General features: G+C 35.1%; 110 protein-coding genes, 2 pseudogenes and 2 riboswitches. Of the genes and pseudogenes, 89 read left to right on the top strand and 23 right to left on the bottom strand.

The genetic code is table 11. From position 1 onward, the window contains the following. Positions 1–499: 499 nt before the first annotated feature. From J2S19_RS15315 to J2S19_RS15260, 12 genes are all read left to right on the top strand, one after another. Positions 500–1069 (top strand): 5-formyltetrahydrofolate cyclo-ligase, encoded by a 570-nt coding sequence (locus J2S19_RS15315; RefSeq protein WP_307343844.1) that lies wholly within the window; start codon positions 500–502, stop codon positions 1067–1069. After that, positions 1054–1839, top strand: coding sequence for a DUF92 domain-containing protein (locus J2S19_RS15310; protein WP_307343841.1), 786 nt, complete (start codon positions 1054–1056; stop codon positions 1837–1839). The genes J2S19_RS15315 and J2S19_RS15310 overlap by 16 nt, the downstream gene beginning before the upstream one ends. A 112-nt stretch (positions 1840–1951) precedes the next feature. Then, complete coding sequence (locus J2S19_RS15305) at positions 1952–2890, top strand: L-lactate dehydrogenase (RefSeq protein WP_307343860.1); 939 nt, start codon at positions 1952–1954, stop codon at positions 2888–2890. Between the two features lie 43 nt (positions 2891–2933). After that, positions 2934–3101, top strand: coding sequence for a protein YqgO (yqgO, locus tag J2S19_RS15300; protein WP_307343838.1), 168 nt, complete (start codon positions 2934–2936; stop codon positions 3099–3101). Positions 3102–3341: 240 nt separating this feature from the next. Then, positions 3342–4874 (top strand): rhomboid family protein, encoded by a 1533-nt coding sequence (locus J2S19_RS15295; RefSeq protein WP_307343835.1) that lies wholly within the window; start codon positions 3342–3344, stop codon positions 4872–4874. Positions 4875–5070: 196 nt separating this feature from the next. Beyond that, a complete protein-coding gene (locus J2S19_RS15290) occupies positions 5071–6534 on the top strand; it encodes a spore germination protein (protein WP_307343833.1) in 1464 nt (487 codons plus the stop codon). 245 nt (positions 6535–6779) lie between these two features. Further along, on the top strand, positions 6780–6986 hold the full coding sequence (locus J2S19_RS15285; RefSeq protein ID WP_307343830.1) for a YqgQ family protein: 207 nt from the start codon (positions 6780–6782) through the stop codon (positions 6984–6986). Between the two features lie 323 nt (positions 6987–7309). Then, positions 7310–8272 carry an ROK family glucokinase gene (locus J2S19_RS15280; RefSeq protein ID WP_307343828.1) on the top strand — a complete coding sequence of 321 codons (963 nt, stop codon included), beginning with the start codon at positions 7310–7312 and terminating at the stop codon, positions 8270–8272. 398 nt (positions 8273–8670) lie between these two features. Then, the gene (locus J2S19_RS15275) at positions 8671–10578 is read left to right on the top strand and encodes an LTA synthase family protein (RefSeq protein WP_307343825.1); all 1908 of its coding nucleotides are present in this window, start codon (positions 8671–8673) and stop codon (positions 10576–10578) included. A 280-nt stretch (positions 10579–10858) separates the two neighbouring features. Further along, positions 10859–11968 (top strand): M14 family metallopeptidase, encoded by a 1110-nt coding sequence (locus tag J2S19_RS15270; RefSeq protein ID WP_307343823.1) that lies wholly within the window; start codon positions 10859–10861, stop codon positions 11966–11968. A gap of 428 nt (positions 11969–12396) precedes the next feature. Continuing rightward, complete coding sequence (locus J2S19_RS15265; protein WP_370875155.1) at positions 12397–13509, top strand: YqgU-like beta propeller domain-containing protein; 1113 nt, start codon at positions 12397–12399, stop codon at positions 13507–13509. Between the two features lie 15 nt (positions 13510–13524). After that, positions 13525–13839, top strand: coding sequence for an MTH1187 family thiamine-binding protein (locus J2S19_RS15260; protein WP_307343817.1), 315 nt, complete (start codon positions 13525–13527; stop codon positions 13837–13839). A 157-nt stretch (positions 13840–13996) separates the two neighbouring features. Here the strand turns inward: J2S19_RS15260 and J2S19_RS15255 are convergent, their stop codons facing one another. Beyond that, a complete protein-coding gene (locus tag J2S19_RS15255; protein ID WP_307343814.1) occupies positions 13997–14170 on the bottom strand; it encodes a DUF2759 domain-containing protein in 174 nt (57 codons plus the stop codon). 258 nt (positions 14171–14428) lie between these two features. Here J2S19_RS15255 and J2S19_RS15250 point away from each other — a divergent pair, with 258 nt between their 5' ends. Continuing rightward, positions 14429–15061, top strand: a complete 633-nt coding sequence (locus tag J2S19_RS15250; RefSeq protein ID WP_307343811.1) for an MBL fold metallo-hydrolase — start codon at positions 14429–14431, stop codon at positions 15059–15061. Positions 15062–15135: 74 nt separating this feature from the next. Here J2S19_RS15250 and J2S19_RS15245 read toward each other — a convergent pair whose 3' ends face one another. Then, the gene (locus J2S19_RS15245) at positions 15136–15384 is read right to left on the bottom strand and encodes a DUF2626 domain-containing protein (RefSeq protein WP_307343807.1); all 249 of its coding nucleotides are present in this window, start codon (positions 15382–15384) and stop codon (positions 15136–15138) included. 445 nt (positions 15385–15829) lie between these two features. On the opposite strand from J2S19_RS15245, the gene comGA reads away from it, so the two are divergent. The 9 genes from comGA to J2S19_RS15200 are packed head-to-tail and all read left to right on the top strand — an operon-like array spanning position 15830 to position 20579. Further along, entirely contained in the window at positions 15830–16897 is a 1068-nt protein-coding gene (comGA, locus tag J2S19_RS15240) for a competence type IV pilus ATPase ComGA (protein ID WP_307343805.1), read from the top strand. Next, positions 16887–17921: a competence type IV pilus assembly protein ComGB gene (gene comGB, locus J2S19_RS15235; protein ID WP_307343802.1), complete on the top strand. Its 1035-nt coding sequence runs from the start codon at positions 16887–16889 to the stop codon at positions 17919–17921. Before comGA ends, comGB begins: the two co-directional genes overlap by 11 nt. A gap of 10 nt (positions 17922–17931) precedes the next feature. Then, entirely contained in the window at positions 17932–18252 is a 321-nt protein-coding gene (comGC, locus tag J2S19_RS15230) for a competence type IV pilus major pilin ComGC (protein WP_307343799.1), read from the top strand. Next, positions 18221–18679: a competence type IV pilus minor pilin ComGD gene (comGD, locus tag J2S19_RS15225; RefSeq protein WP_370875153.1), complete on the top strand. Its 459-nt coding sequence runs from the start codon at positions 18221–18223 to the stop codon at positions 18677–18679. Before comGC ends, comGD begins: the two co-directional genes overlap by 32 nt. After that, positions 18666–18998: a competence type IV pilus minor pilin ComGE gene (comGE, locus tag J2S19_RS15220; RefSeq protein ID WP_307343793.1), complete on the top strand. Its 333-nt coding sequence runs from the start codon at positions 18666–18668 to the stop codon at positions 18996–18998. Before comGD ends, comGE begins: the two co-directional genes overlap by 14 nt. Beyond that, the gene (comGF, locus tag J2S19_RS15215) at positions 18967–19419 is read left to right on the top strand and encodes a competence type IV pilus minor pilin ComGF (protein ID WP_307343790.1); all 453 of its coding nucleotides are present in this window, start codon (positions 18967–18969) and stop codon (positions 19417–19419) included. Before comGE ends, comGF begins: the two co-directional genes overlap by 32 nt. Continuing rightward, positions 19416–19793: a competence type IV pilus minor pilin ComGG gene (gene comGG / locus J2S19_RS15210; protein ID WP_307343788.1), complete on the top strand. Its 378-nt coding sequence runs from the start codon at positions 19416–19418 to the stop codon at positions 19791–19793. Before comGF ends, comGG begins: the two co-directional genes overlap by 4 nt. Before the next feature lie 43 nt (positions 19794–19836). Continuing rightward, complete coding sequence (locus J2S19_RS15205) at positions 19837–20334, top strand: shikimate kinase (protein WP_307343785.1); 498 nt, start codon at positions 19837–19839, stop codon at positions 20332–20334. A 53-nt stretch (positions 20335–20387) separates the two neighbouring features. Continuing rightward, a complete protein-coding gene (locus J2S19_RS15200; RefSeq protein WP_307343781.1) occupies positions 20388–20579 on the top strand; it encodes a YqzE family protein in 192 nt (63 codons plus the stop codon). A gap of 181 nt (positions 20580–20760) precedes the next feature. Here the strand turns inward: J2S19_RS15200 and J2S19_RS15195 are convergent, their stop codons facing one another. Both J2S19_RS15195 and J2S19_RS15190 read right to left on the bottom strand, forming a co-directional pair. Beyond that, on the bottom strand, positions 20761–21078 hold the full coding sequence (locus J2S19_RS15195; RefSeq protein ID WP_307343778.1) for a DUF3889 domain-containing protein: 318 nt from the start codon (positions 21076–21078) through the stop codon (positions 20761–20763). Positions 21079–21515: 437 nt separating this feature from the next. Further along, positions 21516–21851 carry a helix-turn-helix domain-containing protein gene (locus J2S19_RS15190; RefSeq protein WP_307343775.1) on the bottom strand — a complete coding sequence of 112 codons (336 nt, stop codon included), beginning with the start codon at positions 21849–21851 and terminating at the stop codon, positions 21516–21518. 274 nt (positions 21852–22125) lie between these two features. Here J2S19_RS15190 and J2S19_RS15185 point away from each other — a divergent pair, with 274 nt between their 5' ends. Beyond that, a complete protein-coding gene (locus J2S19_RS15185) occupies positions 22126–22329 on the top strand; it encodes a hypothetical protein (RefSeq protein ID WP_307343772.1) in 204 nt (67 codons plus the stop codon). A gap of 177 nt (positions 22330–22506) precedes the next feature. Next, the gene (locus J2S19_RS15180; protein ID WP_307343769.1) at positions 22507–23211 is read left to right on the top strand and encodes an HAD family hydrolase; all 705 of its coding nucleotides are present in this window, start codon (positions 22507–22509) and stop codon (positions 23209–23211) included. Between the two features lie 252 nt (positions 23212–23463). Here J2S19_RS15180 and J2S19_RS15175 read toward each other — a convergent pair whose 3' ends face one another. From J2S19_RS15175 to J2S19_RS15160, 4 genes are all read right to left on the bottom strand, one after another. After that, entirely contained in the window at positions 23464–23799 is a 336-nt protein-coding gene (locus J2S19_RS15175) for a helix-turn-helix domain-containing protein (RefSeq protein ID WP_307343767.1), read from the bottom strand. A 91-nt stretch (positions 23800–23890) separates the two neighbouring features. Further along, on the bottom strand, positions 23891–24034 hold the full coding sequence (locus tag J2S19_RS15170; RefSeq protein WP_307343764.1) for an anti-repressor SinI family protein: 144 nt from the start codon (positions 24032–24034) through the stop codon (positions 23891–23893). A 31-nt stretch (positions 24035–24065) separates the two neighbouring features. Next, positions 24066–24148, bottom strand: a riboswitch (cyclic di-GMP riboswitch). Positions 24149–24476: 328 nt separating this feature from the next. Further along, entirely contained in the window at positions 24477–25274 is a 798-nt protein-coding gene (locus tag J2S19_RS15165; protein ID WP_307343761.1) for a YqhG family protein, read from the bottom strand. Between the two features lie 23 nt (positions 25275–25297). Continuing rightward, positions 25298–26977: a DEAD/DEAH box helicase gene (locus J2S19_RS15160; protein ID WP_307343758.1), complete on the bottom strand. Its 1680-nt coding sequence runs from the start codon at positions 26975–26977 to the stop codon at positions 25298–25300. 418 nt (positions 26978–27395) lie between these two features. Between J2S19_RS15160 and J2S19_RS15155 the strand changes: the two genes are divergently transcribed. Beyond that, a complete protein-coding gene (locus J2S19_RS15155) occupies positions 27396–28097 on the top strand; it encodes a MerR family transcriptional regulator (protein ID WP_307343755.1) in 702 nt (233 codons plus the stop codon). A gap of 23 nt (positions 28098–28120) precedes the next feature. Here the strand turns inward: J2S19_RS15155 and J2S19_RS15150 are convergent, their stop codons facing one another. Both J2S19_RS15150 and J2S19_RS15145 read right to left on the bottom strand, forming a co-directional pair. Next, on the bottom strand, positions 28121–29362 hold the full coding sequence (locus J2S19_RS15150) for a CNNM domain-containing protein (protein ID WP_307343752.1): 1242 nt from the start codon (positions 29360–29362) through the stop codon (positions 28121–28123). Positions 29363–29544: 182 nt separating this feature from the next. Next, positions 29545–29931: a rhodanese-like domain-containing protein gene (locus tag J2S19_RS15145; RefSeq protein WP_307343749.1), complete on the bottom strand. Its 387-nt coding sequence runs from the start codon at positions 29929–29931 to the stop codon at positions 29545–29547. 228 nt (positions 29932–30159) lie between these two features. On the opposite strand from J2S19_RS15145, the gene lipM reads away from it, so the two are divergent. The 5 genes and pseudogenes from lipM to J2S19_RS15120 all read left to right on the top strand — a co-directional run bounded on the left by lipM (position 30160) and on the right by J2S19_RS15120 (position 36571). Next, the gene (lipM, locus tag J2S19_RS15140; RefSeq protein ID WP_307343746.1) at positions 30160–30996 is read left to right on the top strand and encodes an octanoyltransferase LipM; all 837 of its coding nucleotides are present in this window, start codon (positions 30160–30162) and stop codon (positions 30994–30996) included. Positions 30997–31465: 469 nt separating this feature from the next. After that, positions 31466–32254 (top strand): annotated as a pseudogene (locus tag J2S19_RS15135) (ribonucleotide reductase N-terminal alpha domain-containing protein); the annotation flags it as partial. A 373-nt stretch (positions 32255–32627) separates the two neighbouring features. After that, positions 32628–34397 (top strand): annotated as a pseudogene (locus tag J2S19_RS15130) (vitamin B12-dependent ribonucleotide reductase); the annotation flags it as partial. Between the two features lie 494 nt (positions 34398–34891). Further along, the gene (gene mntR / locus J2S19_RS15125; RefSeq protein WP_307343743.1) at positions 34892–35308 is read left to right on the top strand and encodes a transcriptional regulator MntR; all 417 of its coding nucleotides are present in this window, start codon (positions 34892–34894) and stop codon (positions 35306–35308) included. Positions 35309–35680: 372 nt separating this feature from the next. Further along, positions 35681–36571 carry a patatin-like phospholipase family protein gene (locus J2S19_RS15120; protein ID WP_307343740.1) on the top strand — a complete coding sequence of 297 codons (891 nt, stop codon included), beginning with the start codon at positions 35681–35683 and terminating at the stop codon, positions 36569–36571. On the opposite strand, the gene J2S19_RS15115 is transcribed toward J2S19_RS15120, so the two are convergent. Further along, positions 36568–36933 carry an SA1362 family protein gene (locus J2S19_RS15115; protein ID WP_307343737.1) on the bottom strand — a complete coding sequence of 122 codons (366 nt, stop codon included), beginning with the start codon at positions 36931–36933 and terminating at the stop codon, positions 36568–36570. The two genes, J2S19_RS15120 and J2S19_RS15115, sit on opposite strands and share 4 nt — an antisense overlap. A 774-nt stretch (positions 36934–37707) precedes the next feature. On the opposite strand from J2S19_RS15115, the gene J2S19_RS15110 reads away from it, so the two are divergent. The 27 genes from J2S19_RS15110 (at position 37708) to spo0A (ending at position 63092) form a co-directional block, all read left to right on the top strand. Beyond that, positions 37708–38226, top strand: coding sequence for a YqhR family membrane protein (locus tag J2S19_RS15110; protein ID WP_307343733.1), 519 nt, complete (start codon positions 37708–37710; stop codon positions 38224–38226). Positions 38227–38527: 301 nt separating this feature from the next. After that, complete coding sequence (gene aroQ, locus J2S19_RS15105) at positions 38528–38989, top strand: type II 3-dehydroquinate dehydratase (protein WP_370875152.1); 462 nt, start codon at positions 38528–38530, stop codon at positions 38987–38989. Further along, positions 38964–40028 carry a M24 family metallopeptidase gene (locus J2S19_RS15100; RefSeq protein ID WP_307343854.1) on the top strand — a complete coding sequence of 355 codons (1065 nt, stop codon included), beginning with the start codon at positions 38964–38966 and terminating at the stop codon, positions 40026–40028. The genes aroQ and J2S19_RS15100 overlap by 26 nt, the downstream gene beginning before the upstream one ends. A gap of 67 nt (positions 40029–40095) precedes the next feature. Further along, positions 40096–40653: an elongation factor P gene (gene efp, locus J2S19_RS15095; protein WP_307343731.1), complete on the top strand. Its 558-nt coding sequence runs from the start codon at positions 40096–40098 to the stop codon at positions 40651–40653. Positions 40654–41606: 953 nt separating this feature from the next. Then, a complete protein-coding gene (locus J2S19_RS15090) occupies positions 41607–41888 on the top strand; it encodes a YqhV family protein (protein WP_307343727.1) in 282 nt (93 codons plus the stop codon). A 101-nt stretch (positions 41889–41989) separates the two neighbouring features. Next, positions 41990–42967, top strand: a complete 978-nt coding sequence (gene spoIIIAA, locus J2S19_RS15085) for a stage III sporulation protein AA (RefSeq protein ID WP_307343724.1) — start codon at positions 41990–41992, stop codon at positions 42965–42967. Further along, entirely contained in the window at positions 42909–43424 is a 516-nt protein-coding gene (spoIIIAB, locus tag J2S19_RS15080; RefSeq protein WP_307343721.1) for a stage III sporulation protein SpoIIIAB, read from the top strand. The genes spoIIIAA and spoIIIAB overlap by 59 nt, the downstream gene beginning before the upstream one ends. Positions 43425–43445: 21 nt before the next feature. Continuing rightward, positions 43446–43652, top strand: a complete 207-nt coding sequence (spoIIIAC, locus tag J2S19_RS15075; RefSeq protein WP_095299874.1) for a stage III sporulation protein AC — start codon at positions 43446–43448, stop codon at positions 43650–43652. A gap of 14 nt (positions 43653–43666) precedes the next feature. Then, complete coding sequence (spoIIIAD, locus tag J2S19_RS15070; protein ID WP_370875154.1) at positions 43667–44059, top strand: stage III sporulation protein AD; 393 nt, start codon at positions 43667–43669, stop codon at positions 44057–44059. Between the two features lie 51 nt (positions 44060–44110). Continuing rightward, the gene (gene spoIIIAE, locus J2S19_RS15065) at positions 44111–45307 is read left to right on the top strand and encodes a stage III sporulation protein AE (RefSeq protein ID WP_307343718.1); all 1197 of its coding nucleotides are present in this window, start codon (positions 44111–44113) and stop codon (positions 45305–45307) included. A gap of 20 nt (positions 45308–45327) precedes the next feature. Further along, complete coding sequence (gene spoIIIAF / locus J2S19_RS15060; RefSeq protein ID WP_307343715.1) at positions 45328–45981, top strand: stage III sporulation protein AF; 654 nt, start codon at positions 45328–45330, stop codon at positions 45979–45981. Then, complete coding sequence (gene spoIIIAG / locus J2S19_RS15055; RefSeq protein WP_307343712.1) at positions 45974–46636, top strand: stage III sporulation protein AG; 663 nt, start codon at positions 45974–45976, stop codon at positions 46634–46636. The genes spoIIIAF and spoIIIAG overlap by 8 nt, the downstream gene beginning before the upstream one ends. Beyond that, positions 46637–47320: a SpoIIIAH-like family protein gene (locus J2S19_RS15050; protein ID WP_307343709.1), complete on the top strand. Its 684-nt coding sequence runs from the start codon at positions 46637–46639 to the stop codon at positions 47318–47320. It abuts the gene before it with no gap. Between the two features lie 427 nt (positions 47321–47747). Continuing rightward, positions 47748–48242, top strand: a complete 495-nt coding sequence (gene accB / locus J2S19_RS15045; protein WP_307343706.1) for an acetyl-CoA carboxylase biotin carboxyl carrier protein — start codon at positions 47748–47750, stop codon at positions 48240–48242. Between the two features lie 12 nt (positions 48243–48254). Further along, complete coding sequence (accC, locus tag J2S19_RS15040) at positions 48255–49607, top strand: acetyl-CoA carboxylase biotin carboxylase subunit (RefSeq protein WP_307343703.1); 1353 nt, start codon at positions 48255–48257, stop codon at positions 49605–49607. Positions 49608–49627: 20 nt separating this feature from the next. Further along, complete coding sequence (locus J2S19_RS15035; RefSeq protein ID WP_307343700.1) at positions 49628–50038, top strand: Asp23/Gls24 family envelope stress response protein; 411 nt, start codon at positions 49628–49630, stop codon at positions 50036–50038. Between the two features lie 312 nt (positions 50039–50350). Further along, positions 50351–50743 (top strand): transcription antitermination factor NusB, encoded by a 393-nt coding sequence (gene nusB, locus J2S19_RS15030; RefSeq protein WP_307343697.1) that lies wholly within the window; start codon positions 50351–50353, stop codon positions 50741–50743. A gap of 25 nt (positions 50744–50768) precedes the next feature. Continuing rightward, complete coding sequence (gene folD / locus J2S19_RS15025) at positions 50769–51626, top strand: bifunctional methylenetetrahydrofolate dehydrogenase/methenyltetrahydrofolate cyclohydrolase FolD (protein WP_307343695.1); 858 nt, start codon at positions 50769–50771, stop codon at positions 51624–51626. Between the two features lie 177 nt (positions 51627–51803). Continuing rightward, the gene (gene xseA, locus J2S19_RS15020; RefSeq protein ID WP_307343691.1) at positions 51804–53153 is read left to right on the top strand and encodes an exodeoxyribonuclease VII large subunit; all 1350 of its coding nucleotides are present in this window, start codon (positions 51804–51806) and stop codon (positions 53151–53153) included. Next, the gene (locus tag J2S19_RS15015; protein ID WP_307343689.1) at positions 53146–53394 is read left to right on the top strand and encodes an exodeoxyribonuclease VII small subunit; all 249 of its coding nucleotides are present in this window, start codon (positions 53146–53148) and stop codon (positions 53392–53394) included. Before xseA ends, J2S19_RS15015 begins: the two co-directional genes overlap by 8 nt. After that, positions 53391–54275 (top strand): polyprenyl synthetase family protein, encoded by an 885-nt coding sequence (locus J2S19_RS15010; RefSeq protein ID WP_307343687.1) that lies wholly within the window; start codon positions 53391–53393, stop codon positions 54273–54275. Before J2S19_RS15015 ends, J2S19_RS15010 begins: the two co-directional genes overlap by 4 nt. A gap of 330 nt (positions 54276–54605) precedes the next feature. Beyond that, a complete protein-coding gene (dxs, locus tag J2S19_RS15005; protein ID WP_307343685.1) occupies positions 54606–56504 on the top strand; it encodes a 1-deoxy-D-xylulose-5-phosphate synthase in 1899 nt (632 codons plus the stop codon). Beyond that, a complete protein-coding gene (locus J2S19_RS15000; RefSeq protein ID WP_307343683.1) occupies positions 56501–57322 on the top strand; it encodes a TlyA family RNA methyltransferase in 822 nt (273 codons plus the stop codon). Before dxs ends, J2S19_RS15000 begins: the two co-directional genes overlap by 4 nt. A 370-nt stretch (positions 57323–57692) precedes the next feature. After that, positions 57693–58142, top strand: a complete 450-nt coding sequence (gene ahrC / locus J2S19_RS14995; protein WP_307343681.1) for a transcriptional regulator AhrC/ArgR — start codon at positions 57693–57695, stop codon at positions 58140–58142. A 429-nt stretch (positions 58143–58571) separates the two neighbouring features. After that, the gene (gene recN, locus J2S19_RS14990) at positions 58572–60272 is read left to right on the top strand and encodes a DNA repair protein RecN (protein ID WP_307343679.1); all 1701 of its coding nucleotides are present in this window, start codon (positions 58572–58574) and stop codon (positions 60270–60272) included. Between the two features lie 438 nt (positions 60273–60710). Next, on the top strand, positions 60711–62003 hold the full coding sequence (gene spoIVB, locus J2S19_RS14985) for a SpoIVB peptidase (RefSeq protein WP_307343676.1): 1293 nt from the start codon (positions 60711–60713) through the stop codon (positions 62001–62003). A gap of 297 nt (positions 62004–62300) precedes the next feature. Continuing rightward, positions 62301–63092: a sporulation transcription factor Spo0A gene (gene spo0A / locus J2S19_RS14980; protein ID WP_307343673.1), complete on the top strand. Its 792-nt coding sequence runs from the start codon at positions 62301–62303 to the stop codon at positions 63090–63092. Positions 63093–63231: 139 nt separating this feature from the next. Here the strand turns inward: spo0A and J2S19_RS14975 are convergent, their stop codons facing one another. Both J2S19_RS14975 and J2S19_RS14970 read right to left on the bottom strand, forming a co-directional pair. Beyond that, entirely contained in the window at positions 63232–65463 is a 2232-nt protein-coding gene (locus tag J2S19_RS14975) for an alpha-galactosidase (RefSeq protein ID WP_307343670.1), read from the bottom strand. A gap of 296 nt (positions 65464–65759) precedes the next feature. Continuing rightward, complete coding sequence (locus tag J2S19_RS14970) at positions 65760–66734, bottom strand: ketoacyl-ACP synthase III (RefSeq protein WP_307343667.1); 975 nt, start codon at positions 66732–66734, stop codon at positions 65760–65762. A 234-nt stretch (positions 66735–66968) separates the two neighbouring features. Here J2S19_RS14970 and J2S19_RS14965 point away from each other — a divergent pair, with 234 nt between their 5' ends. Beyond that, a complete protein-coding gene (locus J2S19_RS14965; protein ID WP_307343664.1) occupies positions 66969–67706 on the top strand; it encodes a glycerophosphodiester phosphodiesterase in 738 nt (245 codons plus the stop codon). Positions 67707–67882: 176 nt separating this feature from the next. Here the strand turns inward: J2S19_RS14965 and J2S19_RS14960 are convergent, their stop codons facing one another. Beyond that, the gene (locus J2S19_RS14960) at positions 67883–68122 is read right to left on the bottom strand and encodes a DUF2627 domain-containing protein (protein ID WP_307343661.1); all 240 of its coding nucleotides are present in this window, start codon (positions 68120–68122) and stop codon (positions 67883–67885) included. Between the two features lie 599 nt (positions 68123–68721). Between J2S19_RS14960 and J2S19_RS14955 the strand changes: the two genes are divergently transcribed. From J2S19_RS14955 to J2S19_RS14895, 13 genes are all read left to right on the top strand, one after another. Beyond that, positions 68722–70740 carry a sigma 54-interacting transcriptional regulator gene (locus tag J2S19_RS14955; protein WP_307343659.1) on the top strand — a complete coding sequence of 673 codons (2019 nt, stop codon included), beginning with the start codon at positions 68722–68724 and terminating at the stop codon, positions 70738–70740. Positions 70741–70856: 116 nt separating this feature from the next. Next, complete coding sequence (yqiS, locus tag J2S19_RS14950) at positions 70857–71750, top strand: phosphate butyryltransferase (protein ID WP_307343656.1); 894 nt, start codon at positions 70857–70859, stop codon at positions 71748–71750. Between the two features lie 25 nt (positions 71751–71775). Continuing rightward, positions 71776–72873: a branched-chain amino acid dehydrogenase gene (bcd, locus tag J2S19_RS14945; RefSeq protein WP_307343653.1), complete on the top strand. Its 1098-nt coding sequence runs from the start codon at positions 71776–71778 to the stop codon at positions 72871–72873. 389 nt (positions 72874–73262) lie between these two features. Next, positions 73263–74339, top strand: coding sequence for a butyrate kinase (gene buk, locus J2S19_RS14940; protein WP_307343650.1), 1077 nt, complete (start codon positions 73263–73265; stop codon positions 74337–74339). A 134-nt stretch (positions 74340–74473) separates the two neighbouring features. After that, positions 74474–75895, top strand: coding sequence for a dihydrolipoyl dehydrogenase (gene lpdA, locus J2S19_RS14935; protein ID WP_307343646.1), 1422 nt, complete (start codon positions 74474–74476; stop codon positions 75893–75895). Positions 75896–75960: 65 nt separating this feature from the next. Beyond that, the gene (locus J2S19_RS14930; RefSeq protein WP_307343644.1) at positions 75961–76953 is read left to right on the top strand and encodes a thiamine pyrophosphate-dependent dehydrogenase E1 component subunit alpha; all 993 of its coding nucleotides are present in this window, start codon (positions 75961–75963) and stop codon (positions 76951–76953) included. A gap of 11 nt (positions 76954–76964) precedes the next feature. Next, positions 76965–77948 (top strand): alpha-ketoacid dehydrogenase subunit beta, encoded by a 984-nt coding sequence (locus J2S19_RS14925; RefSeq protein WP_307343641.1) that lies wholly within the window; start codon positions 76965–76967, stop codon positions 77946–77948. A gap of 498 nt (positions 77949–78446) precedes the next feature. Further along, a complete protein-coding gene (locus J2S19_RS14920; RefSeq protein WP_307343638.1) occupies positions 78447–79706 on the top strand; it encodes a dihydrolipoamide acetyltransferase family protein in 1260 nt (419 codons plus the stop codon). 193 nt (positions 79707–79899) lie between these two features. Further along, complete coding sequence (locus J2S19_RS14915) at positions 79900–80337, top strand: BrxA/BrxB family bacilliredoxin (RefSeq protein ID WP_307343635.1); 438 nt, start codon at positions 79900–79902, stop codon at positions 80335–80337. A gap of 464 nt (positions 80338–80801) precedes the next feature. Continuing rightward, positions 80802–81575 (top strand): transporter substrate-binding domain-containing protein, encoded by a 774-nt coding sequence (locus J2S19_RS14910; protein ID WP_307343632.1) that lies wholly within the window; start codon positions 80802–80804, stop codon positions 81573–81575. A 161-nt stretch (positions 81576–81736) separates the two neighbouring features. After that, positions 81737–82396, top strand: a complete 660-nt coding sequence (locus tag J2S19_RS14905) for an amino acid ABC transporter permease (protein WP_307343627.1) — start codon at positions 81737–81739, stop codon at positions 82394–82396. After that, positions 82389–83111 carry an amino acid ABC transporter ATP-binding protein gene (locus J2S19_RS14900; protein WP_307343624.1) on the top strand — a complete coding sequence of 241 codons (723 nt, stop codon included), beginning with the start codon at positions 82389–82391 and terminating at the stop codon, positions 83109–83111. Before J2S19_RS14905 ends, J2S19_RS14900 begins: the two co-directional genes overlap by 8 nt. Before the next feature lie 286 nt (positions 83112–83397). After that, positions 83398–84351 carry an aromatic acid exporter family protein gene (locus tag J2S19_RS14895; RefSeq protein WP_307343847.1) on the top strand — a complete coding sequence of 318 codons (954 nt, stop codon included), beginning with the start codon at positions 83398–83400 and terminating at the stop codon, positions 84349–84351. Positions 84352–84598: 247 nt separating this feature from the next. Here the strand turns inward: J2S19_RS14895 and prli42 are convergent, their stop codons facing one another. Then, positions 84599–84691: a stressosome-associated protein Prli42 gene (prli42, locus tag J2S19_RS14890; protein ID WP_307343621.1), complete on the bottom strand. Its 93-nt coding sequence runs from the start codon at positions 84689–84691 to the stop codon at positions 84599–84601. A 449-nt stretch (positions 84692–85140) separates the two neighbouring features. On the opposite strand from prli42, the gene J2S19_RS14885 reads away from it, so the two are divergent. The 3 genes from J2S19_RS14885 (at position 85141) to J2S19_RS14875 (ending at position 88890) form a co-directional block, all read left to right on the top strand. Then, a complete protein-coding gene (locus J2S19_RS14885) occupies positions 85141–86259 on the top strand; it encodes a tripeptidase T (RefSeq protein WP_307343618.1) in 1119 nt (372 codons plus the stop codon). Positions 86260–86445: 186 nt separating this feature from the next. Next, on the top strand, positions 86446–87402 hold the full coding sequence (locus tag J2S19_RS14880; protein WP_307343615.1) for a CAP domain-containing protein: 957 nt from the start codon (positions 86446–86448) through the stop codon (positions 87400–87402). Between the two features lie 324 nt (positions 87403–87726). Then, positions 87727–88890 carry an FtsW/RodA/SpoVE family cell cycle protein gene (locus J2S19_RS14875; protein ID WP_307343612.1) on the top strand — a complete coding sequence of 388 codons (1164 nt, stop codon included), beginning with the start codon at positions 87727–87729 and terminating at the stop codon, positions 88888–88890. A 119-nt stretch (positions 88891–89009) separates the two neighbouring features. Here the strand turns inward: J2S19_RS14875 and J2S19_RS14870 are convergent, their stop codons facing one another. Both J2S19_RS14870 and J2S19_RS14865 read right to left on the bottom strand, forming a co-directional pair. Further along, positions 89010–90692 carry a DMT family transporter gene (locus J2S19_RS14870; RefSeq protein WP_307343609.1) on the bottom strand — a complete coding sequence of 561 codons (1683 nt, stop codon included), beginning with the start codon at positions 90690–90692 and terminating at the stop codon, positions 89010–89012. Positions 90693–90832: 140 nt separating this feature from the next. After that, positions 90833–92125: an NCS2 family permease gene (locus tag J2S19_RS14865; protein WP_307343606.1), complete on the bottom strand. Its 1293-nt coding sequence runs from the start codon at positions 92123–92125 to the stop codon at positions 90833–90835. 211 nt (positions 92126–92336) lie between these two features. Then, a riboswitch (purine riboswitch) is annotated at positions 92337–92437 on the bottom strand. Between the two features lie 295 nt (positions 92438–92732). Here J2S19_RS14865 and J2S19_RS14860 point away from each other — a divergent pair. The 3 genes from J2S19_RS14860 (at position 92733) to gnd (ending at position 96081) form a co-directional block, all read left to right on the top strand. Continuing rightward, entirely contained in the window at positions 92733–93200 is a 468-nt protein-coding gene (locus J2S19_RS14860) for a chemotaxis protein CheW (protein WP_307343603.1), read from the top strand. Positions 93201–93264: 64 nt separating this feature from the next. After that, positions 93265–94500: a DNA polymerase IV gene (locus tag J2S19_RS14855; RefSeq protein WP_307343600.1), complete on the top strand. Its 1236-nt coding sequence runs from the start codon at positions 93265–93267 to the stop codon at positions 94498–94500. A 168-nt stretch (positions 94501–94668) separates the two neighbouring features. Beyond that, entirely contained in the window at positions 94669–96081 is a 1413-nt protein-coding gene (gnd, locus tag J2S19_RS14850; protein ID WP_307343598.1) for an NADP-dependent phosphogluconate dehydrogenase, read from the top strand. Between the two features lie 668 nt (positions 96082–96749). On the opposite strand, the gene zwf is transcribed toward gnd, so the two are convergent. Continuing rightward, positions 96750–98228, bottom strand: a complete 1479-nt coding sequence (gene zwf, locus J2S19_RS14845) for a glucose-6-phosphate dehydrogenase (RefSeq protein ID WP_307343594.1) — start codon at positions 98226–98228, stop codon at positions 96750–96752. Between the two features lie 359 nt (positions 98229–98587). On the opposite strand from zwf, the gene rnz reads away from it, so the two are divergent. Next, a complete protein-coding gene (gene rnz, locus J2S19_RS14840) occupies positions 98588–99523 on the top strand; it encodes a ribonuclease Z (RefSeq protein ID WP_307343591.1) in 936 nt (311 codons plus the stop codon). 40 nt (positions 99524–99563) lie between these two features. On the opposite strand, the gene namA is transcribed toward rnz, so the two are convergent. Further along, positions 99564–100586: an NADPH dehydrogenase NamA gene (gene namA, locus J2S19_RS14835; protein WP_307343588.1), complete on the bottom strand. Its 1023-nt coding sequence runs from the start codon at positions 100584–100586 to the stop codon at positions 99564–99566. 195 nt (positions 100587–100781) lie between these two features. Then, positions 100782–101621 (bottom strand): pyrroline-5-carboxylate reductase, encoded by an 840-nt coding sequence (proC, locus tag J2S19_RS14830; RefSeq protein ID WP_307343585.1) that lies wholly within the window; start codon positions 101619–101621, stop codon positions 100782–100784. Positions 101622–101832: 211 nt separating this feature from the next. Between proC and J2S19_RS14825 the strand changes: the two genes are divergently transcribed. The 6 genes from J2S19_RS14825 to J2S19_RS14800 all read left to right on the top strand — a co-directional run bounded on the left by J2S19_RS14825 (position 101833) and on the right by J2S19_RS14800 (position 106105). Beyond that, a complete protein-coding gene (locus J2S19_RS14825) occupies positions 101833–102627 on the top strand; it encodes an SDR family NAD(P)-dependent oxidoreductase (protein ID WP_307343582.1) in 795 nt (264 codons plus the stop codon). 442 nt (positions 102628–103069) lie between these two features. Then, positions 103070–104332, top strand: a complete 1263-nt coding sequence (locus J2S19_RS14820; protein ID WP_307343578.1) for a Y-family DNA polymerase — start codon at positions 103070–103072, stop codon at positions 104330–104332. An 80-nt stretch (positions 104333–104412) separates the two neighbouring features. After that, on the top strand, positions 104413–105066 hold the full coding sequence (locus J2S19_RS14815; protein ID WP_307343575.1) for a GDSL-type esterase/lipase family protein: 654 nt from the start codon (positions 104413–104415) through the stop codon (positions 105064–105066). Between the two features lie 22 nt (positions 105067–105088). Next, positions 105089–105421: a YolD-like family protein gene (locus J2S19_RS14810; protein WP_307343573.1), complete on the top strand. Its 333-nt coding sequence runs from the start codon at positions 105089–105091 to the stop codon at positions 105419–105421. 107 nt (positions 105422–105528) lie between these two features. Further along, a complete protein-coding gene (locus J2S19_RS14805; protein WP_307343570.1) occupies positions 105529–105852 on the top strand; it encodes an iron-sulfur cluster biosynthesis family protein in 324 nt (107 codons plus the stop codon). A 10-nt stretch (positions 105853–105862) separates the two neighbouring features. Next, a complete protein-coding gene (locus J2S19_RS14800; RefSeq protein WP_307343567.1) occupies positions 105863–106105 on the top strand; it encodes a DUF2552 family protein in 243 nt (80 codons plus the stop codon). Between the two features lie 44 nt (positions 106106–106149). On the opposite strand, the gene J2S19_RS14795 is transcribed toward J2S19_RS14800, so the two are convergent. Next, a complete protein-coding gene (locus J2S19_RS14795) occupies positions 106150–107052 on the bottom strand; it encodes an alpha/beta hydrolase (RefSeq protein ID WP_307343564.1) in 903 nt (300 codons plus the stop codon). Between the two features lie 453 nt (positions 107053–107505). Here J2S19_RS14795 and J2S19_RS14790 point away from each other — a divergent pair, with 453 nt between their 5' ends. Continuing rightward, complete coding sequence (locus J2S19_RS14790) at positions 107506–107742, top strand: YqkE family protein (protein WP_307343561.1); 237 nt, start codon at positions 107506–107508, stop codon at positions 107740–107742. 261 nt (positions 107743–108003) lie between these two features. Here the strand turns inward: J2S19_RS14790 and J2S19_RS14785 are convergent, their stop codons facing one another. Together J2S19_RS14785 and mciZ are read right to left on the bottom strand one after the other, a co-directional pair. Continuing rightward, positions 108004–108912 (bottom strand): aldo/keto reductase, encoded by a 909-nt coding sequence (locus J2S19_RS14785; RefSeq protein ID WP_307343558.1) that lies wholly within the window; start codon positions 108910–108912, stop codon positions 108004–108006. Between the two features lie 72 nt (positions 108913–108984). Then, positions 108985–109143 (bottom strand): Z-ring formation inhibitor MciZ, encoded by a 159-nt coding sequence (gene mciZ, locus J2S19_RS14780; protein ID WP_307343555.1) that lies wholly within the window; start codon positions 109141–109143, stop codon positions 108985–108987. 122 nt (positions 109144–109265) lie between these two features. Between mciZ and J2S19_RS14775 the strand changes: the two genes are divergently transcribed. The 4 genes from J2S19_RS14775 (at position 109266) to fur (ending at position 112342) form a co-directional block, all read left to right on the top strand. Next, positions 109266–109811: an NUDIX hydrolase gene (locus tag J2S19_RS14775; RefSeq protein WP_307343553.1), complete on the top strand. Its 546-nt coding sequence runs from the start codon at positions 109266–109268 to the stop codon at positions 109809–109811. 37 nt (positions 109812–109848) lie between these two features. Further along, positions 109849–111015, top strand: coding sequence for an endonuclease Q family protein (locus J2S19_RS14770; RefSeq protein ID WP_307343550.1), 1167 nt, complete (start codon positions 109849–109851; stop codon positions 111013–111015). A 110-nt stretch (positions 111016–111125) separates the two neighbouring features. Next, positions 111126–111779 (top strand): stage II sporulation protein M, encoded by a 654-nt coding sequence (spoIIM, locus tag J2S19_RS14765; protein WP_307343549.1) that lies wholly within the window; start codon positions 111126–111128, stop codon positions 111777–111779. Between the two features lie 116 nt (positions 111780–111895). Further along, positions 111896–112342 (top strand): ferric iron uptake transcriptional regulator, encoded by a 447-nt coding sequence (gene fur, locus J2S19_RS14760; RefSeq protein WP_307343546.1) that lies wholly within the window; start codon positions 111896–111898, stop codon positions 112340–112342. Positions 112343–112698: the final 356 nt, after the last annotated feature.

Below are 112698 nucleotides of genomic sequence, written 5' to 3'. Positions count from 1 at the left end.
TTGAGTAAACTTGGTTAAGTACTTCAATCGTAGCATAGTCATGGGACATTTTTGTGTCCAAAATTATTATTTCATACACCAGGAAACTATAAAATGCTTCTACTGTGGATAAGTACTTCGATATCCAGCTCCAACGCCTAGCCCCTCGAGGTCATAAGCCACTAAAGAATTGAAGACAAAGAACGTCTTTTATTCTTTAGCGTCTTATGCTTGTCGGGGCTGATCAAGGCGCTTGCGCTTTTGTTCTTTCCTCATTCCTTACATCCACACCACAAGAAATCCTACTTTGTTGAAATTATCACAAATATTTATGAGAACATTAAATGGCTAAAGAAGATACTCATTCTGTATTGTAAAAATCCACGTTTAAACACTGTTATTACCTAACAATACTTTAACTATCCTAGTTAATTCCATCCCTGATTGATTATTAATAAATTGTAAATAAACGACAAAAGTTTCAAAATATAGCCTATAATAATATGAGGAGGTGACTAAATTGATAAAGTCAGAAGTCCGTAGAAAGATGAAAGATAACTTAAATTCTCTAACAGAAGAAACGTATAGGTGCTATTCTGAGAGAATTCATAGTCAGCTTTTTTTAACGAACTGTTGGAAGCATGCAAAGACCATTGCCACTACTATCTCTTTTGGGAAAGAAGTTGATACGACTGATATTATTAAAAAAGCTTGGAAAGAGAATAAACAAGTGGCTGTTCCAAAATGTATTCCCGGGTCACATACAATGGAGTTTAGATTAATTAACTCCTTCGGGCAGATTGAACCGGGTTATCATAATATATCTGAACCGGTACAGGATGAAACTAGAGCAATTAGTCGTTCTGAAATTGATTTAATGGTAGTTCCAGGTGTTTGTTTTGATAGAAGGGGTTATCGTGTTGGATATGGCGGTGGTTATTATGACCGATACTTACGAAACTTCAATCATCATGTGGTTGCTTTAGCATTTAGTATTCAAGTTGTTGAAACAGTACCATTTGAGGAGCATGACGTGCCAGTTCCTTATATTATCACAGAAGAAAAAATAATCAAATGTTCAATTACATAACATTTATCATTTTAATTATATGTGTTTCATACATAGCCTATAAGCTAAAGTCATTAACATTATCTGGTGCAATTACCTCTGTAATCGTCGGTTTCTCAATCTATTTAGGCTTTTCATATAATGGTCTGCTCCTTTTAGGCTGTTTTTTTGTAAGCTCAAGTTTATTTAGTAAGTGTAAACAAGAAAGAAAAAGCAGTGCTTTGGATATAGTAAATAAAGGTGGGCAACGTGATAGCTTGCAAGTACTGGCAAATGGTGGGATACCTACACTAATAGCATTAATATCTATTATAGAACTATTTTCAGGTCACACATTGCTAGCAGGCTTCTGTATTTCATTAGCTGCAGCAACCTCAGATACGTGGGCTTCAGAAATTGGCACATTAAGTAAACAAAAGCCAAGGATGCTATTTACTTTTAAAAAGGTACCTAGAGGAACATCTGGAGCAATTTCCTTATTAGGTACTAGTGCGGCTATAGCTGGCTCGTTTCTTATAAGTATGCTTAGTAGTATGTTATTTTCACTACCATGGAACATGTTTATAGGGATATTTATATTAGGTTTCTTAGGAAATGTGTTAGATACAATATTAGGCCAAACAATACAAGTGAAATATAAGTGCGAGGCATGTGGTAAAATCACTGAAAGAAAACAACATTGCAGAATGGAAGCAAAAGTATGTAGTCGTTTTCCTTTACTAAATAATGATGCGGTAAATTTAATATCGATCAGCATTGCAACAATTGCAGGTATGGTGATTTATTCATAAAATTGTTCCAATTATTTATACAAATATAAAAAAAATAGTGTAAAATAGAATTAAGACATTGTGATATGTTTCACAATGCCTGAAGAGGTTACATATGAAAGGGATGGTTGTCATGGCTAATAATGTTAATCGAGTTGCACTGATTGGGACAGGATTGGTTGGTTCAAGTTATGCTTTCGCATTGTTAAATCAAGGAGTAACCGAAGAGTTAGTCTTAATTGACTTAAATAAAGAGAAATCAGAAGGAGATGCAATGGACCTTAATCACGGTTTGGCCTTTGCACCAAACCCAACAAAGATTTGGTTCGGAAGTTATGATGACTGTGCATCTGCTGATATCGTTGTTTTATGTGCAGGTGCGAACCAAAAACCTGGGGAAACACGTCTAGACTTAGTAGCAAAAAATTTAAAAATCTTTAAAACAATTGTAACAGATGTGATGAATAGTGGTTTTAATGGAATTTTTATCGTTGCTACTAATCCGGTTGATATACTCTCTTATGCTGTTTGGAAATACTCAGGGTTACCTCAAAATCGAGTAATTGGTTCAGGAACTATTTTAGATACTGCAAGATTCCGTTATTTATTAGGAGAGCATTTCGACGTAGATACTCGTAATGTCCATGCGTACATTATTGGCGAGCATGGGGACACAGAATTGCCGGTATGGAGTCATGCGGATATCGGCGGGATCCCAATTTTAGAGTCATTTAATGGTGAAATTGATAAATTAGATGAGATTTTCGTTAATGTAAGGGATGCTGCTTATGATATCATAAACCGAAAAGGTGCTACTTATTATGGTATTGCTATGGGGCTTGTACGACTTACAAAGGCGATTTTAAATAATGAAAACTCTATCTTAACTGTTTCAAGTTATTTAGATGGTGAATACGGTGCTAATAACGTTTATATAGGAGTACCAGCGATAGTTAACCGTGAAGGCATTAAGCGTGTAATTGAGCTCAACTTAAATGAAGAGGAAAAAAATAAATTTCAACATTCTGTAACGGTATTAAAAGAAACGATGTCTCCATTTTTCCAAGGATAAAATAACACATTCCTACTCAATATAATAGTAGGAGGGATGTTTAATGAAAAGGGTAATAATGCTTGCCGTAGGTTCAATGGCTTTGTATCGATATCGTTACAAAATAGTTAATGTAATATTAGGACAGCCTAATTTACGAAGAATGTTCGTTCGTTTATCAATGAGAATTCCATTTTTAAAAGAGCGTTTTATGCAAAAGGCTTTCCAATAAGCCTACAGAAGGATGACTCAAAAGTGTCTGACCCAACATATTATTTTTTTTATTGAATGTTCGGTCCGACTCTTTGTTTCGAGTCATTCTTTTTTTGTTCCCCAATACAATATTTTCGGGTTTACATCCTGGTTAAACACTGTGAGAAACCGTCTATGTACATATAAACAATCCGGAAACCTATCTTTTCATTTATAGTTATTGTTATAATAAAGTAAAAATGGAGTCGGAGCGGATAATATGGTTTTTGAGCAAGACTTTAACTACTGGAGAATTATTGAAAAGCTTGTCATTGAACACGACTATTCAATTATTGCTTTATTAAAGGAAGGCAATGAAATATTACTGCAGCCGAAAAGACATAAACATATTACAGTTGTAAGAATTGTTCGTGTAGATGTAGACTGGGGAAATACTTTAGCAATTGATATCGAACAAGCTGGCCGGAACTTCCAACACTTGTTAAGAAATGGTGTACGGGGACCAATACATGTCATGAATGTTTATATTTCCTCGTTACCGCCTGTTGATGATTATCCGGTTTCATTTACTGAAGGATATTCTATAGAAAAGGGTAAAATTAATATTGTTTCAGCATTAATACATCGTGAGCAATTTGACAGCGGCTTAAAGAAATTAGAGGAAGCCTTATCAATACCGATAGATGTAGAACAGCAGTCAGATGTCGAGTTGAACGACATTCAATATGTGAAAGATAGGGTCATTAACCATCATAATAAATTAAAAGAAGAAGAAAAGGCAATCTTTCAATACGGTAAACCATTCTTAACATACATATTTTTAGGGCTACAAATTATTATGTTTATACTGATGGAGATGTCTGGTGGTAGTACGAATAATGAAACATTAATTCAATTTGGTGCAAAATTTAACCCACTAATTTATGCAGGAGAGTGGTGGCGGTTCATCGCTCCAATCGTATTACATATAGGGTTTCTTCATTTAGTAATGAATAGTATTGCTCTATACTATATAGGTCCTGCTGTAGAGAGAGCATTTGGGTCGTTGAGATTTTTTTCTATTTATATTGTTGCTGGTTTAGCAGGGACATTTGCAAGTTTTGCTTTTAGTCCGTCAATATCTGCAGGAGCTTCTGGAGCTATATTTGGCTGTTTTGGTGCCTTATTATTTATAGGGTTAATTAATAAACAAGTTTTTTTACGTACTCTTGGTCCAAATATACTAGTTGTTATTGCAATAAATTTAGCAATGGGATTTGTCATTCCTAATATCGATAACGCTGGACATATTGGAGGTTTAATTGGTGGATTTTTAGCGGCATTATGTTTACAGCTACCACACAAAAACCATTCTCGATATAGAGTTACTGGGGTAATCGGGTTGTTTGTTTTATTTACCTCATTGTATCAATTTGGACTAAATGAAGCAAAACCACAGTATAGTCATTATATTGCTTATCAGGGTCAAGAAATGTTGCAAAATAATCAACCGCAAGCTGCTTATGAATTATTGCATGAGGCGATTTCAAATGGTAATCACACAAATGAAGTTTTGTTACTCTTATCAGTTACTGAACTTGAACTAGGTAAACAGGAGGAAGCATTAACGCATCTCAAGCAAATCCTTTCAAATGACAAAGACTACCATCAAGCTCATTTCTATTTATCAATTTTATATGCTTCAAATAATGATTATGCATTAGCATTAGAGCACATAAATAAAGCATTGAAGATTGAACCTAATAATCAAGATTATAAATCAATAAAAGATGAACTTGAAAAAGGAAAATAAGTAAATTCCATAGTTGAATATTGAAAGATAAGCCAAAGGACTACCTTAAGGGATAGTCCTTTGGCCTTTTTGAGCTCCATTCTTTTTGGTGTAGACGATGATTCTTATATTCAGATCTCAATTTGATATACTAGGTATGTTTTGCCAATTATTCGTCTATGATGATAATAAATTGGCTTTGAAATGGAGATATAGTATGACAAATGAGGTAAAAATTAATAAGGCATCAAAAAATATTAGTGAAAATACGAAATACCTTTCTGAACGGCTTGGGGTAAAGAAAAGTTTTGATGTCATTCAGCTTGACGTTGAATATGCAGGTCGTAATATGACATTATATATGGTTGATGGGTTTGTAAAAGATGATATTCTCCACTATTTGATGAGATATTTATCGGAATTAACCCCAGATAAAATAGAAGAAAATACGTTAGATAAACTGTTAAAAACGTACATACCTTATGTTGAAATTGATAAAACAAAAGATTTAGACAACGTCGTTCAAATGGTGCTAGCAGGACCAACTGCACTTGTGGTCGATGGTATTGATGAGGTAATTCTAATCGATGCAAGGACCTATCCGGTAAGAGGGCCGCAGGAACCTGATACAGAAAGGGTTGTCCGTGGGTCAAGAGATGGGTATGTTGAAACGATAGTTTTTAACACGGCGTTAACAAGGAGACGTATTAGAGATCGCTCTTTGAGGATGGAATATTTACAAGTAGGCAGACGGTCGAAAACCGATGTAGTAGTTTGTTATTTAGAAGATATAGCAGACTTGGAACATGTTGAATCACTAAAAGAGTCCTTGAAGGCAATCGATACAGATGGTTTACCGATGGGAGAAAAAACAGTTGAGGAATTTTTAGGTGGGCGACATTTTAATCCATACCCGACAGTGCGTTATACAGAAAGGCCAGATACTGCAGCTGCACATTTGTATGAGGGACATGTTGTTGTATTTGTCGATGGTTCTCCCAGTGCAATTATTACACCAACTACGTTTTGGCACCATTTACAGCATGCGGAGGAATATAGAAATAAGCCATTAGTAGGAGCTTATTTGAGGCTTGTGCGTTTCATGGCAGTCTGGGCTTCAATTTTTCTGTTACCACTATGGTACTTATTTGCAGAAAATCCAGGTTTATTACCACCAGGCTTAGAATTTATAGGAATTGATGAGCAAGGGCATATCCCTTTAATTGTTCAATTTCTTATTATAGAAGTCGGGATTGATGTCCTGAGGATGGCGGCAATCCATACTCCTTCATCGCTTGCTACGGCATTAGGTTTAGTTGCTGCATTAATGATAGGACAAGTCGCAGTTGAAGTAGGATTGCTTTCGTATGAAGTTGTTTTATATCTTTCGATTGCTGCAATTGGCACATTTGCAACACCGAGCTATGAATTAAGTTTGGCAAATAGACTGGTAAGAATAGTTTTATTACTATTTACAGCCGTATTAGGAGTAATAGGTTTTGTCGTAGGGATATTATTATGGATTATTATGTTGGCAAGAATGAAATCATTTAATGTCCCATATTTATATCCGTTTATACCATTTGATTATCGAGGTATGCGTGATGTATTATTTAGAGCCCCAATGCCATTAAAAAATAGACGGCCAAGGTTTTTACATCCAAAGGACCCTGATCGATAATATCAAGATACTACAAGAATTGTTGAGAAATTGACAATTCTTTTTTTGTTTAAATGATGAATTGTAAAATGGAGATAGTTGAATTATGTTGATATTGATATAATAAAGCAAGAGTCTCATGCACTATACATCAACTAGGTTATACAGTTATTCAAAATTATATAAAATGAAGTAAAAATAACGTGTTCTTGACGATAATTGCATTTCCGATATACTTGAACATATAAGTTGAAGTAGGTGATTTAGTGAAAACCATTTATGATGTTCAGCAATTATTAAAGAAATACGGTATCATTATATACATAGGTGACCGAATAGCAGACCTTGAACTAATGGAAGAGGAAGTTAAGCAACTATATCAATCGAACCTCATAGAGCCAAAGGACTATCAAATGGCGATTTTACTGTTAAGAACAGAAGCTCAAAAGTTAAAAGATAATGGTAATAGGTAGTGGACATTTATACAAATTTTAAGTACTATTCTTTTGTTTTGAACTTGTGTATAGTTGTATTTTTAGGTCGTTCAAGTATTTATCGGGTAAGCCTACCTATAATAGAACCTACATAAAATTTGAATTAATTCAAATTGACAATGGATTTAAAAGCCACAATTGTTTACAAGGACAGCCTTCATAAAAGGAAGGTATTTGTGAATTCATTACAAGGTATGATGGTGAAGAAGGAAATGGTTATTTCGGATCACTGTAGGAAATATACCTTAGTTGGTAGCGGTTTCTAAAGGCGCATATATAATAGAAGGAAAAGGTGAAAATTCATGAACGAACAATGGTTAGTTGGTGTTGATTTAGGTGGTACTACTATAAAAATGGCATTTATTAATTATTATGGTGAAATTATTGAGAAGTGGGAAATACCGACTGATAAGTCTGGAAAGGAAATAACAACCGATATTGCGAAAGCAATTGATACGAAATTATCAGAATTAGGTGTATCAAAGGATAAGCTTGCAGGAATTGGAATGGGTGCACCAGGTCCTGTTGATCTTGATAATGGTCTTATTTATGAAACAGTTAATTTAGGCTGGAAAGACTATCCATTACGAGATCATCTGGAATTAGAAACTGGACTTAAAGCAGTTGTTGATAATGATGCAAACATTGCTGCATTGGGTGAAATGTGGAAAGGTGCAGGAGATGGGGCGAAGGATCTCATTTGTGTTACATTAGGTACTGGTGTTGGGGGTGGTTTGATTTCTAATGGTGAAGTTATCCATGGCGTATATGGAGCTGGTGGTGAAATCGGCCATATAACAGTAGTTCCTGAAGGAGGAGCACCTTGTAATTGTGGGAAAACAGGCTGTATTGAAACAATTGCTTCAGCTACAGGAATTGTAAGAGTTGCAAAAGAAAAAGTAGCAACAGCCAACGAGGAAAGTATTCTTCACAAAATTGTCGAAAGTGGTGAAATCACTTCCAAAGATGTTTTTGATGCTGCTGAACAAGGTGATTATTTAGCTAAAGAAATCATTGACTATGTTACATTTCATTTAGGCTTAATGTTAGCGAATGTAGCAAATGGTCTTAACCCTGAAAAAATTGTTATCGGTGGCGGTGTATCAAAAGCAGGTGAACCTCTCATTTCAAAGGTTAATCATTATTTTAATAAGTTTGCGTTTCCTAGAGTCGCTAAGGCAGCAACAATAAAAGTCGCAACATTAGGCAATGATGCAGGTGTTATTGGCGGGGCGTGGCTAGTAAAATCAAAAATATTGAACTAATGGAAAAAAGGCGCTTCTAGTGCCTTTTTTTTGTATAATCTTTCTCTAATTGTTATGTCTGAAATATTACTTAAATGAAAAGCACGAAATCATAGTAAAAGGTTATTCTTATAAAGAATTTACGTGCAATACGTTGTAAATAGACTTTTCTGAATTTTTTTACTTTTAAACAAAATGAAACTTTTTTTCAAGTTCCACGTCTAATAATTAGGATAAATGAATAAGGTAAAGATTATAATTCTAACATGCAGTTATTACGACAATATTTAAAAAGGATTGATTTTTTGTAAAAGAAGTATTAAGATATGGTTTAGTAATTTAACGTCAACCTAATATTGGTAAACTTATGAAATAAAAATAGAAAACGCAATTGTCCCATGGGATTAGGAGGTTAGTCAATGCGTAAGAAATCTTTTTCGAAGATTCATTTTTTACTTATAGCAACATTTTTTATGTGGATCAAAACTTATATTGTCTATAAAACTAGTTTTGATATTAAAATTGAGAACTTCACCCAAGAGGTTATATTATTTATTAACCCGTTAAGTTTCTTATTATTTGTTTTCGGTATCGGGTTATTTATGAAAGAAAAGAACCGAAATCGCTACATATTTGGAACAAGCATTTTTGTTACGATTTTGTTACTGGCAAACATGGTATTCTATCGTTTTTACAACGACTTCCTAACGATACCAGTATTGTTTCAAACTAGTAATATGGGTGACTTAGGTAGTAGCATTAGCGGCTTATTTTTACCAACTGATATTTTAATGTTAGTAGATTTAGTAGTTTTATTTTGGTTATTGAAAAAGCCAGTGTTTAAAACTGATATCAGCCTTACAAGAAAGGAAAAATCAGCTTACTTTTTATTAGTTGCTGCAGTATTCTTTTTTAATCTTGGCTTAGCAGAAACTGAAAGACCACAGCTATTGACTCGTACGTTTGACCGTGAAATCCTTGTTAAAAATATAAGCGTATATAATTTTCATATCTATGACGCATTTTTACAATCAAAAACATCTGCTCAACGTGCCTTAGCAGATAGTAATAGCTTGACTGAGATTGAAAACTATGTAAATGCCAACCGTAAAGATCCATCTGAAGACTTAAATGGAATAGCTAAAGACCGTAATGTTATTCTCATATCATTGGAATCATTACAAAGCTTTGTTATTAATGAACAACTAAATGGCCAAGAAATTACGCCATTCTTAAATGATTTAATAAATGAAAGTTATTATTTTGAGAATTTCTACCATCAAACTGGTCAAGGTAAAACATCAGACTCAGAATTTATTGTGGACAATTCATTGTATCCTTTAGGACGAGGTGCCGTTTATTTTACAAATAGTAGTAATGAGTATACAGCCACTCCTGAGTTATTAAAAGATTTTGGGTACTATTCAACAATTTTTCATGCTAATAATAAGAGCTTTTGGAATCGTGATATTATGTATGAAACTCTTGGGTACGACAGATTCTTTGATGTTAATGACTATGAAGTTACAGAGGAGAATTCAATTGGTTGGGGATTAAAGGATTATCATTTCTTTGAACAAACAGTTAATCATATGAAAACTTTACCACAACCATTTTATACTAGATTAATAACGTTAACGAATCATTTCCCGTTTGATTTAGGGGAAGAAGATAAGTTAATCGAAGAATTTGATTCTAATAGTAAAACATTAAATCAGTATATTCCGACTGTTAGATACATGGATGAATCTGTTAAACACTTCTTCGAGAAATTAAAAGAATCTGGTATTTACGATAATTCAATCATTGTTTTATATGGAGACCATTACGGTATATCAGAAAATCATAATAAAGCAATGGAGAAATTCTTAGGAAGAGAAATTACTCCATTTGAGACAATTCAACTTCAAAGAGTACCATTTATCGTTCATATACCTGGTGTTTCTGATAAAAATCCTCAGACTTTCTCAAAAGTAACTGGTCAAGTCGACATACGTCCGACAGTTATGAGTTTACTAGGAATTGAAACGAATGAGCATATTCAGTTTGGTTCGGATGCGTTTTCTGACGATAAGCTTTCATTTACAGTACTACGTGACGGTAGTTTTATTACTGAAAATAATGTGTATACCGGTGGAGTATGCTATGATAAATCGACTGGATTAGAAGTTGATAAATCAGCATGTGAACCATATATGGAAAAGTCAAAGCAAGAATTAAGCTATTCCGATGAAATTATCTATGGAGACTTATTGCGTTTCTATGGAAAAGATAGCGAGTCGGAAGAACCAATTGAAGCCGAAAAAGAACAACCAAAGACGAATTAATAATGAGGGTGACTCAAAACAAAGTGTCTGCCCCCCCAAGTACAATTAAAGATGATTTTTATCAACTTTATGTCGACTTGTTGGTGGGGCAGACGCTGATGAGTCAGCCTCTTTTTTGATCCACTACATCTCCAACATAATTTGTGCATTTTAAAGTTTTACAATATATTTTTGAATTCCTAGAGCGACGATAAAATCAAGGTATGTAATTAAACTGTATTACATATTGTTAGACTGAACGTATTCTAATCATTTCGTTGTCAATGGAGGTCTGTCATTAATGAAATTTATCGTGAGGGAACCTATATCTATTAATGAATTGTCAAGTCTAATCCAAATCCCCGCTATTTTGATTAAAGATAGTAATCGACATATACAATTAGTTAACGGAAAGTTTGAATCAAATATGGAATTAAACATACCACTTGTTGCTGGTGATATTGATTTGAATAAAGTAGAGAGTGTATTACTCTTTGAAAAGGGCAATATACCACATGTGAAAATGGAGCATGAGATGAAATGTTACGATTCAACGAAATTATTAAATGAAATTGAAGTTTTTGAACAATTGTTTCCATTCATTAAAAAGGAGATTATAGGTTTTAGTGTTCTTGGCACACCTATTATAGAATTGAAAATTGGAGATGGGCCGAAAAAAATTCATATGAATGGATCGTTTCATGCAAATGAATGGATTACAACAAGTATCATGATGTACTGGTTATCTACCTATTTACAAGGTCTTGTAACTAACAGTTCCGAAGATGGTCATGATTTGATGAGTTTATATTCAGAAACTACACTGTCATTTGTTCCAATGGTTAATCCAGATGGAGTTGATTTAGTATTAAATGGCTTACCTGAAAATCGTGCCGTTCAAGAAGAAGTCTTAAAAATAAATCAACATCAACAGGACTTTTCACAATGGAAAGCTAATATAAGAGGGGTGGATTTAAATAATCAATATCCTGCAAATTGGGAAATTGAGAAAGAACGGAAAATCCCCAAAAAACCAGCTCCACGTGATTATCCAGGAGACTACCCTTTATCAGAGCCTGAATCAATAGCACTAGCAGACTTAGTAAAAAAGGGTTCATTTGATCGCGTTCTTGCCTTCCATACTCAAGGAGAGGAAATTTATTGGGGATATTTAGGTAAAGAACCAGATGAGGCAGGTTTCATTGTTTCAGAGTTCGAAAGATTGAGTAGTTATAAAGCAATAAGAAATATAGATAGTCATGCTGGATTCCGCGACTGGTTTGTAAATGAATATCAGAAACCAGGCTATACGATAGAATTAGGATATGGTGTGAATCCATTACCATTTGAGGATAGTTACTCAATCTACCAAAAATGTAATCGGTTATTTTTAGCTGCTTTATACTTGTGATAAAAAGAGACTGTTTTCGTAAACATTGTTGCTTTTAACCACTACTGTGAAGCTATTTTTAGAGTTCTGCTGATATCAATTAAAAGGAATAGAAAGCACTTTGTTAATGAAAACAGTCAGTATTTTATTTTTTAATAAATAAATGAAACATTCACTCTAATAAGACGTATAATTAATATAGATCGAAATCCATGAGAATCCTGTTGACTTTAACTTACATAATCATTAGTACGAAACTTTCGCATTCTAGTCAATGATGGTGGTCCGCATAATATAATGTAGTACTCTTGAAACTTGGTTGTAGTAATAGTTGTAATGAAATACTTAACTAACCTAATGATACATGTATATTTCGCATATTAACTTATTTCTTTTACAGAAGATATATTGTACCTTTTTATAAGTAAGCGAGGTGACGTAGTGAGTTGATGAAAGTAATTAAGTTATGTTTCCTCCTCATGTTAACTGTTCTTCTTTGCGTAGGATGTGTATCATCTAATCAACAAGAGGAAAATGTAAAAAAAGAACTTTCATCTAAAAAAGAAGCTCAGAAATCAGAGGATAAACCGAAGACTAATAAGAAAACACTAGCGATTCCGCTAGAAGTTAATGAAGAACAATTCAGCACAGTACTAGATTGGATGGACGAAGAAACATTATTTTATACTACTAATTCACCAGTAGGAACAAAAATTCATACATATAATATTTTTACAGGTGAGTCAACATTATTTTATGAATTAGACGCTCCGTTGGTTCAATTTGAAGCAAATGTGAATCAGTCACTTTTTTTTATACATACAAGTCCTTCTCCTGACGTAGCTGAAATTTTAATCATTGACGATGACGCAAAGCTGCAATATAAAGCGAATATAAAAACTAATGAATTAGAATATACTTGGAATCAAGTAAATGGAGAACAGCTTTTCATTTCTAGTTTTGATGAGAATTGGTCCTTTAGTACTTCTATACTTAATGTAGATACAAAACAAATGATAGATAATCCATTTGAGATACCTTTTATCCAATGGGCAAGAGATTCAGATATTACCTACTTAAAATGGGACCAAGATATCCCTGCTTTAACAGCACCGTTATATAGCTATGATATAAATAAAAAAACTGAATCACTAATATCAAACGATGTTGTAGCAAATACAAACTTTATAAATGTAATGTCAACAATTGAATTAATAGATAATCATGGTACAGCGTACGTTAAGTTTTATCGATATGACGACCACAAGCTGTTATCAGAAATGAAAACTAGACTTGTTTCACTTTTCTCTGAATGGTCGGTACCCTCTCATGATATGCACAACGATTTGTATGTTACGGTAGAAGTTGACGAAAATCTTTCTACTTATTCACTTATTTCGTTTAATTATAAGACTAAAAAGAAGGAAACAATATACTCAAATTTAGAGAATCTCCCAATTAAGATTTCCCCTGATGGGCAATATGTATTGTATGGAGCAAGTTTAGAATACATCATTGATATTAAAAATAAGCAAATGCAAGATATAATAAAATTAGCTTAGAAAGGTTTGAATGATATGGCAATCGTCGATGTAACAGTCATCCCAATTGGAACGAAGGAGCCTAGTGTAAGCAAATATGTCGCGGATATACAAAAGATACTAAAAGGTTATGAGCGTGAAGGGAAAATTAAATATCAATTAACACCGATGAATACAATCATTGAAGGAGAATTGTTTGTACTTTTTGAAGTAATTTCTGCGATTCATGAAGCCCCATTTCAAAAAGGGGTAAGTAGAGTAGCAACTAATATTCGAATTGACGACCGAAGAGATAAGGAAACGACAATGGAAGGTAAAATAAAAAGTGTAAACCAGCATATTCTTTCATAGAATATCGGTACTAACGTAAATTGTTGTGAGTGAGGATTTGTACTATAAGTGAAAATTAACATATTTCCTAGATGCTGTTTTTAACAAATCCTAATAATAAAAACCCCATTGCTTTGCAGCAGTTGGGGTTTTTTACTAACTTCATTGCAAGATATAATTAGTGTGCAGTTGGGAACCCTTGTTCTAATACAGTCATTACTGTAAACCAACCAAACACCGCAAGTGTACCAAATGCAAAAAATGCACCAAGAAGGTTTTTATCCTTTAATGATCGAAATAAGCCAAATATAGCTAAAATTGTAACTAGTGAGAAAATAACAACTAAGCCCATCAAAAAGCCTCCTTACCCATAATAAGTCATTTCATTGTATCAAAAGTCAATAAGTAGATACAAACAAGTCCTCCTAATATTCTAAACGGTTTCATTGTTTTTGTCGAGTTTATTTTCCAATTTGAACAGTATAGTTAAAGTAGCAGTTTCTAAGTGTAGTATATCCACTCAGTTCAATTTAATCAATCATATCAATAAGTTGAACATCGGAAAATAAAGTGTAAAATAAAGTTATTACAACGATATGGAGGAATAGCTATGAAGTGGAGAAGAATACCATTAGGACCTCTCCAAACAAATTGTTACATATTTTCTAACGACAAAAAGGATTGCCTTATTATTGATCCTGGTGGGGACGCACAACAACTAATTAGTATAATCCAGAAGCAACATTTAAAGCCACTAGCAATACTACTAACACATGCTCATTTTGACCATATAGGAGCATTAGATGATTTGCGTAGTAAATGGGATATTCCAGTATATATACATAAAAATGAAAAAGCTTGGCTCTCCGACTCTTCTTTAAATGGTTCCCAGTACTTTATGGCTGGTAAGATTGAGGTTAAAAGTGCAGAACAAATAATAAATGGTGAAGGAGTACTTTCTATTGGTAATTTTGAATTGAAAATGTTAGAAACTCCGGGTCATTCTCCTGGAAGCATTTCGTATTATCATGCTCCAACGGGTATTGTCTTTTCTGGTGATGCACTATTTTCAGGCAGTATTGGAAGAACTGATTTACCAGGGGGGAACCATGAGCAATTAATTCAGAGTATTCACCAAAAATTGCTGACTCTTCCGGAGGAGACTCTTGTATTATCGGGACACGGTGTCGAAACGACAATCGAAGCAGAAATGGAGAGTAATCCTTTTTTAAACGGATTTTAGAACGAGTGTTAAAAGACAATTTTAAAAAGTAAAAAAACAGGCATAACTGCCTGTTTTTTTCGTCGTCGGTTAAGTTAATGACCAACACTTTGTCCGGGAATCATCATAAATGTTGTCCAGTATGTAAATCCGACAAAGAAAATTGTTAAGTACGCACCGAAAATATAAATGTACATACGTTCTGTTAATTTTAAGTAAGATAAAAAGACGAAAAAGCCAGTTTGCCCGAAAAATAACAGGGAAGTTGTCTTCATGTCACCAAGATAAAACATGACCGCGAAGATTCCTGTCCAAAACCCTAATACTCGGAACATACGATCCATATGTATCCCTCCTTTGTTGGTACTGTCAAAGCATCAGTTATTTATTTAATATGTATCAATTATAGCTTTGACAATGATGCTATTAGTATTCAACAGTCACTTTATTCATTATAATGTACCTCTTAGGCAATTGTAAATAGCGTTTACAATCTAGTACAGACATTTCATTTTTTCCTACAGTTTTTCCAAATCCATTATAAGTTAAATTATCTTCAGTTTATAAGTATATTATACGATTAGATTCTGTGTAATATCATGAAAAAAGTTGATATCTAGTAATAATCTATTTTATATGTATTTGGTGGCTTGAAAATGTAATAAATCAAATTGAATGTTTAGAATTTTAAGGGGGAGTCTCATTTAAAAATTAAATTATGATGATGTGCAACGTGTTTACCCATTAGGTACAATGGTTTCGTAGGTTGAACAGAAAGGAGAAGTATTAATGGAAGCGATACAACAACTAAGTGAGCGATTAATTGAGGAGGCTTGTGCAGTACGTGCTTCCGATATTCACTTAGTACCTAAGGAGAAGGTTACCCATATCCATTTTCGTGTTGATGACGAATTAATTGAAAAACATTCCATGAACAAAGAAACAAGTGAAAGAATCATTTCCCATTTGAAATTTTTAGCTTCAATGGATATAGGTGAAACAAGGAGACCACAAAGCGGTGCACTTTCCTTATCAACAGCGAACATCAATGTTCACTTAAGACTGTCAACACTACCCACTATTTATGATGAAAGCCTGGTCATTCGTATTTTACCCCAACAGAAAATTCCTGCAATCAATCATTTATCACTATTCCCTAATACAACAAGAAAGTTGCTTTCAATCTTAAATCATTCACATGGTTTAGTGATCTTTACTGGTCCAACTGGTTCGGGTAAGACCACAACTTTGTATTCCTTAATCCACTATGCAAAGCGTCATTTCAATCGTAACATTATTACTCTCGAAGACCCTGTCGAAAATAGAAGTGAGGAAGTATTGCAAGTACAAGTGAATGAAAAAGCTGGTATAACCTACGCTACTGGGTTAAGGGCGATTTTACGGCACGACCCAGACATCATTATGGTTGGGGAAATAAGGGATAGTGAGACAGCACAAATTGCTATACGCGCCAGTCTAACCGGCCATTTGGTCTTATCTACGATGCATACAAGAGATGCGAAGGGAGCAATTTATCGTCTTCTAGAATTTGATGTAAGTTTATCGGAAATCGAACAGACATTAATCGCTGTTACAGCACAACGACTAGTGCAGTTAAGGTGCCCATTTTGTGATGACCAATGTTCGCCACATTGCTTAAAGCTCAGAAGGAAACGACGGTTAAGTGTTTACGAATTGTTATACGGCAAAGAGCTTGCGGCTGTCATTCAAGAAGCAAAAGGGGAGCGGACAACATATCGCTACCAAACACTTAGGGACGTGATAAAAAAAGGAATTGCATTAGGATATTTAAATCCAGATTCATATCAACGTTGGGTATATCATTATGAAGAATAAGCGAAAGTGGAGTTTGAAAGATCAAGCTCTTCTATTAAAACGACTGAGTGATTTACTTGAAAAAGGCTACACATTGAATGAGGCACTAAATTTCATTTCTGTGAATGAAAAGGGGAGGCAAAAGGATGATTTATTAAACTGTGTATCAAATTTAGCAGAAGGCTATTCCTTAAGATATGGCTTAACGAATTTGTATTTTCATCGTGATGTACTTAGCTATCTCTATTTCGCTGAACAACATGGGAATATGGAGTTTGCGTTAAAGGAGAGCAGTATCATGCTATATAAGAAGATAGCCCATTATGATAAATTAACAAAAATACTACGCTACCCTATCTTTCTTATCTTTACGGTCGCTGTAATCCTGATTTTTATCCAATCTGTGATTACTCCTCAATTTAATCATTTATATACCTCTATGAATATAGAAGTCTCTATCTTTTCAATGATTTTAAGTCAATCGTTCCTTTATCTTAGGTGGAGTATGTTAATAGCTGCAATTTTTTTGCTGCTATTTCTAATATACTATTTTATCCGGTTTAGAAAGTATACAGCAGAAAGGAAGATGAGATTAATCGTAAAAATACCAATCTTGAAAACGTATGTAAAAATGATGTTGAGTTACTATCTATCATTACAAATTAGCATATTACTACGAGGAGGAATGTCAATCTATGATTGTTTGAAAATTTTTACGACACAATCAATTATTCCATTCTTTCAAGAGGAGGCGAATACATTCATTCACCAGTTAAAAGCTGGACAAAAATTCAATGATATCATCTATGAACGAGAATTTTATGAAGATGAGTTGTCACAAGTTATATTACACGGACAAGCCAATGGACAGTTAGCTAGAGAACTGTATATGTACAGTCAATTTGTGATAGAAAAAATTGATACTTCAATTAATAAAATTATTACGTATATTCAGCCAACTGTTTATCTATTCGTTGGCATTATTGTTTTATTTGTCTACCTATCAATGCTTATGCCAATGTATAAAATGATTGATAGTATTTAGGAGGTACATGATGAAAAAACTTCAGAATCAAAAGGGGTTTACTCTTATTGAAATGCTTATTGTGTTATTAGTTATCACAGTGTTATTGTTAATCACTATCCCTAATGTGACAAAGCATAATAGCAGTATTCAGAAAAAAGGCTGCGAAGGACTGGTGAACATGGTTCAGGCGCAAGTTACGGCGTTTAAAATCGATCATAATAAAACACCAACGATCGATGATTTAATGAGGGAAGGATATTTGAAGGGTTCAGAGCCACCTGTTTGTCCTAACGGAAGTAAAGTCAATATTACCGCAAGTGGTGAGGTTACTGCAACCAATTCGGAATAACCAGGGATACACATTAATAGAATCTTTAATTGTCTTAGGAATTGCTAGCGTGATGAGTATTGTTCTAGTAGCTAATCTTGTTCCAGTCTATGAGAAAAAGAAGATTGAAACGTTTTTTGAACAATTTGAGAAGGACATTCAATATGCACAAGCATATGCGCTTATTAACAAAAAAACAGTTACGATATTATTTAGAGGTAATCACAATCAATATCGAGTTGAGCAAAGTAGTCTTAATACACCTATTTTAGTACGTGATTACGACGATAATATTAAGGTAGAAGGAGGTACGCTGAATAATCGGGTGAGCTATAATCGCAATGGGGCTGTTAATTCTAGCGGTACATTGTATGTTACGTATAATGACAGTAAATATAAAATTATCTTTTATTTAGGAAAGGGTAGAGTAAAGGTTGATAAAATGTAGCAGTGGATTCTCCTTTGCCGAAACTCTAGCAGCTTTCAGTATTTGGACTATTATTGTTGGACTTTTGATTCCGCAATTTACAATACTTACAATCGAACGAATGCATGCCAAGCAGACGGTAGAAGCCTATAAAATTCTCTACGAAAAAACTCAAGATGTCATGCTTAATAAAACAGTCTATCAAGATGAACAATTTGTCATCGATAACAGACAGTATCAATTAATTTGGAGGGAGGAAGGTAAAGATAAAAATGCTTGTCTGTATTGGAAGGGGATTACAGACCAAGATGAAAGTGTCTGCCTGCCATTTACGAAATAACCAAGGATACACAATGTTAAATATGCTTTTTTCCTTCTTTGTTTATTCCATCATTATCTCCTCATTAACACTCATTTTCCACTTTGTCCTTACACAATCACACTACTCAAATGATTTGAAGCCGTTTGAGTGGGAGCTATTTTTAATTCAACTACATCGGGAAACAAAGGATGCGCTTGATGTTGAAGTAAATGCAGATGAACTTATATTTTATAATAAAGAAGGGGAAAGAGTAAGTGTTCATCAATATGGTCAGCTAGTACGTCGGCAGGTAAACGGTAAGGGACATGAGATCTATTTATTAAACGTAAAAAAACTCTCATTTATGAAAGTTAAAAATGGAGTAGATGTATCAGTTGTAAGTGAGAATAACGATAAGTATCATCATACACTCTTTTATTATAAGGATTTAACAAAATGAGTAGACAAGCCGGGTTTATTTTACCATCAACTATAATTGTTATTTTCCTTTGTCTATTAATCTTTGGTGCAGTCGGAACTACTTATGTAACTGAGAAAAACTTTCTTACTGAAACAGAGCAATATTATATACTCGACAATATGAAGACAATTGCAATAGTTGAGTCACTAAAGATACTGGATGATAACAATATAGATAACAATAAGTATGTGGCAGAACAAGTTAATAACGGTGAGTATTCATTTAAGTTTATAAAAAAGACTCCTAATATTTATGAAGTACAGTTACATTGTAAAACTTCGAAAGGAAGGGAATATACCGCTTCCTATCAATACAACCTAGAACAAAATAAAATGATTGGATGGTCTGAATAAGTATTTATATGGTATTGTTAAATAAAAAAGTGGAGGCAATCTAGTGAAGGCAATCTATTTAACAGGATTCATGGGAGCGGGGAAAACAACAATTGGAGAAGCGCTTGCAGAGAGGTTAGCATTACCTGTTCGTGATACCGATAAAGAAATAGAAAGAACAACAGGGTTAACGATTAAACAAATTTTTGAAGAGCACGGCGAACAATACTTTCGTGATTTAGAAACGGAAATACTTAAAAATCTACCGAAAGATAACATCATTATCACAACTGGTGGAGGTATTGTCATTAGAAATGAGAATCGTATCTACATGAAGGAATCAGGCGTAATCATTTTACTACACGCTGACCTTGATGTTATCTATGACAGAATCCATCATGATAGTAACCGTCCAATTGCTAATAAGAAGTCAAAAGAAGAACTAGTAACATTATATCTTTCTAGAGAATCATATTATGAAGACTGCACTAGAAAAATTAATACCGACAACAAAAGTATTGATGACATTACCGAAGAAATCATTCAGAGTTTAAAAAACTAAAATTAGGTCATAAATAATAGTAAGAGACATTTAAAGATGAGGTGTTTTTTACTATGTCAACAAATGATTATGTAAAGTATGTCACACAGCAGCTAATTAAATTCATGGACACGCCAAAAGAAACAAGAAAACAACAAAGAGAAGAAAAATTAAAAAATAATGAGCTTTCGACCGTATACACAAATAGATGGTTTGGTATGTTACCTTTCTCGCTAAGGTTACTTGTAAAAAATCGAAAGAAGTAATATTTCCAAGCGAATTGTGTATGGCGATAATTACTAAGACCGTCTTATGATGGTCTTTTTTTAAATGGGAAACGAGGATAGCTAAGTGGGTTTTACACTTGGAACATTAACAATCTGAGGCTGAGACATATATTTTCGAAAAATATTGTGTCCCAACCTCTATAGTTATTCTATTTTTAAATTAAATGCCAGGTAATACTTGGACATTTTTAATTTTTCCTGAGTTTGAATCGTATGTAATGGTTGTATAGACTGCAAAATCTTCCATACCTTCTCTTAAAGTAAGCCGATATTGTTTAATGCTAATATCCTTTTTGGATTTGTCCCAAACCTTCTGTGAGAATAATACTTGTGATAATGGGTATAACTTCCTTGTTTCTTTAGCAGCGACTTCCTCCCAAGATGACTTGTTAGCTGCTATAGTGCTGCTTGGAAAGACTACTTGTACTGGTAATAAACTGCTTAAACATAACAATCCTAAAATGATTTGCTTCTTCATTATTTTACACCATCCTTATTCACTATTTTTTCCAAAGTATCTTCATCTAATCCAATATTGAACGAGATTTTTTAACCTTCTATTGAAATGTGAAATTAATCACATACTTACGTAAAGAAATCTAATATAATAATTATGAAGTTGAAAGCGTTATACTATAGTCTGATGAGGTGGAAAATATGAATAATAAGGGCTCGCTTCATAGGAGACGAAAAATTGCTTTGAAAGAGGCATTAAAGGATTTTGCGATTGATGGTTTGGGTACCATTGGTGTATTAGTATTTATGTTTTTTATCATTTATTTAATATTGATGTGATATTAAGTATTTTTTAGTTTATGTAATTATATTTCATGATGGAGAAAATAGTAATGATAGCGTAACCCGGTTTAGAAAGGAGAAAGTAGTATTGACAGGTCATTACTATTTTTGTCCTTACTAATCGGATGGTTTTCTGAATTTGCGCTCTTCTATTTGACTACACAGAATAGATAATTCGTCCTTTGTTAACCCTGCATCAATTGCACGATTAAGAAGGGCAAGCCACTCCTTGTCAAGGGTGAGTGTAGCCTGACTCTTTCGTGTACCTAATAAAACTTCAACCTCTGTTTCCAATGTCGAAGCAATCTTACTTAAAAATTGTAAAGAAGGATTTTTTTGAACATCTCTCTCAATATAACTTAAATAAGACTTTGATACTCCTGCTAGTTCTGCTAATTCACTTATTGAATAGCCCATTGTTTTCCTTAATTGCTTTATGTTTTCTCCAACCATAAACAGGTCTCCCTTTTAGATATCTAGACAAACTCCATTATAAACAATATATGATTCTTTATAAAGTACATTTATTTTCAGTAAGTAAAGTAAATTTGAAGGCAATCATCTAGTTAAAGAACTATTATCGCTCATTTTATATGTAATAAAAATAAATAAAATAAGTGATATTTGTTGATTTGTTCTTTATAATGAACTAAAATATGTTTAGAATATTATGATCGTTTCATTTGAAAGGTTATAAAAACAATAGAAAATCTGGTGGGGAGAGCAAATGTATAAAAAAATATGTTATCGATGCAGCCAAACTTCGTATAGTAGCACTAGAATTGATAACTGGTACTGTCCTTATTGTCAACTTGACTTAACATCGACAAAGGGTGCTGCTGTTAATCATACGTTAAACGTAGAGTCAATTATGTCGAGATTAGAAAGACAAAGAGGCATAAAAATCTATCAAAACTATCAAGTTCGCTAATCGAGTTACTAATTTCGGTAATCAGAAATGCGAAAATATAACATATACAAGACATGTTACGGTAAAACATATCTGTCAGTTCTTTAAAATGAACAATAGAGATTTTAAAAAGAACATATAAATATGGACTCTAAAGGAGAATAAAAATGGCAAATTACGATATGGAGTTAATGAGTTATGATTAATACAATCGTTTTTGAGATGGATGATATTTTGTTTAGTCAAAAGGAATATGTTCTCAGTGGTTTAAGAGAGGTTGATAAGCTTGTTATAAGGAGATACTCTGTTGATGGTTTCTATCAGGTGGCATCCGAATTGTACGATGATGGTGAGAGAAAGCAGCTTATAAAGAAAGCACTTGATAATTTAAACATACGTTACGATGAAAAAATGGTTCATTTTTTAACAAAGAAATATTATGAACATGTGCCAACGATTCAGTTGTTTCAGGATGCAAAATGGGTGCTAAACCATCTTGCTCGCGATGTTAAACTAGGTATTATTTCTGATGGGATTCTTGACGCACAATATAATAAAGTAAAAGCATTGGGCTTAAATAGTAAGTTTCAATCAATCATTCTATGTGACCGATTTGGCAGGGAGAATTGGAAACCAAGCATTTTGCCATATAAACATTTATGTATGGCTTTAGAAACAGAACATCACGAATGTTGTTTTGTTGGAAATAATCCGAATACCGATTTCATAACAGCAAATAAACTTGGTTGGGAAACAGTTCATCTAGACCGAATGAGTACATATTTCAGTGAGCAAAATCAATCATATGAATATAATGCGAAATATAAAATACAGCATTTAAGAGAGCTTGCAAATATTCCAGGTTTAAAGCATCTATTCACTAATCGATATGTTCCGATTTAAACTTCAAAATGCTAGATTTTTATGGTAGTTTTCGCTTTGCTTCTCACTTGCCAATTTCGCTTATTTTGAGCAAATTCGGGTGACTCGGTGCAAGCACATAGAGTCACCCAATCCTCGATCCAAGTACAGGCTCTCAAAAAGCACTTTAATCATAAATAACCCTACATCTATAATTAAAAATAATATCGTCAAAGGTACAACAAAATAATAAAGGCATGATAGAATGTTGCTATCATGCCTTTATCTATGTAATTAATTATCAGTATCATTTTTCAGTTTCCATTTATTAAACTCTAAAAATTCTCGAAACTGATCCTTTGAAACGCCAGATATCATCGCATCTTGGACTAGTTTTGTCCACTCGTCGTCTAATTCCAATAAGTCTTGTTTATTCTTCTCATTAAGAAGCACATTTACAGAAACTCCTAAAACAGATGATACCTTTTCTAGAAATTGAACAGAAGGATTGGATTGGAGGTTGCGTTCAATGGAACTCAGGTAGGATTTAGCTACTCCTGCTCGTTCAGCTAATTCTGATAATGATAAGTTTTTTTGAGTCCGATATTTCTTTATTCTAGGACCAATCACATCAAGTCACCTTCCTTTGCTATGACTATTATAACATATATAGAAGGTTGTGTTTGGTATGGAGAACATTTTATACGGAAATTCTGTGTATTTATTTGGTGAGTTTGTTAGAGGAAAAAAAGTCTCTTATTTCATCAGTGCTAATACCTAATTCTAACGCTTCTAATATGAGTGCTACCCAATCCTTGTCTAGTTCTCCGTCTTTGCTTATTTGCGTAATTAGTTCACTTTTCATCTTTAAACCTCCTAAAATACGCTTTTGTATTTCAGGCAGCTCAGCCATCATAGCGTGCGCTTTAGATCTGTAGCTTTGCGTCCCCCTTTTTCAAGAGGTTTGCCCTTAACTGATTATTAATTCAAAAGCCCTAATAATAAATCGACTTTTTTACTATAATTACATTGTTATTATAATGGGTAACAAGTGAGGAAACTGTTGATTATTGTCGAAAAGCGAAAATTTTAAGTTATGGCTTGGTTTGTAATAATTTTGTAATAAAAAATAGGACATTGTATATAAAAAAAGGTTAAAGACCTGGATTTTTACAGATTATTTAAAGTTAACTTAAAGGAAACTTTAAAAAACTACTTTAGAATTATGTCGAATTATATCGAAATGTTGTAAATAGCAAATAAATAGCAATTGAAAAATTTCAATTGCTAATCATAATTAGGTAGTTTTACTGAAAAATAGCTTGGGATGAAAGGTAAAATATACCTCCATTTTGGATTGAGATATTGATATTTGGTTCATAAAGCTCACGTAGTGCTTCTTTTTCTAAGTAATAGCAATCGGGCTTTTCCTCTAATTCTTCGTAGAAATGGTTAAGTAAGTCAAGGTCTTCTGACCATCTTTTCATCGCCGCCTCGGCCCAGGTACTATCTTGCCTCCGGACATGTTCATAGACGAATTGCTCAATTCGTTTTAAGCCACTAAGTGGTTTGATTAGAGGTGTCATCGTAAAACAATAATCTGGTATTTTTGGAGTGAGTTCCAGCTTTTCAAGTTTTTCCTGGAAGTTTTCGATAATAGTACCGCTAACTAAGTGTAAACCAATTGAATGAAGCTCATCTTTTTTCATGTCACATTGATAAGAAACAATGATGTTAGTCGATAGCCACGGTTGAAGAGGGATATTCCCACCGTTTGATTGTGCATTTTCATATAATCGAATATATCTGCCGAATTTCTTTGTTGATTGGAATATTTGATGTAGGCGTGGAGACCCAAAATGAAGGACTTCACCATTTAAGTCTTCTGGAGCCTTTTGCTTATTAGTAATGAGAGTTAGTTTCATTGGGTTTGGAACACCGTTCGTTTTTTCAAGGTAATGCCAATAAAATGGACGATTCATTAATTCCTTATCCATTTCGATCGAAAGTTGCACAGTTAAATACCCCGGTTGATTCTCAATGATTTCACAAGAATTAGCTGTAAAGAAGTTCTCTAGGAACCCATGTATTTTTTCTTGTTCCATACATAATCACCTCACACATTTTTCTAGGTTGCTTCACGATGGCTTTCGGCTTGAGTTTGTTGGGCGAAATCTAGAATAGAAGCTAGATTCTCCATCTTTATTTTCATTTCACCGTCAGTTTTAGATTTGTACATGATTTCTTGAACATGTTCCTCAAAATTTCTTATTTCTAACCTAGTTAATATTTCATCTAATTCACCTATAACTTTCTCAAATAAATTAATCTTTTCGTATAAGAGCTTTAAAATATGCTCTTCTACCGTATTTTTAGTCGCCATATTATAGATGCGTACGTCATGTTCTTGACCTAGCCGATGGATCCGACCAATTCGTTGTTCAAGTCTCATTGGATTCCAGGGGAGGTCATAATTTATGATGTGGTGACAAAATTGTAAGTTTATTCCTTCACCACCTGCTTCTGTTGCTATTAACACTTGAACATGATTTTTGAATAAATCTTTCATCCAATCTTTCTTGCCTCTTTTAAATCCACCTCTAAAAGGAACAGAGCTAATCCCATTTTGTTTTAAAAACCATTGTAGATAAAATTGTGTTGCACGGTACTCGGTAAAAATGATTACTTTATCATTTATCTGCTTGATTAATTCAACTACTTTATTCGCTTTCGTATTCTGGGTAACACCATCAATCGCTATCATTAGTTTCTTTATAACATCATGTGGTAATGATATTTTTTCATCATTAGATTGATCTAGCATTTTCTTTAATGTCATATATACTGCTTCACGGCTACTACATGCTTCTCTTTGTAAGGTCATGATTGAGAAAGCGTTTGTCGGTATTTTTGGGTCTTGTTTTAGCGTTGTAATCGTATCATATAAATGTTGTTCAGATTCTGAAAAATTAATTGCGACTGTTTCCACATGGCGTTTTGGCCAATCAATACCAGTATCGCCTCTTCGATTACGAATCATCACCTTATCTATTAATTCCCGTAAATGGTCATGTTTTTCTAAAGAACGCTCTTTTGCAGAGAAAACCTCGTTAAAATATGCTTCATTACCTAAATGACCTGGTTTTAATAATGAAACGAGGTTGAATATTTCCTCAACTCTATTTTGTACTGGAGTAGCAGTTAACAACAAGCAATATTTCTTTTTTAAATTTTGTACAAATTCATAGTTTTTAGTTTTATTATTTTTTAACTTATGAGCCTCATCGATAATGACAAGATCATATGATTGTTCATTTACTATTTCACGATGTGGGCTTCGTTTCGCAGTATCAATGGAGGATACGACTACATCAAAAGATTCCCAAACATAGCTTTTCTTTTGTTCGACAGCAGGGATAAAAAATTTTTCGTTTAACTCACGAGCCCATTGGGAAACAAGAGAGGCAGGTACTAATATGAGGACCTTCTTGACTAAACCGCGAATCATATATTCCTTTAATATGAGCCCAGCCTCAATCGTTTTACCTAAGCCTACTTCGTCAGCCAATATTGCCTTCCCATTCATTTTTTCAACCACTCTTTGTGCGACTTCTAACTGATGTGGTAAAGGTGTGAAATGTGGGAGGTGTTTCGGTGCTTGTAATCCTGTAAAGGAAGGGACAGCAGTTTGTTGTTGGACTTCATATGATAGCTTATATAGTTCCCAGTTTGCCCAAGGCCCATCACTTTCTAATTTTTGGAGAAATCCTTCCTGCCAGGATGAATCAAAGTTAATCTTTACATTCATGTTGAAGACACCCTTTCATCTGTTCATCTAGTAATTTTCATTATTATTCGATCATTAGCAAAAATAAGGCGTTTGCTTTCAGCTTTAGAGGAGCCTTTTTTGGATAGTTGTACAAGACTTGTATTCATTCATTCTTAACATAAACCTTTTAGAAGAGTACCTTTAGAACCACCTCTACTACCCATAATTAATGATTTCCATTTTCGATCTCGGTATGATTTTAAAAGTATACCCATTTTGCAAGAAATTATGTATAACGCTCTGTACGTTCGTTAGAAGGGAAATAATTATGACGAATTCTAGATAAATTCCATAGTTTATGACTTGTTTTTAGAAGCTTTGTCGACTTGAAGGAATTTGCTATAAACAGTGACGAATTAGTAACTAAAGAAAATATGAAAAAGGATTGGTGGATTAAATGACAACAAAGTATGTAACAATCTCAAAGGCAGCTTCAATAGTTGGAGAAAAGGTGTTTATCCTAAAAAATTGGGAAACTGAATTTCAAGAGTTTCTATCAATCGAACGAGATGTTAATAATTCAAGAATCATTACTGCGGAGCAAATTGAAATATTTAGAAAGATTAAATCTTTTAAAGATAATCATTTAGATACGCATACGATAAAACAACTATTAGTCAATCATGGTGCAGTTCAACAAGATAGTAGTACAGACAAGGGGATCGATAATCAATCTCTAGAAGAAATCAAAGATTCTCTCCAGAAAATAACAGAATTTATTGAGTCTCATCAGATGAAAGAAGTTCTGGATATTAAAAATCATTTAAATGTACTTGAACATAATGTTGTAGAATCTGTTAATCAGAAGATTGTCGAAACTGCTACATTACAGACTGAGGTATCTAGAATAGAATTTTCAGATGTACAAGATATGATTTCAAACTTATCAGATACATCTGAGCAGGAAAGAGAACGATATCAGCAGGAATTACGGAAGGAACGAGACATTATCCAAAGACAAACAGATGAACGGGAGGAACGATTCCTGGCATTTTTAAAACAGTACCAAGAACGACAAGAGCGGGCAAAACAAGGGTCAAAGCTAAGCTTCTCAATGCTAAAACAGTATATCCCTTTTGTTACAAGTAGCAAAACATAATAAAAGAGGGGACTGTCCCCTCTTTAATCTGCAATTGGATTAATTTTCTTCGTGATTTTCACCTTTTTTAACTTATTTTCTTCTACCGATAGGACTTCAAAGTGAAGATGATGAAATTCAAATGTTTCACCTACTATCGGGAAATGACCAAGTTCTTTAAGTAAGAAACCACTTAAAATATCTTCGTCTTCAGGAATTCTTGTTTTGAAGACCTCGTTAAGCCTTCTTAAAGCGAGCTTACCATGACAAATTAGATGTGTATCGGTAAGTTCATCAATTAATATTTCTTCATTTTCATCGGTTTCATCACTGATATCTTGTCCAATCATCGCCTCAATAATATCTTCATGGCTAATAATCCCTTTTGTTCCGCCATATTCATCTAGTACAATCGCAAGGTGTCTACGTTTTTTAAGCATTAATTTAAACACTTTTTCGATTGAATGAAATTCAAAGACAAATAATGGGTCCTTATCGATAAAATCTTCCAACTTTTTCGTTGGTTCAAGTGACCAAGAAAGCAATGATTTAGCATGTAGTACACCAATGATTTGGTCCATATTTTCTTTATAAACAGGAAATCGTGTATGGCTGTCATTAAGAACAATTTCACGTGTTTCATCAAATGTTGCCCCAAAATGTATACCCTGAATTTCAGTTCGAGGTGTTTTTAATGCATCTCGTACATCTAAATCATAAAAGTCAATTGCACCTTTAATTAATTTTGTTTCCTCATTTTGAAGTGTACCTTCTGATGTCGCAATATTTACCATCGTTATTAACTCTTCTCGTGATATTGAAACAGAATCTGCCTCGTTTTTAGAGAGTATTTTAATTACAAATCTAGTAAATCTCGATAGGAGGAATGTTAACGGTTTAAATATAATTAATAGGATTCTGATAATGGGAAAGACAATATAGGCAATTCTATCGGCAAATGTAGCTGCAATGGACTTTGGGAGAACTTCTGCGAAAATAATGAGTACGACGGTTAATATACCTGTCGCTATCCCCACATTATAATCATATTGGATTGCTATCATTGTCACCAAAGTCGGGAGCATAATGTTTGCAACATTGTTGCCGATTAATATCGCAGTGATTAATTCATCAGGTCTAGAAACTAAGTTAAGTAATTTTTTTGACTTTTTATCGTTATTTTCAGCCCTCATTTTCACTTTCATTTTATTTACAGCGGTCAGTGCGGTTTCACTACCAGATAGAAAAAAAGACATTAACAGAAAAAACAGTATCGCAATAAACACTATGTAATTCCTCCAAAAGTATTAAGATTATAGTACAGTTATTTCCTACTTTTTATGTTTTTATATGAAATCTTGCATTGGATATTTTCGTCAGTTGCTTAGAATTAACGTTTATTGTATATGAAAAAAACAGCCATCCCACACACTAGCATGGAGGATAGACTGCTTCTTGTTGGTTTATATTAGTTTTTCTTTTTAATTTTACCTGTCCAACCTTTAAATCCACTTTTTAAGCAATTAAGATTTGTATAACCTTTCTTTCGTAACATTTGAGCAGCACGGCCGCTTCTAACAGTGTTTTGGCAGTACAAGTATACAGGCTGGTCTTGGCGAATTTCTTTGTAGCGTTGACGTAATTGTGAAAGAGGAATATTTCTGGCCCCGAGTATATGTCCGGCTTCAAACTCATTTGGTTCTCTAACGTCGATTAATTGAGCTTTTCGATATCCTGCACGAAATTCTTCTTCGGTTAACTGTTTCATTATTTTGCGTTGGTAGAAAAATGTGAATACTGAGTACCCGATTAATGCAACCGCTAATATAATAAGTAGCCAAGTTGTAGTTGACAATAGTTTCGACCCCTTTATATGATGATTTATAAATTTTTTTGGTTAATTCCGACTTTCACACTTTAGTAATGACTAACTAGTATAGGTTCAAAAGAACTTGATGTGGACTTCTATTATTATATAAGAGCTTTTCTAAAATGTCATTAGGAAACATGCAAGATAATTTTCTTATTTGAACAAATTTGATAGACTAGAGGAAGTAAATTTTTATATAAAGAAGGGTAAAACATGACGAAAGAGAAATGGCGTTTTATAGATTCTGGTAATTGTTCGCCTGCATTTAATATGGCATTAGATGAAGCGTTACTAGAGTGGCATAGTGAAGGGAAAATTCCACCAACTATTCGATTTTATGGTTGGAATCCAGCGACATTATCGATTGGATACTTTCAAAAAGTAGAAAAGGAAATACACTTAGAAAACGTAGAAAAGCATGGACTTGGTTTTGTTAGACGACCAACAGGTGGAAGAGGAGTACTCCATGATAAAGAACTTACATATAGCGTCATCGTATCAGAGGAACATCCTAACATGCCAAAGACAGTGACGGAGGCGTATAGAGTAATATCAGAGGGGATTCTCGAAGGCTTTAAAAATTTAGGGCTTGATGCATATTTTGCAATTCCACGCACAGATGAAGAGAAACAAGGCTTGAAATCTCCACGATCAGCAGTTTGCTTTGACGCTCCTTCATGGTATGAATTAGTTGTTGAAGGTCGAAAAGTAGCTGGAAGTGCTCAAACTCGGCAAAAAGGTGTCATTCTTCAACATGGGTCAATTTTGCTCGACTTAGATGAGGATATGCTATTTGATTTATTTAAATATCCAAATGGACGAGTAAAAGAAAGAATGCAACGCGCATTTAAAAGTAAAGCTGTTGCAACAAACGAACTTCGTGAGAAGCCCGTTACAATTAACGAAGCAAAAATCGCTTTTAAAGAAGGATTCGAAAAAGGCTTAAACATAGAATTAGAAACCTATGAGTTAACAAAAGAAGAATACGAGCATGTTCAAAGATTAGCCCAACAAAAATATGCGAGCGATGATTGGAATTATAAGCGTTAATGTATGAAGGTGTTTAAAAAAGGGTCTGACTTTAGAAAACAAACATGTATATGGGGAAAATATATACCTTTACCTATATACAGTGTTTGGTGAGTCTGGCCCTTTGAATTTGGTCCATATTTTTGTATAAAAAATACAGTGAAATTTACATTCAATAAAAGGCTTTCCTGTGATATGCTAGATTGGTTGATTTTAAATATTGAACTAGTATTGATATAAAATAGATAAATTTTTATGCAAGAGACAAATTAATTCAAAAATCCATCTTTAGTCTAAATAATCTAGCTTAACCTCAAATTTACTTCCCTTTTTACTTAGTTATAAATTTGACAAAATGATAGATTGTTGACCTAGAAACTATATCTAGTATTATTTTTGAAAATCAGACACTATATATTGATTTGTGTATACTTGTGTGATAAATTTAATCAGAAGATTTAATAGAGAGATAGAACAAGGAGTTGTTACAATGACTGTTGTTACTGAGCAGAAGATGAAATTAAATGTGGAAAAGTTAAACAAAGATATTTCTGCCTTTCCACAGGTTCATCCGATTACAAATGATATGAAGTTAACCCATAAGGGTGTTTCCAGACTTGTTATGCTTGACCGTTATACTTTTAAAGATACGGAGAAGATAACACTATCAGAAGGGGACTTTGTTGTATTAACAATAAAAGAAGATCCTAAGTTTCCTGCAAGAGGACTTGGTTTCATTACAGCAATAGATTGGCAATCAAAATCGGCAAGTGTGTTAGTTGAAGAGGAATATCGTCATTCACTAGACAAGCCTGAAGAAATTGAATCAGGAATTGTTAACCGCTCGTTAGACGTCATTGAGAAACCACTTGAAATCTATTACGAACAAATTGCTAAAAGAAATGCAACGGGACTTGCATCAGTAGAAGAAACAGAAGAAAAACGAAAAGAATGGTTCGAAAAGTTCTACGAAGAATTAGTGAACCTAAACTTCATTCCTGCTGGCCGTGTTTTATATGGAGCAGGTGCTGGGACAGATGTTACGTATTTTAATTGCTATGTTATGCCGTTTGTAAAGGATTCCCGTGAAGGAATATCTGAGCATCGTAAACAAGTAATGGAAATTATGAGTCGCGGTGGCGGAGTTGGAACGAATGGCTCAACATTGCGTCCGCGTAATACATTAGCTAGAGGTGTTAATGGTAAATCTTCTGGTTCAGTGTCATGGTTGGATGATATTGCAAAATTAACTCACCTTGTTGAGCAAGGTGGATCCCGTTAAATATAAAATCCACACGGCGGGATTAAAATCTCGTGAATTGCTGGAACACCCTAAAGGTTCATCAACTACAACGTGACTGGTAACAGTGAGCGTGAAAGTTTAAAAATGATGAATATATATGTATGGGCAATCAGCAGCGAAGCATCTTTCGGAAACGAAGATGAACGTTCAGAGACTATCGAACATACCTAAGTTATTTACAAATAAGGTGTAAGTAGATCAATCACATGAAGTGATTGAGGCACGAGACAAGGTTATAGACTAATTGATTGTCGTAATAACCTTGATGATATAGTCCGAGCTCATGTGAAAGCATGAGAGTTAGGCAGAAATGACCTAACCACTCTATGTATAGAGGAGTAACAAGTTGCGTGGTGCACAAATGATTATGTTATCTGATTGGCATCCGGATATTATTGAATTTATTATTTCTAAAATGCAAAATCCAAGAATACTACGTTTTTTGATTGAAAATACAAAAGATGACGCCATTAAAAAATATGCACAAGATAAATTAAAATTCACACCACTTACTCAGCAAGAGATTGATATGTATCAAGGTATTGTAAACTATAAACAAATCCCTGGTACGGGTGGTTTTACTGAAAAGATTATTAGAGAAGCAGAATTAAAACTTCATACAGGCGGTACGTATAGCGTTCATAATCCTGAGTTTTTAACAGGTGCAAATATTTCGGTTACATTAACGAAAGATTTTATGGATGCTGTTGAAAATGACGCAGATTATGAACTACGTTTTCCTGATGTTGAAGCATACGACGAAGCGAATATGAATGCATATAATGAGAATTGGCATAAAGTTGGAGATGTTCGTGAATGGGAAAAACAAGGTTATAAAGTTCGAACATATCGTACAATTAAGGCGAAGGAACTTTGGAATCTAATCAATATTTGTGCAACATACTCAGCAGAGCCAGGAATATTCTTTATTGATAATGCCAACGATATGACAAATGCAAAAGCCTATGGACAACAAGTAGTCGCAACAAATCCATGTGGTGAACAACCACTTGCACCATATTCTGTTTGTAACTTAGCAGCTGTAAACCTTGCAGAAATGGCTAATAAAGAAACGAAGACAGTTGATTTTGATAAGCTTAAAAAGACAGTTGAAGTTGGAGTAAGAATGCAAGATAACGTCATTGATGCAACACCATACTTCCTGCCAGAAAATAAACACCAAGCATTAGGTGAACGTCGTGTTGGTCTTGGTGTAATGGGATTACATGATTTATTAATTTATTGTGAAACAGAGTACGGTTCGGAAGAAGGTAACAAGTTAGTTGATAAAGTATTTGAAACAATCGCAACAACTGCATATCGTGCTTCTATCGAATTAGCTAAAGAAAAAGGAAGTTTTCCATTTTTACAAGGTGACGATGCAGAAACGAAACGACTTCGTGAAGCGTTTGTTCAGACTGGTTTCATGAAAAAAATGCCTTCTGATATTCGTGACGGTGTAAAAGAGTATGGTATTCGTAATTCACACTTATTAACTGTTGCACCAACTGGTTCTACAGGAACAATGGTAGGGGTAGCAACTGGTTTGGAACCATATTTCTCATTCTCGTACTTTAGAAGTGGAAGATTAGGAAAGTTTATCGAGGTGAAAGCTGATATTGTTCAAGAATATCTAGATAATCACCCTGATGCAGATCCAAATAATCTACCATCATGGTTCATTTCTGCAATGGAGTTAAAACCTGAGGCACATGCTGATGTTCAATGTGTAATCCAACGTTGGATAGATAGCTCAATTAGTAAAACGGTGAATGCACCGAAAGGTTATACAGTTGAACAAGTTGAAAAAGTTTACGAACGTCTCTATAAAGGCGGTGCTAAAGGTGGTACTGTTTATGTAGACGGAAGCCGTGATTCACAAGTGTTAACTTTAAAAGCAGAAGAGAATACATTTGAGGACACAGAAGAAATCGGTAGAACTGAAGAAAAAGGTAAGGTTGTACTTGTAGACACGATTAATGATTTACGTTCAACAGATGTTACAATTGGTAATGAAGTCGGAAATACATGTCCTGTATGTCGAGAAGGTACTGTAGAAGACCTTGGAGGCTGTAATACGTGTACAAGCTGTGGCGCACAACTAAAATGTGGACTATAAGCTATAATCTTAACGGAGCCTGACCTTGTCAGGCTTTTTTTCTTAGGCTCCTTTCTAAAAAATCGTGGTTTTTTGCACTAACCTTTTTAATGGTTTGTTGGAGCTAATTGCGAGACTCCTGCGGGATGCGTGGGAGAGGTGAGACGTGAGCAAGCGTTTACGCTGAAGAGTTCGATAACCCTCACACCCACCCCGCGGAAAGCGAATATTGCATGAGGAGACAAAGTCTAAACGTCAACTTAGTTAAAGGCAACAATGTTTAGGAAAGAACAAAGAATGTACTTTGATTTTGTGTTTAGTTCCAGTGCATAGACCCTAAGTACATAAAGCCAATTTAGAATTGAGGGCTAAGACGCCTTCTGTTCTAATTCATCTTTGCAAGCCTTAGGATGTGAGAGGGCTTAGCTTTCTCTAGTCTCTTGTATTGTCAAGTATTCTCATGTAAAATTATATTGATTTCGTTTTAAAAGACGGTGCAATTTGGAGGGACTTATATGCCAACACCAAGTATGGAAGACTATATTGAACAAATATACTTATTAATTGAAGATAAAGGATATGCTCGAGTTTCAGATATTGCAGAAGCATTAGCGGTACATCCCTCCTCAGTTACAAAGATGGTTCAAAAATTAGATAAGGATGAATATTTGATTTATGAAAAATATAGAGGGTTAGTATTAACGAATAAAGGTAAAAAAACCGGCAAACGACTTGTTTACCGTCATGACCTTCTAGAACAATTTTTAAGAATTATTGGAGTAGATGAGGATAAAATTTATAATGACGTAGAAGGAATAGAACATCATCTAAGCTGGAATGCGATCGACAGAATTGGTGATCTCGTACAATTCTTTGAGGAAGATAAGGAAAGAGTCAATACGTTGAGAAACATACAAAAGAATAATGATTAACATAAAAGCAGAAGGAGAGAATAAGCTTCCTTCTGTTTTTATTTGGCTTATTTCTAAAAGATTGTTGCTCTTAGCATATGCTTTATTAAGAGACTCACCACCCACCCCGCTACCTGTGAGTACTGAAATAGAAGATTAACTCATAACGCCAACTAAGTATAATGCAACATGCTTACGAAAACTGCCTTTTATTTAGTTCCAATATTTAAAGAAATAAAGTTTTCGTAGACATTATTGTTGCCTCCTAAGATGTAGAGCATGAACAATCCATTTCATTTCTTCGTCATTAAATTGATTTCTAATTACTGATATGTTCTAAAAATTTCTTCCTCTTCCTACACTATAGTAAAGCATAAAGTGGGAGATGACGAGATGTATATTGATGGAGTATTTTCAGGTGGAGGAATTAAGGGATTTGCTCTTATAGGTGCATATAAGTCGATTGAAAGCAAAGGATATAAATTTAAAAGATTAGCAGGAACTAGTGCAGGGTCAATTATCTCTGCATTTATTTTAGCGGGCTATACAGCAGACGAAATATATAAGCTGGTAGATGAGATTGACTTGAACATTTTTTTAGATGAAAGAAAAACAATCTTTCCATTCTCACTTACAAAATGGATATCGTTATATTGGAATTTAGGGTTATATAAAGGAAATAAATTAGAAGAATGGCTACTTATCAACCTAAAAAAGAAGGGAATTGTAACGTTTGCAGATATACCTCCAGGCTCATTAAGAATTATTGCTTCTGACTTAACGAATGGAAGGTTAATCGTATTGCCTGATGATTTACATAAATATGGGGTGCATATGGAGTCATTCTCTGTTGCAAGAGCAGTGAGGATGAGTTGTAGCTTACCTTACTTTTTCGAACCAGTAAAATTGGCATCAACGAAAGGTAGTAATATTGTCGTTGACGGTGGGGTATTAAGTAATTTCCCAATTTGGCTATTTTATCAAGAGAAGAGTAATTTTAAACAAACTAGACCAGTATTAGGGATAAAATTAAGTTCGAGAGAGAGTGAGCAGCCAAAAAGGAACATAAAAAATGCCTTTGAACTATATGGAGCACTATTTGAGACAATGAAGGATGCACATGATAGTCGTCATATATCTAGTAAACACGAGAAGGATATTGTGTTTTTACCAGTTGATGATATCATTTCTACAGAGTTTGCCCTTACAGAAGAAAAAAAACTAGCTCTATATGAGCTAGGTAAAAGTCGAACATATGATTTTCTTAAAACATGGACCTATTAGAAATGTGCTCTATTCTTTTTCTTTCCCTTTTTTCCTTCAATTACTGTAAGGTGAGAGGGTTGTTTTTTCTTTTTGGCAGAAGTGGAAATTGTCTTCCTAGCCTGAGAGAAACTTCGAACATTTTGAACTGGTGTTTTTTGTTCGTTGTAACGTCTTTTTGATTGTTTAGCTGCCCTCATATATGATGAATATTCTTTCCCTAATTTCCTTTTAGCGTAGAATCGGTATGCAAGATAAATAATCCCACCTACGACGGCGATAAATGCAACTTGTCTAACTAGCCACATTGGATTTAATAAGACCCCAATAACCCCTAAAATAATAATAGCTAAAATTATCCCTTTCATTACACGCTGATTCATCCTAACACCTCCAAATGTAAATGCAATCACCAATTAATCCAAATTAGAAATTGTTGATTATCATACTGTTATCGTTACTGAACCCTTTATTTGTTTTGTTTGCTAAGATTGATGTATAAATTATTTGAAATGTCATTCATTGAAACTATTTGAAAACCTATGAAAAAGATACTTATACACCCCTTACGCCAATACTTAAGTAGACCACAACGATTATTAGTAAAAATAGGCTCTTTCCTAACTTTTTATACACTAACTTTATAAAGGGTTGGTTGGAGCGGAGGTGTGAGACTCCTGCGGATGCGCTGGAGTGGTGAGCCACATACAGGCTTTTATGCCGAGTTATCAGGAGGCTCACCACCCGGTAGAAAGCGAATGCTCTTGTGCTGCAATCAACCCAAACCTACAAATAAGGAGAATACAATATTGTTAACGAAAATAGCTTTAACCATAACAAAGTGTCAAAATAACATTAATTATTTACATTATATATATGCAGAAGCTCAAAGATATTGAAAGCGCATTCTATAAGATATAATCTAAAATTTGTGTTGGTAATTTTTTTTTATTAATTTGCTATCGTTAGTTACCTCTATGATACATAATATATTGCAAAACCTCTAGAGACAACTCTCTTGTTTTATAGGATAATGCTTTACTTCCATTATACCCATGGTACTACATCCTAAGACATACGTCATACAACAAAAGAAATATTCATAAAGAAAACATGACTTATGTAAAAATGGACATAGTAAGTAATGGAGGTGTAGGATGATGACAGATAAGAAAAAAATGGAGAAAGACAATCCGACTCTAGAGCAAAATAAAAAAGAACCCAAAATGTCACAAATGGGAAAGGTTGTCACAACAGGACTATTCGGTGGTATTTTTTGGAGTTTACTTGCATATCTCGCATCAATATTAAATTTCATGGAAATTAGTCCTAAGCTTATTCTACAGCCGATAGCTCTCGGTGAATGGAAGAACAACACATTAGGAGAATTTATTGGCATTATATTAATAGGAATCCTTTCAATTGGTGTTGCCCTTGTATATTATGCAATTCTGAAACGATTTAAATCAATGTGGGTTGGTATTGCGTATGGTGCAATTCTTTGGGGGCTCGTATTTTTTATTCTCAATCCTCTATTTCCAGATATTAAGGAAATTTTTGAATTATCGAGGAAAACAATTGTTACATCAATTTGTTTATATGTGTTATATGGACTATTTGTAGGTTATTCTATTTCTTTTGATTATAATGAATTAACGTTAGCTGAAGAGAACTAACGGTAAAAACGTAGTTCATAGGTAGTTATATATGGTAGAATGTTCATTAGCTGAACATTCTTTTTTAAACTGAAGGTCTAAGTTAGCGATCGTTAATTTTTAGTTACATATTGAAAATAAATGCCTAATTCAAAAATGCTTTTTGCAACATTTTAAAAAAAGGTTTAATAGAGCTAATTGTATGTGTTCAGGAGTTAACGAATAATAAATAATAGCGAAAATCCTTACGAATACAGCATATTATTAAATCTGTGGGGAATTCAAAAAGCATCTTATTTTTAGAGAGGGAGAGGTTAATGTTTTGAGATTTTTAGTGATAAATGGACCTAATTTAAATCGATTAGGACTTAGAGAACCAGAAATTTACGGTGCATTAACATTAACAGATTTAGAACGAAAACTTTTAAACTTAGCAGAAAAGAAAAATTTCGAAGTTGTTTGCTTTCAATCAAATCATGAAGGTGATTTAATTGATGCAATCCATGAGGCAAATGATCAATATCACGGTATCGTAATCAACCCTGGAGCATTTACACATTATAGTTATGCGCTTCTTGATGCTATTACAAGTATTAGCATTCCTGTTATTGAAGTACATATTTCAAATATTCATAAACGAGAAGCATTTCGTCATCAATCAGTTACTGCACCTGGAACGATTGGCCAAATTATCGGTTTAGGTTTTAAAGGATATGAACTTGCGTTACTTGCATTAATCGATAAGTTAGGGGGAGAGCATAATGAAGTTAGAAAAGATTCGTAATCGATTTCATGAATTATCAATCGATGGTTTACTTATTACAAGTGAATTTAATCGTAGATATATGACTGGATTCACCGGAACATCAGGGTTAGCAATTATTACTGAGACAAAAGCGATTTTTATGACCGATTTCCGGTATATGGAACAAGCAGCAAAGCAAGTACAACAGTTTGAAATCATTCAACATACTGGACTGCTCAGTGAAGAAGTAGCTAAAGTTGCGAAAGAATTAGGTATTAAAAAGTTAGGTTTTGAACAAGACCATCTTACATACCAGCAATACGCACTTTATAAGAATGCTCTTGCAACAACTGAATTTGTACCCGTCTCAGGTGCAGTTGAAAAGTTACGCTTGATTAAGTCTCCTTCAGAGATTAAGATATTAAAGGAAGCAACAGAGATTGCCGACGCAGCATATAATCATATATTAACTTATGTGAAGCCGGGTATTCGCGAAATTGAAGTGTCAAACGAATTGGAATTTTTCATGAGAAAAAATGGGGCAACATCTTCTTCTTTTGATATCATCGTTGCATCGGGCTATCGTTCAGCTCTACCTCACGGAGTCGCGACTGAAAAAGTAATTGAAAAGGGAGACTTTGTTACGCTTGATTTTGGTGCATACTACAAAGGATATTGTTCAGATATAACAAGGACCTTTGCTGTCGGTGAACCAGCTGATGAATTAAAGAAAATTTATGAGGTTGTCCTTGAAGCACAAAAGCGTGGAATGGCTGGAATTAAGCCTGGTATGAACGGCAAGGAAGCTGACGCTTTAACTCGTAATTACATAACTGAGCAAGGATATGGAGAATACTTTGGGCATTCAACAGGACATGGTCTTGGTATGGAAGTGCACGAAGGACCAGCTTTATCTGTTCGGTCGAATACAATTCTCGAACCAGGCATGGTTGTAACGGTTGAGCCAGGGATTTATGTTGCAGGATTAGGTGGCGTTAGAATAGAAGATGATACTGTTATAACTGATAGTGGAAATGAATCACTTTCTCACTCACCAAAAGAACTTATTATTTTGTAATTAAGGGGCTTACATAGAATTGATGTAAATTCATTTCCCTTATTTAAGCTATTAGGAGGACATATATATGATTTCAGTAAACGATTTTCGTACAGGACTAACAATTGAGGTAGACAATGGGATTTGGCGAGTAATGGATTTCCAACATGTAAAGCCAGGTAAGGGTGCAGCATTCGTTCGCTCTAAACTTCGTAACCTACGTACAGGTGCTGTTCAGGAAAAAACATTCCGTGCAGGTGAAAAAGTTGCCAAAGCGCAAATTGAAACAAAAAGAATGCAATATTTATATGCAAATGGAGATCAACATGCGTTTATGGACACTGAAACGTATGACCAAATTGAGCTACCATCATCTCAAATTGAGTACGAGCTAAAATTCCTTAAAGAAAACATGGAAGTACAAATTATGATGTTTGGTTCAGAAACATTAGGTGTTGAGTTGCCTAATACAGTTGAGTTAGAGGTAGTTGATACAGAGCCAGGAATTAAAGGTGACACTGCATCTGGAGGAACAAAACCAGCAACATTAGAAACTGGCCTTACTGTACAGGTTCCATTCTTTGTTAACCAAGGAGACCGCCTAATTATTAACACAAGTGAAGGATCTTATGTGTCAAGAGCATAAGCAGTTTGAAAAAGGATATCTTCTATGAGGATATCTTTTTTTTATGCTGTGCTGTATACATTGAGATGGGAAGGATTGTAAGACGTTAGACATTTAGGTTGATGAAGTCGAATATTTGATGGTTTGAAACTGTCAACGGCCCCGGTAAATACGTACTCATCGAGCAAATGAAGTAGGTTTTGAAATGGTCTCGGGAATAAAACCATCATCATCGAGCAAATGAAGAAGGTTTTGAAATGGTCTCGGGAATAAAATCTTCTTCATCAAGCGAATGAAGAAGATTTTGAAACGGTCTTGGGAAGAAAACCGTCTTCATCAAGCAAATGAAGACGGTTTTGAAACAGTTTCGGGAATAAAACCATCATCATCGAGCAAATGAAGAAGGTTTTGAATCTATTCTTCGGTAAAAACCTCCTTCATCGAGCAAATGAAGAAGATTTTGAAACGGTCTAGGAAAGAAAACCTCCTTCACCATGCAAATGAAGAAATTTAGGTGCTGACTTAGCTAAAATTCCGTCTACATTAGAATACTATAAGCAGTCACGGCCAAAACTCCTATAAAATCTAATCTCTCTCACGTACCGGGCACGAGGCCTAAAATTAGTACCAATCAACCTTTATAAGATATCCCATAAAACCTATGTAGTTATTTGCATTCATAATGATAATTACATTCTGAATCGTAACTATCTAACTAGGTTTTCTTCGTGATGTCCACTTTCTAGTTTTCGTAAAATTTTTTATGCTACTTCAAATATTCTGACCAAGACTCAATAACCTTCTACAGATAATAAATGATTTTCTCCATCAACAGAAAAAACCACTTTAATACGCTTGCAAAAATGAGTCTTATAGCCACGCTTCATGTTTTTTTAATAATCAAAACCTTCCTTGTCTAAAATTACTCAAACAAGCATATGTTGTACAAACAGGTATTCATATAGGAGGTTACTATGAAACGTTTGTTCTCACATATTGATTCTACAGTATTAACAATGGCAGGATTGCGATTATTATCTGCATCGATTGAATTAACAGCAGCTATATTAATGTTAATATTCAATGATGTGAAAAAGGCAGTTACGATAAACTCCTTACTAGCAATTGTTGGTCCAGTAATATTTATCGTAACGATGACAATTGGTATTTTTCATATTGCTGACCAGTTATCATATGCAAAACTTCTTTTTATTGGACTAGGTGTCTTTTTTATCTTGTTTGGTATTTATAAGTAAGTGTGTGTTTATGTTTCTTCTATTTCAATTGGACAAATTGTCATGAATGATAAATGCCTAGCATATATTGAAACTAATGATTAGGAATTAGGGGGAGCGTTATGCAGGAAATTATTGATATGCTTCCAGAGTCGATTCGAAATGAAATAAAAAAGATTGATTACAACAGTTTGTCTCGCGTTGAAGAAGTTCGACTACGTGTCCTGAAAAGGGTGGAAGTTATTATTCAAGGGAAACCAATTTTTCTTCCTTATCAACTCACATATGATGATGCTATTAATCTTTTAAATGAATTAAGCCACTACTCTATCTATACATTAGAGGAAGAATTGAAAAAGGGGTTTATTACAATTCAGGGTGGGCATCGAGTAGGTCTATCGGGTAGAGTCATTACTGAAAATGGACGAGTTAAAGCAATTCGCGATGTAACTTCTTTTAATATACGTGTAGCTCGAGAAAAAATTGGTGTAGCAGAACAATTTGTACCTTATTTATATGCAGGAAATTGGTTAAATACATTGATAATCGGACCGCCACAAACTGGAAAAACAACGCTGTTACGTGATTTTGCAAGGATAATAAGTTGTGGATATAAAGATATCCCTTCACGAAAAGTAGGGATTGTTGATGAACGGTCAGAAATTGCTGGATGCGTGAATGGTGTACCGCAACACAAGTTGGGTGACCGTGTCGATGTCTTGGATGCATGTCCGAAGGCAGAAGGAATGATGATGATGATCCGTTCAATGAGTCCAGATGTACTCGTTGTCGATGAGATCGGTACAAAGGAAGATGCAGAAGCTGTAATGGAAGCCGTTCATGCTGGAGTGCAGCTTTTTATATCAGTGCATGGCTATCATGCTAGTGAGTTACTCAATCGTCCTTCCTTAAAAATGCTGTTCGAAGCAAACGTGTTTGAACGTTTTATAGAACTAACGAGAAGTGATGGTCCAGGAACTGTTCAGAAAATTATCAACCAAAATGGAAATGAACTCTTAAATAGAAAGAAGTGTAACCTACATGATGAAGTTAATAGGGGCATTTCTCATCATAATCGCTACAACTTGGGCAGGGTTTGAGGCTGCTAAGCATTTGAGTGCGAGAACAAAGCAGCTTAGACAGTTGAAAGTAGCACTACAGTCACTAGAAGCAGAAATAATGTATGGTCATACATCGTTAATCGTTGCTTCAAAAAACATCTCTAAGCAGCTCCCCATGCCACTCGCTATGTTTTTTGAGCATTTCTCAGCGAAACTATCGAAGGGAAATACAAGTGTTAAAGTCGCTTGGGAAGAAAGTTTAAATGAAGTTTGGAGATTTACAGCATTCAAACAGGGAGAATTTGAAGTGTTAACGCAATTTGGTGAAACGTTAGGTAAGCATGACAGAATATCACAGCAAAAACATATTAAATTAGCATTGACGCACCTGGAAAGGGAAGAGTCAGACGCTGTAGATAGGCAGCAACGGTATGAAAAAATGGTGAAAAGCTTAGGGGTATTGTCAGGGTTGTTATTAGTCATTTTATTGATGTAGTAGTTGAAGGGAGTCATAGCAATGGGCGTTGATATAAATACGATCTTTCAAATTGCCGGGATAGGAATCGTCGTTGCATTCCTTCACACAATTTTAGATCAAATGGGGAAAAAGGAATATGCACAGTGGGTTACTCTAATAGGCTTTATCTATATCTTGTTTATGGTGGCATCAATTGTCGATGACTTATTTCAAAAGATTAAATCGGTATTTCTCTTTCAAGGATAAGGAGGTGGCTTCTTATCGAAATTATACAGATTGTCGGCCTTGGACTTATTGCTACATTCCTCGCCCTAATTATAAAGGAGCAAAAGCCTACTTTTGCTTTTATGCTCGTTGTATTCGTTGGAAGTGTGATTTTTTTATTTTTAATCGATCAAGTATATGAGATTATCCGAATGGTAGAAAGAATTGCCACGAATGCAAATGTCAACCTTATTTATGTTGAAACAATCTTAAAAATTATCGGGATTGCTTATATTGCGGAATTCGGAGCACAACTAACGAAGGATGCAGGACAAGGTGCGATTGCATCCAAAATTGAACTTGGTGGAAAGATTCTTATTCTAACAATGGCGATTCCGATATTAACTGTCATTATCGAAACAGTGCTAGGGATGATACCAGGTTCATAGAATACATGACTTAAAATATAGCTCTTATTAAGGTTAGGTGGAGGTGTTTAAATGCGTCCTTTACTCTATATTTGTCTTTTCTCAATCTTTCTAATGGTTCCAAATATTGTACAAGCTAATGAGACACCTCAACAAGTCGAGCAACAAGAATCACCGAATCCTGAAGCTATAGTAGAAGAACAAGTTGAAAAATTAGAAATTAGCGATATAAAAAAGTTTTGGGATAATGTGATGCAGGAATATGGGGGCTTTCTTCCCGAAAGTCAGAAAGGGAGTCTTCTACAATTTTTAACCGGTGAAAAGGAACTTAGTTTTCAAGAATGGATGAAAGCATTATTGAAATATTTATTTCACGAACTAATTGCGAATGGCAAACTACTTGGTACGTTAATCTTACTAACGATATTTAGTACACTCTTACAACTTTTACAAAATGCCTTTAATCAGAGTACAGTGAGCAAGGTGGCATATGCACTCGTTTATATGGTGTTAATCATTATTGCCCTAAATAGCTTTCATGTTGCCATTCAATATACGAATGAAGCAATCCAATCGATGACCAACTTCATCCTTGCGTTAATTCCTCTCTTGTTAGCTTTAATGGCCTCATCAGGTGGTATTGTTTCAGCAGCCTTTTTTCATCCCGTAATCATATTTTTAATGAATACTAGTGGTCTTTTAATAAGCCATATTGTCCTTCCGTTATTATTCCTATCAGCACTACTAAGTATTGTCAGTACACTGACAGAACAATATAAGGTCACACAACTAGCAGGGTTACTGCGGAATATTAGCATCGGCCTGTTAGCGTCATTCCTAACCATTTTCTTAGGAGTCATATCTGTACAAGGTGCTTCTGCAGCTGTAACAGATGGAATAACGATTCGGACAGCTAAGTTCATTACGGGAAATTTCATTCCTGTATTAGGAAGAATGTTTACAGATGCGACAGATACTGTCATTAGTGCCTCGGTACTACTAAAAAACACAGTAGGAGTTGTTGGTGTCGCAATTCTTCTTTTTATTGTCGCATTTCCAGCAATTAAAGTTTTATCATTAGCATTTATTTATAAAATTGCTGCCTCGATATTACAACCACTAGGCGGCGGTCCTGTCATAGCATGTTTAGATATTATTAGTAAAAGTGTGATTTATATTTTTGCAGCACTAGCAATTGTATCACTAATGTTTTTTCTGAGTTTAACGGTAATCATCGCAGCTGGAAACCTTACGATTATGATGAGATAAACATGGATAGGGGGGATTTGGTGCAATTTTTAACAGAATGGATAACAAACATTATTGTGTTCATATTTCTAGCAGTTATCATTGACTTGCTATTGCCTAATTCAACCATGCAAAAGTACGCAAAAATGGTGATAAGTTTGTTGTTAGTCATTGTCATCATTAATCCTATCTTTAAAATTTTCTCGACAGATATGAATGCGGTTTTAGAGGATTTTCAGCTAGGAAAACGTACTTCTGAAGAAAATGAAGTAAAAAATTTAATAGAATTTCAGAAAAAAGAAATACAAGCCTCACATCGTGCATATATTTTAGAACAAATGGCTGTCCAAATGAAGACGATGGCAGATGAGGAGTTGGTGGAAAAATATGATGTAAAGATTGAAAATATCCTTCTATCCGATACGAACCAAGTAAACGAAACAATTTCTCATAGTGATTTAACAGAAATCAAAGTTGAATTAACACCATACGCACAATCAGAAATAGAAAATGACGATGCAGTTGAAGTAATCAAGCTGGTAGAGATTGATACGACAACAGATTTGAAAGAGGAAGAACCAAAAATTAACGTAAATACGGAAGCAGTAACAGCAACATTAGCTGAAATTTGGGAAGTAGAAGCAGAAAAAATTTCACTACAAATGGAAGGGGGGAGGAGTCATCTAGATGAGTAATAAAGATAAAGATAGCTTACTTCATAAGCTGAAATCCTTGCTTGGCCAATCATCCGATTCTAAGAAACCATCAAAATATCAATACTTTTTAGTCGTTTTCGTATTAGGTGTTGCCATCATGATCGTTAGCAATTTATTTACAACGAATGAAAGTACAAAAGAAGTACTACCAGTATCTACTACCGAGAATGATGATAGTGCAGAAGTGTTTAAGCAAACTCAAACAAATTCAAACACCTCCATCTCTGATTATGAGGAAGAATACGAGAATCAACTAAAAGAAGTACTAGAAACAATATCAGGTGTTGGTGACGTATCTGTTGTGGTGAATGTTGACTCCACTGGACAAAAAGTTGTTGAAAAAAACAATGTAACACAGAGCCAATTAACAAAAGAAACTGACCGTGATGGTGGCAAAAGAGAGGTAGAAGACCAATCCCATGATGAACAAGTTGTCGTTATCCAGGACGGTGAGAAGGAAGCGCCTATCGTCATTCAAACGAAAAAGCCGGAAATAAGAGGCGTGTTAATTGTTGCCGCTGGTGCTGATAACATTCACATAAAAAAAACAATAATAGATTCTGTGACACGAGCACTAGGAGTACCTAGTCATCGTGTGGCAGTCGCATCGAAAAAAATGAAGGAGGATGAATAGATGATGTTAAAGAAACAAACAGTTTGGCTATTAACGATGTTAAGTTTAGTGGTGGTCCTATCAGTATATTATGTTACGTCTCCAGAGGGCGGAGCAAGTGATATTGTTATGACAGGTGAAAATAAAGATGTTAAAGAAACTGACAACCAAAAGGCAGATACTGCTAAAGAAGAACCAGTTGCTGAAGAATCAAAAGATGAAGTCGAATCTAAAGAAGAAGTAGCTAAAGAAGAACCAAAAGCCGAAGCAACAGAAGGAAGCGAGAAAGAAACAGCAGTAGAGGATGCTAAAACAGAAGAATTTGAAGATGGTGGTACGATTACATCTAGCGTGACAAGTGAAGAATTATTTGCAGAGTTAAGAATGGAATTAGATGATTCTCGTAGTGAGCAAAAGGAAAAATTAAAATCGACAATCGCAAGCAGTGAAGTTTCAGCTGAAGAGAAAAGTGTCGCAAAGGATGAAATGGAAGCGCTAGATGAGGCAGCTAAAAAAGAACATATTCTTGAAACGCTTATTAAGTCAAAAGGATATGAGGATGCTTTAGTGCGTGCTGAAGGTAATAATGTAAAGATTACAGTAAAGGCCTCCAAAGAACATGATAAATCTTCTGCAAATGAAATTCTTTTGCTTGTTAAAGACGAAATTAAAAACATGAATGATGTCGTTGTTACTTTCAAATAGACTAGTTTAAGTTTATAGGCAATATTTGACCACTTTGTTGATAAGTTTAAAGCGAAGACATAAAAGGCCGGTGGAATAGACCATTCTACTGGCCTTTTATATTACTGTTTCTAAAGATGTATAAATTCATGAAGGGTCTTACAACGACAATAAACGTTACGTCGATTAGAATAAATATTACAGTCAGATACTAATTATCTAGTACACTATTAAATTATGTATTTTTATTAAAGCTGAGGCAGATGGTTTGAAATGTTTTTATATAGGGAAAATCTATAAATAACATATCATCCATGTGAGTTATGGTTGAATTCTACATATGTTTTATCGTAAGATGTATATATGGGACTAAGTTTTAGTACTAGATTATAAATTTTGATATCATGATTATTTTACTGTAATCATACAATTAAAGGGGTGCCTAAGCATGCTAAAAATACAAGAAATTAGAGAGATTATTAAATTAATCGATCAATCCTCTATTCATGAATTTTCATATGAACAAGACGGAGCTAAAATAAAAATAAAAAAAGAATCACAGGATGTAGAAACAGTTGTAAGGAATGTAATGCCTAATCCATCTGTGGAAGTTCAACAGCCACAAGCGATTCAAACTCAAAACACTGTAATCGACAATACATCACAGGAAGTAAATGAAATTCCAAAGCCAGACACATCAAATTTACATAAAATAACTTCCCCTATGGTTGGAACTTTTTATTCAGCTTCATCACCTGAAGCTGGTAATTATGTAGAAGTTGGTTCTAAAGTCTCGAATGATACAGTTGTATGTATTGTAGAGGCGATGAAGCTATTCAATGAAATTGAAGCTGAAGTGAAGGGTGAAATAGTTGAAATACTAGTTCAAAATGGTCAACTAGTAGAATACGGCCAACCATTATTTCTAGTAAAGCCTGAGTAAGGAGATACTATAATGATAAAGAAACTATTGATAGCAAATCGAGGAGAAATAGCAGTTCGGATTATTAGAGCATGTAAAGAGCTAGATATTGAAACAGTTGCTGTTTTTTCAGAAGCTGACCGTGAAGCGTTACATGTTCAACTAGCGGATGAAGCATATTGTATCGGACCTACTTCCTCAAAAGAAAGTTACTTAAATTTTACAAATATTATTAGTGTAGCCATGCTAACAGGTAGTGATGCAATTCATCCTGGCTATGGTTTTTTAGCAGAGAATGCTGACTTTGCTGAGTTATGTCAAGAATGTAATATCATTTTTGTTGGACCTAGTGCTGATGCAATCTCTAAAATGGGAACAAAAGATGTTGCAAGGGAAACAATGCGTAAAGCGGGAGTTCCAATAGTTCCAGGTTCTAAAGGGATTATAGAAGATATTGAAGATGCTAAGAAATTAGCAGCAGAAATGGAGTTCCCTGTTATCATCAAAGCAACTGCAGGTGGCGGTGGTAAGGGGATTCGTGTTGCGAAAGATGAGGAAGCACTTGTAAAAGGAATCGAAATTACGCAACAGGAAGCTGCAACAGCTTTTGGAAATCCTGGCGTATATATAGAGAAATATATAGAAGATTTCCGTCATGTTGAAATACAAGTATTAGCTGATAACCATGGAAATGTTATCCACCTCGGAGAACGAGATTGTTCAATTCAGCGTAGACTACAAAAATTAATTGAAGAAACCCCGTCTCCTGCCCTAGATGAAACAATTCGTGAACAAATGGGAGAAGCAGCAGTAAAAGCAGCTGCAGCAGTAAATTACTCAGGAGCAGGGACTGTAGAATTTATTTTTGACCATGTTAATAAAAAGTTTTATTTCATGGAAATGAATACGCGAATTCAAGTTGAACACCCAGTAACTGAAATGGTTACAGGAATTGATTTAATAAAAGAGCAAATAAAAGTTGCTTCAGGTGAAGAATTGTCTGTTGCGCAAGATGATGTTGTTTTTAATGGCTGGGCGATTGAATGCCGGATAAATGCTGAAAACCCTGAGAAGAATTTCATGCCTTCACCAGGTAAAATTGAGATGTACTTGCCTCCAGGTGGTCTAGGTGTTAGAGTTGATTCAGCGGTATACCCAGGCTATTCCATTCCGCCATATTATGACTCAATGATCGCAAAATTAATAACGTATGGTGCAACAAGAGAAGAAGCAATTGCACGTATGAAACGTGCATTAAGTGAGTTTGTAATCGAGGGAATTTCTACTACAATACCGTTCCATCTAAGATTACTAGAACATGAAAAATTTGTTTCCGGTGATTTTAATACAAAGTTTTTGGAAATGTATAAGGTCATGGATGCTTAAATCTAATGGAGGTGCAATTCATGAAAGATGCAAATAATGTATTAGAAATGAATCAAGAATATAATGGCTTAGGCAAAGTAGAGATTGCTCCAGAAGTTATCGAAGTCATTGCAGGTATTGCAGCTTCTGAAATTGAAGGTGTTGCTTCAATGAGGGGTAACTTTGCAGCAGGGGTTGTTGAAAGACTTGGTAAAAAGAATCACGGTAAAGGTGTGAAAGTAGACCTATCTGATGAGGGAATCAAAATAGATGTATATTGTGTAATGATTTTTGGTGTGTCAATTCCGACAGTTGCGCAAAAAATTCAAGATAATATCCGTCAAGCACTATTAAATATGACAGCACTTGAAGTGAATGAAGTAAACATACATGTTGTTGGTATTCAATTTGAAACAAAGACACATGAGGTTGAAGTTGACCAAGAAATGTAAATCTGTTGATGAGGAATTTTTTTCTTTCTTATCTACTCTATGGTAAAATAAAAAAACCAGAGGGGACCTTCCCTTTGGTTTTTTTAGATGAATCAAAGATTATTTGAAAATGATTGTTAAAGAGTAAACAGACTGGTTATATTGATAGTAGAAGAAAAAACAAAATACGAATGATTTTTGATTGAACCATTCTTTTTATTCGGGAATGAGGCGTAAATCTGTAATTTTTCAATGATTCTAATCGGATTTTATGTTATGATCAAGACAGACATTCTCGATAATTATTTTTATTTACTAAAGGAGCAAGTAAGAATGAAACGTAGAACAGCAAGAGAGAAGGCCCTGCAAACTTTGTTTCAAGTATATGTTAGTAATACGGACCCTAGTGAAGCGATTGAACATGTACTTGAGGAACAGCGTCCAGACCTATTTATGACTAATCTAGTAAAGGGAACAATAGAGCATGAAAAGGAACTAGATGAATTAATCACTCCACATCTTATTAAATGGACGATGGACAGGTTAGCCAATATCGATAAGACGATTTTAAGAATGGCTGTTTATGAATTGAAATATGAGCAAGATATACCAATGAATGTCACACTTGATGAAGCTGTAGAATTAGCAAAAGCATTTGGGGACGATAACTCGAGTAAATTTATTAACGGAGTACTATCTAAAATAAAAAAAGAATTAGATAACTAATTAATTAACCTGAGGAGGAAACGGTATGGCTGCAACAATTATTGATGGTAAACAATTATCTGCAAAAAAAAGAAGTGAATTGGCTATAGAAGTCGAACAAATTAAAGCAAAGGGATTAGTACCAAAACTAGTTGTCATTTTAGTAGGTGATAATCCTGCTTCACTGTCGTACATAAGAGGAAAACAAAAAGCTTCAGAAGAAATCGGAGTAGGCTTTAAACTGGAACATTTTCCAGAGACTTTAACTGAGGAAGAACTTCTAGCAATTATAGATGATTACAATAATAATAATGAATACCATGGGATACTCGTGCAATTACCACTTCCTAAACATATTAATGAAACAGCAGTTGTTGAGAAAATTTCACCTTTAAAAGATGTCGATGGATTCCATCCAATTAATATTGGAAGAATGATGACAGGACAGGATACATTTTTACCTTGTACGCCAGCTGGAATTGTTGAAATGATTAAGTCTGTTGGAGTTGAAATCGCTGGGAAAAATGTTGTTGTTGTTGGTAGAAGTAATATTGTCGGGAAACCTGTAGGTCAGCTCCTCCTAAATGAACATGCAACAGTTACATATTGTCATTCAAAAACGAATAATCTATCTTCTTATACAAAAGAAGCTGATATATTAGTAGCAGCTGTAGGACGTGCAAACTTTATTAAAGGACAAGATATCAAACCTGGTGCAGTTGTTATTGATGTCGGTGTAAATAGACTAGATACAGGAAAGTTATGTGGAGATGTTGTGTTTGAGGAAGCGAAGGAAGTAGCTAGCTACGTTACACCTGTACCTGGTGGTGTTGGGCCAATGACGATTACTATGCTGGCGCATAATACGGTTCAATCTGCAAAAAACTTTCTTGAAAAGGCATAACACCCCCATATTTAAAGGTAGGGTATTATTAGTAGCCTAATCAATAAAAGAAAAGCTATTCTAGTCTGGAAACATCTGTTACCGCAGATGGTTAACACAAATTATATATACTCTCAGTGAAGGACGGGGATTTACTCCGTCTTCATTCTATATAGACACTCGTTAGGAGGTTGTAGATTGAGCGATATTAAATATGTGACAGTTACAGCCTTAACAAAATATATTAAACGTAAATTTGATGTAGACCCTCATTTGCAGGATATATGGATTAAAGGCGAACTATCAAATTTTAACTTACATAGTAGAGGACATATGTATTTCACGTTAAAGGATGAAAAGGCAAGAATCCAAGGAGTAATGTTCGCAAGTGCTAATAAATCACTTAAATTTAAACCTGAAAATGGCATGAAGGTCCTTTTACGTGGTGAAATTACCGTCTATGAGCAAAACGGTGGATATCAAATATATGTAAAGGAAATGCAACCGGACGGGATTGGTAGCTTATATTTAGCTTACGAGGAATTGAAGAACACTTTACAAAAACAAGGACTATTTGACCTTATACATAAAAAACCGATACCAAAATTCCCTAGCCAAATAGGTGTAATTACATCTCCCACCGGTGCAGCAATTCGTGATATTCTAACAACGATTAATCGCCGTTACCCATTAGCTAAAGTTATTTTGATTCCAGCACTAGTACAGGGAATTAATGCGGGTGACTCAATTGTGCAAGCTATTAAGCAGGCTAATCAGTTAGACCTCGATGTGTTAATTGTTGGACGTGGTGGGGGTTCTATTGAAGAACTATGGGCTTTTAACGAAGAGAAAGTTGCCAGAGAAATATTTGCTTCAACGATACCGATTATCTCGGCAGTTGGCCATGAAACGGATTATACGATTGCTGATTTTGTAGCTGATTTACGAGCGCCTACACCAACGGGAGCTGCGGAACTAGCTGTCCCACATTTCTCGGAATTACAAGATCGACTCATTGAACGGAAGAATCGCTTAAAACGGGCAATGCAGGAGAAGTTAGTGTCAAAAAAAGAAAAGTTAGAACACCTGCAAAGTTCTTATGCATTTCGTTATCCAAAGCAATTATATTTGCAAAAGGAGCAACAATTAGATGCGGTAATTGAACGTTTACAAAAAGCAGGCAGTAGAACGATAGCGATAAAAAATGAGCATTATAAACAGTTAAATAGAAGGCTATTGACAGTACATCCTCGGGAAAAAATACTTCGTTCAAAGACTTCACATGACTTATTATTGAATCGGCTAAAGAGAGAAATGACTTCAATTATTAGTAGTAAAGATGCAAACTTTAGGCAGGTCATTGCACAACTAAATGCACTTAGTCCATTAAGAGTGATGGAACGAGGCTATAGTTTGGTATATGATGGAAGTGAATTAATTAAGAGTGTCGATCATATTAAGAAGGGTCAAACAGTAAAGGTCCAATTCATAAACGGGAACATTCAGTGTGAAGTAAAAGAAATAGAGGAGGGAACAATTAATGAGTAAAGATGAAAAACAAAATGAAGTTTCCTTTGAACAAGCCATGCAACAATTGGAAGAAATCGTTGGAAAATTAGAAGAAGGGGATGTCCCATTGGAAAAGGCAATTGAATATTTCCAACAAGGCATGGAACTCTCGAAAATTTGTAACAACAAACTGCAAAATGTTGAAAAACAAATGGATTTCATACTTCGCGAAGATGGAGAGTTAAGACCATTTGATTTACAGGAGGAAGAAAAATCGTGAAAATGGAATTAGACGATTTTTTAAAGTCCCGTAAAGAAAAGATTGAAGAAAGTTTATTTTCCTATATTGAAAAGTTAAAAGCACCAGAAGTACTAAAAGATGCGATGAATTATTCACTTGAAGCTGGTGGAAAGCGAATTAGGCCGATACTTGTTTTAGCACTTTTACATACATATAGTAAGCAGGAAGAAATTGGACTCGCGACTGCCAGTGCCGTTGAATTAGTACATACTTACTCATTAATACATGATGATTTACCATGTATGGATGATGACGACCTTCGTCGTGGGAAGCCAACAAATCATAAAGTATTTGGTGAGGCGATGGCTGTCTTGGCTGGAGACGGTCTATTAACACAAAGCTTCTCATTAATTGCGAATGATCCGCATATAAGCTCTGAAAAAAAGCTAAACATCATTACAGAGTTAGTTCATGCAGCTGGGGCTGAAGGGATGGTAGGCGGTCAAGTTGCAGATATGGATGGTGAAACGAAGGTTTTATCACTAGAAGAACTGCAATATATTCATGAACACAAAACCGCAAAACTACTCGGCTTTGCAATTATTGCTGGTGCGATATTAGCTGAAGCCCCAGTACAGGATATTAAATATTTAAGGGAGTTTTCATATCATTTAGGTATTGCTTTTCAAATTAGGGACGATATATTAGATATTGAAGGTGAACAGGACTTAATCGGAAAGCCTGTTGGTTCCGACCAAGGTAATGAAAAGAATACATACCCATCAATTTTAACTTTACAAGGAGCTAAGGAAAAACTAACCGCTCATGTAGATGAAGCTAAAAGTATATTAAATAAATTATCAGTTCCAGCAACATTGCTTAACAACTTGTGCGAATTAATAGCAAATAGAAACAATTGATTACACTCTGCTTTTAGAACGAAGGCAATAATCGTTAGCATAAAAACCGTTCCCAATTGGTAGCGGTTTTTATCTTATGCATACATATAATATATTTACCATTGTCATGTCGTTTTATTTATGTTACGTTTTTGACTGCACAGTTTGAAAAAGTCAAAAAATGATATAACGTTTTCAATAAATCAAGTTTTACGTTAAAATAAATAGACAAGAATAGTTATGAAAGGCTATGAAGGTGTATTTTGAAACATATAGGTTATATCTAAAACAATATAGTTTACGAAAAACTGTTTAACAGAAAGAAACTGAATCCGAAAGTGAGTGGTCCATTTGGATCTTCTGTCGATAAAAAATCCGCAATTTTTAAAGAAATTATCTAATCATGAGCTTGAAAAACTTAGTGCGGAAATTCGTCAATTTTTAATTGAAAAGCTCTCAGAAACGGGAGGACATATAGGGCCTAACCTTGGTGTAGTTGAATTAACAATTGCTTTACATAAAGTATTTGATAGCCCAAATGATAAGTTTATTTGGGATGTAGGACACCAGTCATATGTTCACAAAATCCTTACTGGGAGAGCTAGTGAATTTGATACATTACGTCAATATAAAGGGTTATGTGGTTTTCCGAAACGTAATGAGTCTGAGCATGATGTATGGGAAACTGGGCATAGCTCTACATCCTTATCTGCAGCGATGGGGATGGCTATTGCTCGAGATTTAAAAAAATCAAAAGAGCATATTATCCCGATTATAGGTGATGGCGCATTAACAGGTGGAATGGCCCTTGAAGCACTTAATCATATTGGTGACGAGAATAAAGATATGATTGTCGTTTTAAACGATAACGAAATGTCGATTGCACCAAATGTTGGTGCTCTGCACAATGTCTTGGGTAGATTAAGAACGGCAGGTAAGTATCATTGGGTAAAAGATGAGCTAGAATACTTATTGAAGAAAATACCTGCGGTAGGTGGAAGACTAGCCTCGACTGCAGAAAGAGTCAAAGATAGCTTAAAATATATGCTCGTATCTGGAGTCTTCTTTGAAGAACTAGGATTTACCTATTTAGGACCAGTTGATGGTCATAGTTATGAAGATTTATTTGAAAATTTACAGTATGCGAAAAAAACAAAAGGACCAGTTCTTTTGCATGTTATAACGAAAAAAGGTAAAGGTTATAAGCCAGCTGAAACTGATACAATTGGCACATGGCATGGGACTGGACCATATAAGATTGAGACAGGTGACTTTGTTAAACCAAAAGTAGTAGGACCTGCTTGGAGCAAATTAGTAAGTGAGACGGTTCAGAAATTAGCACGAGAAGATGAACGAATTGTTGCAGTCACACCTGCAATGCCAGTAGGCTCAAAACTTGAGGCATTTGCAGAAGAATTCCCTGACCGTATGTTTGATGTAGGAATTGCAGAACAGCATGCGACAACTTTAGCAGCTGGTTTGGCAACTCAAAACATGAAACCATTTCTTGCTATTTACTCTACGTTTTTACAAAGAGCCTATGACCAAGTCGTTCATGATATATGTCGTCAAAATTTAAATGTATTTATTGGAATTGACCGTGCGGGCCTCGTAGGAGCGGACGGTGAAACACATCAAGGAGTATTTGATATTGCCTTCTTACGTCATATTCCAAATATTGTTCTCATGATGGCTAAAGATGAAAATGAAGGTCAACATCTGGTGAATACAGCGTTAAAGTATGATGAAGGACCAATTGCCCTACGTTACGCCCGAGGCAATGGTATTGGGGTTGAAATGGATAAAGAGTTAAAAGAAATCCCAATCGGTACTTGGGAAGTACTCCGAGAGGGTACGGATGCGGTTATTTTAACATTTGGAACAACAATAGAAATGGCACTAGAAGCTGCTGAACAGCTTGCAAGGAACGGAACATCCATTCGAGTTGTTAATGCAAGATTTATAAAGCCAATGGATGAAAAAATGCTTCATGCAATATTCCAGGAAGGTATTCCAGTATTAACGATTGAAGAAGCAATTTTACAAGGTGGATTTGGTAGTGCAGTATTAGAGTTTGCTCAAGAAAATCAGTATTTTGAAACACCAATTACTAGAATTGGCATCCCAGATCGTTTTATCGAGCATGGAAGTGTCTCAAAATTATTAGAAGAAATAGGGATGACAACTGAAAATGTTATAAAGACCCTATCTTCAATGATTCCAAAGAATAAAAAGGTATTGCGCTCATGAGTGGAAGCAAAAAAGAAAGAATAGATATTTTACTTGTAGAAAATGGTTTTTTCGAATCAAGAGAACAAGCAAAACGAGCTATAATGGCAGGTATTGTTTATGGTAATGAGGAACGCTTAGATAAGCCAGGAGAAAAAGTCTCTCGTGATACGGTGATTTCAATTAAAGGAAAGACAATGCCATATGTAAGCAGAGGCGGATTAAAACTTGAAAAGGCATTAAAGGTATTCAATTTAGATTTATCAAATAAAATTATGATTGATATTGGCTCATCAACAGGCGGTTTTACAGACTGTGCCCTACAAAATGGTGTTAAAATGTCTTATGCAGTTGATGTTGGTTACAATCAATTAGCATGGAAACTTAGACAAGATGAACGTGTTGTTGTCATGGAAAGGACGAATTTCCGATATGCGACACAAGCAGATTTTATGAAAGGCTTGCCTGAGTTTGCTTCAATTGATGTTTCTTTTATCTCACTGAAGCTGATATTACCAACGCTAAAGAATATTTTAGTTCCTAATAGTCACGTCGTGGCGTTAGTTAAACCGCAATTTGAAGCGGGTAAGGAATTGGTAGGCAAGAAAGGGATTGTACGTGACCCAAAAGTACATGAACAAGTGCTTGAACAAATCATTAATTTCTCTTTATTAGAAGGTTATGATTTTATGGATTTATCCTATTCTCCTATTACAGGTGGCGATGGAAATATTGAATTTCTATTGCATTTGCGCTGGAATGGTCAACAGGAGATGGGAACTATTCATTTCAACGCAACAGCTAAATCAGTAGTTGATTTAGCACATGCTGAATTGTGAACAGGTGGTGACTCAATCGTGCCTGGCCCTATAATCATTAACATATATAAACTACTTTAGTTTATATATGTTGTGTGTTGGGTCGACACTATATATTTGAGTCACCTTTTTTAGTTTTTGTAATTTGTACAAAATACATAGTCAGTAGGCATAAGTAAGTTACTTAAAAATGCTGAGTAACATCAGAATATATTTAATTATACTAATAATCTGGATATTCATACGGTTTTATTAATAAGGCAAACAAATTTTATGCAGTATATACAGCCCAATTCTTATTAAATCTGTACTTTTAAAGGATTTTCATATAAGATATATAGTATAAACATGCAAAAGAATATGCAATGTGTAAAAGGGGCGCTAAGCAATAATGAATAAAGGACAACGTCATATTAAAATTAGAGAGATAATCTCAAATAATGATATTGAAACACAGGATGAATTAGTTGATTTGTTAAAAGAAATGGGGTTTAATGTAACCCAAGCTACAGTATCTAGAGATATTAAAGAGCTTCATCTTGTTAAAGTTCCAATGTTGGATGGTCGATACAAATATAGTCTCCCAGCTGACCAACGCTTTAACCCACTACAAAAATTGAAACGTGCACTAATGGATGCCTTTGTGAAAATCGATTCAGCGGGGCATATGCTTGTAATGAAAACATTACCAGGTAATGCAAATGCAATAGGGGCCTTAATTGATAATTTAGATTGGGAAGAAGTACTTGGAACAATTTGTGGAGATGACACAATTTTAATCATTTGTAAAACATCAGAAGATACGGAAGTCATTACGGAACGGTTTTTAGAAATGTTATAATAGTCATACATGAAGTCTTTTTTCTAGGCTCTTTTCTAAAAGGTTGTGGTTTTTTGCACTAATTTTTTTTAACGGTTTGTTGGAGCGGAAGTGCGAGACTCCTGCGGGATGCGTGGGAGAGCTGAGACCCCGCAGGCGCTTGCGCTGAGGAGGCTCAGCACCCACCCCGCGGAAAGCGAGTACTGTAGCGGAAACAAACCCTAAACGACAACTAAGTTAAAAGCAACAATGTTTACGAAAACAGCCTTTTTCTAAAACAACCAAAACGAAAATTAAGTAAAAGCAACATGTTGTGAAAACAACTTACATGAAAGACTCCTTATAGGGGTCTCTTAGTTGTTGAGTTTGTCATGCATATTATATATGTTTTAATTTTATATGGCTTTGCTTAGTAATAAAGAAACAAATTATAAAAAGGTGTGATTCTGTTTGTTAGCGGAATTGTCTATTAAAAACTTTGCTATTATTGAATCTCTATCTATTTCATTTGAAAAAGGCCTTACAGTATTAACAGGAGAAACTGGAGCAGGTAAATCAATTATTATAGATGCAATACATCTTCTTTCTGGAGCACGTGGCTCTGCTGAATTTGTACGGTTTGGAGAGAAACGTGCGGAACTTGAGGGATTATTTTTGATTGAGGAAACGGCTCATCCTGTATACGACAAATGTAATGAATTAGGGATTGATGTTAGTGATGGGATGATTGTGTTGAGGCGTGATTTATCTTCATCAGGGAAAAGTATTTGTCGGATAAATGGGAAATTAGTTACGATAGCCATTTTAAGAGAGGTTGGTCAATATTTAGTTGATATTCACGGTCAGCATGATAATCAAGAACTAATGAACGAAGAAAACCATTTAAAATTACTTGATCAGTATGGCGGAAATAAAATATCTAAAGCATTAGAAGATTATATAGAGGTATTTAAACGTTATGAAACGTTACGCAAGAAATTAACGCAGTTATCAGAAAATGAGCAAGAAATGGCACATCGATTAGATTTATTACAATTTCAACTCGATGAAATTAACAATGCGAATCTCCAGCTAAATGAAGATGAACAACTACTTGAAGAAAAAGCGAAAATATCCAATTATGAGAAGATTTATGAGGCATTACAGACAAGTTATAATTCACTTCATGGTGAACAAAGAGGGCTTGACTGGGTCAGTCATGCAATGAGTCACTTAGAAGATGTAGGACCCATCAATCCTACTTTAAAGGAACTATCGGAAATTGTATCGAACGCATATTATCTATTAGAAGATTTATCTTATCAAGTACGAAATGAACTTGATTCGCTTGAATTTGATCCAGAAAGACTTAATTATGTTGAAAACAGATTGAATGAAATAAATCAACTAAAACGAAAATATGGACAAACTGTAGAGGAAATACTAATGTATGCTGCAAAAGTTGAAGAAGAGTTAGATACTATACAAAATCGAGATAGTCATGTAAATAAATTACAAAAAGAATTAGACTCGATTATGAAGGATCTAGTTGTAGAAGCAAAAAATGTCTCAATTCTTCGTAAATCAAGTGCGACGCAATTAATTGCCGACATACATAAAGAGTTGAAAGAACTTTATATGGAAAAAACAACTTTTGATGTTCATTTTAACAATTTGACAGCACATATGACAAATCATAAATTTACTGTAACAGGAATAGACCAGGTTGAATTTTATCTTTCTACAAATCCTGGTGAACCGTTAAAACCGTTAAGTAAAACGGCATCTGGTGGTGAATTATCGAGGATTATGCTTGCTATGAAGAGCATTTTCTCACAACATCAAGGGATTACTTCTATCATTTTCGATGAAGTTGATACAGGTGTTAGTGGACGTGTCGCTCAAGCAATTGCTGAAAAGATTCACCGTGTATCCGTTGGTTCACAAGTTTTGTGTATTACACATCTTCCACAAGTTGCAGCTATGGCTGATACACATTTATATATTGCGAAAGAAACAATTGATGGAAGAACGAAAACAAGTGTAAAAGCGTTAGAAAAGGCAGAAAAAATTAATGAAATTGGCCGTATGATTGCGGGAGCACAAGTAACAGAACTTTCAAAGGAACATGCTAAAGAACTTCTTGAGTTAGCAAGCAACTCAAAACAATAAGTTCAATATTTCTTATTATTTGCTGCCTTTATTGGTGGCTTTTTTTATGTATAATTTTATTTTCTAGGTATACCTCAACATTCAGAATTTCATTAAGAAGGGATAAAACATAATTTACATTTTACAATTATATATTTCCGTATGTAGTCGTTCCAATTGTATATAATATACTCAAACTAAACTTAATATTAGGTTAGTTAAGATAATGGTTATCATTTGGCCAATTACTTAGTTGACTAGCCAATAACTGCTTTTATCCACTAAAAGCAATTATGGGCCAAATATTAATAAGTTTATTTGAAAGAATGCAAAAAACTTACATGTAAACCTGTAATTTTCATTAGAAAGATGTTATAAATGTTCGCTCGAAAGGCTAAATTAAAACTGTAGCCATATATATATCGTGGTGTGTGTTAGGAGCGAGGAGAGTGAAGGTTTTTGCAGACAGATAAAATCAGAAAAATAATAGGTGTAATTCTCCTTGTTTCACTAATGAGTTTAGGATTTCTAAAAGAGATAAAAGAATATGTGAGTCTACCGAGTAATGTCGCAGTATTCGAATCACAAGAAGTTACTGTTGAAAGTTCTATTCCTGCTAATGCTTCTGGTGAAGTAGAAGAAGCGTTTACAGTTCAGAAAAATAGTGACGGCAAAACAATTGATGTTCATGGGAAAAAGGCCGGTGAGGGAGCAGTTGTTTTTGATCTCGCAGGTTTTCCAGTGAAGAAAATTGGTGTAAATGTATTGCCCGATTTCAAAATTATACCAGGTGGACAGTCTATCGGTGTAAAACTAAATACTCTTGGCGTATTGGTGGTAGGACACCATCAAATTAATACGAAAGAAGGAAAGCAATCTCCTGGAGAAATTGCCGGTGTGCAAGTTGGAGATATTATAACAAACATCAATGGTAAGAAAATTGAACAAATGAGTGATGTTGCTCCCTTTATCCAAGAAGCAGGAAAGACAGGGAAGCCATTAGATTTAGTTCTTAAGCGTGAAGATAGCGAAGTGAAAACAAAACTATATCCTTTAAAGGATGAAAACGATAGCTCCTATCGAATCGGTTTGTATATTCGTGATTCGGCAGCAGGTATTGGAACGATGACGTTTTATGACCCTGAATCAAAAAAATATGGTGCATTAGGACATGTTATTTCGGATATGGACACAAAGAAGCCAATCGTTGTTGATGATGGTCAAATTGTACGCTCAACGGTAACTTCAATTGAAAAAGGAAGTAACGGAAACCCAGGTGAAAAATTAGCTAGATTTTCCGGTGATCGTAAAATAATCGGAAATATTACGCGAAATAGTCCATTTGGAATATTTGGTGTCTTAAATCAAGATATAACAAATGGAATAATGGACAAGGCCTTACCAATTGCCCTTTCGAATGAAGTAAAGGAAGGACCAGCTAAAATTCTTACTGTCGTCGATAATGATACAGTTGAAGAGTTTGATGTAGAAGTTGTAAGTTCTGTCCCACAAAAGTTCCCTGCTACTAAAGGTATGGTAATAAAAATAACCGATAAAAAGTTGTTGGACAAAACAGGTGGTATTGTCCAAGGAATGAGCGGAAGTCCGATAATACAAAATGGGAAGGTAATCGGTGCAGTAACACATGTATTTGTCAATGACCCTACTAGTGGGTACGGCGTCCATATTGAATGGATGTTAAATGAAGCGGGCATAGATATTTATTCTAAACAAAAACAAAAGGTAAGCTAAGTTTAAGCTGTCAAGAATTATTTCTTGGCAGTTTTTTTGTTTTTATCTTTTCATTTTAGTTCAGGTTATGTAAAATAAAGAGGAAAAGATTATTCGACAAATCTAATTCATCTCATTATGTCAAATAGCATATTTAGTCGAAAAAGCGAGCGATTTGAAGAAAAATCGAGATAATCTTAAATTAATTAAGTTTTTTCAAAAAAATAAAGGATTTCTTCTCACATTGTCGAAATTGTTAGGTATAATCATGTATAGATATAAGACATATTGGCAAAAAGAGACTGAGGAGGACGTATTGTGAGTAAAATTAAAGTTTGTATCGTTGACGATAATCGTGAATTAGTAGGTTTATTAGATGAGTATTTATCAAGTCAAGAAGATATTGAAGTTCTTGGAGTAGCGTATAATGGCCAAGAATGTTTAAATATGTTAAAAGATAAAACACCAGATGTATTGGTGTTGGATATCATCATGCCGCATTTAGATGGTCTTGGTGTACTAGAAAAATTAAGACAGATGGAAGGACCACAACCAAATGTCATAATGCTTACAGCTTTTGGCCAAGAAGATGTAACGAAAAAAGCAGTTGATTTAGGTGCAGCATATTTTATTTTAAAGCCATTTGATATGGAAGGCCTTGCGAGTCATATTCGTCAAGTTAGTGGAAATGCAGCACCACTCGTTAAAAGAACAAGTACCACGATAAGACCAGCCAATGAGTCACAAGGTAAGGGGAAAAATCTTGATGCGAGCATTACAAGTATCATTCACGAGATAGGAGTACCTGCGCATATTAAAGGGTATCTCTACCTACGAGAAGCTATTTCAATGGTATACAATGACATTGAGTTACTAGGCTCAATTACAAAGGTTCTCTACCCAGATATCGCTAAAAAATACAACACAACTGCTTCAAGAGTAGAGCGTGCAATACGTCATGCGATTGAAGTTGCGTGGAGTCGTGGGAACATCGATTCAATTTCGTCATTATTCGGCTATACAGTCAGCATGACAAAAGCAAAGCCGACAAATAGTGAATTTATCGCGATGGTCGCGGATAAGCTTCGTTTGGAGCATAAGGCAAGCTAAGAATTGTATAATTTTGTTATTGACCTAATATTTAAATAAATATTCTTTTAATAGAGTAAAACAAAACCTCCCTATTTATATATTTAGGGAGGTTTTTCCTTATTTTACACTGTATATGATGGATGAGAGTCTGACGTAATTACTTAACTTCTTTTATGACAAATATTTGTGAATCATAATCATGGGGATGCTCTCTTGACCAATATTCTGCTGCTCGGTCTGTGTAGTCTTCACCTAAGATGATTCCGATGTTCATTAACTCATCACCATAGTGTGTAGTATCTAATCCAGAAATTTTATAACGTTTCGTTGGGTCAAGTCCTTTTAATTTTAGACGATAATATTTGTCATTTGGTTTAGCCAGAACTTTATAGTAACCAACAATCGCTTCGTCCTTTCTGTTTGAGACGACCATCCATGAAACTTCATTTGATTCAAATGGGCTTAAGAGTCGATGGAATTTACCGCTTCGAATTAACTCACGGTTTGCTTTAAAGAATGCTACTTGTTCTTTAATTTTTGCCCTTTCTTCGTCACTGAGCTTTGTAATATCTAATTCATAACCAAATGTACCAAAATAAGCAACATTTGCTCGTGTGTCAATTGGTGTCATTCGTCCGACCTGGTGGTTCGGAATTGCAGAGACATGACTACCGATCGAACTTAGTGGGTAAACCATTGATGTACCATATTGAATTTTTAATCGCTCTACGGCATCTGTATCATCACTTGCCCATGTTTGTGGTGCATAATATAACAAGCCTGGGTCAAATCTAGCGCCACCACCGGCACATGATTCAAATAATATTTCCGGGTATTTCTCGATCAAGCGTTCATATAAATCATACACTCCTAAAATATAGCGGTGGAATACTTCACCTTGCTGGTCAGTTGCTAAATTTACAGAATACGCTTCAGTAATATAGCGGTTCATATCCCATTTTATATAAGATATTTTAGAATCGGCTATTATATCGTCCATCAATTTAAAAATATAATCAACTACTTCTTTACGAGAGAAGTCTAGAATAAATTGATTACGACCGTGTGAAGGTCTTCTTTCAGGACTAGAAATAATCCAATCCGGATGCTCTTCATATATTCTCGTTCCTTTGGAAACCATCTCAGGTTCAAACCATAGTCCGAATTTCATGCCAAGCGCTTCAACCTTCTCCGACAATCCTTTTATCCCATTTGGAAGCTTGTCTCGATTCACATACCAATCTCCGAGAGAACTTGTATCATCATGACGTTCGCCGAACCAGCCATCATCTAAAACGAAAAGTTCTATGCCTAAGTCACGTGCAGTACTTGCGATATTTAATACTTTTTCTTCATTAAAATCGAAGTATGTTGCTTCCCAGTTATTAATGAGAATCGGTCGTACTTTATCTCTCCAATATCCACGTACTAAACGGTCTCTGTATAAGCCATGATATGTTTGACTCATTCCATTTAAGCCATTATCACTGTAAACCATAACGCATTCTGGTGTTTGGAACGTCTCACCAGGATTTAGTTTCCAATTGAATTGAAATGGGTTAATCCCGATTAAAACCCGGCTAACGCTATAAGTGTCTACTTCTACCTGAGCTAGAAAATTTCCGCTATAAACGAGACTGAAGCCGTAAACATCACCATGATGTTCAGTCGCATCTAACCTTTTTAAAGCCATAAACGGATTGTGGACATGACTACTAGCCCCTCTAGTACTTGAAACAGATTGTACGCCCTTAAACAGTTTTTGAGATTCTACATGTGCTTCGCGAGCCCATGCACCATTTAAGTGGACCATTTCAAATTGGTCATCTGGCAAATCAACACTCGCACTTAATGCGTTATTTAAGTAGAAGGATTCTTTACCTTCATTTATAAAGCGTGTGTTTCGACAAATCACATTTCGATTATTGTAAATTGTATAACTTAAAATTAACTTGCTTTTTAATACCTCATCCCAAAGTGTAATTTCTAAAGTATCAGCTTCATGATCGGTTTCAACATATGTTGCAGGTAAATTAGAAAGACTAGGTTTACCTGAGATAATTTGATAAGTAAGAAATTGAAAATCAGTAATATGACTGCCAAGCTGATTTGTTATCATAACAGCAGGGTATCGATAATCCGTTGAGCCATAGCTGGGATATTCTTGTTTTATGTGCTCTAATGAAGACGTATGGTCACCTTCAAATAAGTTACAAGATGGTCTTATTTCACGTTCAATCAAATGTTGAAAGGATTCGCGGTGTCTGATTTTTTTACCATAGTATAGATGTTCTAATTGATTGCTTTTTTCGAGAACTCTGAAGATATAACTGATTTTGTCATTGTATAAATGAAATTCTTTAGTTGCTTCATTTACTGAAATGGACATTCTATCACCTCATTAAGTTACTTTATGAATTTGAAATCCCTTACACAATAGTTTAGCAAGTAGTAACTTATAAAACAATAGAAAGTTAAGAAAATTTAGGTAATCGATTAGTTTATGCGAGAAGGGTGAAAGAATGATAAAGTTTATGCATTTAGTTCTATTTATCAAGTGTTTTTAATATAGGCTATTTTGTTTAACGATATTGGAGTTGTTGGTTTTAGTTTGTTTTAGCAATCGTGGTTAAAGAAGTGGTAGAGGGAAAATTGAATGACAAAAAGAAAGGGGTTAAGTATTACTTAACCCCACTTAATAAGATGACCTGATTGTGCGAGGCCACCACCGAAACCATATAGTAATATGTGTTCTCCATCTTTTACTTTACCTTCCTTAATTCCGATATCTAAGGCGAGTGGTATGGATGCTGCTGATGTATTACCATAATGAACTAAACTCGTCAGTGTCTTCTGAATCGGAACTTTACTTCTTTCGCATATTGACTCAATCATTCTAAGATTTGCACTATGCGGTACGAACCAGTCTACCTTTTCTATAGGGAATGCTGCGTTTTGGCAAACGATTTGCATTCCTTTTGGTACAGACGAGACTGCCCATTTGTACACCTCGCGACCATTTTGTACGAGTTGTCGTTTGTGCAGCAATGCAGTGTTGAACATAATATCAGAAATATTTGTTCCGTATAAATTGATTGCTTTTTCTCCTTCAGAGCTATTGTAAGAAGAAAGGAAACTGCCTTCAGAGTCATGCTCAAGAAGCATCGCTCCGGCTCCATCTCCAAAAAGAATGCACGTTGTACGATCGGTAAAATCAGTTATTTTTGATAACACTTCAGCTCCAACAACAATTACTTTCTTATGCAGTCCTGCAGTAATTAAGCCGTTCGCAAGATGTAAACCATAAGTAAAGCCGGCACAAGCTGCATTTATATCAATCGCACCTGCCTGCTTTAATCCTAACTTCCCTTGAATGTACGATGCAACGCTAGGTGTAATGTAGTCGGGTGTTAACGTACATACAATAATTAAATCAACATCATCAAGTGTTTTATTATAACGCTCTGCAAGATTTTCGATTGCTTTTATACTTAGGTCGCTTGTGTATTCATTTTCTTTCGCGAATCGCCTTTCCTTAATCCCTGTGCGTCTTGTAATCCATTCATCATTCGTATCAACTAGTTTCTCTAAATCATGATTTGTTATGATTTTCTCAGGAACATATGTACCAATTGCAGTAATACGAGCTTTTGAAATCATTCTTATCCACCTTTATTGTTTTATACCTAATGATAACATCTAAGTATATTATCTGGTACTAATTTGTTGCAAAAAAAAGGATAGATTTGAAAAATGTAGAATTATAATACTGTGAAGGAAAGAGAAAAGAGAGTAGCTATCAAGATCTTGCTAATGATTATGCTGTAAGTGTATTTTGCTCAAGGTTCAAAAAGACTCTCTTAGATATTATATTATTCTGATTGAGGTGTATACATGACTAATATTTTTGGTCACCGCGGAGCTGCAGGACATTATCCGGAAAATACGATGATTTCGTTTATGGCTGCTTATGAAGCTGGTGCAGACGGAATTGAGTTAGATGTTCAAATGACGAAAGATGGAGAACTTGTAGTCATCCACGATGAAACAATTGACCGTACAACGACAGGTGCAGGTTATGTACATACTTATACATATAAAGAACTATCTCGTTTCGATGCAAGTTATACATTTTCACAATATAAGGGTAAAGCAACAGTACCGACATTAATAGAAGTTTTGGAATGGGCAAAGCAGAAAAATATCATCGTAAATGTGGAATTGAAAAATGGAATCATTCATTATCCGGGGTTAGAGGAGAAAGTTATTCACTTAATTGAAAAATTAAATATGAATAAACAAGTTATTATCTCTTCGTTTAATCATTATAGTCTTGTAGAGTGCAAGAAAATTTCAAATAATATCGAGATAGCAATTTTATATATGGAAGGTTTGTATCAACCATGGGAATACGCTAAAAGGTTAGGGGCAGATGGGATACATCCACATTTTTACGCTGCTACACGAGAAATAATTACAAACTCTATTAACAATGATGTAGCGATCAGAACATTTACAGTAAACGACGATAAACTAATTCAACAGCTATTAAATAATCAATGCTCAGCGATTATTACTGATTTTCCAGAGAAAGCTGTGAAATTAAGAGATATGCTTAGTAGAAAAGCTTAAAATGTTCCTATAAATAGACTCAAACGGGTTAGATTTTACAATCACTAGATATAGATTAATCGCCTTATATCAATCTATAGATAGTTTTGAGTAAAGTCTTACCCTTTTTGAGTCGCCCTCTTTTCGTTTGTACTGAGAGCTTATATAGAGTGAAAACTTTGTCACTTTATTCTCTGTCAGTTCTTCTTAGAAAACCTCGTCTGTACTTTGTTTCGCTTTCTGTCCCTGTAAAATACAAAACCTGCAACAAAACTAAGTCCGCCTAGAAATAATATAAGACCAAGTATAAATTGTAACCACAAATACGGTATTGGATAAGTCAGTTCTCCAAATGTCATATCTCTCATTAATTTAACGCCATATGCTGCTAGTGCAGCTGGAATTACCATTATTAACAGTGCTATTATTCTTGACATCTATATTTGTCCTTTCTTTGATTCATCATTAATTGTCTGTTTCTAGACTATATTTGTCAAGGTCTAATTAATAGGCTATCATATAAGTGTGCAATTTTTTGCAAGGTGTGAGTGTATAACCATAACGATAAATTTTAAAACACTTTTTATCTATCAATACAACTTTTCAAATGGCTCTTTTCTAAAAGATTGTTGCTTTTAGTCCAAACTTTATTAAGGGTTGGTTGGAGCATAGGTGCGAGATTCATGTGGGATGCGTGGGAAAGGTGAGTCGTGAGCAGGCTTTACGCTGAGGTGATCGAAAAGCGTAGGCAGCTTGCACATCGATGTACAAACTAGAGACGGGCATTGAGTAAAACTAAAGATATTACGATGGTCTGTTTGGAGAATCGATGATGACTTATCGCAGGCTGAAGTTTGGCAGCGGGTAGCAGCCGAAGCTATTAGGCTTACCACCCAACCCTGCTGCTCGTGAGAACCTGCAAGAGGAGACCAACCGATAACGACATCTAAGTACAAAGCAACAATGTCTACGAAAACAGCCTTTCATATAAAACTACTATCATTAATAGCATTACATGTAATTTGGAGGAATCGTCGTGCAAAACGTTTTAATAATTGGGGCAAAAGAAGAGGGTGTTGCTTTCTTACATGCAATATCTAAAATTAACGGGATGAAGATAGTAGCAATAATAGAGAAAGATAAGACAGCTATAGGTATTAATGATGCCTTGCAAATGAATATTCCGACGTATAATAGTTGGGACGAATGTAAAAATAAAAACATACATATCATCTATGATACGACTGGAGATACAGAGGCTTTAAAGCAAGATTTAACCGTAAAAACAAACAACATAACAGTAATTCCATATCAGCATTCTTCAATTTGGGCAACAATTTGTAGCGGTTTCATCGAATCGTTGGCAAATTTAAATTTAGAAGCAGATATGCTTAATCTAATTTTTAATACTTGTCATGACGGATTTATTGTAGTTGATAGAGATGAGAATATCACTTTCATTAATGAATGTGCCCAACATTTAATCGGGATGTTAACGAAAAGTGTAATTGGTATTAAAGTTAGTGAGGTAATTCCTACTAGTAGAATTACAGACATACTTAAAAGTCGTGAGATGAAAGTGAATCAAGAAATAGAGTTAGCTAATAAGACAAAAGTAATTACTACCTATCTACCACTAATCGATAAGTCAGGAATTCTTCATGGTGTATTAATGATACTAAGAGAATATTCAGATGTCTTAAAATTAGCAAATGAAGTGACAAATATAAAAGGTTTTCAAATGATGTTAGCCAGTATCATCCAATCATCTGATGAGTCATTATCAGTAGTTGATGAAGAAGGACGTTATTTATATATGAACCAGGCATTTGCAAATCTTACAGGTTTATCGAAGGACCTAATTATCGGTAAAAAAATAAATGGCAATCGTTCAGAACTTGAAATGTTGCACTTAAAAACATTGACAACCCGAAGACCTATCCGTGAAGTAGTCATACAAATTGAGAATACAAAAGAGGTGAAGGCTACATATGACCCTATAATTGTGGATGGGAAATTAGTAGGAAGCGTTGGTGTAGTGAAAGACGTGTCGGAAATAGTGAACATAAAAAGTGGTTTAAATCGGGCACGGCAAATTATCCGTAATTTAGAAGGGAAATATTCCTTTGAGGATATAATTGGCAAACATGAACAACTAAAGGTAGCTATCCACCAAGCGAAATTTGGTGCAAAAACGCCAGTTACCATTTTACTTAGAGGTAATACTGGAACAGGGAAAAACCTCTTTGCTCAAGCAATTCATAGTGCTAGTGAACGAAAATATAATAAATTTATTCGTGTCAATTGTTCTGAATTAAGAGATATTGAAGCTGAGAAACAACTATTTGGTTGTGTTAATGGTGAGAAAGGCTTGCTAGAAGAAGCTGATAATGGAACAGTATACTTTGATGAAATTGGTATTTTAACAATGGAAATGCAGCGGAAGCTCCTGGATTTAATAAGTACTCATCAAATCGCAAGGGGTAAGGTAATTAATGTTCGAGTGATTGCGGCAACAATGATTAATATCGAGAAGGCGATGGCGGATGGAACATTTCTTGAAGAATTATATTACCAACTAAATCGATATTCTATTTCTTTACCGTCATTGAAGGAAAGAAGTGAGGATATATCTTTACTATGTGAAAAGTATTTAAATAAGCATAATTATGATTTTGGGAGAAATATTAAAGAGATTACATCGGATGCACTGCAAATTTTAAAAGAGTATGATTGGCCTGGCAATATACGTGAACTTGATAATATATTGGCACGTACAATAATGATGATGGAGCCGAATGCAATAACAATTGATGCCCACCATCTTCGGTTACCAAAAGCTTTAGATGTTTCCATACAACCTAATTCGGATATTGGCTATAAAGAGGAAACACTAGCTGAAACGGTTGAAAGAGTTGAGAAAGACGTAATTAAACAATCTTTAGAAAAGTACCGATATAATCGTACGAAAACAGCGAAGGCATTAGGAATATCTTTAAGAAATTTATATTATAAAATCGAAAAATACAACCTTGCAAATAATAGCAAATTTTAAATCAATATTTGCAAATAAGTGCATATACGTTATATGATAGTATCGATAGTGAAAATTTTGGTTTTAAAACAATGTAAACACCTTTGTATCTTTCTAAAGAGAGGATACGTGATTAGATGCGATTAAATAATTTGCTAAAAAGTGCATCATTGAAACAGAAAGTTGTAGTAGCGATAGCAGGTGCCGATAATAGAGAGAGTATTGATTTTGTAATAGAGGCATTGACATTGAAGTTAGCGAAGTTCCTCCTAGTCGGAGATGAATATGTAATCAGAAAGTATTTGAATGAAAATAGTATACCTGACGATGAAGCACTGCAAATTGTACATGCTATTTCTAAAGAAGATGCTGCACATTTAGCAGTGAGAGCTGTTGATTCAAATCAAGCTACTATTCTAATGAAGGGAAATATCCCTTCAAGATTGCTACTAAAAACAGTATTAAATAATGCGTATGGATTAAAGAGTACAAGCGGATTATCACATGTTGCAGTTTTTGAAATACCTGATTATCAACAACTATTAATCGTCACAGATGCGGCAATGAACATTGCGCCTAGTTTGATGGAAAAAAAGTATATTATCGAGAATGCAGTAAAAGTTGCAAATTCAATTGGAATAGTAAATCCGAACGTCATTGCCCTTGCAGCAGTTGAGGAAGTTAATCCATCAATGCAAGCAACAATTGATGCTGCAGCATTAACATTAATGAATCGTAGAGGACAAATTAAAAATTGCCAAATAGAGGGGCCACTAGCACTAGATAATGCAATATCTGTCATATCCGCTAGACAAAAAGGAATTGATAGTGAAATTGCTGGCAAGGCAGATATTATCGTCGTACCTAATATAGAAGTAGGAAACGTGCTATATAAATCATTAGTTTATTTTGGGAAAGCTAAAGTAGGAGCTTTTATAGTTGGAGCGAAGACACCAATTGTTTTTACTAGCCGCGCTGATTCATTAGAAGCAAAGCTATATTCACTAGCCTTATCAATATGTTCGTTATAATTGGAATAAACTAGGAGGAGACATCATGAATATTTTTAACTATATGAAAACCTACGATTATGAACAATTGGTATTTTGCCAAGATAAGCAGTCTGGTTTAAAAGCAATTATTGCAATTCACGATACAACATTAGGACCAGCCTTAGGCGGTACGAGAATGTGGAACTATGAATCAGAAGAAGCAGCAATTGAAGATGCTCTTCGTCTTGCTCGAGGTATGACCTATAAAAATGCTGTAGCAGGTTTAAATCTCGGTGGGGGGAAAACAGTTATAATCGGCGACCCTAAAAAGGATAAAAATGAAGAGATGTTTAGAGCGTTCGGAAGATATATTCAATCGTTAAACGGTCGCTATATTACAGCTGAAGATGTAGGGACAACTGTAGAGGACATGGATATCATCCACGAAGAAACAGATTTTGTTACAGGAATATCCCCTGCGTTCGGATCTTCTGGTAACCCATCACCTGTCACTGCTTACGGTGTCTATCGTGGGATGAAGGCGGCTGCAAAGGAAGCATTCGGTTCAGATATGTTAAATGGAAAGATAATAGCGGTTCAAGGGGTAGGTAATGTAGCATATCATCTTTGTAAATATCTAAATGATGAAGGTGCAAAGCTAATCGTCACAGATATAAACAAAGAAGCTGTAAATCGGGTTGTAGTTGAATTTGGTGCATCAGCAGTAGAACCTAATCAAATTTACAATGTCGAATGTGATATTTTTGCTCCGTGTGCACTAGGTGCAGTTATTAATGATGAAACAATACCTCAATTGAAGGCAAAAGTAATTGCTGGGGCAGCGAATAATCAACTAAAAGATACAGTTCACGGAGATATACTCCACGAAATGGGAATTATTTATGCCCCAGATTATGTCATTAATGCAGGTGGGGTTATTAATGTCGCTGATGAATTAAATGGTTACAACCGTGAGCGTGCCTTAAAGAAGGTTGAAACAATCTACAATAATATAGAGAGAATCCTTGAAATCTCAAAGGGTCAACAAATTCCTACTTATAAAGCGGCTGATCGATTGGCCGAAGAACGGATCGATAGAATTAGAAATTCACGAAGTCAGTTTTTATTAAAGGAAAAACATGTATTAACACATAAATTATAATGGCTCTTTTCTAAAAGATTGTGGCTTTTTGCACTATTCTTTTTTTAGGGTTTGTTGGAGCTGACCTGAGAGACTCCTGCGGGATGCGTGGGAGAGGTGAGACGTGAGCAAGCGTTTACGCTGAGGAGTACGAAAAGCGTAGGCGGCTTGCCCATCGACGTACAAACTAGAGACGGGCATCGATGATGACTTATTGTAGGGAGATGACCGAAATTTGCTTGTTCGTGTCTCAAGGAGCTATGAGGTTCACCACCCACCCCGCTACCCGTGAGTACTGCAAGAGGAGACCAACCCTAAACGACAACTGAGTTAAAAGCAACAATGTTTACGAAAACAGCCTAGAAGAAATAAAAATAAATTAATAGGGTTTGCAGCGGAGGTACAGTTAAGTGAATGAATATCGTGTTCTCGTACTAAATCCTGGCTCTACATCAACAAAAATTGGTATCTTTGATAATGAACGTTCAGTGTATGAGAAAATGATTGACCACGATAGAAAAACAATAAATGAGACTACAAGTGTTACAGAAAATTGCAAATATCGTACACAGGCAATATTAGAAACTCTTGATTGGGAAGGTATCAATATATCTAAAATAAGTGCTGTCTGTGGTAGAGGTGGATTGCTTCGCCCGATACAAGGAGGTACTTATCTTGTTAATGAATTGATGCTAGAAGATTTAAGAAATGGTTTTGCAGGTCAGCACCCATCAAATTTTGGGGGGATTATTGCATTTGACATAGCATCTAGGTTAAATATCGCGTCATATATTGTAGATCCTGTCGTAGTTGATGAAATGGAGCCAATTGCAAAAATTTCTGGCTTACCATCGATTGAAAGAAGAAGCATCTTCCACGCTTTGAACCAAAAAGCTGTAGCTAGACGCGTTGCTTCCGAAATACATAAGAAGTACGAAGATTTAAATTTAATTGTCACTCATATGGGTGGCGGAATAACAGTTGGTGTACATAAAAATGGCCGTGTGATTGATGTGAACAATGGGTTGCATGGAGATGGACCGTTTAGTTTGGAAAGGGCAGGTTCAGTTCCTTCCGGAGATCTCCTCTCCTTATGTTATTCTGGAGAGTATTCTCGTGATGAAATGATGACTCAGATTATCGGTAATGCTGGTCTAATAGGGTATTTAGGAACAAGTGATGTATCGAAAATAGAAAAAATGATTGAAGATGGAAATAAGTCTGCAAATCTAATCTATTCAGCAATGGCTTATCAAATAGCAAAGGAAATTGGAGCTGCTAGTGCTGTATTGCAAGGAGCAGTTGAGGCCATTGTTTTAACGGGTGAACTAGCACATAGTGAAAAATTTGTAAAAGAAATTTCATCCTATGTTGATTGGATAGCAGATGTTCATGTCTACCCTGGAGAAAATGAACTTCAAGCTCTTGCTGAAGGTGCCTTGCGTATATTAAGAGGTGAGGAAAAAGTAAAAATGTATCCATCTTAAGTGTTTGTACATAGTTCATTGAAAACTATTGAAAGCAAATCGTTATTTTAAAAGCGTACAGGATAAAATTTCCCGAAATATTGAATTCGAATTGTACATATAAGTAAACATCAAATAGGAGGAGGTAATGGATTTTGGCTACAGAATATGATTTAGTCATTTTAGGTGGTGGAACGGGTGGATATGTATCTGCGATACGTGCATCACAACTTGGCCTAAAAACTGCAATCGTCGAGAAACATAAGCTTGGTGGAACTTGTTTACATAAAGGCTGTATTCCGACAAAAGCACTTTTAAGGAGTGCTGAAGTATACGCATCATCAAAAACGAGTAATGAATTTGGTATTGAAGTAGCCGATGTTAGGTTGAATTTTGAAAAAGTCCAACAACGAAAACAATCAATTGTTCAACAACTACATAACGGTGTGCAACAGTTAATGAAAAAGGGAAAAATTGATTTATATGAGGGTGTAGGAAGAATTTTAGGGCCCTCCATATTTTCACCATTGCCAGGAACAATTTCAGTCGAAATGAATAATGGTCAAGATAATGAGATGCTATTACCTAAAAATGTGATTATTGCTACTGGTTCAAGGCCCCGTAGTCTACCTGGATTAACAGTTGATCATGATTTTATTTTAACCTCTGATGAGGCTCTTGATTTAACGACTTTGCCTAAATCTATTATTATCGTTGGAGGTGGTGTAATTGGTGTTGAGTGGGCTTCAATGTTAGCCGATTTTGATGTCCAGGTCACATTAATAGAATACGATGATTATATATTACCTACTGAAGACCAAGAAATATCAAAAGAGATGGAACGACTCTTAAAAAAGAAAGGGGTCACAATCGAAACTAGCACAAAAGTATTACCAGAGACTATAAAAATAGATAACAATGTATCAGTTGATGCAGCTTGTAAAAATGAAATGAAGACATTCACAGCTGAGAAAATCCTTGTTTCTGTTGGTAGACAAGCTAATATCGAAGGTTTTGGACTAGATAATACAGATATAATTGTAGAAAACGGTTTTATTAAAACGAATGAATTTTATCAAACGAAAGAGACACATATTTATGCAATTGGTGATGTGATCGGAGGGTTACAGTTAGCCCATGTTGCTTCACATGAAGGGATAATTGCTGTCAATCATATAGCAAATAAACATACATACCCATTAAATCCGTTATTAGTGCCAAAATGTGTCTATAGTTCACCAGAAGTTGCAAGTATTGGATATACAGAAATGGATGCTAGGAATAAAGGGTATAAAACGAAAATTGGAAAGTTTCCTTTTAAGGCAATTGGTAAAGCTCTTATTAATGGTGTACCGGAAGGATTTGTGAAAGTAGTAGTTGATGAGGATACCGATGATTTATTGGGTGTACATATGATTGGTCCTAATGTAACGGAAATGATTGGTGAGGCATCACTTGCCCGTGTATTGGATGCAACACCGTGGGAACTTTCTCATACCATTCACCCCCACCCTTCATTAACCGAGGCAATAGGAGAAGCTGCACTAGGTGTATATGGAAAGGCAATTCATTTTTAATCATGTAAGTGCAACAGTTATAAAAAACAGACATATGAAAAAGATTGATTAGGAGGTCATGATATATGACAATAAACCGTCACCAATCGTTAGGGTTAACAGATGAAGATGTAATAAGAATGTATCAAACAATGGTTATGGCAAGAAAGATTGATGAACGATTATGGTTATTAAATCGGGCAGGGAAAATTAACTTTGCAGTTTCGTGTCAAGGTCAGGAAGCAGCCCAAGTCGGTGCAGCATTTGCTCTTGATAGAAAGAAAGATTATATATTGCCGTATTATCGTGATATGGGTGTCGTCTTGACGTTTGGTATGACTGCTAAAGATCTTATGCTCTTTAGTTACGGGAAAAGTGAAGACCCTAACTCAGGTGGCAGACAGATGCCGGGGCATTACGGACAAAAGAAAAATCGAATCGTTACAGGGTCTTCTCCTGTTACAACTCAAGTGCCTCATGCAGTTGGAATCGCACTAGCTGGAAAAATGAAAAAGGAAGACTTTGTTACTTTCGTTACATTTGGTGAAGGATCTTCAAACCAAGGAGATTTTCATGAAGGTGCTAACTTTGCAGCGGTGCATAAATTGCCTGTTATTTTAATGTGTGAGAACAATAAATATGCCATATCAATTCCATATAATAAGCAAGTAGCTTGTGAGAATATATCAGATCGTGCAATTGGTTATGGAATGCCAGGGGTTACAGTTGATGGCAATGATCCTTTAGAGGTATATGCAGCTGTAAAGGAAGCAGCTGATAGAGGTCGCCGTGGCGAAGGACCAACTTTAATCGAAACACTCTGTTATCGCTTTACGCCTCATTCCAGTGATGATGATGACCGTGTTTATCGTGAAGAAAAAGAGGTTACGGATGCAAAAAATAATGATCCAATTAATCTCTTTAAAAACTATTTAATTGGAATAGGTCTTCTATCAGATAGTATTGTAGAGAAAATAGACCTCGACATTATGGTTTTACTAGACGAGGCAACGGAATATGCTGAGGCTGCACCATATCCAGAACCAGAACAAGCATTACAGTATGTATATGCAAAATAGGGGGAACGAAAATGGCTATACTTTCTTATCTTAATGCCATCACACTAGCAATGCGAGAAGAGATGGCTCGTGATGAAAATGTGTTTATTTTAGGAGAAGATGTAGGGAAAAAAGGTGGTGTATTTAAAGCGACTGAGGGCTTGTATGATATGTTTGGTGAAGACCGGGTTTTAGATACACCACTAGCTGAATCGGCAATTGCTGGTGTAGGAATTGGAGCTGCAATGTATGGAATGCGTCCTGTAGCGGAAATGCAGTTTGCAGATTTTATTATGCCTGCAGTTAACCAAATCATATCTGAAGCGGCTAAGATTCGTTACCGTTCTAATAATGATTGGAGCTGTCCGATAACGATTCGTGCACCATATGGCGGGGGTGTTCATGGTGCGCTATATCATTCACAATCTGTTGAAGCGATTTTTGCTGGACAACCTGGCTTGAAAATTGTGATTCCTTCAACTCCATATGATGCGAAGGGTTTGCTAAAAGCGGCGATAAGAGATGATGACCCTGTTTTGTTTTTTGAGCATAAACGTGCATATCGCTTAATAAAAGGTGAAGTGCCAGACGAAGATTATGTCTTACCAATAGGTAAAGCGGATATTAAACGAGAAGGTGAAGATATAACTGTTATAACTTATGGGTTATGTGTTCATTTTGCACTTCAAGCAGCAGAACGCTTAGCTAAAGAAGGCATTTCAGCTCATATACTTGACCTAAGGACTATCTATCCATTGGATAAGCAGGCGATTATAGAAGCTGCAACAAAAACAGGGAAGGTACTACTCGTCACAGAAGATAACAAAGAAGGGAGCATAATTGGGGAAGTGTCAGCAATAATCGCTGAGCATTGTTTGTTTGACTTAGATGCTCCAATTATGAGGTTAGCTGGGCCAGATACACCAGCCATGCCATTTTCACCACCATTGGAAAAATATTTTCTCATGAACCCAGATAAGGTCGAGGCAGCAATGCGTAAACTCGCAGAATTTTAAATTTTTCTACGTTGAAGAGACTTTACATATACAACTAGTTATAAATATTAGCTCTTTTCTAAAAGATTGTGACTTTTTGCACTAACTTTTTTTAAGGGTTTGTTGGAGCTGACCTGAGAGACTTCTGCGGGATGCGTGGGAGAGGTGAGACGTGAGCAGGCGTTTACGCTGAGGAGTACGAAAAGCGTAGGCGGCTTGCCCATCACGTACAAATTGGAGGGGCATCGAATAAGACCAAAGGAATCACGATGAGCCGAATGGCGAATCGATGATGACTTATCGTAGGGAGCTAACCTGAAGTTTGCTTGTTCGTGCCGCAAGGAGCTATGAGGCTCACCACCCACCCCGCGGAAAGCGAGTACTGCAAGAGGAGACAAAGCCTAAACGACAACTTAGTTAAAAGCAACAATGTTTACGAAAACAGACTAAATAATAGATTAAGGAAAATAATTACATTAAATAAATCATTTTTAGCCTTTTAACCGAGGAGGTTTCATAGTGGCAATAGAACAAGTAAAAATGCCCCAATTAGGGGAAAGTGTAACTGAAGGAACAATTTCCAATTGGATTGTATCAGTGGGAGATAAGGTAAATAAGTATGAACCACTAGCCGAAATAACGACTGATAAAGTGAATGCAGAAGTTCCTTCGACATTTACTGGGATTATTAAAGAACTGATTGCTGAAGAAGGAGTCACATTAGCGGTAGGCGAAGTGATTTGTACAATTGAAGTAGAACAGGAAGCGGTAACTAGTACAATCGATGAGAAGCAAGTTCAAAAAGTTGCTGATCTAAAGGTAGAAACTTCGATGAACCATGACATCTCTAATAAAAAGCGATACTCTCCAGCAGTCCTACGGTTATCACAAGAACATAATATAAATCTAGAAAATGTGGACGGAACAGGTGCTGGTGGCAGAATTACTAGAAAAGATATTATGAAAATAATTGAAAAAGGTTTAGATACAAACACAAACAGAGAAGGAAGCAATGTGGAATCAACTCCTCAAGTTGCAAGCGAACAACCTAAGGTGATACCAGCATCACATGCATCACAGGGGGATAATGAAATACCAATTACAGCTATCCGTAAGACGATTGCTCAAAACATGGTCCGCAGTAAACATGAAGCCCCACATGCTTGGACAATGGTCGAAGTCGATGTGACAAATCTTGTTAACTATAGAAATGAAATTAAGGCTGATTTCAGAAAGAAAGAAGGCTATAACTTAACTGTGTTTCCTTTCTTCCTGAAGGCAGTTGCACAAGCATTGAAAGAATTTCCTCAACTTAACTCAATGTGGGCAGGAGATAAAATTATCCAAAGGAAGGAAATTAATATTTCAATTGCTGTTGCTACAGAAGATTCTTTATTTGTACCGGTTATACACGCTGTTGATGAGAAAACCGTAAAGGGTATTGCTAAAAATGTAAAAGATATAGCTGCTAAGGTTCGTAGTGGTAACATTACGATTGAAGATATGCAGGGAGGCACATTTACAGTCAATAACACTGGTTCATTCGGTTCAGTACAATCAATGGGTATTATTAATCATCCTCAAGCCGCGATTTTACAAGTTGAGACGATTGTTAAACGCCCAGTTGTAATTGATGGAATGATTGCTATACGTGATATGGTTAATTTATGCTTATCCCTCGACCATAGAGTATTAGACGGTGTCATTTGTGGCCGCTTCTTAGCACGAGTAAAAGAAATACTTGAAGCAACTTCTAAGGATACAGCGTCTGTTTACTAAATTCATATGGCTAAGACAAACATTAGAATAGTTAAGTTACTATTTTCGTTATGTCTAAGCCATTTTTGGAGTTATCAAATTGTTTTCTAATTTTGTTCAAAACAATATATTTAATTCGTAAGCTCTTGTATTTGCTCATCTAGTAGAAAGATTGGTAAAATTAACTCATTCAAGTAAAGGAGTGGTTTGGGAAATGAGTATGGATTTTAATCTATTTATGAACGATGTCGTTCAGCAAGCTAGAAAAGAAATTGTTGCAGCAGGATATACAGAATTACAAACAGCTGAGCAAGTTGATGAAACCTTAACTAAAAAGGGAACTACACTTGTCATGGTTAATAGTGTATGTGGTTGTGCAGGTGGAATTGCTCGTCCAGCAGCGGCACACGCGGTTCACTATGATAAACGACCGGATCAATTGGTCACGGTATTTGCTGGGCAGGATAAAGAGGCAACAGCTAGAGCACGAGAAATGTTTACTGGTTATCCGCCATCCTCTCCTTCATTCGCGTTACTTAAAGATGGTAAGTTAGTAACAATGATTGAACGTCATGAGATTGAAGGACATGACCCAATGTCAGTTATCTCGAAACTACAATCTGCTTTTGATGAACATTGTGAAGAGGTATAAAAATAAATAGATTATTAAAGAGGTGATATTAATTTAGATATCGCCTCTTTTTTATGTTTACACGATTTATACTTTTTAACATGCTTATGTAAGATTATTCATTGAAGAAATTTTACTAGCTAGTTTGTTAGGCACTAGGTAAGATTTTTTCTTCAGCGATAGCATTATATTGTTGGTAGCTACATTTTTATACAGTTTCCCATAGAGATAAAAGATACGAGTCTAGTCTTATTAAGTTCAAACAGGATGGCAGTTAGACATATATCAAACCTCAAAAATGTAAATTATTAGATTAAAATATATTTAAATAATTAATTATTGAAATATTTTTATAATTACATTTTTATGAATAATTATTGCATAATTATAAACCTATGATAAAATACAAAATATCAAACAAATAATAGAGATAAACAAGAAGAATAACTATACTTAAAAAATGTTAATTATAGGGGGAAACTATTATGAAAAAATTTACTTTAGTCTTTATTAGCTTTTTAATGATTGGATTTTTGGCCGCTTGTGGAGCTAATTCAGATAATACGAATGGCTCAGAAAAAAAGGTATTGAAAATGGCAACATCGGCAGATTACCCGCCTTTCGAATATATTGATACTGCGAAAAGCAGCGACATTATTGGTTTTGATATTGACCTTGCAAAAGCTTTAGCAGAAAAGACAGGTTATACATTGCAAATTCAAGATATGGATTTTAATAGCTTAATACCTGCATTGCAAGCTAAGCAAATTGATGTCGTACTAGCAGGTATGTCAAAAGACCCTGAACGAGAAAAAAACGTAGATTTCTCTGATGTTTATTTCACAGCTAATCATATGATTGTTTCTTTGAAAGATAAAGAAATAAAAAGTGTAGACGAATTTAATGGCAAGACAATTGGTGTTCAATTAGGGTCTATTCAAGAAGAAAAAGCGAACGAATTAGCAAAAGAGTACGATATAAAAATTGAGAATCGTAATAAGATTTCAGATTTAGTTCAAGAATTAAAATCAGGTAGAATTGATGCAGCGATTATAGAGGACTTAGTTGCAGAAGATTATTTTAAGAATGACCAAAGTTTGACTGGATTCACTCTAGAAGAAGCGAATGAAGAGGGTTATGCGATGGCTTTCCAAAAGGATGCTAAGCTAACAAAAGAATTTAATGACGCGTTAGTGGAAATGAAAGAGAGCGGAGAATTAGATAAGCTTGTTAAAAAATGGCTAGGGGACATAAACTAAGGTTGATTATTTATAATATGATGCTATCTCGAAGGGCGAATAATCTATAAGATTAGTTCGCCTAAGGGTTGGCATTTTTTAGGTAGCATAACGTACAAAGAATTTTTCGCGTTTTTTGACCTTAAACAGTATTCCTAAAATAATGAAAGGAAACGAAAAAAATGGATATTAATTTTACTTCAATTATTCCATCAATCCCATTTATATTACAAGGCATATGGATTACATTACAGATAGTACTTCTATCTCTTTTAATTGGGTTTGCATGGGGAATTGTACTTGCTTTATGTAAAATAAGCAGGATAAAACCATTAATGTGGTTAGCTGATGTTTATACTTCTATTTTTAGAGGAACACCACTAGTATTACAATTATTGCTTATTTATTATGGACTTCCACAATTATTAGGCTTCCCGATTGAACCATATCCGGCAGCTGTTGCTGCTTTTTCATTAAATTCGGCAGCATATATATCAGAAATTATTAGAGCGGGTATTAATGCGATAGATAAAGGTCAAACAGAGGCTTCGATGGCGTTAGGTATTCCATATTCTAAAATGATGAAGGATATTATCATGCCTCAAGCAATAAAGAATATCTTACCGGCATTAATGAATGAATTTATCACCTTAACGAAGGAATCAGCAATTGTCACTGTTATTGGAGTACAGGATATTATGAGACGAGCTTACCAGGTTGGTGCAGATACTTATAATTATTTTGCACCCCTAATTTTCGCAGGTCTTATTTATTATTGTTTAGTAATGGTATTAACTCTTCTTGGCAAAGGGATAGAAGGGAGAATGAAACGTAGTGATTAATATTGAAAATTTACACAAATCCTTTGGTAAACTTGAAGTCTTAAAAGGAATTTCTACAACAATCTCAAGTGGTGAAGTTATTGCAATTATTGGTCCTTCAGGTTCAGGGAAATCAACATTTCTTCGATGTCTTAACTTACTAGAAAAGCCTACTGCAGGGAAAGTATATATTAATAATGAGGATATAACAGATCCTAATACTGATATTGCAAAAATAAGGCAGAATGTTGGTATGGTTTTCCAACATTTTCATTTATTTCCTCATAAAACAGTACTGGAGAATTTGACATATGCACCTATGAAAGTGAGAGGTATATCAAAACAAGAAGCAGATGAGCAGGCTCATAGCTTACTTGCAAAAGTAGGTTTGGAAGAAAAGGCGTCAGAATATCCTAATCGATTATCTGGTGGTCAAAAGCAGCGTGTCGCAATTGCAAGAGCGTTAGCGATGAAACCTGATGTTATCTTATTCGATGAACCAACTTCAGCGTTAGACCCAGAAATGGTTAAAGAAGTTCTAGAAGTTATGAAGGACTTGGCACAATCAGGTATGACAATGGCGATTGTTACACATGAAATGGGCTTTGCAAAAGAGGTCGCAGACCGTGTGTTGTTCCTAGACGGTGGCAAGCTTGTTGAGGATGCAGTGCCAACAGAATTTTTTAATGCACCTAAAACAAAACGTGCGCAAGATTTTCTAGAAAAGATGCTATAATATCTAATAAGGTGGTCCTAAAGGATCATCTTTTTTGTATTAATATTGAATATCTAAGAGCTTTATCGTTAAATCAGTTCTATAGTTGACAAGAAGCAGATGTATGAAAATCCTCTAAGATGTGCCTTGTCTTTGGATGTTTCAGGTTATCTATCTAAGGTAAACAGGAACATGCTGCAAACCTAAAACAACTTATGTTAAGTTAACATCATTATTAATGCTTTCTAGATTAAAGATTAAAGATAAAAAAGAGGAAGAGAAGGTGCTTGATATAAAAAAGAGAAGCATGTTTAAGATTGGCTATCGAACGATTAAAACTGCTCTTGGAACGACATTAGCGGTTATGCTAGCCCAATTTTTGCAATTAGATAATTATGTTTCTGCTGGTATCATTACAATATTATGTATCAAAGTAACGAAGAAAAAATCGTTGCAAAGTTCGTGGGAGCGGTTATTAGCTTGCTCAATTGCGATTATATTTTCCTTTTGTTTCTTTGAAGGAATCATGTATCATCCGTTAATTATTGGTCTAATGTTACTCGTCTTTATTCCTACTACTGTCCTCGTGCGGGCATCTGAAGGTATTGTCACAAGTACTGTGATAATCTTTCATTTGTATAACTCAGGTAAAATAACATGGAGTATTATCGCAAATGAATTTACCCTGATTATCATCGGGATAGGTATTGCATTAATTATGAATTTATATATGCCGAGCATGGAAAAAAAGCTGAAGGACTATCAATTAGCAATTGAAACGAATTTTGCGAAAATTTTCAAGGAAATCGAAATTTATTTAGTTGAAGACAATTATAAATGGGATGGGAGCGAAATTATTAAAACAGCAAAATTATTAAATGAAGCTAAAACAATGGCTTTTAGGGATGTAGAAAATCACTTCTTACGTCATGAAGATACTTATTATCACTATTTTAAGATGAGGGAAAAACAATTCGAGATTATTGAGAGAATCATCCCCTTAGTGACATCAATTCATGCAGCAGTTGAACAGAGCAGGATGGTTGCAGATTTGATTCATGATATAAGAATTCATATCCATCCAGGTAATACGGCACAAGTATACTTGAATAAATTAGAAGTGATGAGACAAGCATTTGAAGAGATGGAACTACCTAAAACAAGAGAAGAGTTTGAGGTAAGAGCAGCTTTATTAGTTTTTATAAAGGAAATGGAAAGGTATTTACTTATCAAGAGCCAATTTAAAGGGATGAATACTTAGGAAATCTGTTAATGTTGCTCAACTGAGAATCTATTTTGCATAGGTAATAAAGACAACATTATATAATCGGATGTGGGTCATGACAAACGATTAGTCAATTGAGTCATGACCTGAGTGGTACATATAAGCTTGAAGACCATGTGATTTGTGTCGTCGATGACCTTTTAAGCTTTTGTCAAGGAAGGCACATCACTATCAAACGTGCAAATACTTTGTTGTGAAATAAAGATAAAAGCAAGGAAGTTTCTTAAAACCAGATGGATACTCCCGCTAACAAAGTTGATACTAACATAATGCCGATCATTATATAAACAACGAATTTTTGTGTTTTTCGAGACATAATACTTCACTCCTTGTCCTATCATTTTAACGTGAAACAAGCTTAAGGACAATAGTAAGTATAGTTATTTAACAGTAATTTATAATTGCTTCAGGTTAATTATTTTCATTCAGAAAGGATTCATACATATACATTATTGAGGATTTTATAATTGATTACAACAAACTAAGAAGGAAGGTACTCGATTGTACAAAAAATTGTGTTATCATAATTAGAAGGTATGTTGATATAATACTTAAAAATGACATTTGTATTTAAGTAAGTCTTATTGTTTGTTATGGGTGCTTGAACAATTTTGTGGAGCTGTATAATGACAAAACACGTAATTATTAACGTACTGAAATAATTATTGCAGTGGAAAAAGTGATAAGCTGTCATGCCCGCAATGAATAAGTGGCATACGCTATTATATGAGCACATTAAAAATTAATTAGGAGGCCATTTTACATATGATTAATGAACAACGATTATTAGAAGAATTTATTGAACTTGTTAAAATTGACTCGGAAACAAAACATGAACAAGAAATTGCGAGAGTTTTAAAAGCTAAATTTACAGATCTGGGATTGAATGTTGTAGAAGATGATACTTCTGCAAAAACAGGACACGGTGCTGGGAATTTAATTTGTACATTAGAGGCAACTAAAGACGGAGTAGATACGATTTATTTCACCTCACATATGGATACTGTCGTACCTGGTAACGGAATCAAACCAACTGTAAAAGATGGGTATGTGATTACAGATGGTACAACTATTCTTGGTGCAGATGATAAAGCCGGATTGGCAGCAATGTTCGAAGCAATTAGAACGATTAAAGAAAGGGATATTAAACATGGGAAAGTTGAATTTGTGATAACAGTAGGTGAAGAGTCAGGATTAGTTGGCGCCAAAGCACTAGATCCTGCTCTTATGTCAGCAAAATTTGGCTATGCTCTTGATAGTGATGGAAAGGTTGGTACGATAATTGTTGCAGCTCCAACACAAGCAAAAGTAAAGGCGACAATTTATGGTAAAACTGCCCATGCGGGAGTTGCACCAGAGAAAGGCGTTTCAGCAATTACAATTGCTTCAAAAGCAATATCTAAAATGCCACTTGGCAGAATAGACCATGAAACAACTGCTAATATTGGTCGCTTTGAAGGTGGAACTCAAACAAATATAGTTTGTGATCTCGTTCATATCTTAGCTGAAGCTCGTTCATTAGTACCTGAAAAAATGGAAGAGCAAGTTCGTAAAATGAGACAGGCTTTTGAAGATGCTGCTGAAGAAATGGGAGGTCGTGCTGTTATTGATGTCGAAGTCATGTACCCAGGATTTAAATTTGCAGATGGTGACCATGTAGTAGAAATTGCTAAGACTGCTGCTGCTAAAATAGGCCGTAAGAGTGAACTTTTAACAAGTGGCGGCGGAAGTGATGCTAATGTCATTGCTGGAAACGGCATTCCTACAGTTAATTTGGCAGTTGGTTATGAAGATATTCATACAACAAATGAAAAAATGCCGATTGAGGAATTAGGTAAGACAGCAGAACTTGTTGTAGCAATTATTGAGGAAGTTTCTAAATAAAAGACTAGGAAGAGCGGAAAATGATTTCTGCTCTTTTTTTGTTCACATTATTTTTTAAAAGCTACTCTACTGACAGTGAGTAACCAGTAATATTTCCCTCCTAATTTGATGTTTATTTCCAACTATAGTTTTAACAATTTGCAAGATGCTAATAGTGTGTGGAAATATAAAAAGGAGGAGTTTACAATGATATTGAAAAAAACATCAATGTTTATTACTGGTGCACTTGTTGCTGGACTTGTAGCCTGTAATAACAATGAGGCAATGGATGATACAAACAGAAACCAAATTGGGCCAGTTAACGTAGCAAATGAAAACCAACAAACTGGTGATCAAAGCTATGGGCCATATTCAAGAAATGCTCATAATAGGAACAACGGTATACCGAATGAAACTGAAACAGCTCATCGTGACCCTGAAAATGACAGATCAGATGATAACGATTTTGATTTAGTCCCTGATTTCCGTGAGAATGATAATATGGACATTTCAAGTTCTAAGACAAATATTTCCAGTAAAAACTACCCACACACGAAAGCTATAGTTGTAAGAGAGGCCAAGTATTCTTTTGAAAGAGTAAATACGAATAACTCAAAACAACAAGTAAATCAAACAAATACCCAACAACAGCCTGCTAAGCAACAAGTTGACAATAATAGACCTAAAGTGAGTCAAACGCCAACTAATAATAACCAAACACCAGCTAACAATAATCAAACAGCAGCTAAAAATAACCAAACTAATACAACAACAAATACGCAAGGACTCAGTCAAGAAGTTCAACAAGTAATTGACTTAACTAATGCTGAAAGAAGAAGAAATGGTCTCCCTGATTTAAAGGCTGATGTCCAATTAAGTGGAGTTGCTCAAAAGAAGTCTGAAGATATGAGACAAAACCATTATTTTTCACATACAAGCCCAACTTATGGCTCTCCTTTTGATATGATGCGTGACTTCGGAGTAACATATAAGACAGCAGGTGAAAACATCGCACAAGGGCAACAAACAGCTTCAAAAGTAGTTCAATCTTGGATGAACAGTGAAGGTCATCGGAAAAACATAATGAGTAAAGACTTTACACATATTGGTGTAGGATACGACGCAAGTGGGCACCATTGGACACAAATGTTTATCGGAAAGTAACATCCACCTCTACAAGAAAGAGGCAGGTACTGAACCTGCTTCTTTTTATTCGTACAGATAAAATCAACCATAATATTTGTATTCGTATGAAGTTTTTACAAAACTTATTCAGTAACTACATTAATGCGTATTGAGACTCTAAGTTACGATTATTTGATACAATAAAGAATATGAAACATTATTTGCTTTTTTACGTCTAACTTAATGATGTTGAATATGTTAATGCTACAATGGTTAAGAAATAATTAAGAAAAAAGTAAATGTTTTTTTTCTTTAGACGTGTTAATCTTGATTTATTAGAATTTATAGAGAACGGTGATTTGTTTGTCAACAAAAAAAGGTAATTATTTTGATGCTTCTTTAGTGTTTTTTTTATTTTTATTAATGATTTGCAGCTGCGTATCAATTTTTAGTGCACAAAAGTATGCACAATATGATGAAAATTTTTTTATGAAGCAAATTATTTGGTTTATACTTGGGATAATTATAGCTTCAGTCATTTTTCTGTTCGATTTTGAGCAAATAAATAAAGTTACACCATATTTTTATGGTTTAGGTATACTGCTGTTAATTGCAATTTTAGTTGTACCTGAGAGTATCGCACCTGAAATCAATGGTGCAAAGTCATGGTTTAGAGTTCCGGGCATTGGTTCAATTCAACCCTCTGAATATATGAAAATCTTTGTCATTATGATGCTCGCTAACGTAACGTATAAGCATTATGAAATTGGAAATGCAGATGCCATTAAACGTGATTTTATTTTATTACTGAAAATTGCTGCAGTTTCTTTACCGCCAGTCTTGTTAATCTTGAAACAAAATGATTTTGGTTCAGCGTTAGTTATAGTGGTCATCACATTAGCGATTACTTTTTTATCGGGCATTAACTGGAGGATAATGCTTGTTATATTCTTTTTAATCATATCAACAGTTACTGGTTTAGTATTAACATTTATATATAATCCAGACTTTTTGTTGAATATATTTGGTACTTATCAACTTAACCGTATTTATTCATGGCTTAATCCATTTGAACATGCTGAAGGAATTGGCTATCAATTAAAGCAATCTTTATTAGCAATTGGTTCAGGTATGATAGATGGAAAAGGTCTACAACAAAGTAACGTATATACACCTGAGGCTCACTCTGATTTTATATTTACAATCGTTGCTGAAGAATTTGGATTTATTGGGGCTTCAATCGTTATTTCATTATACTTTTTAATTATTTATCGTATGTTAGGAATTGCAATGTATGTACGAAATAACTTATTTGAATTTTATATTTGTATTGGAATGGTTGCGCTTTTCACGTTCCACACCTTTCAAAACATCGGCATGGTATCAGGATTAATCCCAATTACCGGCATACCGCTCTTGTTAATGAGTTATGGTGGAAGTTCAGTTATGGCAAGTATGCTGGGCTTAGGGCTAGTATTAAACGTTTCATTGAAAAAGAGAGATTACATGTTCTCGAATGATGAGTAATTTGAATACGAGTAATAATGAAAAGGGTGACCCATTTGAGGTCACCCTTTTCTTAAGTCTGTTAGCTCACATTTACTCTTTACGTTTATATAAATATTTACGCCAGTAAAATTCTATTATTATTGAAGACCATTAATTGTCATTTCTTTTACAGGTAGAAATTCTTCACCTGTATCTAAATAAGTAACGATGACGTTATCACCTTCTTGCAAATAAATTGCAAATGGGTAAACTTCTGAAGAAATGATGTAGCTTTGTTTGTTATCTAATAGAAATGATACAACTGTATAATCGCCAGACTTCTCTTTAAATAGCCTTACTACTTTTCCGGTAGTCTGTTTTTCTTCTGCTTTAGAAGTGCCATCTACTTTACTGCCGCCCTTTTGTAAAGCAACTTTATATCCTTTTAATGCTTCATTCGGTGTATTCCCATATGCTGAAATTTCTGGGTTCGCTGCGGAAACGATAAAGTAATTCTGTAAAAAACCATTTGAGTCCAATACAGGGGTAAGCCAACTTGCTTCACCGTAAAAATTATATAGTACAGGCATTTCTCCCTGCCATTTCTTTTCAATAAATTTCTTCTCGATAATTTGTAGAGCTCCTTGAGAATCCATATACGACTCTTCTAAATTACCTGTATAATAAGTTGCTTTACCTGTTCTTGAGTTTGTTAACGAATAACCTAGCATTGAATCAACGCCTTCTTTAGGGCTAGTAAAGTCTGTGAAATAGTACATGTCACCATGTTCATCGAATATTGGACTCACATTAGCCTCAGTACCTTCATCAGAAGGAAGTTTAACATCTGACTTCCCAAAAACACTGTTCCAAAAACCGTGTATATATTTACCATAGTAACTGTTTTGCAGACTAACAGCTTCTGGAGATACTGCTCCATCTATAAACTCAGGGACTTCAGATAATAAGTAATCCTTCGTTTCACCGGTTTTGGGATCTACCATAACTATACCTTCTGCTATAAATCCGTTTCGTGCAGATACGAAGTTTCCATACGTGCTTATATAGTATGGTTTTCCATCATCGTCTATTTCTAATTGTACATCTCCATAAAATATACGTTTAGGGTAAGTCATTCTGATATGACGTTCAATGTTTTTATTAAAATAGGAGGATGGAGTGTAAATCATATCAGCTTTAATGAATTTCGGGTTAGCCGATGAATCTGTTGCGCTTAACGTAAAATAGCCAGGAGTACTATCTGCATTCCACCACTTGAAAAAACCAGAAAACTCAACAGGTGCGATGTAAGTATAATGACCATCAACCTTTTGGATTTGCAATGAACCCAGTTCATAATAGCTTGTGTTCGGCACTTGACCAAAGGCCTTCTTCATCTTATTACGAGCAAATTGTGGAGGAACACTTGCTGGTGTTTTTGTCTCATCAAAAGCTTCAATCTCGACTTTCTCTTCAACTTTCACCTGTTCATATTTATCATCTGCATTAAAAATAGGTGCTGTAATCATATAAATACCGATGCAAAGACTTGCAACAAAGAGTATACCTTTAATCATTCTTTCGTAGCCTTTTGCAATCAGTGCTCCTAAAGCAGAGATGATAATCGCAAAAATCCAAACTGATGTAAAGTTCTGGTCTATATTTGTAAAGTAATAGAAAATAAAGCTAATAATAACAGTGAGGAGAAGTACAGCCATGAAAGACTGAACAACCGGGAAAGGTTTACTTTCCTTTTCAGCATTATGTTGTTTCGTAATTGGTACGAGTAGCAATGCTGTGATTAATCCAATTATGCCTGAAAATAATAATATATTAAACATAAGTTTCGTCCCTTCAATTAAATTTTGATAATAAGTAATACGAAATAAACTTCATAAAGTTTCATTTACTAGTTAATGTACATTATTAGTAGTTAATAAGTAAAAAACAGGATGAAGAAACATCTTCATCCTGTTCAACGCTATACAAATATAAAATATAATATAAATAATATACTCAATACATAAATAATTGGATGAACTTCTTGCATACGTTTCTGTGCAATCATTGCAAAAGGGTAGAGGATAAAACCAAGTGCAATTCCAGTAGCTACACTAGAAGTTAATGGCATCATAATAATTGTGACAAATGAGGGAATTACAACCTCTAACTTACTCCAATTAATTTTACTTATCTCCATTGCCATTAATGCACCAACAATAATGAGAGCGGGGGAAGTAACCTCTGGTGTAATGACGGATAATATTGGTGAAAAGAACAACGAAATCGTAAAACATATAGAAATAATCACAGCAGTAAAACCGGTGCGTCCCCCAACTGCAATTCCTGCCGTCGATTCGACAAAAGAAGCAGTTGTTGATGTTCCGAAGATGGCACCTGCAACACCTGAGGTAGAATCTGCTAAAAGTGCCCGACCTGCATTTGGTATTTTATTGTCCTTTAATAAGCCAGCTTGACTCGCAACAGCAATGAGAGCACCAGCTGTATCGAAAAAGGCAACAAACAAAAACGTAAAAATTACTGTAAGTACTTGTGGTGTGAAAATTTCTCCTAAATGTGTAAATACAACTCCAAATGTTGGCTCTAAACTAGGAACCTTCCCAACAATAGACGTCGGGAGTTCAATAAATCCAACTAACATCCCAAAAATTGTTGTTAAAACCATACCGAAAAAGATTCCACCGTTTATTCCGCGAACTAACATCATTAATGTAATAATAAATCCAATTACAGCTAGTCCTGGCCCAGGGCTTGTTAAATCTCCAATTGCAACAAATGTGTCTGGGTTATTAACGATGATTCCAGCATTTTTCAATCCAACAAATGCAATGAAGAATCCAATTCCAGACGCAATTGCATGTTTAAGATCTTGTGGAATGACATTGATAATTTTTTCCCGTATTTTCAATAAGCTTAAAATCATAAAAATAATTCCCGCTACAAAGACTCCAGTTAAGGCTATTTCCCATTCAATCCCCATTCCGATACAAACAGAGAATGTAAAAAATGAATTTAACCCCATACTAGGTGCTATTCCGATTGGATAGTTTGCTAACAACCCGATTAGTAAGGAACCAACAATTGCGGATAAAGCTGTTGCTGTAAAGAGTGCTCCTTTATCCATGCCAGCTTGACTTAATATGATTGGGTTGACTACGAGTATATATGCCATTGATAAAAATGTTGTTATCCCAGCTAATGTTTCCTTTTTATATGTTGTTCCTCGTTCATCAAATTGAAAAAAGTTTCTCACTTGACTTTTCCTCCTCATTTAGGGACAGTTGTAGGCAGAACGATTTACCTAAATATGTATATGTACGCCTATTTCCTTCAGATATGAAAGGGAAAGCCTATCTGTACGTGTTATACGTACATAATAAATACATATATTACTGTCTATACAAATAAAAACTTTGGCAGTAGCTACCAAAGTTTTTATCTATAAAAAGAGTTGTGATGAGATTAGCACAAATCACAATCCTTGTAGACAAGCTATTTATGGTAGCTGGTAGAAACGTTCAAGCCCTATTCTTGAACTTATACAAGAGATATTATATTAAGATAATAGACGAATCTTAACAATTTCTTGTTTCTACGTCAATACATTTGCGAATTGTTTATATATTCACTTTTTTTATCTTATTTCAGAACTTTTTATTCTTTTAAATAGATAAAGGATGGCATGTATTACTTTGAGCAAAAGTTTAAGATTTCTTTATTAATATACCCATTACTGATTTATGAATGTCCACTTTTTTCATATGAGCTATGGTGGCTAGATTCACTTCACATCCTACTAAAATAATAGTATGATAGTCATAGGTAAGCTATACAGTAAATCTTCCGAGAGGAGTTATTATATGGATATTGCAAAAATTGTTGTCTTTCAAGCAGGGAATGAGGAATACGGTGTACCAATCGAAAATGTGATTTCAATTGAGAAGTTAGATGATATAAACGTTATTCCTAACATGCCGTATTATATGAAAGGTGTAGTAAAAGTTAGGGGTGAATTAATTCCGGCACTAGATACGAACTATATATTATACCAGAAAAATACGAATGTTAGTGATGATATTAAGCTAATCGTAATCCAATCTAGCGAATTGTCAGTTGCTCTAATTGTCCAAGAGGCGAAAGAAATTCTAGATATTCAAGAAGAACAATTAAAATCAATTGCAGTTGGAGCGTTCCAAGCAACGAAATATTTTGTTGCAGTTGCAAGTTTAGAGGAGCGACTCATTACGATTATTGATCCGAATCAATTTGTTTCTAGTCTCGAAGGTATCGCACTTGTAAAAGATGAAATCATTAATCACCAATCATAGGATTGGTGATTTTTTTAGCATTCTCCTTTATAGTAGTAAACAAATAGTATGTGTGGTGTTTTTAATGGATAAATCACAATCTCGTAGAATTATTCTACATGTCGATATGAATAGTTTTTATGCATCTGTTGAGATGGCTTTTGATCCTAATTTGCGAAATAAACCGCTCGCAGTCGCAGGCAATGTAGAGGAAAGAAAAGGAATAATTATAACGTGCAGTTATGAGGCGAGGGCCAAAGGTGTAAAGACAACAATGCCTTTATGGCAAGCAAAAAAATTGTGCCCTGATTTAATTGTGAAAAAGCCAAATTTTGATAGGTATCGAAAAGCTTCAACCGCGATGTTTGATATACTTAGAGAATTTACAGACCTTGTCGAACCAGTATCTATTGATGAAGGGTATATGGATATTACAGGAATTATTAATCATAACCCTTTGGAAATTCCGATTACTATACAGAAAAGATTACTAGACGAGTTATTACTTCCTTGCAGTATAGGTGTAGCCCCTAATAAGTTTTTGGCAAAGATGGCATCGAATATGAAGAAACCACTAGGTATTACAATATTGAGGAAAAGAGAGCTACAAGATACACTTTGGCCATTACCTGTCGCAAACATGCATGGTATTGGTGAAAAGACCGCTGAAAAGCTGAGTTCAATTGGAATAAAAACTATCTATGATTTAGCACATAGTGATATTGTACAACTAAAAGGACTACTAGGTATAAATGGAGAACGATTAAAGCAACGCGCAAATGGTATTGATAACAGGGAAGTTAATCCTGATTCCATTTACGACTTTAAAAGTATTGGTAATTCAACAACACTCCCTAAGGATACGACAAATCAATTAGTCATTTATGAAGTCCTTAAAAAGCTCTCTCATTCAGTATTCGTTAGAATGAAGAGAAAAGATGTTCTTGCTTCTAAAATATTTATAAGTATTCGTTATGGGAATTTAAAAACCATTACTAGAAGTAAAAAGTTAGCGAACCCTACTCAAAGTGAAGATGAAATTTATCGTCAAGCTAAGCAGCTATTTGATACTCATTGGGATGAGGAACCAATCCGCCTTTTAGGTGTTACTGCACAGGACTTAGTTGAAAAGAAGGAAGCAATGAAACAACTAGATATCTTTTCATATGAAGATGATGCTAAACAAGAACCATTACTCTCAGTTATAGATAAAATTAAACATAAATATGGAGATAAAGTGATACAAAAGGGAATTAAAGGAAAACTAGAGGGGGATCAATCTCCGGGTACAAGCTTCAATAAAGATTTTTTGAGAGAGTAAGCGATTACATGAGTTATGTTACTTGAAATGTAGGCGAAACTTGTGGTATTTTCTATTATAGTCATAATAAATAATTCGAATTATGTGTCAATTCCGTAGGTATTGTCAAATGGGTTCGACTAGCGTCGGAACCAAACATATTTTAAGGACTAGAAGGGACGTAAGTAAATGTCAAAACAACAAATTGGTGTTATTGGTTTGGCTGTAATGGGTAAAAATTTAGCATTAAATATTGAAAGTCGCGGATTTTCAGTATCAGTTTTCAACCGTTCAGCTCAAAAAACAGAAGAATTTTTAAATGAAGCAGAGGGTAAAAATGTTGTTGGTACATACAGCATTGAAGAATTTGTACAATCTTTAGAAACTCCACGTAAAATTTTATTAATGGTTAAAGCGGGAGTTCCAACAGATGCTACAATCGAATCATTATTACCGCATCTTGATAAAGGTGATATTTTAATCGACGGTGGTAACACACTTTATACAGATACACAACGTCGTAACAAAGATTTAGCTGAAAGTGGTATCCATTTCATCGGTACAGGAGTATCTGGTGGAGAAGAGGGCGCACTAAAAGGTCCTTCAATTATGCCTGGTGGACAAAAAGAAGCATTTGACCTTGTTCAACCAATTCTAGAAGCAATTTCTGCTAAAGTGGGTGGAGACCCATGTTGTACATATATCGGTCCAGATGGTGCAGGTCACTATGTGAAAATGGTTCATAATGGAATTGAATATGGTGATATGCAACTAATTTCTGAAGCTTATTTCTTATTAAAGAATGTACTAGGTTTAACTGCGGACGAGCTTCATGAAGTATTTGCTGAATGGAATAAAGGTGAACTTGATAGTTACCTAATCGAAATTACAGCTGATATCTTCACGAAAAAAGATGATGAAACAGGTAAACCATTAGTAGATGTAATCCTTGATACAGCAGGACAAAAAGGTACAGGGAAATGGACAAGTAAAAGTGCGCTTGACCTAGGTGTCCCACTACCAATCATTACTGAATCTGTATTTGCACGTTTCATTTCTGCAATGAAGGAAGAACGCCAAAAAGCTAGCAAAATTCTTTCAGGTCCTGCTGCTAAACCATTTGCAGGTAATAAAGAAGAGCTTATCGAAGCTGTTCGTAAAGCATTGTATATGAGTAAAATCTGTTCATATGCACAAGGCTTTGCTCAAATGAGAGCTGCATCTGAAGAATACAATTGGGATTTAAAATATGGTGATATCGCTATGATTTTCCGTGGCGGTTGTATCATCCGTGCTGCATTCCTACAAAAAATTAAAGATGCATATGATAAAGACCCACAATTAGAGAATTTATTATTAGATTCTTACTTTAAAGAAATTGTTGAAAGCTACCAAGGGGCTCTTCGTCAAATTCTAACTGTTGCAATCGAAAACGGTGTTCCAGTACCATGTTTCTCTTCTGCATTATCTTACTATGATAGCTATCGAACTGAAACATTACCGGCAAACCTTTTACAAGCACAACGTGACTACTTCGGTGCTCACACTTACCAACGTGTTGATAAAGAAGGTATCTTCCATACAGAATGGATGCAAAAATAATAAGTAAACTAAAGCAAGGACCTTATAAATAGTAAAGGTCCTTGCTTTTTTATGTACCTTAAAGTAAGTCAGTTTGTTATGGTGAATACAGTGTTATTGATTAATAATACTACTAGCGGTGTCAGACTAATTGGGAGCCTATTTAAGAATCTTTATTATGCTGGAGTAAAAAAATACTAGCGTTTCATTTTTTATCAAGTCATATTGTCTTATTAGCATCATATGTTGGTTTTGTATCTAAATTGATAGAGGAGAGTTATCAAGGAGTTATGACTTGCTCCGGGAAGCTCATCTAATAAAAAGAGGGCTATTATATGGATAATAGCCCTAATAGGAGATACTTTGGGTTGCACCTTACAATAGTATTGTATGTGGTGGTGAATCGTATGGTATGAGGCATATAGACGAGCTCATTCGCACATTTTTACGGATATTTCAGTTAATCATATCCTTAAGTATATAAAAAGTATAAGCAACAGGATTGAAGCCTGTGAGCAATTAATTGAGCAAAGTAAGAATGTAACTTGAATTTATCAGCTCCACTCAACCTTTATATAGTAAGTGGAGAAGCCTTAATTTTTTAAATAAAGTGCATTATTTGGAAAAAATGTATAAATAAAAGGCGTAGAGAGCATTCTCTAGCCTTTTATTTATACATAAGATTTTTATTATTTAACAGGCCACCATTGATTGCCGTCCTCTGCAAGCATATCATCTGCTTCTTTTGGTCCCATTGAGCCAGAAGCGTAGGAAGCGATAGCTGCTTTTCCTTTTGACCATGCTTCTGATATTGGGTCAACGAAGCTCCATGATAACGCTACTTCATCCCAATGAGTGAAGTTTGTAGCATCGCCACGCATGCAATCATATAGCAGTTTTTCATATGCTTCAGGCGTGTTAATTCCGTCATGGAAGTCATTAGATAAATCTAATTGAACCGGGTTAGAATCACCCGCATCCCCATCTTTTTTCGCATTCAATTGTAATGTAATGCCTTCATCCGGTTGGATATTGATGACCAATAAGTTTGGTGGTAATGTTTCACCTTTTTTATAATATAAGTTCATCGGAATATCTTTAAATTGAACAACAATCTTAGTAGATTTAGCCGCTAAGCGTTTTCCAGTTCTAATATAAAACGGAACGCCAGCCCATCTAAAGTTATCGATTAGTAGCTTCCCTGCAACATATGTCTCTGTTTGAGACTCAGGATCAACATTGTTTTCTTCACGATAACCGACTAATTGCTTACCATCGAGTTCACCATTTGCATATTGCCCACGGACGAAATAATTTGAAACTTCATCCTCTTTAACTGGGCGAAGAGCACGTAATACTTTTACCTTTTCACTTCTAATTTCATCTGTTGTTAACTTGATTGGTGGTTCCATTGCAAGTAACGCCACCATTTGTAGCATATGGTTTTGTACCATATCACGTAGTGCACCAGAGTTTTCATAGTAGCGGCCACGGTCTTCTACACCTAGTACTTCACTTGATGTAACCTGAATATTTGATATGTAACGATTATTCCATAATGGTTCAAATAACGCGTTAGCAAAGCGAATAACTTCAATATTTTGTACCATCTCTTTACCAAGGTAATGGTCAATACGATATATTTGCTCCTCATTAAATGCTTCACGAATTTCCTGATTTAATTTTCTTGCTGATGGAAGGTCATGGCCAAATGGCTTTTCAATGACAAGTCTACTCCAACCATTTGTTTCGGTTAAACCTTGTTTTTTTAAATTTTGTGCAATTGTTCCAAAAAATTCAGGAGCCATTGCTAAATAGAAAATTCGATTTCCTTCCGTTTGATAAGTTCCATCTAAATTTCCTAATAAATCATTTAACTCTAAATATGAAGAGGGATTCGTCACATCAAAAGGATGATAATAGAAATGTGATGTGAATTCTTCAAGATTTTTTGATTCTTTCGTAGAAGATTGAATAGAATCAGTAACGTTGTTGCGGAATTCATCATTTGTCCAAGGTCTTCTTCCGACACCGACTACTGCAAATTCACTGCCGATTTTTTCATTTTGAACTAAACGATAGATAGATGGAAATAGCTTGCGTTTTGCTAAATCTCCAGTTGCTCCAAAAATTACAATAACTGATTTAGGATGTTGTTGTGTATTCACGTTCGTACCTCACTTTATTAAATACAATTTATTTATTCACAGCGGAAAAAGATATGAAAACGATACCCTACATGATGTAGAAATATCGCTCTTTTGACACTGAGTGTTAAATACCTTTACAAATACTTAATTTTAAATGTAATTGTCGGATAAATCAAACATAATTGCTTGCTTTTCAACTTTAGTATAAACGATTAGTGCAATTTTATCTTCCTAATAATAGAGAATTTTATTAAAATCTTTTTATTATTCAGTCTATTTTAGACAAATATTAATCATTTGGTCAAGTATTATGTTTGAAGTTTCGTAAAAATCTAAATTCGTGTATGCTAGTGAATGATAGGCAAGGAGGTAATGATATGAAGGTCATGTTTTTAGGTACAGGGGCCGGTATGCCAGCTAAAGCACGTAATGTTACAAGTATTGCGTTGCAATTACTTGAAGAGAGACAAACCATTTGGCTATTTGATTGTGGTGAAGCAACCCAACATCAAATTTTACATACTTCGATTAAGCCTCGAAAAATTGAGAAAATATTTATTACCCATTTACATGGAGATCATATTTATGGTCTACCAGGTTTAATTAGTAGCAGGTCTTTTCTTGGTGGTAGTAATGATACGGTTACAGTATATGGACCAAAGGGAGTAGAAGAGTTCGTACAAACTTCATTACTTATTAGTAAATCCCATCTAACATATAACATTCAATTTGTTGAATGTACGGATGGAGTTCTTTTTGAAGATGAGCAATTTAAAGTAATAGCAAAAAAGCTTGATCATGGTATTGACTCGTATGGATACAGGGTTGTTGAAAAAGATTTACCTGGTGCGTTACTTATTGAAAAATTGAAGGAATTACCGATCCGTCCAGGCCCAATATATCAAAAAATTAAAAATGGTGAGCAAGTCATGCTAGATGATGGAACGTACATAAACGGTCAAGACTTTTTAGGACCGTCTCAAAAGGGGAGAATTATTACAATCTTAGGTGACACTAGGTATACTACATCTAGTGTTGAACTAGCAAAGAATGCAGACTTACTTATTCATGAAGCAACGTTTGCGGCGGGAGATGAATCACTCGCTTCTGATTATTATCATTCTACAACGAAGCAAGCTGCAACAATAGCAAAGTTAGCAGATGTAAAAAAGCTGTTACTTACTCATATTAGTTCACGATACCAGACCGAGGATGAGATAAAACAACTTGAACGAGAGGCGAAATCTGTGTTTTTTAATAGTGAAATCGCTGCAGATTTTATTGAGGTCGATATTCCGAAAAATCGGCATTAAAGAAGAAGTGGTTTCATTAACAACCACTTCTTCTAAGGCTTTATTTACCCCAACCTCGTTCATATTGCATTGGAGCATCAATATTCACATTTAGTTGTGCAGCAGCTGTTCGTGGCCAAAATGGGTCACGTAATAGCTCTCTTGCAATAAAAATTAAATCGGCACGATTATTTTGAAGAATTTCTTCTGCTTGCAGTCCATGTGTAATTAGACCAACTGCCCCTGTTGCAATTGCTCCATGTTCCCTTATTTGATCAGCAAAGGGTACTTGGTATCCTGGATGAACATGGATTTTTGCTGGAACGACAGCACCAGAACTCACATCAATTAAATCTACGCCTTGTTTTTTCATTTCTTGTGCGTATGGGTAATAGTCTTCTACTGTTAAACCATCTTGATGATAATCAGAAGCAGATATTCGTACGAATAACGGTCCGTCCCATTCCCTTTTTACGGCTTCAATTGTTTCACGTAAAAAACGATATCGATTCTCTGGCGTACCTCCATATTCATCTGTGCGTTTATTTGATAACGGGGATAAAAATTCATTAATTAAATAGCCATGTGCACCATGGATTTCAATGATATCAAATCCAGCTTCCTTTGCTCTTTTTGCAGCAGCTTGGAATGCTTGTATTGTCTCATTAATTTGTTCCTTAGACATTTCAGTCGGAGTTTTCGAGTGGTTATCAAATGGGATTGCCGATGGGGCATATATGTCACCATCAACAGTAGCTTTACGACCTGCATGTGCGAGTTGAATAGCTGTTTTAGAGCCGTATTGTTTCATACCTGATACTAGTTTTCTTAATTGTGGCAGGTGGTCATCACTCCATATCCCTAAATCTTGTGCTGAGATTCTTCCTTGAGGTGTAACGGCAGTTGCCTCTACCATAATTAAACCAACTTGACCAATTGCTCTGCTTATATAATGAACCAAATGAAAATCTTCCACATAACCCTCTTGACTAGTCGAGGAATACATACACATTGGTGACATTACAATGCGATTCTTTAGTGTTACATTTTTTATCGTATAAGGTTGAAAAAGTTTTGCCTTCATTTTTTTCCTCCTAATCAATTTATGTACAATGCAATTATTATAACAACACCTGATGATTTCCGTCATGCTTCTTGCTTATGAGTTGCAGTTTAGGCATGTTCCATTGCTCAATAGTTGTATATGTTACCAAATTACTACTCTTTGAAAGCGTGCAAAAAATAAGAGTCACCTTATTTTAGGTAACCCTCATTCGCATTATCGATTGTTTGCTGAGGCAATAGACTCGGCAAACATCTCCTTTAATTCAATAGAACGTCTTGTTGCACTCTTTACACATGCAATAACTGCTTCCTCAAACCCTTTGTCTTGAAGGGTTGTAACACCTGCTTCAGTTGTGCCGTTTGGACTTGTAACTTCCTTTCGCAATGTTTCAGGATGCTTACCCGAATTCGCAATCATTTCAGCTGAGCCAAGCAGTGTCTGGACGATGAGTTCTCTAGCTATTTGAGGACTTAACCCAACCTCTATTGCAGCTTTTTCCATCGCCTCAACTAAAAGATACACATAGGCAGGTCCACTACCAGACACACCCGTTACGGCGTCAAGTTGATGTTCCTCGACTACTTTACATAATCCGATTGCTTGAAACAAAGATAGGCACTGTTCTAATTGTTCGGTTGTTACTTGGGCACTAGCTGCTATCGCTGTTGCCGACTTTGCAATTGTAGCTGATGTATTAGGCATTGCTCGTATTATCGCCATTTCTTTTCCGAGTATACTTGAAATTGTGCGCATTGAAATACCTGCTAATACTGATACGATTAACTGATTCGTGAGGCTATCTTCAATACCGTCAATACCAGCCTTTACATCTTTAGGCTTCATTGCTAGTACAATAATTGTTGCCCGCTTTGCCAAGTTCTGTTTATCTTGGGTTGTTTCTATTCCATATGTCGTTGCTAGTTCTGTTAACCGTTCTTTATTTGAACGATTCGCAACAATGATTTGCTCTGGGGTATAAACTCCACCTTTAATTAACCCAGCTATCATCGCCTCGGCCATTGAACCAGCACCTATAAATCCAATTCTTTTCAAGTGAATTTTCCTCCTTTAAACAAGGCTGTTTTCGTAATGGGTTCTACTTATCTCTTATTTAGAGTGTGAATTTTTATTCATTATTGTTTGATTTCTATATTATTGTCAAGGTTTTTAAGTTTATAGTTTGCTATGGAGTACTTGACTTAATTAATGGGATCGGTCAAATTTAAACTAAATTAAATTGTCAATAAACGAGGTGACATTTTTTATGAACACACGTATCCAGGGATGTAACGTAGTCATTACTGGGGCATCTAGTGGAATAGGCGAGAAAATTGCAATCGAATGTGCTAGACAAGGTGCACATGTCATTTTACTAGCAAGACGAGAGGATTTGCTAGTAAAGCTTTCCGAACGAATTCAGAGGGACTACGGTGTTTCTAGCCATTATTATGTCTTAGATGTACAAAATCTTGAATCGATTAAAAGTGTATTTACAGCAATTTTAAAAGAGGTAGGACCAATTGATGTATTAGTAAATAATGCAGGCTTTGGAATGTTTAATCACGTCATTGATGCTTCACTTGATGAGATGAAAAATATGTTTGAAGTAAATGTTTATGGACTCATTGCGAGTACAAAAATGGTGTTACCTACTATGCTTGATAGGAAAAAGGGTCATATCATAAATATCGCTTCACAAGCAGGGAAACTGGCTACTCCTAAGTCTAGCTTATATTCTGCAACGAAGCATGCAGTCTTAGGATTTACAAATAGCTTGCGGTTTGAGGTGAAACCGCATCAAGTCTTTGTAACAGCTGTTAACCCCGGGCCAATTAAAACAGATTTTTTCACCATTGCAGATAAAGATGGTAAATATGTAAAAAATGTTGGGAAATGGATGCTTGACCCAGATAAGGTCGCACGAACAATTGTTAATGCTATGCTGACATCAAAGCGTGAAATCAATTTGCCTGGCTGGATGAATATAGGCAGTAAAATGTATCAAGTGATGCCAAAACTTGTTGAACGGTTAGCGGGAAAGGCTTTTTCACAAAAGTAATCTTAAAGAGGGTGGTTGTGTCACCCTTTTTGTCTTCAATTCATTTGTGCTCATGATTCGTGGGGCTGGATCGGAGCTAGACACTAAAACAAAGTTCAATATGTATCATTCTGGTCCTTTAAAAACTCCCCAGTATTTCGATTACCAATGCTATTTAGTGTCGTCATTTTTTCGCTTTTACTTTCAAAAGCAGTTGCTCATATTCTGCTTTTGAACGTGGAAGCTCACCACCCACCTCTCGGAAAGCCAGGTAAACAGCATCAATGTTCACGAAAACTTACCTTGATTAATCCCCCCTTATAAAGTATATATACATTTCATTCCACATTTTTAAAAGTAAACTCAGAGGCTTGTGGAGAAAACTACCATTGAAATCGAACGTATATTCCCTTAATATATGAATATACTTAATACGAACATATATTCTACTGGAGGAGCAGCTATGATTGAAGATTATCGTCAATTTCCTAAACGGAAAATTCTTTGTATTGATATGAAAAGCTTTTATGCAAGTTGTGCAGCCGTTTTGCTCGGCTTAGACCCTTTGACGTGTTATTTAGTCGTTGTCGGTGATACAGAGCGACAGGGCAGCATCGTGTTAGCTGCTTCACCGAAAATGAAAAAGGAGTTTGGCATAAAAACAGGTGCTAGGTTGTTTGAAGTTCCAAATGATCCACGCATTCAAATTGTCAATCCAAAGATGGGGACTTATATTCGGATGTCAACGGAGATAACAAAGCTATTTCATCGCTATGTACCGAAAGAGGCAATTCACACTTATAGTGTTGATGAAAGTTTTATTGAAGTGGACGGTGTCGAGCATATATGGGGGAATGCACAAACGATTGCTGCTAAAATTCGCGACGATATGGAACGTGAATTTCAGCTTCCTAGTGCAATAGGTATCGGACCGAATATGCTACTTGCTAAAGTATGCTTAGATACAGACGCGAAAAAAACAGGTGTTGCTGAATGGACATATGATGATGTAAAGGAAAAACTGTGGAAGATTGAGCCATTAAGTAAGATGTGGGGAATTGGTTCAAGAGTAGAAAAAACATTGAACCGAATGGGGATTTTTAATATTGGTCAGCTTGCCAATTATCCACTTGCATTACTTGAAAAGAAATTTGGTATCATGGGTAATCAACTTTATTACCATGCATGGGGAGTTGATTTATCGGAAGTCGGAGCACCGATTATGCAAGGGCAAATTAGCTTTGGAAAAAGTCAAATTTTGCTTAGAGATTATCCTGACCCTGAAGAAGTCAAGCACGTCATATTAGAAATCTGTGAAGAGGTTGCCCGCAGAGCCCGACAGCATAAAAAAGTCGGGCGAACAGTCAGCTTAACGATTGGTTATAGCCGTGATGAATTTGGCGGAGGCTTTCACCGTTCAAGAACGATGGAGCAGCCAACAAATATTACGATGGATATATATGAAACATGTTTGCAGCTATTTAATAAATTTTACGCGAACAAAACTGTACGACAAATTGCTGTTTCACTATCAAATATTGAGGATGATTGTGAAATGCAGCTTGATTTGTTTCGACCAAATCGAACGAAACAACGTACACTTGGCTATGTCATGGACTCAATTCGAGGAAAGTATGGATCGGATGCAATTTTACGTGCGGTATCATATACACCAGCAGGAACAGCAAAACATCGAGCAAAGCTAGTTGGTGGGCATAAAGCATAAGCAGTTTAGTCATATGTCTTGTTCCCATTCCCCAGTTAAGAGAATAGTCTATTAGGACTTATTCTTTGGGGGAATGCAAGGTGAGACAATACTTAAACTATTTAGCATTAGGTGATTCTTTAACTGTTGGAGTTGGTGCTTCATTTTTAGCACCAGGCTTTGTAGCACAATATAAAAGAATAACGGAACATAAAATAAAGAAGCAAGTGTTAACAGCTATTCATGCTAAATCGGGAATTGAAACTGGTGAAGTATTAAAAATGATTCAATGTCATGAACTACAGGAAAAAATAATATGTGCAAATATTATAACGATTACAGCGGGAGGAAATGATTTAATTGAAGCAAGTGAAGAGTTTGTTGAAACAGGAATGCAAACCGAAATTGCTGAATCGGTAAAAGAATCTCGGCAAAACCTCAATGAAGTCATGAGCACTATTCAAGAATTAAAGAAGAATTGTGCCGTTCCATATATTGTCTTTCTCCTAAATTTGTATAATCCGTTACCGAAAGTACCACTTGCCGATAAATGGGTACGGACAATTAATCGCCAGCTAAACGGGTTTGATAATGGTTCATCGGTTCGAGTTGTTGACATTTATTCTGCATTCGATGGGAGACAAGCAGAACTTTTATCAAGGAGAGATGGCATTCATCCGAACGATAGCGGATATCGAAAAATAGCTGAAACAATTGCCCAAATAGGATATCCAAAGGGATTTTTAGAACAATGAAGTGAAAGCCGGTGAATAGAACATGATACGGGATAGAGGAAATATAAAATGGACATCGATGATGCTGCCTGAACATGTAGAGTTATTAAGAGAGTGGTCTGAAACAGATAACTATCAAGAAAAGCCTGAATTAGATGAGCAGCAACTCGAGCAATTTAATGAGCTTATTTGTTTAGCGATGGAAGAGCATCATGAACTAAAGTTTACTTACTATAAAGACCATTACCAACATACTTGTACAGGTTATGTTCATTATATCGACCCGATAACTAAGATGCTTAGAATTGTACATGAATCAGATGAGAGTCAGTTCCAATTACCGTTTCAATCAATTATCGATATAAAGATGAAATAGTACGAAGAGGTCGGTTAAAAACCTTCTCTAACATAGTCTCGAAAAGATGAGAACATAGCAAACCTATGTTAAACTAGATGCAAGAAAATAGAGAGAAGGAGATAAGAATGGAAGTAACCTTTACAAAAGAAGCGATAGAAAAAATTAAACCAAAACTTGAACAACATAAACAGAAAGTTTTAAAGTTAAAATATGATACAGAAGATTGTGGCTGTGTAATGTGCGGTGTCACAGCACTTTGGCTAGTATCAGAGCCTGAGTACGATGATTTGAAAATTGAAACAAATGAAGTGCCTATCTATGTTGAAAAGACAAAGATGGTATTTTTAGATGATCAATTAACAGTTTCATATAATCAGTCTGCAAATTGCTTTATGTTAAAAAGTCCCTCCCAAATATTAAATGCACGGATGAATTTGCTAGTAAAGTGAGGGACGTTGGATGAATAAACAATTAAAGTCTATTAAAAATGTCGCTTTGAATAGAACGTGGGTATCGTTTTTACATGACAATCATCCGTATAGCTTACTTCATTGGTCTATCGGCGGCTCTCACGATGTAACAAAGGATGTATGGTTGCTGCAAGATGAAATGACCTTTGAGGCGCAGGAATTTCCGACGATAGATGAAGCGATAGCATGGATTGACTTACACATGGAGAAAATTTCAGATGTATTAGGGTAGATAAGCGAAAGCAGCACGAAAGGAGAGCCTTTCGTGCTTTTCAGCTAAAGAATTTCATCTAAAAACTCATCAATGACATCTGAATATTCTTTGCGGTTTTCAGCATAGGACATCGCATGTGTTCCTTTTTCTGCAATGAATAATTTTTTAGGACCTTTTTTTTGTTCATAGAGTTGTCTAGACATTTCGGCAGGAATATAGTCGTCATCTTTACTATGTATAAATAAAACAGGCTTTTTAATAGCAGCAACAGCCTTAAGAGGGGAGACCTTTTTAAGAGAATATCGATCACGAAACTGTACGAATGGTTTAGCGATTGGCATAACAAATGCACCAGGCAGTTTGAATTCAACTTTAAGCCTGTATAATAATTGTGCTTCAAGTTCAGAAAAAGGGCAGTCCGCGATGTAAAAATCAGCGCCATCCTCAACCATGCCAGCGTATAGTAATGTTGTTACAGCCCCCATTGATTCACCATGAATACCTAAAGTAAGTGAATCGCCTACCTTGTTTTTAAGCCAATGTACAACAGTTTGTAAATCAAATTTTTCGTAATGACCGTAGCTTGTTGTTTTTCCACCAGTCTCCCCATGCCGACGATGGTCATAGATAACAACATTCCAGCCTTTTTCTAAAAATAAGTTCATATATTTTACAGAATTCAGTCGGTTTACTGTAACACCGTGACAGAGAATCATATAGCGATTGGTTTCGTAAGGAGCAATAACAGTCCCTTTTATAGAGTATCCAAATGAGGAAGGAACTGAAAATGGTTGCTTTTCAAGAGCGTCATAATCATTTTGATTGAAAAAACCTAGCTTTGTTTCACGATGGATAATTTCAGCATCTGTTTTCTTTTTAATAAACATCAACCGATTTGTAAAGAAAAAGCCAACGATGAGGATATAAGAAAGAACGATAAGGACACCGATAAAAAATTTTTTCATACATATATACTCCTTTTAAGTCTCTCGTAAGGATCGTTGTTAACTTGACGAATGATATTTTACAAAAGTCATGGCACTAACAAAATTTACGAGGAGAGCTTAATAATAGACTCTCCTCCATTTTACATGATATTAAAGCATCATCCAATCCAATAAAGAAAAAGACAAGTATAGTAAATACCTGCTCATAAGATTTATTGTGGTGTGTTTTGACGATTGGTAGGGTGGGTAGCTTTCTCTACTTCTTCAGCTGCTATCATTTTTTTTGAAGTGTCAGCGTGAGGTTTCCCTTTTTGTCCGCGTTGTTTTGCCACTGTCATCACTCCTTTCTATCATTAACATATCATTAGATAGGAGAGATTATTCAGTAATCGAGGACATAGGATAGCAGTTTCTTTATAAAATTAGACGATTGCTTTATAATTTATAAAGTAAGAATGGAGGGCTATAAGGATGAAGAAGAATAACAAAAAGAAAAATGATGATCAAAAAGTATCTGTTTCAGATTTTTTAAATCAAGAGTTAGTAGATAAATTAAAGGCAGTAAAAAAAGATTTAACGGTTGAGCAACAAGAAAAGGAAGCTGAGCTTGAACGAAGAAAAATCGAAGAAAGAAAACAAAGAGAAAAAAATAAAAGTTTTGAAGAATTACTAGGAGAAAGCAATTTATCCTGGAAAGATTTTAAATAATACGCTGTTACAAATTCAATGTCGGTTTCGTTGATTTTTGCTCTAGTTTTCAATTAGAAAAGAGTCTTTCATTTTAATTGATTCGGCTAATACATTAATTTATTGCTTAATACGAGGTAGACGTTCTGGTTGATTGACGAGTACTCGCTTTCCACTCCAATCAAATTTTATAAAGTTTTGAAAATAAAACACCTAAAAAAACAATGTTTCGTGTTTAACTAGGTGTTTTTTGTTATTATGTCCCAGCTTCAATTCAATCAATTATCGGTGTTGTTCGTATTTATCTAGTTTCGTTATTTTTTGGAGTGTTTTATACTCTGTCTCCGATAAAGCCTGCGATGATACGGCAGTAATATTTTCAAATAGTTGTTTTTCTTTGCTTGCACCAGGAATAACGGCAGCAACTACATCATCATATAGGCAATATTTCAAGGCTAGTTCTGTCATGGTATGTGGTAAATTCAATTTTTTTAGCTCATGAAAGAGTGATTCAAGCTCATAGTTATTATAAGAAAGGTAGCCATTCATGCTAAGCTTTTGCTCAATGGGCTTTTCGGTCAGTAACCCTTTAGCAAGCGGGCCCCGGGCAATGATGCTAACATGATGTTCCTTAATAAGAGGAAACCACTCTTCTGGACGTCTATCAAGTAAACTATATTGCATCATAATTGAGACAATGCTCGATTTTGTTAAATATTCCTTGATAACATTAGGCCGTATTGATGAAATCCCATAATACCTAATAAGACCTTCCTGTTTTAACTCTTCAAATGCTTCAATCGTTTCATCGATGTTGTCTTCAACTGTACCACCATGGAGCTGATAAAGGTCAATATAATCTGTTTGAAGTCGTTGAAGACTTTTTTTAACAGCATCTTTTATATATGACTTTGAAGGGTCCCAATACCAACCAGGTTTATCTTCGTACAGGCGGTTTCCTGCTTTTGTCGCAAGAATGATATCTTGTCTCTTATGTTTGATTGCTTTCCCGACGAATTCCTCATTAAGGCCACTATCGTATAAATCAGCAGTATCGAGGTAGTTAACTCCCTGATTAATGGCAGCTTCAATCAAGGATACAGCATGACTTTCATCTGTCCCTAAGGACATACAACCTAATCCTACCTCACTTACAAATAAATCAGAATTGCCGATTTGTCTCTTATTCATTGCACTTCACTCCTCGTATTCAAGTCTATTGAGAGATTATTACAAATAGACTGAAAAGGCAATATATTAGGCTTAACGTTTAATTGGTAATGTAGGTTCGGTAAATGTCTTTTTGTCCTCTAACCATTCCTGAACCGTTCCATAATACTTACTGTATTCCTTCAACTTTGCGCGTACCTCCCAAGCCTTGCCTACAAGAATTATTCCATTTTCTACTCGATAGATTTTCAAAAGAAGCCACCCTTTTCCTAATACTGACACCAGTCAACCAAGTAAAAGATTGTCAGTATACTTAAGTAAGATATGGTAGAATGTATGAGGAAAAATGTGTCTATAGAACAGGAGCTGGTAAGATGAGTGAACATTTAATAGAAAAGACGATTTCTACAAAGGAAGTATTTAAAGGCAGAGTCATTGACTTAGTTGTTGAAGAGGTGAAACTGCCAAATGGCAACAAAAGCACACGTGAGATTGTAAGACATCCGGGAGCAGTAGCAGTAATTGCGATTACACCTGAAAATAAAATTGTTATGGTCGAACAATACCGTAAGCCGTTAGGGAGAACATTAGTAGAAATCCCCGCAGGAAAATTGGAAATGGGTGAAGAACCTGAAGTGACAGCAAGAAGAGAGTTAGAAGAAGAAACTGGTTATACGTGTTCGGATTTACGTCCGCTTATATCCTTCTATACATCACCTGGTTTTGCAGATGAGATAGTTCATTTATTTATTGCAGAAAATTTAGAAAAGTTAGAGAACCCAGCCGAATTGGATGAAGATGAATTTTTGGATATAAAAGAGGTAACATTAGAAGAAGCAGAGGAAATGGTAAGAAATAAACACATTTATGATGCGAAAACAGCGTATGCTGTTCAATATTTACTGTTAAATAAACGTTAGGTAAGGAGAACATACGGCACAATTGGAGTGAGACAACATGAATCGATACTTCGCAGATTTACATATACATATCGGACGCACAAAATCAGGAAGACCCGTAAAAATTACAGCCTCAAAATCACTCACATTAGAAAATATTCTAGTAGAGGCTAGTGAACATAAGGGTATCGACATTATCGGGATTATCGATTGTCATGTACCAGAGGTAATTTTGACGTTAAATCATCTAATTGAAACGGGTGATTGTGTTGAACTAGAAGGGGGCGGTATCCGGTTCAAACAAACGACATTAATATTAGGTAGTGAATTAGAAATCTATGATCATGCATGTAAGGGACCAATTCATGTGTTGGTTTTTATGCCGACTCTCCAAAAAATGCAGGATTTTTCAACATGGCTCTCGTCTCGTCTAACAAACATAACGTTAAGTTCTCAACGTATATATGAGGATGGGGAAACGTTACAAAAGAAAGTAAAAGATTTAGGTGGATTATTTATTCCTGCACATATTTTCACACCACATAAAAGTCTATATGGGAGCGGTGTTGTAAAATCGTTGCAGGAAGTTTTTGATTATAGGTTAATTGATGCAGTTGAACTAGGGTTAAGCTCAGATACACGAATGGCTGACCAAATTGCAGAACTTCATTCATATCCTTTTATAACAAATTCGGACGCTCATTCGTTACCAAAAATAGCTCGAGAATACCAGGAGCTATTTTTAAATGAGCCAAGCTATGTTGAATTGAAAAAAGCACTGGGAAATGAGGGCGGAAGAAAAATAACCGCAAATTACGGCCTAAACCCCTACTTAGGTAAGTATTATGAAACGACTTGTGAAAAATGTGGCACGAAACCAGTACCGGGTCAAGCGCAGTGTGAAAAATGTGGGAGTATTCGATTTACGAAGGGTGTATCAAAGCGGCTGAAGGAACTAGCGAATGGCGTGGAAAATCAATATAAGCGACCACCATATATACATCAAGTACCACTTCAATTTATACCTGGACTTGGGCCTAAAACGTTAGTGAAATTAAAGGACTTGTTTGGTACTGAAATGAATATCCTACACGAGGTACCAAAAGAAGCGCTGGAAAATGTTTTGCCGGAGAAAATTGTTACATATATTATAGCAGCGCGTGAAGGGAAACTCCAAGTTACATCTGGCGGTGGAGGTACATACGGCAAAGTAACAGGAATATGAACATCGAAGAAACCAACTCTATTAAAAAGATCTATTGTTTCTCTCATTAGTCGTCATAGATTGGATATTCTCTCATATACTCTAGTAAGTGAATTACAGGAGGAAAAAATATGCGGAGACAACTACCAATCAGTGCAGTTATTAAACAACATTTTAAAGAACAATCATCAATATACTTATTTGTATTTGTATTATTCTTAATGGGGGTTATTTTTGGTGCAATAATCGTAAATAGTATGAATGCAAGTCAGAAGGAAGATTTATATTACTATTTAAACCGATTCTTTGGACAAGTTGCAGAAGGTAAGGTAGCTAGCTCGGCAGAAATGTTCCAGCAAAGTTTTTCACATAATTTAAAATATTTAGGGCTGATGTGGGTTTTAGGAATTTCAATAATCGGGTTACCTGTCATACTTGTTATGTTGTTTATTAAAGGGATGGTCGTCGGTTTTACAGTCGGTTTCTTAGTGAATCAATTAGGATTAAAAGGGTTTTTACTATCTTTTATATCTGTATTACCTCAAAACATTTTACTTATTCCGGCTTTTATCATAATGTGTTCAGTAGCGATTTCGTTTACATTAAAAATTATTAAACAATTATTTGTAAAAAGGTCAAATAATTTAGAGGCTCCATTTTCTTTATTTGCTAGATATGCTATGATATTTATTTTTATTGGTGCTCTAGCATTAGCGGCATCAGGTTTCGAGGCTTATGCATCTCCTTACCTCATGAAAAATGTTGTCGAGCTAGTTAGTAAATAATAATTAATATTAAGTGATAAAGATTATGTTTATTAGATTAAAATGATTTTAATTGGACACCTTCCTCTGCTTTGATATATAATAGTTTTGGGAACGTGGCGAGGGAGGAAAGTGTTATGGAAACCCGCATTGATCGGATAAAAAAACAATTGCACTCAGCAAGTTATAAATTAACACCTCAACGTGAGGCAACAGTACGTGTGTTGCTTGAAAACGAAGAGGACCATTTAAGTGCTGAAGATGTGTACTTGCTTGTGAAAGAGAAAGCACCTGAAATCGGTCTAGCAACCGTTTATCGAACATTAGAATTATTAACAGAATTAAAGGTAGTAGATAAAATAAATTTTGGTGATGGAGTTTCACGTTATGACCTTCGAAAGGAAGGGGCAGAACATTTTCACCACCATTTAGTATGTATTGAATGTGGATCCGTAGCTGAGATTGAAGAAGATTTATTAGGTGATGTTGAAGAAGTGGTCGAACGTGACTGGAAATTTAAAATAAAAGACCATAGGTTAACATTCCATGGAATATGCGTTAAATGTCAGCAGAAGACCGAATAATTTTAAAGACAGATCACTAACCTAAGTCTAACCTCTCTAGTTAGGCTTTTTTGTGTTGAGCTATACTTGGCTTGATGAGGTCAGTGATTATCGACAGTAAGGGATTTAGGAGTTGTATACGTCAACAATTGATAATAAGAATGACAAATTAAAAGAGTATAAAAAGATAAACATTCGTTGTAGACTTCTTTTTATAAGGCTCTTTTCTAAAAGATTGTTGCTTTTATAGCCCAGACTTTATCAAGGGTTTGTTGGAGCTTAAAGTGCGAGACTCCTGGAGCGACCGAGCCTAGGTCGTAACATATAGCGGGTGGGATTCCCGCCGAGAAAGAACTAGCCATTCACTCGTAGCGAGT

The organism is Metabacillus malikii, from assembly GCF_030813355.1.
GTDB classification, from domain to species: Bacteria; Bacillota; Bacilli; order Bacillales; family Bacillaceae; genus Metabacillus; species Metabacillus malikii.
The sequence above is the reverse complement of the archived record's forward strand: the minus strand, read 5'-3'. Positions and strand labels throughout refer to the sequence as shown.

Coding starts and splice junctions, on each gene's coding strand:
- J2S19_RS15310 (WP_307343841.1), top strand. CDS start 1,054: ATGTTCAATTACATAACATTTATCATTTTAATTATATGTGTTTCATAC.
- J2S19_RS15305 (WP_307343860.1), top strand. CDS start 1,952: ATGGCTAATAATGTTAATCGAGTTGCACTGATTGGGACAGGATTGGTT.
- yqgO (WP_307343838.1), top strand. CDS start 2,934: ATGAAAAGGGTAATAATGCTTGCCGTAGGTTCAATGGCTTTGTATCGA.
- J2S19_RS15295 (WP_307343835.1), top strand. CDS start 3,342: ATGGTTTTTGAGCAAGACTTTAACTACTGGAGAATTATTGAAAAGCTT.
- J2S19_RS15290 (WP_307343833.1), top strand. CDS start 5,071: ATGACAAATGAGGTAAAAATTAATAAGGCATCAAAAAATATTAGTGAA.
- J2S19_RS15280 (WP_307343828.1), top strand. CDS start 7,310: ATGAACGAACAATGGTTAGTTGGTGTTGATTTAGGTGGTACTACTATA.
- J2S19_RS15275 (WP_307343825.1), top strand. CDS start 8,671: ATGCGTAAGAAATCTTTTTCGAAGATTCATTTTTTACTTATAGCAACA.
- J2S19_RS15270 (WP_307343823.1), top strand. CDS start 10,859: ATGAAATTTATCGTGAGGGAACCTATATCTATTAATGAATTGTCAAGT.
- J2S19_RS15265 (WP_370875155.1), top strand. CDS start 12,397: ATGAAAGTAATTAAGTTATGTTTCCTCCTCATGTTAACTGTTCTTCTT.
- J2S19_RS15260 (WP_307343817.1), top strand. CDS start 13,525: ATGGCAATCGTCGATGTAACAGTCATCCCAATTGGAACGAAGGAGCCT.
- J2S19_RS15255 (WP_307343814.1), bottom strand. CDS start 14,170: ATGGGCTTAGTTGTTATTTTCTCACTAGTTACAATTTTAGCTATATTT.
- J2S19_RS15250 (WP_307343811.1), top strand. CDS start 14,429: ATGAAGTGGAGAAGAATACCATTAGGACCTCTCCAAACAAATTGTTAC.
- J2S19_RS15245 (WP_307343807.1), bottom strand. CDS start 15,384: ATGGATCGTATGTTCCGAGTATTAGGGTTTTGGACAGGAATCTTCGCG.
- comGA (WP_307343805.1), top strand. CDS start 15,830: ATGGAAGCGATACAACAACTAAGTGAGCGATTAATTGAGGAGGCTTGT.
- comGB (WP_307343802.1), top strand. CDS start 16,887: ATGAAGAATAAGCGAAAGTGGAGTTTGAAAGATCAAGCTCTTCTATTA.
- comGC (WP_307343799.1), top strand. CDS start 17,932: ATGAAAAAACTTCAGAATCAAAAGGGGTTTACTCTTATTGAAATGCTT.
- comGF (WP_307343790.1), top strand. CDS start 18,967: ATGAAAGTGTCTGCCTGCCATTTACGAAATAACCAAGGATACACAATG.
- comGG (WP_307343788.1), top strand. CDS start 19,416: ATGAGTAGACAAGCCGGGTTTATTTTACCATCAACTATAATTGTTATT.
- J2S19_RS15200 (WP_307343781.1), top strand. CDS start 20,388: ATGTCAACAAATGATTATGTAAAGTATGTCACACAGCAGCTAATTAAA.
- J2S19_RS15195 (WP_307343778.1), bottom strand. CDS start 21,078: ATGAAGAAGCAAATCATTTTAGGATTGTTATGTTTAAGCAGTTTATTA.
- J2S19_RS15190 (WP_307343775.1), bottom strand. CDS start 21,851: ATGGTTGGAGAAAACATAAAGCAATTAAGGAAAACAATGGGCTATTCA.
- J2S19_RS15185 (WP_307343772.1), top strand. CDS start 22,126: ATGTATAAAAAAATATGTTATCGATGCAGCCAAACTTCGTATAGTAGC.
- J2S19_RS15180 (WP_307343769.1), top strand. CDS start 22,507: ATGATTAATACAATCGTTTTTGAGATGGATGATATTTTGTTTAGTCAA.
- J2S19_RS15170 (WP_307343764.1), bottom strand. CDS start 24,034: ATGAAAAGTGAACTAATTACGCAAATAAGCAAAGACGGAGAACTAGAC.
- J2S19_RS15165 (WP_307343761.1), bottom strand. CDS start 25,274: ATGGAACAAGAAAAAATACATGGGTTCCTAGAGAACTTCTTTACAGCT.
- J2S19_RS15160 (WP_307343758.1), bottom strand. CDS start 26,977: ATGAATGTAAAGATTAACTTTGATTCATCCTGGCAGGAAGGATTTCTC.
- J2S19_RS15155 (WP_307343755.1), top strand. CDS start 27,396: ATGACAACAAAGTATGTAACAATCTCAAAGGCAGCTTCAATAGTTGGA.
- lipM (WP_307343746.1), top strand. CDS start 30,160: ATGACGAAAGAGAAATGGCGTTTTATAGATTCTGGTAATTGTTCGCCT.
- mntR (WP_307343743.1), top strand. CDS start 34,892: ATGCCAACACCAAGTATGGAAGACTATATTGAACAAATATACTTATTA.
- J2S19_RS15120 (WP_307343740.1), top strand. CDS start 35,681: ATGTATATTGATGGAGTATTTTCAGGTGGAGGAATTAAGGGATTTGCT.
- J2S19_RS15115 (WP_307343737.1), bottom strand. CDS start 36,933: ATGAATCAGCGTGTAATGAAAGGGATAATTTTAGCTATTATTATTTTA.
- J2S19_RS15110 (WP_307343733.1), top strand. CDS start 37,708: ATGATGACAGATAAGAAAAAAATGGAGAAAGACAATCCGACTCTAGAG.
- efp (WP_307343731.1), top strand. CDS start 40,096: ATGATTTCAGTAAACGATTTTCGTACAGGACTAACAATTGAGGTAGAC.
- J2S19_RS15090 (WP_307343727.1), top strand. CDS start 41,607: ATGAAACGTTTGTTCTCACATATTGATTCTACAGTATTAACAATGGCA.
- spoIIIAA (WP_307343724.1), top strand. CDS start 41,990: ATGCAGGAAATTATTGATATGCTTCCAGAGTCGATTCGAAATGAAATA.
- spoIIIAB (WP_307343721.1), top strand. CDS start 42,909: ATGATGAAGTTAATAGGGGCATTTCTCATCATAATCGCTACAACTTGG.
- spoIIIAC (WP_095299874.1), top strand. CDS start 43,446: ATGGGCGTTGATATAAATACGATCTTTCAAATTGCCGGGATAGGAATC.
- spoIIIAE (WP_307343718.1), top strand. CDS start 44,111: ATGCGTCCTTTACTCTATATTTGTCTTTTCTCAATCTTTCTAATGGTT.
- spoIIIAG (WP_307343712.1), top strand. CDS start 45,974: ATGAGTAATAAAGATAAAGATAGCTTACTTCATAAGCTGAAATCCTTG.
- J2S19_RS15050 (WP_307343709.1), top strand. CDS start 46,637: ATGATGTTAAAGAAACAAACAGTTTGGCTATTAACGATGTTAAGTTTA.
- accB (WP_307343706.1), top strand. CDS start 47,748: ATGCTAAAAATACAAGAAATTAGAGAGATTATTAAATTAATCGATCAA.
- accC (WP_307343703.1), top strand. CDS start 48,255: ATGATAAAGAAACTATTGATAGCAAATCGAGGAGAAATAGCAGTTCGG.
- J2S19_RS15035 (WP_307343700.1), top strand. CDS start 49,628: ATGAAAGATGCAAATAATGTATTAGAAATGAATCAAGAATATAATGGC.
- nusB (WP_307343697.1), top strand. CDS start 50,351: ATGAAACGTAGAACAGCAAGAGAGAAGGCCCTGCAAACTTTGTTTCAA.
- folD (WP_307343695.1), top strand. CDS start 50,769: ATGGCTGCAACAATTATTGATGGTAAACAATTATCTGCAAAAAAAAGA.
- J2S19_RS15015 (WP_307343689.1), top strand. CDS start 53,146: ATGAGTAAAGATGAAAAACAAAATGAAGTTTCCTTTGAACAAGCCATG.
- J2S19_RS15000 (WP_307343683.1), top strand. CDS start 56,501: ATGAGTGGAAGCAAAAAAGAAAGAATAGATATTTTACTTGTAGAAAAT.
- ahrC (WP_307343681.1), top strand. CDS start 57,693: ATGAATAAAGGACAACGTCATATTAAAATTAGAGAGATAATCTCAAAT.
- J2S19_RS14975 (WP_307343670.1), bottom strand. CDS start 65,463: ATGTCCATTTCAGTAAATGAAGCAACTAAAGAATTTCATTTATACAAT.
- J2S19_RS14970 (WP_307343667.1), bottom strand. CDS start 66,734: ATGATTTCAAAAGCTCGTATTACTGCAATTGGTACATATGTTCCTGAG.
- J2S19_RS14965 (WP_307343664.1), top strand. CDS start 66,969: ATGACTAATATTTTTGGTCACCGCGGAGCTGCAGGACATTATCCGGAA.
- J2S19_RS14960 (WP_307343661.1), bottom strand. CDS start 68,122: ATGTCAAGAATAATAGCACTGTTAATAATGGTAATTCCAGCTGCACTA.
- yqiS (WP_307343656.1), top strand. CDS start 70,857: ATGCGATTAAATAATTTGCTAAAAAGTGCATCATTGAAACAGAAAGTT.
- bcd (WP_307343653.1), top strand. CDS start 71,776: ATGAATATTTTTAACTATATGAAAACCTACGATTATGAACAATTGGTA.
- J2S19_RS14930 (WP_307343644.1), top strand. CDS start 75,961: ATGACAATAAACCGTCACCAATCGTTAGGGTTAACAGATGAAGATGTA.
- J2S19_RS14925 (WP_307343641.1), top strand. CDS start 76,965: ATGGCTATACTTTCTTATCTTAATGCCATCACACTAGCAATGCGAGAA.
- J2S19_RS14915 (WP_307343635.1), top strand. CDS start 79,900: ATGAGTATGGATTTTAATCTATTTATGAACGATGTCGTTCAGCAAGCT.
- J2S19_RS14910 (WP_307343632.1), top strand. CDS start 80,802: ATGAAAAAATTTACTTTAGTCTTTATTAGCTTTTTAATGATTGGATTT.
- J2S19_RS14905 (WP_307343627.1), top strand. CDS start 81,737: ATGGATATTAATTTTACTTCAATTATTCCATCAATCCCATTTATATTA.
- J2S19_RS14895 (WP_307343847.1), top strand. CDS start 83,398: ATGTTTAAGATTGGCTATCGAACGATTAAAACTGCTCTTGGAACGACA.
- prli42 (WP_307343621.1), bottom strand. CDS start 84,691: ATGTCTCGAAAAACACAAAAATTCGTTGTTTATATAATGATCGGCATT.
- J2S19_RS14885 (WP_307343618.1), top strand. CDS start 85,141: ATGATTAATGAACAACGATTATTAGAAGAATTTATTGAACTTGTTAAA.
- J2S19_RS14880 (WP_307343615.1), top strand. CDS start 86,446: ATGATATTGAAAAAAACATCAATGTTTATTACTGGTGCACTTGTTGCT.
- J2S19_RS14870 (WP_307343609.1), bottom strand. CDS start 90,692: ATGTTTAATATATTATTATTTTCAGGCATAATTGGATTAATCACAGCA.
- J2S19_RS14860 (WP_307343603.1), top strand. CDS start 92,733: ATGGATATTGCAAAAATTGTTGTCTTTCAAGCAGGGAATGAGGAATAC.
- J2S19_RS14855 (WP_307343600.1), top strand. CDS start 93,265: ATGGATAAATCACAATCTCGTAGAATTATTCTACATGTCGATATGAAT.
- gnd (WP_307343598.1), top strand. CDS start 94,669: ATGTCAAAACAACAAATTGGTGTTATTGGTTTGGCTGTAATGGGTAAA.
- rnz (WP_307343591.1), top strand. CDS start 98,588: ATGAAGGTCATGTTTTTAGGTACAGGGGCCGGTATGCCAGCTAAAGCA.
- namA (WP_307343588.1), bottom strand. CDS start 100,586: ATGAAGGCAAAACTTTTTCAACCTTATACGATAAAAAATGTAACACTA.
- J2S19_RS14825 (WP_307343582.1), top strand. CDS start 101,833: ATGAACACACGTATCCAGGGATGTAACGTAGTCATTACTGGGGCATCT.
- J2S19_RS14820 (WP_307343578.1), top strand. CDS start 103,070: ATGATTGAAGATTATCGTCAATTTCCTAAACGGAAAATTCTTTGTATT.
- J2S19_RS14810 (WP_307343573.1), top strand. CDS start 105,089: ATGATACGGGATAGAGGAAATATAAAATGGACATCGATGATGCTGCCT.
- J2S19_RS14805 (WP_307343570.1), top strand. CDS start 105,529: ATGGAAGTAACCTTTACAAAAGAAGCGATAGAAAAAATTAAACCAAAA.
- J2S19_RS14800 (WP_307343567.1), top strand. CDS start 105,863: ATGAATAAACAATTAAAGTCTATTAAAAATGTCGCTTTGAATAGAACG.
- J2S19_RS14795 (WP_307343564.1), bottom strand. CDS start 107,052: ATGAAAAAATTTTTTATCGGTGTCCTTATCGTTCTTTCTTATATCCTC.
- J2S19_RS14790 (WP_307343561.1), top strand. CDS start 107,506: ATGAAGAAGAATAACAAAAAGAAAAATGATGATCAAAAAGTATCTGTT.
- J2S19_RS14785 (WP_307343558.1), bottom strand. CDS start 108,912: ATGAATAAGAGACAAATCGGCAATTCTGATTTATTTGTAAGTGAGGTA.
- J2S19_RS14775 (WP_307343553.1), top strand. CDS start 109,266: ATGAGTGAACATTTAATAGAAAAGACGATTTCTACAAAGGAAGTATTT.
- J2S19_RS14770 (WP_307343550.1), top strand. CDS start 109,849: ATGAATCGATACTTCGCAGATTTACATATACATATCGGACGCACAAAA.
- spoIIM (WP_307343549.1), top strand. CDS start 111,126: ATGCGGAGACAACTACCAATCAGTGCAGTTATTAAACAACATTTTAAA.
- fur (WP_307343546.1), top strand. CDS start 111,896: ATGGAAACCCGCATTGATCGGATAAAAAAACAATTGCACTCAGCAAGT.